This window comes from Burkholderia sp. B21-005 (assembly GCF_020843965.1).
GTDB lineage: Bacteria > Pseudomonadota > Gammaproteobacteria > Burkholderiales > Burkholderiaceae > Burkholderia > Burkholderia ambifaria.
Genome location: NZ_CP086302.1, coordinates 57089 through 172431, shown reverse-complemented (window position 1 = coordinate 172431; position 115343 = coordinate 57089). Strand labels below are relative to the sequence as shown.

The 115343-nt window shown below is 66.6% G+C and carries 100 protein-coding genes (2 of these 100 running past the window's edge); 61 read left to right on the top strand and 39 right to left on the bottom strand.

Going from position 1 to position 115343, the window contains the following annotated elements; genetic code table 11:
* The 3 genes from LMA02_RS17175 to LMA02_RS17165 all read right to left on the bottom strand — a co-directional run.
* Nucleotides 1-158: the beginning of a GNAT family N-acetyltransferase gene (locus tag LMA02_RS17175; protein ID WP_228908862.1), read on the bottom strand. The gene continues 277 nt to the left of window position 1, outside the view; the window shows 158 of its 435 coding nt (coding positions 1-158); the start codon lies at nt 156-158; its stop codon lies off the left edge, out of view.
* A gap of 156 nt (nt 159-314) precedes the next feature.
* Complete coding sequence (locus tag LMA02_RS17170) at nt 315-515, bottom strand: hypothetical protein (protein WP_228908861.1); 201 nt, start codon at nt 513-515, stop codon at nt 315-317.
* 30 nt (nt 516-545) lie between these two features.
* Nucleotides 546-1874 carry a DUF3422 family protein gene (locus tag LMA02_RS17165; protein ID WP_228908860.1) on the bottom strand — a complete coding sequence of 443 codons (1329 nt, stop codon included), beginning with the start codon at nt 1872-1874 and terminating at the stop codon, nt 546-548.
* 160 nt (nt 1875-2034) lie between these two features.
* Here LMA02_RS17165 and LMA02_RS17160 point away from each other — a divergent pair, with 160 nt between their 5' ends.
* On the top strand, nt 2035-2910 hold the full coding sequence (locus LMA02_RS17160) for a LysR family transcriptional regulator (RefSeq protein WP_175758459.1): 876 nt from the start codon (nt 2035-2037) through the stop codon (nt 2908-2910).
* 30 nt (nt 2911-2940) lie between these two features.
* Here LMA02_RS17160 and LMA02_RS17155 read toward each other — a convergent pair whose 3' ends face one another.
* Complete coding sequence (locus tag LMA02_RS17155; RefSeq protein WP_228908859.1) at nt 2941-3507, bottom strand: hypothetical protein; 567 nt, start codon at nt 3505-3507, stop codon at nt 2941-2943.
* 490 nt (nt 3508-3997) lie between these two features.
* Here LMA02_RS17155 and LMA02_RS17150 point away from each other — a divergent pair, with 490 nt between their 5' ends.
* Nucleotides 3998-5134 (top strand): acyltransferase family protein, encoded by a 1137-nt coding sequence (locus LMA02_RS17150; protein WP_228908858.1) that lies wholly within the window; start codon nt 3998-4000, stop codon nt 5132-5134.
* A gap of 57 nt (nt 5135-5191) precedes the next feature.
* Here LMA02_RS17150 and LMA02_RS17145 read toward each other — a convergent pair whose 3' ends face one another.
* A complete protein-coding gene (locus LMA02_RS17145) occupies nt 5192-5782 on the bottom strand; it encodes a class I SAM-dependent methyltransferase (RefSeq protein ID WP_012365221.1) in 591 nt (196 codons plus the stop codon).
* Between the two features lie 201 nt (nt 5783-5983).
* On the opposite strand from LMA02_RS17145, the gene LMA02_RS17140 reads away from it, so the two are divergent.
* Nucleotides 5984-6226 carry a hypothetical protein gene (locus LMA02_RS17140; protein WP_228908857.1) on the top strand — a complete coding sequence of 81 codons (243 nt, stop codon included), beginning with the start codon at nt 5984-5986 and terminating at the stop codon, nt 6224-6226.
* Nucleotides 6227-6248: 22 nt separating this feature from the next.
* On the opposite strand, the gene poxB is transcribed toward LMA02_RS17140, so the two are convergent.
* Nucleotides 6249-7970 (bottom strand): ubiquinone-dependent pyruvate dehydrogenase, encoded by a 1722-nt coding sequence (poxB, locus tag LMA02_RS17135; RefSeq protein WP_228910042.1) that lies wholly within the window; start codon nt 7968-7970, stop codon nt 6249-6251.
* 266 nt (nt 7971-8236) lie between these two features.
* Entirely contained in the window at nt 8237-8737 is a 501-nt protein-coding gene (locus LMA02_RS17130) for an Lrp/AsnC family transcriptional regulator (protein ID WP_126226445.1), read from the bottom strand.
* A gap of 191 nt (nt 8738-8928) precedes the next feature.
* Between LMA02_RS17130 and LMA02_RS17125 the strand changes: the two genes are divergently transcribed.
* From LMA02_RS17125 to LMA02_RS17100, 6 genes are all read left to right on the top strand, one after another.
* Nucleotides 8929-9945, top strand: a complete 1017-nt coding sequence (locus LMA02_RS17125; RefSeq protein ID WP_228908856.1) for a 1-aminocyclopropane-1-carboxylate deaminase — start codon at nt 8929-8931, stop codon at nt 9943-9945.
* Between the two features lie 589 nt (nt 9946-10534).
* Nucleotides 10535-11947: an undecaprenyl-phosphate glucose phosphotransferase gene (locus LMA02_RS17120; RefSeq protein WP_228908855.1), complete on the top strand. Its 1413-nt coding sequence runs from the start codon at nt 10535-10537 to the stop codon at nt 11945-11947.
* A 52-nt stretch (nt 11948-11999) separates the two neighbouring features.
* Nucleotides 12000-13223, top strand: a complete 1224-nt coding sequence (locus LMA02_RS17115) for a polysaccharide biosynthesis/export family protein (protein WP_228908854.1) — start codon at nt 12000-12002, stop codon at nt 13221-13223.
* 336 nt (nt 13224-13559) lie between these two features.
* Nucleotides 13560-15194 carry a ShlB/FhaC/HecB family hemolysin secretion/activation protein gene (locus LMA02_RS17110; RefSeq protein ID WP_324251305.1) on the top strand — a complete coding sequence of 545 codons (1635 nt, stop codon included), beginning with the start codon at nt 13560-13562 and terminating at the stop codon, nt 15192-15194.
* A 175-nt stretch (nt 15195-15369) separates the two neighbouring features.
* A complete protein-coding gene (locus LMA02_RS17105) occupies nt 15370-18783 on the top strand; it encodes a GLUG motif-containing protein (protein WP_228908852.1) in 3414 nt (1137 codons plus the stop codon).
* 179 nt (nt 18784-18962) lie between these two features.
* The gene (locus tag LMA02_RS17100; protein ID WP_228908851.1) at nt 18963-22022 is read left to right on the top strand and encodes a GLUG motif-containing protein; all 3060 of its coding nucleotides are present in this window, start codon (nt 18963-18965) and stop codon (nt 22020-22022) included.
* A gap of 187 nt (nt 22023-22209) precedes the next feature.
* On the opposite strand, the gene LMA02_RS17095 is transcribed toward LMA02_RS17100, so the two are convergent.
* The 11 genes from LMA02_RS17095 to LMA02_RS17045 all read right to left on the bottom strand — a co-directional run bounded on the left by LMA02_RS17095 (nt 22210) and on the right by LMA02_RS17045 (nt 39118).
* Nucleotides 22210-23097, bottom strand: coding sequence for a fimbrial protein (locus tag LMA02_RS17095; protein ID WP_228908850.1), 888 nt, complete (start codon nt 23095-23097; stop codon nt 22210-22212).
* A gap of 355 nt (nt 23098-23452) precedes the next feature.
* The gene (locus LMA02_RS17090; RefSeq protein WP_228908849.1) at nt 23453-25939 is read right to left on the bottom strand and encodes a fimbria/pilus outer membrane usher protein; all 2487 of its coding nucleotides are present in this window, start codon (nt 25937-25939) and stop codon (nt 23453-23455) included.
* 87 nt (nt 25940-26026) lie between these two features.
* Entirely contained in the window at nt 26027-26746 is a 720-nt protein-coding gene (locus tag LMA02_RS17085) for a molecular chaperone (protein WP_228908848.1), read from the bottom strand.
* A gap of 69 nt (nt 26747-26815) precedes the next feature.
* A complete protein-coding gene (locus LMA02_RS17080) occupies nt 26816-27412 on the bottom strand; it encodes a fimbrial protein (RefSeq protein WP_228908847.1) in 597 nt (198 codons plus the stop codon).
* Nucleotides 27413-28583: 1171 nt separating this feature from the next.
* Nucleotides 28584-31586 (bottom strand): hybrid sensor histidine kinase/response regulator, encoded by a 3003-nt coding sequence (locus tag LMA02_RS17075; protein ID WP_228908846.1) that lies wholly within the window; start codon nt 31584-31586, stop codon nt 28584-28586.
* Between the two features lie 81 nt (nt 31587-31667).
* Nucleotides 31668-32327 carry a response regulator gene (locus LMA02_RS17070; protein WP_228908845.1) on the bottom strand — a complete coding sequence of 220 codons (660 nt, stop codon included), beginning with the start codon at nt 32325-32327 and terminating at the stop codon, nt 31668-31670.
* Between the two features lie 355 nt (nt 32328-32682).
* Nucleotides 32683-32871 (bottom strand): hypothetical protein, encoded by a 189-nt coding sequence (locus LMA02_RS17065; protein ID WP_168736183.1) that lies wholly within the window; start codon nt 32869-32871, stop codon nt 32683-32685.
* A gap of 120 nt (nt 32872-32991) precedes the next feature.
* Nucleotides 32992-36060: an ATP-binding protein gene (locus LMA02_RS17060; protein WP_228908844.1), complete on the bottom strand. Its 3069-nt coding sequence runs from the start codon at nt 36058-36060 to the stop codon at nt 32992-32994.
* Between the two features lie 398 nt (nt 36061-36458).
* Nucleotides 36459-37466 carry a hypothetical protein gene (locus LMA02_RS17055; protein ID WP_228908843.1) on the bottom strand — a complete coding sequence of 336 codons (1008 nt, stop codon included), beginning with the start codon at nt 37464-37466 and terminating at the stop codon, nt 36459-36461.
* 114 nt (nt 37467-37580) lie between these two features.
* Nucleotides 37581-38408 carry a penicillin-binding protein activator LpoB gene (locus LMA02_RS17050; RefSeq protein ID WP_228908842.1) on the bottom strand — a complete coding sequence of 276 codons (828 nt, stop codon included), beginning with the start codon at nt 38406-38408 and terminating at the stop codon, nt 37581-37583.
* A 122-nt stretch (nt 38409-38530) separates the two neighbouring features.
* Nucleotides 38531-39118 (bottom strand): tetratricopeptide repeat protein, encoded by a 588-nt coding sequence (locus LMA02_RS17045; RefSeq protein ID WP_228908841.1) that lies wholly within the window; start codon nt 39116-39118, stop codon nt 38531-38533.
* A 356-nt stretch (nt 39119-39474) separates the two neighbouring features.
* On the opposite strand from LMA02_RS17045, the gene LMA02_RS17040 reads away from it, so the two are divergent.
* From LMA02_RS17040 to atsR, 3 genes are read left to right on the top strand one after another with little or no spacing between them, the layout of a single operon-like run.
* Nucleotides 39475-40353, top strand: coding sequence for a response regulator (locus LMA02_RS17040; protein ID WP_228908840.1), 879 nt, complete (start codon nt 39475-39477; stop codon nt 40351-40353).
* A gap of 55 nt (nt 40354-40408) precedes the next feature.
* On the top strand, nt 40409-40909 hold the full coding sequence (locus LMA02_RS17035) for a molybdopterin-dependent oxidoreductase (RefSeq protein WP_006760898.1): 501 nt from the start codon (nt 40409-40411) through the stop codon (nt 40907-40909).
* Nucleotides 40910-40918: 9 nt separating this feature from the next.
* Nucleotides 40919-42730, top strand: coding sequence for a hybrid sensor histidine kinase/response regulator AtsR (gene atsR, locus LMA02_RS17030; RefSeq protein WP_228908839.1), 1812 nt, complete (start codon nt 40919-40921; stop codon nt 42728-42730).
* Nucleotides 42731-42784: 54 nt separating this feature from the next.
* Here atsR and LMA02_RS17025 read toward each other — a convergent pair whose 3' ends face one another.
* Nucleotides 42785-43204 (bottom strand): secondary thiamine-phosphate synthase enzyme YjbQ, encoded by a 420-nt coding sequence (locus tag LMA02_RS17025; protein WP_228908838.1) that lies wholly within the window; start codon nt 43202-43204, stop codon nt 42785-42787.
* Nucleotides 43205-43214: 10 nt separating this feature from the next.
* A complete protein-coding gene (locus LMA02_RS17020; protein ID WP_166723169.1) occupies nt 43215-43541 on the bottom strand; it encodes a thioredoxin family protein in 327 nt (108 codons plus the stop codon).
* 214 nt (nt 43542-43755) lie between these two features.
* Here LMA02_RS17020 and LMA02_RS17015 point away from each other — a divergent pair, with 214 nt between their 5' ends.
* The 4 genes from LMA02_RS17015 to LMA02_RS17000 all read left to right on the top strand — a co-directional run bounded on the left by LMA02_RS17015 (nt 43756) and on the right by LMA02_RS17000 (nt 46370).
* Complete coding sequence (locus tag LMA02_RS17015; protein ID WP_228908837.1) at nt 43756-44088, top strand: DUF2322 family protein; 333 nt, start codon at nt 43756-43758, stop codon at nt 44086-44088.
* A 72-nt stretch (nt 44089-44160) separates the two neighbouring features.
* The gene (locus LMA02_RS17010; protein ID WP_228910041.1) at nt 44161-44961 is read left to right on the top strand and encodes a hypothetical protein; all 801 of its coding nucleotides are present in this window, start codon (nt 44161-44163) and stop codon (nt 44959-44961) included.
* Nucleotides 44962-45159: 198 nt separating this feature from the next.
* Entirely contained in the window at nt 45160-45792 is a 633-nt protein-coding gene (locus tag LMA02_RS17005; RefSeq protein ID WP_228908836.1) for a LysE family translocator, read from the top strand.
* Between the two features lie 290 nt (nt 45793-46082).
* Nucleotides 46083-46370, top strand: a complete 288-nt coding sequence (locus LMA02_RS17000; RefSeq protein ID WP_006761397.1) for a helix-turn-helix domain-containing protein — start codon at nt 46083-46085, stop codon at nt 46368-46370.
* Nucleotides 46371-46452: 82 nt separating this feature from the next.
* Here LMA02_RS17000 and LMA02_RS16995 read toward each other — a convergent pair whose 3' ends face one another.
* The 3 genes from LMA02_RS16995 to LMA02_RS16985 all read right to left on the bottom strand — a co-directional run bounded on the left by LMA02_RS16995 (nt 46453) and on the right by LMA02_RS16985 (nt 48562).
* On the bottom strand, nt 46453-47178 hold the full coding sequence (locus tag LMA02_RS16995; RefSeq protein WP_228908835.1) for a YebB family permuted papain-like enzyme: 726 nt from the start codon (nt 47176-47178) through the stop codon (nt 46453-46455).
* A gap of 139 nt (nt 47179-47317) precedes the next feature.
* Nucleotides 47318-47887: a hypothetical protein gene (locus LMA02_RS16990; RefSeq protein WP_228908834.1), complete on the bottom strand. Its 570-nt coding sequence runs from the start codon at nt 47885-47887 to the stop codon at nt 47318-47320.
* A 216-nt stretch (nt 47888-48103) separates the two neighbouring features.
* Nucleotides 48104-48562 (bottom strand): Lrp/AsnC family transcriptional regulator, encoded by a 459-nt coding sequence (locus tag LMA02_RS16985; protein WP_006486309.1) that lies wholly within the window; start codon nt 48560-48562, stop codon nt 48104-48106.
* Nucleotides 48563-48686: 124 nt separating this feature from the next.
* Between LMA02_RS16985 and LMA02_RS16980 the strand changes: the two genes are divergently transcribed.
* From LMA02_RS16980 to surE, 3 genes are all read left to right on the top strand, one after another.
* Nucleotides 48687-49424, top strand: coding sequence for an AzlC family ABC transporter permease (locus tag LMA02_RS16980; RefSeq protein ID WP_006761394.1), 738 nt, complete (start codon nt 48687-48689; stop codon nt 49422-49424).
* Nucleotides 49414-49716 (top strand): AzlD family protein, encoded by a 303-nt coding sequence (locus LMA02_RS16975; RefSeq protein WP_006749368.1) that lies wholly within the window; start codon nt 49414-49416, stop codon nt 49714-49716. Before LMA02_RS16980 ends, LMA02_RS16975 begins: the two co-directional genes overlap by 11 nt.
* Before the next feature lie 198 nt (nt 49717-49914).
* Nucleotides 49915-50694: a 5'/3'-nucleotidase SurE gene (surE, locus tag LMA02_RS16970; RefSeq protein WP_228908833.1), complete on the top strand. Its 780-nt coding sequence runs from the start codon at nt 49915-49917 to the stop codon at nt 50692-50694.
* 105 nt (nt 50695-50799) lie between these two features.
* Here the strand turns inward: surE and LMA02_RS16965 are convergent, their stop codons facing one another.
* The 5 genes from LMA02_RS16965 to LMA02_RS16945 all read right to left on the bottom strand — a co-directional run bounded on the left by LMA02_RS16965 (nt 50800) and on the right by LMA02_RS16945 (nt 55145).
* On the bottom strand, nt 50800-51621 hold the full coding sequence (locus LMA02_RS16965; protein ID WP_175722857.1) for an SDR family NAD(P)-dependent oxidoreductase: 822 nt from the start codon (nt 51619-51621) through the stop codon (nt 50800-50802).
* Nucleotides 51622-51689: 68 nt separating this feature from the next.
* On the bottom strand, nt 51690-52157 hold the full coding sequence (locus LMA02_RS16960) for a cupin domain-containing protein (protein ID WP_228908832.1): 468 nt from the start codon (nt 52155-52157) through the stop codon (nt 51690-51692).
* Between the two features lie 240 nt (nt 52158-52397).
* Entirely contained in the window at nt 52398-53750 is a 1353-nt protein-coding gene (locus tag LMA02_RS16955) for a pyridoxal phosphate-dependent decarboxylase family protein (RefSeq protein ID WP_228908831.1), read from the bottom strand.
* A 20-nt stretch (nt 53751-53770) separates the two neighbouring features.
* Entirely contained in the window at nt 53771-54070 is a 300-nt protein-coding gene (locus LMA02_RS16950) for an ArsR/SmtB family transcription factor (RefSeq protein ID WP_012365181.1), read from the bottom strand.
* Nucleotides 54071-54257: 187 nt separating this feature from the next.
* Nucleotides 54258-55145 (bottom strand): LysR family transcriptional regulator, encoded by an 888-nt coding sequence (locus LMA02_RS16945; protein WP_228908830.1) that lies wholly within the window; start codon nt 55143-55145, stop codon nt 54258-54260.
* 129 nt (nt 55146-55274) lie between these two features.
* Here LMA02_RS16945 and LMA02_RS16940 point away from each other — a divergent pair, with 129 nt between their 5' ends.
* Nucleotides 55275-56312 (top strand): aldo/keto reductase, encoded by a 1038-nt coding sequence (locus tag LMA02_RS16940; RefSeq protein WP_228908829.1) that lies wholly within the window; start codon nt 55275-55277, stop codon nt 56310-56312.
* A 54-nt stretch (nt 56313-56366) separates the two neighbouring features.
* Here LMA02_RS16940 and LMA02_RS16935 read toward each other — a convergent pair whose 3' ends face one another.
* On the bottom strand, nt 56367-57845 hold the full coding sequence (locus tag LMA02_RS16935) for a PLP-dependent aminotransferase family protein (RefSeq protein WP_228908828.1): 1479 nt from the start codon (nt 57843-57845) through the stop codon (nt 56367-56369).
* 131 nt (nt 57846-57976) lie between these two features.
* On the opposite strand from LMA02_RS16935, the gene LMA02_RS16930 reads away from it, so the two are divergent.
* Nucleotides 57977-58453, top strand: coding sequence for a GNAT family N-acetyltransferase (locus LMA02_RS16930; RefSeq protein ID WP_175664438.1), 477 nt, complete (start codon nt 57977-57979; stop codon nt 58451-58453).
* 31 nt (nt 58454-58484) lie between these two features.
* Here LMA02_RS16930 and LMA02_RS16925 read toward each other — a convergent pair whose 3' ends face one another.
* A complete protein-coding gene (locus tag LMA02_RS16925; protein ID WP_228908827.1) occupies nt 58485-59210 on the bottom strand; it encodes a class I SAM-dependent methyltransferase in 726 nt (241 codons plus the stop codon).
* Nucleotides 59211-59480: 270 nt separating this feature from the next.
* On the opposite strand from LMA02_RS16925, the gene LMA02_RS16920 reads away from it, so the two are divergent.
* From LMA02_RS16920 to LMA02_RS16855, 14 genes are all read left to right on the top strand, one after another.
* On the top strand, nt 59481-60485 hold the full coding sequence (locus LMA02_RS16920; RefSeq protein WP_228910040.1) for a hypothetical protein: 1005 nt from the start codon (nt 59481-59483) through the stop codon (nt 60483-60485).
* Nucleotides 60486-60712: 227 nt separating this feature from the next.
* Nucleotides 60713-61303, top strand: coding sequence for a DUF4410 domain-containing protein (locus tag LMA02_RS16915; RefSeq protein ID WP_006749355.1), 591 nt, complete (start codon nt 60713-60715; stop codon nt 61301-61303).
* A gap of 288 nt (nt 61304-61591) precedes the next feature.
* Nucleotides 61592-62401, top strand: coding sequence for a TlpA family protein disulfide reductase (locus tag LMA02_RS16910; RefSeq protein ID WP_228908826.1), 810 nt, complete (start codon nt 61592-61594; stop codon nt 62399-62401).
* A 490-nt stretch (nt 62402-62891) separates the two neighbouring features.
* Nucleotides 62892-63212, top strand: coding sequence for an XRE family transcriptional regulator (locus tag LMA02_RS16905; protein WP_228908825.1), 321 nt, complete (start codon nt 62892-62894; stop codon nt 63210-63212).
* Between the two features lie 388 nt (nt 63213-63600).
* A complete protein-coding gene (locus LMA02_RS16900; RefSeq protein ID WP_228908824.1) occupies nt 63601-64995 on the top strand; it encodes an undecaprenyl-phosphate glucose phosphotransferase in 1395 nt (464 codons plus the stop codon).
* Nucleotides 64996-65190: 195 nt separating this feature from the next.
* A complete protein-coding gene (locus LMA02_RS16895) occupies nt 65191-66243 on the top strand; it encodes a polysaccharide biosynthesis/export family protein (RefSeq protein WP_228908823.1) in 1053 nt (350 codons plus the stop codon).
* 47 nt (nt 66244-66290) lie between these two features.
* Nucleotides 66291-66728: a low molecular weight protein-tyrosine-phosphatase gene (locus LMA02_RS16890; protein WP_228910039.1), complete on the top strand. Its 438-nt coding sequence runs from the start codon at nt 66291-66293 to the stop codon at nt 66726-66728.
* 25 nt (nt 66729-66753) lie between these two features.
* On the top strand, nt 66754-69006 hold the full coding sequence (locus LMA02_RS16885; protein WP_228908822.1) for a polysaccharide biosynthesis tyrosine autokinase: 2253 nt from the start codon (nt 66754-66756) through the stop codon (nt 69004-69006).
* Complete coding sequence (locus LMA02_RS16880; RefSeq protein ID WP_228908821.1) at nt 69003-70061, top strand: glycosyltransferase family 4 protein; 1059 nt, start codon at nt 69003-69005, stop codon at nt 70059-70061. Before LMA02_RS16885 ends, LMA02_RS16880 begins: the two co-directional genes overlap by 4 nt.
* Nucleotides 70048-71142: a polysaccharide pyruvyl transferase family protein gene (locus LMA02_RS16875; RefSeq protein ID WP_228908820.1), complete on the top strand. Its 1095-nt coding sequence runs from the start codon at nt 70048-70050 to the stop codon at nt 71140-71142. Before LMA02_RS16880 ends, LMA02_RS16875 begins: the two co-directional genes overlap by 14 nt.
* Entirely contained in the window at nt 71102-72277 is a 1176-nt protein-coding gene (locus LMA02_RS16870) for a glycosyltransferase family 4 protein (RefSeq protein ID WP_228908819.1), read from the top strand. Before LMA02_RS16875 ends, LMA02_RS16870 begins: the two co-directional genes overlap by 41 nt.
* Nucleotides 72265-73554, top strand: coding sequence for a hypothetical protein (locus tag LMA02_RS16865; protein WP_228908818.1), 1290 nt, complete (start codon nt 72265-72267; stop codon nt 73552-73554). The genes LMA02_RS16870 and LMA02_RS16865 overlap by 13 nt, the downstream gene beginning before the upstream one ends.
* On the top strand, nt 73551-74918 hold the full coding sequence (locus tag LMA02_RS16860; protein ID WP_228908817.1) for a glycoside hydrolase family 71 protein: 1368 nt from the start codon (nt 73551-73553) through the stop codon (nt 74916-74918). The genes LMA02_RS16865 and LMA02_RS16860 overlap by 4 nt, the downstream gene beginning before the upstream one ends.
* A complete protein-coding gene (locus LMA02_RS16855) occupies nt 74915-76393 on the top strand; it encodes a hypothetical protein (RefSeq protein WP_228908816.1) in 1479 nt (492 codons plus the stop codon). The genes LMA02_RS16860 and LMA02_RS16855 overlap by 4 nt, the downstream gene beginning before the upstream one ends.
* 177 nt (nt 76394-76570) lie before the next feature.
* On the opposite strand, the gene LMA02_RS16850 is transcribed toward LMA02_RS16855, so the two are convergent.
* The gene (locus LMA02_RS16850) at nt 76571-76975 is read right to left on the bottom strand and encodes a peptide ABC transporter ATPase (protein WP_228908815.1); all 405 of its coding nucleotides are present in this window, start codon (nt 76973-76975) and stop codon (nt 76571-76573) included.
* An 819-nt stretch (nt 76976-77794) separates the two neighbouring features.
* Between LMA02_RS16850 and LMA02_RS16845 the strand changes: the two genes are divergently transcribed.
* The gene (locus LMA02_RS16845; protein ID WP_228908814.1) at nt 77795-78532 is read left to right on the top strand and encodes a fucose-binding lectin II; all 738 of its coding nucleotides are present in this window, start codon (nt 77795-77797) and stop codon (nt 78530-78532) included.
* A gap of 113 nt (nt 78533-78645) precedes the next feature.
* Here LMA02_RS16845 and LMA02_RS16840 read toward each other — a convergent pair whose 3' ends face one another.
* A complete protein-coding gene (locus LMA02_RS16840) occupies nt 78646-80001 on the bottom strand; it encodes a M23 family metallopeptidase (RefSeq protein ID WP_228908813.1) in 1356 nt (451 codons plus the stop codon).
* A 330-nt stretch (nt 80002-80331) separates the two neighbouring features.
* On the opposite strand from LMA02_RS16840, the gene LMA02_RS16835 reads away from it, so the two are divergent.
* Nucleotides 80332-81210 carry a mechanosensitive ion channel family protein gene (locus LMA02_RS16835; RefSeq protein WP_228908812.1) on the top strand — a complete coding sequence of 293 codons (879 nt, stop codon included), beginning with the start codon at nt 80332-80334 and terminating at the stop codon, nt 81208-81210.
* 54 nt (nt 81211-81264) lie between these two features.
* On the opposite strand, the gene LMA02_RS16830 is transcribed toward LMA02_RS16835, so the two are convergent.
* Nucleotides 81265-82410, bottom strand: a complete 1146-nt coding sequence (locus tag LMA02_RS16830) for a branched-chain amino acid ABC transporter substrate-binding protein (RefSeq protein ID WP_228908811.1) — start codon at nt 82408-82410, stop codon at nt 81265-81267.
* Nucleotides 82411-82479: 69 nt separating this feature from the next.
* Complete coding sequence (locus tag LMA02_RS16825) at nt 82480-83517, bottom strand: histone deacetylase family protein (RefSeq protein WP_228908810.1); 1038 nt, start codon at nt 83515-83517, stop codon at nt 82480-82482.
* Nucleotides 83518-83642: 125 nt separating this feature from the next.
* Here LMA02_RS16825 and LMA02_RS16820 point away from each other — a divergent pair, with 125 nt between their 5' ends.
* From LMA02_RS16820 to dbpA, 5 genes are all read left to right on the top strand, one after another.
* Nucleotides 83643-84131, top strand: coding sequence for an Lrp/AsnC family transcriptional regulator (locus LMA02_RS16820; protein WP_105833634.1), 489 nt, complete (start codon nt 83643-83645; stop codon nt 84129-84131).
* A gap of 71 nt (nt 84132-84202) precedes the next feature.
* Entirely contained in the window at nt 84203-84508 is a 306-nt protein-coding gene (locus LMA02_RS16815) for a hypothetical protein (protein ID WP_228908809.1), read from the top strand.
* Between the two features lie 487 nt (nt 84509-84995).
* On the top strand, nt 84996-86678 hold the full coding sequence (gene mqo, locus LMA02_RS16810) for a malate dehydrogenase (quinone) (RefSeq protein WP_228908808.1): 1683 nt from the start codon (nt 84996-84998) through the stop codon (nt 86676-86678).
* A gap of 355 nt (nt 86679-87033) precedes the next feature.
* Entirely contained in the window at nt 87034-87231 is a 198-nt protein-coding gene (locus LMA02_RS16805; RefSeq protein WP_006756243.1) for a hypothetical protein, read from the top strand.
* Nucleotides 87228-88625: an ATP-dependent RNA helicase DbpA gene (gene dbpA, locus LMA02_RS16800; protein WP_228908807.1), complete on the top strand. Its 1398-nt coding sequence runs from the start codon at nt 87228-87230 to the stop codon at nt 88623-88625. The genes LMA02_RS16805 and dbpA overlap by 4 nt, the downstream gene beginning before the upstream one ends.
* Nucleotides 88626-88665: 40 nt before the next feature.
* On the opposite strand, the gene LMA02_RS16795 is transcribed toward dbpA, so the two are convergent.
* On the bottom strand, nt 88666-89490 hold the full coding sequence (locus tag LMA02_RS16795; RefSeq protein WP_228908806.1) for a phosphate/phosphite/phosphonate ABC transporter substrate-binding protein: 825 nt from the start codon (nt 89488-89490) through the stop codon (nt 88666-88668).
* Between the two features lie 305 nt (nt 89491-89795).
* On the opposite strand from LMA02_RS16795, the gene LMA02_RS16790 reads away from it, so the two are divergent.
* Both LMA02_RS16790 and LMA02_RS16785 read left to right on the top strand, forming a co-directional pair.
* Complete coding sequence (locus tag LMA02_RS16790) at nt 89796-90821, top strand: fatty acid desaturase (RefSeq protein ID WP_228908805.1); 1026 nt, start codon at nt 89796-89798, stop codon at nt 90819-90821.
* 224 nt (nt 90822-91045) lie between these two features.
* Nucleotides 91046-92248, top strand: a complete 1203-nt coding sequence (locus tag LMA02_RS16785; protein ID WP_228908804.1) for a benzoate/H(+) symporter BenE family transporter — start codon at nt 91046-91048, stop codon at nt 92246-92248.
* A 34-nt stretch (nt 92249-92282) separates the two neighbouring features.
* Here LMA02_RS16785 and LMA02_RS16780 read toward each other — a convergent pair whose 3' ends face one another.
* Nucleotides 92283-93170: an NAD(P)H-binding protein gene (locus LMA02_RS16780; protein WP_228908803.1), complete on the bottom strand. Its 888-nt coding sequence runs from the start codon at nt 93168-93170 to the stop codon at nt 92283-92285.
* 148 nt (nt 93171-93318) lie between these two features.
* On the bottom strand, nt 93319-94242 hold the full coding sequence (locus LMA02_RS16775; protein WP_228908802.1) for an AraC family transcriptional regulator: 924 nt from the start codon (nt 94240-94242) through the stop codon (nt 93319-93321).
* A gap of 193 nt (nt 94243-94435) precedes the next feature.
* On the opposite strand from LMA02_RS16775, the gene LMA02_RS16770 reads away from it, so the two are divergent.
* On the top strand, nt 94436-94633 hold the full coding sequence (locus LMA02_RS16770; RefSeq protein ID WP_228908801.1) for a hypothetical protein: 198 nt from the start codon (nt 94436-94438) through the stop codon (nt 94631-94633).
* A 48-nt stretch (nt 94634-94681) separates the two neighbouring features.
* Here LMA02_RS16770 and LMA02_RS16765 read toward each other — a convergent pair whose 3' ends face one another.
* On the bottom strand, nt 94682-95635 hold the full coding sequence (locus tag LMA02_RS16765) for a LysR family transcriptional regulator (protein WP_228908800.1): 954 nt from the start codon (nt 95633-95635) through the stop codon (nt 94682-94684).
* Between the two features lie 100 nt (nt 95636-95735).
* Here LMA02_RS16765 and LMA02_RS16760 point away from each other — a divergent pair, with 100 nt between their 5' ends.
* The 3 genes from LMA02_RS16760 to LMA02_RS16750 all read left to right on the top strand — a co-directional run bounded on the left by LMA02_RS16760 (nt 95736) and on the right by LMA02_RS16750 (nt 99679).
* Complete coding sequence (locus tag LMA02_RS16760; protein ID WP_228908799.1) at nt 95736-97094, top strand: NAD(P)/FAD-dependent oxidoreductase; 1359 nt, start codon at nt 95736-95738, stop codon at nt 97092-97094.
* Nucleotides 97095-97421: 327 nt separating this feature from the next.
* Entirely contained in the window at nt 97422-97856 is a 435-nt protein-coding gene (locus tag LMA02_RS16755) for a hypothetical protein (protein WP_011660023.1), read from the top strand.
* Nucleotides 97857-98041: 185 nt separating this feature from the next.
* Complete coding sequence (locus LMA02_RS16750; RefSeq protein ID WP_228908798.1) at nt 98042-99679, top strand: histidine-type phosphatase; 1638 nt, start codon at nt 98042-98044, stop codon at nt 99677-99679.
* A gap of 4 nt (nt 99680-99683) precedes the next feature.
* Here LMA02_RS16750 and LMA02_RS16745 read toward each other — a convergent pair whose 3' ends face one another.
* Nucleotides 99684-100028 (bottom strand): transcriptional regulator, encoded by a 345-nt coding sequence (locus tag LMA02_RS16745; protein WP_228908797.1) that lies wholly within the window; start codon nt 100026-100028, stop codon nt 99684-99686.
* 240 nt (nt 100029-100268) lie between these two features.
* Between LMA02_RS16745 and LMA02_RS16740 the strand changes: the two genes are divergently transcribed.
* From LMA02_RS16740 to LMA02_RS16680, 13 genes are all read left to right on the top strand, one after another.
* Entirely contained in the window at nt 100269-100574 is a 306-nt protein-coding gene (locus tag LMA02_RS16740; protein ID WP_324251320.1) for a hypothetical protein, read from the top strand.
* A 454-nt stretch (nt 100575-101028) separates the two neighbouring features.
* Entirely contained in the window at nt 101029-102669 is a 1641-nt protein-coding gene (locus tag LMA02_RS16735; RefSeq protein ID WP_228908795.1) for an EAL domain-containing protein, read from the top strand.
* A 355-nt stretch (nt 102670-103024) separates the two neighbouring features.
* On the top strand, nt 103025-104617 hold the full coding sequence (locus tag LMA02_RS16730) for an ATP-binding protein (protein WP_228908794.1): 1593 nt from the start codon (nt 103025-103027) through the stop codon (nt 104615-104617).
* Between the two features lie 87 nt (nt 104618-104704).
* Nucleotides 104705-107071, top strand: a complete 2367-nt coding sequence (locus LMA02_RS16725) for a DNA polymerase II (RefSeq protein WP_228908793.1) — start codon at nt 104705-104707, stop codon at nt 107069-107071.
* Nucleotides 107072-107396: 325 nt separating this feature from the next.
* Nucleotides 107397-108230, top strand: a complete 834-nt coding sequence (locus tag LMA02_RS16720; protein ID WP_228908792.1) for a substrate-binding periplasmic protein — start codon at nt 107397-107399, stop codon at nt 108228-108230.
* Between the two features lie 99 nt (nt 108231-108329).
* A complete protein-coding gene (locus tag LMA02_RS16715) occupies nt 108330-109169 on the top strand; it encodes an amino acid ABC transporter ATP-binding protein (protein ID WP_284888586.1) in 840 nt (279 codons plus the stop codon).
* 10 nt (nt 109170-109179) lie between these two features.
* Complete coding sequence (locus LMA02_RS16710) at nt 109180-109851, top strand: amino acid ABC transporter permease (protein ID WP_228908791.1); 672 nt, start codon at nt 109180-109182, stop codon at nt 109849-109851.
* 10 nt (nt 109852-109861) lie between these two features.
* Entirely contained in the window at nt 109862-110527 is a 666-nt protein-coding gene (locus LMA02_RS16705; protein WP_228908790.1) for an amino acid ABC transporter permease, read from the top strand.
* A gap of 37 nt (nt 110528-110564) precedes the next feature.
* The gene (locus tag LMA02_RS16700; RefSeq protein WP_175791454.1) at nt 110565-111443 is read left to right on the top strand and encodes a dihydrodipicolinate synthase family protein; all 879 of its coding nucleotides are present in this window, start codon (nt 110565-110567) and stop codon (nt 111441-111443) included.
* A gap of 63 nt (nt 111444-111506) precedes the next feature.
* Nucleotides 111507-112523 carry a 4-hydroxyproline epimerase gene (locus LMA02_RS16695; protein WP_228908789.1) on the top strand — a complete coding sequence of 339 codons (1017 nt, stop codon included), beginning with the start codon at nt 111507-111509 and terminating at the stop codon, nt 112521-112523.
* A complete protein-coding gene (locus LMA02_RS16690) occupies nt 112520-113812 on the top strand; it encodes an NAD(P)/FAD-dependent oxidoreductase (protein WP_228908788.1) in 1293 nt (430 codons plus the stop codon). Before LMA02_RS16695 ends, LMA02_RS16690 begins: the two co-directional genes overlap by 4 nt.
* Before the next feature lie 15 nt (nt 113813-113827).
* Complete coding sequence (locus LMA02_RS16685) at nt 113828-115309, top strand: aldehyde dehydrogenase family protein (protein ID WP_228908787.1); 1482 nt, start codon at nt 113828-113830, stop codon at nt 115307-115309.
* A gap of 15 nt (nt 115310-115324) precedes the next feature.
* Nucleotides 115325-115343, top strand: partial view of a proline racemase family protein gene (locus tag LMA02_RS16680; RefSeq protein WP_228908786.1) — the 5' end (the start) only. The gene runs 1028 nt beyond the window's last position; the window shows 19 of its 1047 coding nt (coding positions 1-19); the start codon lies at nt 115325-115327; the stop codon falls past the right edge of the window.

The following is a 115343-nucleotide window of genomic DNA, read 5'->3' as shown; positions in this document are numbered from 1 at the left end:
CCGGTCGCGGGATCGGTCACGTAGACGTCGAGCGCCGCCGTGTCGGCGCGGCCCGTCATCGCGTGGTTGAATTCGCCGAGCTTGCGGCTGATGAAGTCGCGGGCGGCCGGCTGCTCGGTGTCGGTCAGCTGAAGGGAAACGGCGGAATGCGCGGTCATGGAATCAAGATCGAGCTCGAAACATGCAGCATGCAGCAGGCGCCGGCCGGGTTCAAGCCCCGGCCGCAGGCGACACGGCACGCCCGCGCTGACGTCCGATACGCAAATCGACCGGAGCGCCTGCGTTACGTTGATTCGACGCGAAACGAACGCGCGTCAGTTGTACCCAAGAATCGCCACCGCCGCGACATCCGGCCGATCGATCGTGCTGCCGACGAGCGACGTCATCGGCTCCTGCAGCACGGCCTGATACGACGTCATGCGCGCCTCTTCCGGCGAACCGGATTCGTCCCACACCGGCTCGTCGAATGCATCGAGGCCAGTGAAAAACTGAGCTTGCGTTTGCGTAAAAGTCATCTCCACTCCTTTTGATATGTCATTGATGTTCTAATTCGCCTGCTTCAACGCCGCCGCATGCACCGTCGGCACGGGCGCACCGTCATGCGCGGCCTCCGACCGCGCGAGCTGCGCGCGCGTGCGTCGCGTAATGTGAATCACCGCGAACACGACCGGCGCGATCAGCAGGCCTTCCGCCAGTTCGGGATCGACCGGCAGGTTCATCACGTGCAGCGCCTTGAACGCCGCGGTCGCAAGCGACAGCACGTAGTACGAAATGGCTGCCACCGACAGCCCTTCGACGGCGTGCTGCAGATGAAGCTGATTGCGCGCGGTGCGCTCCATGCCGGCCAGCAGGCGCGTCACGTCCTTTTCCTGCGCGAGATTCACGCGCGTGCGCAGCAGGTCGACCGCTCGTGCGATCCGCGCGGCGATCTGCTCATGACGCGCCCACACGCTGCGGCAGGTTTCCATCGCCGGCGCGAAGCGCCGCTCCATGAATTCCGCGATCGTCGGCATCCCTTCGATGCGCTCCTCGCGCAATTCGTGGATGCGCGCCAGCACGAGCTTTTCGTATGCGCGCGACGCGCTGAAGCGGCCGCCGGACCCCGACAGTGCCTCGACCCGCACCGCGAGATGCGTGAGCTTCACGAGCAGGGCCGCGTCGTCACCGTCGGCGCCGCTCGCGTCCATCCGCTGCATCAGCGCATGCAGCGCCGCGTGAATCTCGTCGAGTTCGCGGCTCATCCGCCGCGCAACCGGCAACGCGAGCAGCGCCATCATCCGGTACGTCTCGATTTCATACAGACGCTGCAGCAGCCGCCCGCCCTGTTCCTCGCGAAAGTCCTCGTCGATGACGAGAAAGCGCATGAAGCCGTCGTCACGCACGTGCCAGTCGCAGAACACCTTGCCACCGCCGAGCACGTTGCTGCCGACGAGCGCGGGCCCGTCGATCCAGCGGCGCAGGTCGCCGCACACGAGCCGCGCGGCCTCGCCCGACAGCAACTCCATGCGCACCGCGACGAAGCGGATGCCCGCGAGCCGCGCGAACCAGGCGGCCGGGATCCCCTCGATCGCGAGATCGTCGAAATAGCCGGTGTCGCGACGCGGCGCGACGAACGTGAAGGTCGAGAATTCGGTGTGGCGCTCCCACTTCAGATGCCAGCCGCACGGCGACTGCACCGCGTAGTGGGTCGCGCCGTCTTGCGGCACAGCGATGCCGGTGTCGTGGCACAGCGCGTGCAGCAGCGTTTCGTGGATGTCGGGCTGGCCATCCGTGTAGATCGCGTAATGCGTGAGCGATACGGCCTCGGCGAGCCGCAGGAATGGCCGGGCATGCAATTCGGCGGCCAGTGCGGCGCGCAACGGATGATCCATCATCGGTACACCACTCTTCCCTGTTCAACGCCGCATGCCGGCACGCCGGCTTGATTGCCACACCCCATCGAACGATACGGCGGGCTCGATTCCACTATGGCAGACACACAGCGACAATAAAAACGCATAATGCTGATCGTTACGTTCAGTTTTCCTGATACCGATGAAGATGCTCGATCACGACGTGCTGGCCACCGTCGTCGCCGTCGCGGAAACCGGCAACATGACCCGCGCCGCCGAAGCGGTGAACCGCTCGCAGTCGGCCGTGAGCATGCAGATCAAGAGCCTCGAGGACGCGATCGGCCGGCCGCTGTTCATGCGCAAGCCGCGCAGCATCGTGCTGACGCGCGAAGGCGAGGTCTTGCTGGGATTCGCCAGACGAATGCTGGCGCTGCGCGACGAGGCGTGGGCGGCCGTCGTGCGGCCGGAAGTGACCGGTAAGGTGGTCATCGGCGTGCCGGACGACTATGCGTCGTCACTGTTGCCGTCGGTGCTGAAGAAGTTCTCGGCGACCTATCCGAAGGTCGAGATCCAGGTGATCGGGCTGCCGAGCAGCGCGCTCGCGCCGCTGCTGAAGGACGGCACCGTCGATCTCGTATGCGGCACGCGCATCAAGGGACTGTCCGGCGACTTCATCCGCCACGAGCCGATGGCGTGGGCCGCGATGACGAACGGGCCGCGCGTATGGGAAGAACGGCCGCTGCCGATCGCGGTGTTCATGCCGGGCAGCGTCGCGCGGGAGAACGCGATCCGCAGCCTCGAACGCGCGAAGCTGCCGTTCCGGACTTCCTATGAAAGCCCGAGCCTGCTCGGGCTGCTCAGCATGGTGGAGGCAGGCCTCGCGGTCGCGCCGCTCGCGCGCTGCGCGATTCCCGCGCAGCTGTCGATGCTCGGCCGCTCGCACGGGTTGCCCGATCTGCCGCCGCTCGAGCTGATCCTCGCGCGCAGCACGAAATCGAAGCGCCCGCCATGCGACTTTCTCGCGGACCAGCTGATGGAAGACCTGCAGCGGCAAACCGGCCAGGCCGGCGATGCCTGAAGCGCGGGTGGGCGGGCGCCGTGCGCACCGTCACGAACCGCCGGGCCGCGGATGGCCGGCCGCGAGCAATGCGGCGTTGACGATGCCTGCCACCGTGTCGACGAGCGCCTCGAGCGTGTCGCCGTGCACGTGCCGCCCGGCGGGCGGAACGCATTCGTTGCGTCGGCCGCCCCACTGCGACCCGGCCGTCACCGACAGCGTCGCGCCGAACCGGTTGCCGTGGCGTCGACCGAAGATGCCGACGCGCTGCTCGCCCATATACGCCTGCTCGGGCAGAAACAGCCGGATCTCGACTGCAACCTGATCGGGATCGCCGGCACGCGTGTTCGCGTCGACGCCCGGCTCGCAACCCTTCGCGATGCGAAACGTCACATGCGAATCCCACGCGGCCAGCGGGCCGCCGGCCGCGTCGACGCGTTCGATGTCGACCGACCATTGATGGCGCTCCGGCAACCGGATCGCCTGGCGCAGCAGCACGTCCGCCGCGCGAACCGTCACCAGCAGCTGCCGTGCGAGCTGTCTGCTCGACGGCAGCGTCACCACGCGCACGCGACGGCTAGCGGGGCGCGCGGTGTGTACTTCTTCCGTGAGGTACATGGATTCCCTCCTTGGCGAATGCAGCGCCGCATTCGACGCGGCGCACAAACGTCCGCTGCAACCGGCCGACGGAGCACCGCGGCCGATAAAACGGCGACGAAGCTATCTACAAGCAATCGGCGTTCCCAGCCTGACGAACCCAGTTTAGAAGGCACCGCATCAATACCGTGCAAAAAAACGGGGTTGCGGTGCAAAAAACGGCATGCGGGCAGATCGGCACGTAGCGGCCGGGTTGCGCTGCCGGTGCCCCCGTCAACGCTGACAGGACAACCGCCCGCGCTGCGCCGATACACTGTGTGCAACCTCGACGTCCGGCGTCCGCGATGCCGGACGTCGCTTGCATCCGGCGAATTCAGCCCCGCCCCGATCCGATGGAGTCTCGCTTGAAACACCGGCACCTCACGCTGCTCGACGCACGACCCGACGCCGGCCCCCGTTCACGCGACGCGTTCCCCGCGGCGCAGGCGCTCGCGCACCCGCTGCAGCCGCAATGAGCGCCGGCCCGCGCAATGCGCGGATCGACATGCTGCGCGGCGTGTCGATCCTGCTCGTCCTGCTGCATCACTTCAACATCCCGTATTCGCTGCGCGACACGTCTCTCGCGCGCATGTTCGGCTGGGATGCCGTGCATGCGGTGGTCCGCAACGGCAACTACGGCGTGACGATGTTCTTCGTGATCTCCGGCTACCTGATCACGTCGAATGCATGCCACCGCTGGGGCAGTCTCGGCGCGATAGACGTGCGCGCGTTCTACGTCTCGCGGATCGCGCGCATCGTCCCGTGCCTGATCCTGCTGCTCGCGTTCGTCAACGCGCTGGCGACAGCCGGCGTGCCGATCTTCGCGAACCACGCGCCGCAGGGTGTCGCCGTATCGTTCTGGCTCGTGAATCTCGCGTCGCTGACGTTCTGGATGAACGTGCTGATCGGCGCGTACGGATGGGTCAACTATGCGCTCGGCGTGCTGTGGTCGCTGTCGGTGGAGGAGGTGTTCTACCTGTCGTTTCCGCTGCTGTGCATCGTGCTGCGCCGCGACGCGCGCCTGTTCGCGTTCTGGCTGGCGATCGCCGCGATCGGTCCCGTGTACCGCTTCACGCACGCGGACGACGAAGCCGGATTTCTGTATGCGTACTTCGCGTGCTTCGACGGCATCGCGATCGGCTGCTGCACGGCGTTGCTGGCCGGGCGCGCGGGCTGGCAGCGGCTCGCGGCCGCGCCGGCGCAATGGCTGACGGCGATCGCCATGACCGTGCTCTATCTCGCATGGCCGATTGCGCAAAGCCATGTGATCGGCGTATCCGCGATGGCGCTCGGCACCGCCGTGCTGCTGATCGGCGCGCATGCCCACGGCGAGCGCGTGCAGGCTCGCGTGCTCGCGCCGCTGCGCTGGAGCGGCCGGCTCAGCTACGAGCTGTACCTGTTCCACCTGATCGCGCTCGGCGCGCTGCGCACGGTGTGGCCGCCGTCCGCCATGCACGGCGACGCCAAGCTCATGTTGCTCGTCGCCTACCTGGTGTTGTCGGCCGGCTTGAGCGCGATCATCGCGCGCGGCTATGCGACGCCGCTCGACCGCTTCATCCGGCAGGCCGCGTCGCGACCTGCGGCACGCGTGCCGGACGCTGCGACATGAGCCGCATCCGACAGCGCCTGCAGGGTCGATGAAAGGAAGCGCGGTATCACACCGGCATCACGCCACCTCTCCGATGGCGGCGCGGCGCATCGTCACGATGCGCGCGGGCGGAATATTTGCCCACACGATCCGGCTGGCGTCGGCAACAAATGCCGGATCGCCCAGCGGATGACGGTCGGGCGATCGCAGGTCGTAGGTGAACTGGATCATCACCCCGTCGACCGCCAGCACGCGCTGGCACTGACTGACGATCGCCGTCACGTCCTGGCGCGGCAGCGTGCGCAGCGGCAGGCACGACACGATCGCATCGACCCGCGCGTCGCTCGGCAGCAGCCGCTCGAGCTGCCGAGCGTCGCCCGACACGATCGAGATACCGGGAAAGCGCCGTCGCAGGTGCTGCACGAACGCCGGCGACCGCTCGACCACGACGAGGCGCCGCGGCGCGACGCCACGCTCGAGCAGCGCGGCGGTGATCGCGCCGGTGCCGCCGCCGAGCTCGACGACGAGCCCGTCGCCATCCGGCACCACATCGGCCATTTCGCGCGCCAGATGCCGCGAACTCGGGCACAACGCGCCCACCGCGGCCGGGCGGCCGACCCACTCGCGTACGAACAATGCCGAGACGCGCAACGCGTTCGGCCAGATCATCGGCCCACCTTGCGCGGTTGCGCGTTCAGCTTCGAGGTGCCGATGAGGGTTGGGAACAGGGGTACGACGACACCGGGCATTTTCACGTGCATCCTCCTCGACAAATCGATCCGCCGCGGCGAAGCGGCGATCAAACGATTCTAGGAAACGCAAACTTAAGGCGACATGAAGATTGTGCCTGATTGCGCCAGCGAGGCGGGTATGCCGCCGCCGAACACCCGCTCAGCGGTCGACGCGCTGCTGAAGCTGCGCGGGGTAACGCTCGCCGACGTGCTGCTGCGCGTGCGGGCCGCCGTCGCCGATCTCGACAACGCGACGAACGACGCCGCGATCGCCCGCAACCGGTCATCGGGTCGGATCCGCCATCCACCGGCCGCACTGCGACTGTTCGTGCAGGCCGTGCGCGAATGGACGGCTGCCGGGGGCGACACGTTGACCGACTGACGGTTCGCGCCGCCCCGCCACCTCACCGCAGGTTGGTCCGCGCCAGCTCGACGATCTCGTCGCCGCGCCCGCTCAGGATCGCGCGCAGCATGAACAGGCTGAACCCCTTCGCATGCGCGATCTCGATCTTCGGCGGCATCGCGAGTTCGTACTTCGACGTGACGACGTCGACGACCGCCGGCCCGTCGTGCGCGAACGCGGTGCGCAGCGCGTGCTCGACGTTCTCCGAATGCTCGACGCGCACGCTGAAGATCCCCGCGCCCTTCGCGATCGCCGCGAAGTCGGTCGGGCTCAGGTCGACGTTCGTGTCGAGATAGCCGGCCGCCTTCAGTTCCATCGACACGAAGCCGAGCAGGCTGTTGTTGTAGACGACGATCTTGATCGGCAGGTTGAGCTGCCGCGCGCTCAGCAGATCGCCGAGCAGCATCGACAGCCCGCCGTCGCCCGACAGCGACACGACCTGCCGCCCCGGATGCGCGCCCTGCGCGCCGAGCGCCTGCGGCATCGCGTTGGCCATCGAGCCGTGATTGAACGAGCCGTGCAGCTGGCGCTTGCCGTTCATCGTCAGGTAGCGCGCGGCCCACAGCGTCGGCGTGCCGACGTCGGCCGTGAAGATCGCGTCTTCGGCCGCGACTTCGTCGACGATCTTCGTCAGGTATTGCGGATGGATCGCGCGGCCTGGCGGCTCCGCCACCGCGAGATCGTCGAGCCCCTTGCGCGCGGCCGCGTAGTGCTTCAGCGCGTTCTCGAGGAAGCGCCGCTGCGTCTTGCGCGTGAGGCGCGGCAGCAGCGCCGCGATCGTTTCCTTCACGGTGCCGACGAGCCCGAGCGCGAGCGGTGCGCGATGGCCGAGCTGCGAGCCCTTCCAGTCGATCTGCACGATCTTCGCGTTCGCCGGATAGAACGGGCGGTACGGGAAATCCGTGCCGAGCATCACAAGCGTGTCGCACGATTCCATCGCGTGATAACCCGAGCTGAAGCCAATCAGCCCCGTCATCCCGACGTCGAACGGGTTGTCCCATTCGACGAACTGCTTGCCGCGCAGCGCATGCACGACCGGCGCGCCGAGCGTATCGGCCAGCGCGACCACTTCGTCGTGCGCGCCCTGCGTGCCGCTGCCGCACAGCAGCGTGACCGCGTCCGATGCATTGAGCAGCGCCGCGAGCCGGTCGAGATCGGCGTCGGCCGGCAGGATCGACGGCGGCGCCGATTCGCTCCACGCCGGCGCTTCTTCCGGGCCGTCGCCGAGCGCGATATCGCCCGGCAGCACGATCACCGCGACGCCGCGTTCCTCGATCGCCGTGCGCATCGCGCGGGCGAGCACGCGCGGGAACTGCGACGCGTTGGTCACGAGTTCCGCGAAATGGCTGCATTCGCGGAACAGTTCCTGCGGATGAGTTTCCTGGAAGTAGCCGAGACCGATCTCGGTCGACGGAATGTGCGCGGCGATCGCGAGCACCGGCTGGTGATTGCGGTGGCAGTCGTACAAGCCGTTGATCAGGTGCAGGTTGCCGGGGCCGCAGCTGCCCGCGCACACCGCAAGCCGGCCGGTCGATGCCGCATCCGCGCCGGCCGCGAACGCGGCGCTTTCCTCGTGGCGCGTATGCATCCAGCGGATCGAGCCCATCTGGCTCAGGCTGAACGACAGCCCGTTCAGGCTGTCGCCCGTCACGCCCCAGATGCGCTCGATGCCCGCTGCCGCCAGCGTCTTCGCCAGGTATTCCGCCATCGTCTGTCTTGCCATCATGCCCTCGCTCGTTGTTCGGTCGTTACACGATTGATCCGGCAACGGCAGCCGCCATCGCCGCTGACGGAACGAGCATACGCGATCGTGCCGAGCAACGTCGTGATGACGCAATCGTGCCCGGAAGCGCTGCCGTTCGGCCGTTTTTGGCGCTGTCGGGCAGGCGTCATCGTTGCGTCGCCAGCCGCGCCGGCAGGTCGATTCGCGCCCATCCCCGGCCGGTCGGCGGCTCGTCGGGACGGCGAGCGCGAGTGCCGCCGTCGGGGCTACAACGGCAGCGCATGCGTCGACAGGATCTCCTTGAGCACCATGAACGAGCGCACCTGCCGCACACCGGGCAGGTACAGCAGCTGTTCGGCATGCAACCGGTTGAAGCTCTCGTTATCGCGCGTGCGCACCAGCATGAAATAGTCGAATTCGCCGGTCACCACATGGCATTCGACGCACCCCGACACTTTCTGCGCGGCCTTCTCGAATGCGGCGAACGCCTCCGGCGTCGAACGATCGAGCACGAAGCCGATCACGACCAGCATCCCGGCACCGAGCGGCTTCGGATCGAGCAGCGCGACGATGCCGCGGATCAGCCCCATTTCCTTCAGCCGCTCGACACGCCTCAGGCACGCCGGGGCGCTCAGCTTCACCTTCGCGGCAAGGCTCACGTTCGAGATCGACGCGTCCTGCTGCAACTGCCTGAGGATCGCGCGGTCGATGCGATCGAGCGCCGGCGCGGCATCGGCCGGCGATGCGCTGCTTCGATCTAATTTCATTGCGTCTCCTTTCTATTTCACGAATCAAAATTACCCGTTTCATCTTCTTCCGATCGATAACGTAGGCCTGAGCGATTTATTTCGCAAGCTCATTTCTCGCGGTCCTGCCTATCATTTTTCCATCGGGACCTGGCGCGCCGGCCGCGCCCGAACGGTCCGATCTTCCGCCCACCGCTATCCGGAGCTTGTCGATGAACCTGCAACGCTTTCCCCGTTATCCGCTCACGTTCGGCCCGACGCCGATCCAGCCGCTCAAGCGCCTGAGCGCGCATCTCGGCGGCAAGGTCGAGTTGTATGCGAAGCGCGAGGACTGCAACAGCGGCCTCGCGTTCGGCGGCAACAAGACGCGCAAGCTCGAATACCTCGTCCCCGACGCGCTCGCGCAAGGCGCCGACACGCTCGTGTCGATCGGCGGCGTGCAGTCGAACCAGACCCGCCAGGTCGCGGCCGTCGCCGCGCATCTCGGGATGAAGTGCGTGCTCGTGCAGGAACACTGGGTGAACTACGAAGACCCCGTGTACGACCGCGTCGGCAACATTCAGCTGTCGCGCATGATGGGCGCCGACGTGCGGCTCGTTGCCGACGGCTTCGACATCGGCATTCGCCGCAGCTGGGAAGAAGCGATGGAGAGCGTGCGGCAGGCGGGCGGCAAGCCGTATCCGATTCCGGCCGGGTGTTCCGAGCATCCGCTCGGCGGCCTCGGGTTCGTCGGCTTCGCGGAAGAAGTGCGTGCGCAGGAGGCGCAACTCGGCTTCAAGTTCGACTACATCGTCGTATGCTCGGTCACGGGCAGCACGCAGGCGGGGATGGTCGTCGGCTTCGCGGCCGACGGGCGCGCCGACCGCGTGATCGGGATCGACGCGTCGGCCACGCCCGAGCGCACGCACGAGCAGATCACGCGCATCGCGCGGCACACCGCCGAGCTCGTGGATCTCGGCCGGCCGATCACCGCCGCGGACGTCGTGCTCGACACGCGCTACGCCGGCCCCGAATACGGGCTGCCGAACGACGGCACGCTCGAAGCGATCCGCCTGTGCGCGCGGCTCGAAGGCATGCTGACGGATCCGGTGTACGAAGGGAAGTCGATGCACGGGATGATCGACAAGGTACGGCTCGGGGAATTCGAGCCGGGGTCGAAGGTGCTGTATGCGCATCTCGGCGGCGTGCCGGCGTTGAGCGCATATAGCGAGATTTTCCGGAACGGTTGACGAATTCGAGATGAACCGCCGGCGCGCCAAGGGTCGCGCGCCGGCGCCTGGATCACGGCGATCGCCCGGATCGCCGTTGCCGTTGCAGCTGCCGTTGTCCCCTACACGTCTTCCGTTCCGCACGCCGTCTCTTCGGCTGCCCCCAACCCTCGCTTTCCAGCCCACCACGCGCCGCTCGTTGCGAATCGTTCGCCTCGACGCCCCGACATCGCGTGCCTTTCTAAAGACGCGTCCGACTCCGTCAATCGCCCATTCGGACCGCAATCCGGCTGATTCGTACTTGCACGAATCCATTTGAACGGCATTTATTAGGCATTCTATTTAAATCAGGCCCCTGCTTCCCGAAAATTGACCCTGTCGAGTCGGCCGCAACGTTTCGCAAGTATTCGTCCCTCATCGCGCGAGGCGCGGATAGCACCGTCGCAGCGCATCAGCGCCGACCGGCACCCCAGGCAGCGTCTCCTTCCCCGATGGCATTTCCCATGCAGTGGAAACAGCGGCCGCGCTCCGCTTCGGCCGAGCGTGCGGTTTCGCGTCGCAATCGGGCCGACGGGCGTCCTTTTAAATCAGAACGGCAGCAGAAGGGTATATGGATATTTCATTCGAACCACGGTACGCGCATGCAGCGCGTGCCGCAGGCGGCCTGATCGCGCGTATCGCTGACGTCGCACTGATCTCGTTCGGCGCGCTGGCCGCCGCGCTCGTGTTGCCTGGCCCGGACGGCGACCCGTTGTCCGAACTGGCCGCCGTCGCCTGCGCAGCGACCTTTGCGCTGATGCTGTTTCCCGCATTCCGCCTCTACCATGCGCCCGCCCATACCCCCACGCACCGCACTGCGTTGCTGACCGCGTTCGCGTGGCTGGCCGCGCAGGCCGGCGCGGCGCTCGTGATGCGGGTGCTGGCGCCAACCCTGGCCATTCCGCTGCCCTGGTACCTGCTCTGGACGGCGACGAGCGGCATCGCGCTCGTCGCGTCGCGCGTCGTCGCCGGCACGACGCTCGAACGGATCAGCAGCCCGCAGGAAAGCGATCTCCTCGTCGCGATCGTCGGCACCGGCGCCCATCGCGACGCCGTCCTCGACCGCATCGCCGGTGCGCCGTCGGCCGGATTCCGCGCGGCAGCGATGTGCGATATCGCCAGCGCCGACACCACGCGCCCCGACGGCATGCCGTGCTTTGCCGATCTCGATACGTTCGCCCGGCATGTCCGCGCCCACGCGATTCCCGAAGTCTGGCTCGCGCTGCCGATCGGCGAGGCGCGCGTCGTGATGGCCGTGCTCGACGTGTTCCGCGACGATCTCGTCAATATCCGCTTCATGCCCGATGTCAGCAAGCTCGCGATGTTCGACGGCGAGATGATCGACCTCGTCGGCGCACCGGCGATCAACTTGGTCGCGTCATCGCTGTCGTCTCGCGCGCTGCTGCACAAGGCGATCTTCGATCGCGTGTTCGCCGCCACCGTCCTCGTCGTCCTGGCGCCGCTGCTCCTCGCGATTGCGGCGGCGGTCCGGCTGTCGTCGAATGGCCCCGTGCTGTTCCGCCAGCAGCGCAAGGGGGCCGACGGCCAGGCGTTCACGATCTTCAAGTTCCGCACGATGCGGCTGCACGACGCGGGCAGCGAAGTGTGCCAGGCGGCGCGCGACGATCCGCGCATCACACGGGTCGGCGCGTTCCTGCGCCGCACGAGCCTCGACGAGCTGCCGCAATTCCTCAACGTGCTGCGCGGCGAGATGTCGGTCGTCGGCCCGCGCCCGCACGCGCTCGAACACGACGACCTCTACCGGAAGATCGTCGACGGCTACATCCACCGCTACCGCGTCAAGCCCGGCATCACCGGATGGGCGCAGATCAACGGCCTGCGCGGCGAGACCGACCGCGTCGAAAAAATGCAGCGCCGCGTCGAAGCCGATCTCCACTACCTGCGCAACTGGTCGTTCGCCCTCGACATGCGCATCGTCCTGGCCACCGCCCTGCGCGGCTGGTCGCACCGCAACGCGTACTGATACGCACGCGGCACCGCCAACGCCCGTCGCCGCATCACGATAAGGATGACTGATGACTTCAGCCATGATCGAGCGGGCTGGATCCGCACGTCCCTGCCGCGTGCGCACGCTGCTCGCCGCCGCGGTCAGCGTCGCACTGTCGGCCTGTGCATTCGCACCCGGCATGCAGATGAGCGCCCCGCCTGCCACCACCGACGGCCAGGCCGCCGGACACGCAAACGCCAACGGGCGTGCCCTTCCGTTCCGGATCACGGCGATCGATGCCAGCCTGATTCGCCAGCTCGACGCACAGGCCGCGCAGCAGCAGAACCTGCCGTCCGGCCCGCCGGCAGCCGCGCCCGGCGCTTACCGCCTCGGCCCCGGCGACGTGCTGCAGATCACCGTCTGGGATCACCCCGAGCTCGCTGCCGCACAAGGCGCCGCGCAGCAGAACGCACCGCGCGCGGCCGACCCGGTCGCCGGCTTCGTCGTCGATCCGCACGGCAACGTGGCATTCCCGTTCGCCGGCAGCGTGCCGGTCGCCGGTCTCACGGCCGACGCCGCGCAGGCCCGTATCGCCGCCGCGCTGTCGCGTGTCTATCGCGATCCGCAAGTAACGCTGCGCGTCGCGTCGTTCCGCTCGCAGCAGGTCTATATCGACGGCGAAGTCCGCACGCCGGGTGCGCAGCCCGTCAACGACGTGCCGATGACGCTCTACGAAGCGCTCGGCCGCGCGGGCGGGCTCGGCACGGCCGCCGACCAGAGCCGCATGACGCTCGTGCGCGACGGCGTGTCTTATCCGCTCGACCTGACGCGCATGCTGCGCGACGGCCGCAATCCGGCCGACGTCGTGCTGTCAGCCGGCGACCTGCTGCACGTGCCGGCGCGCAGCGACTACGGCGTGTACGTGATGGGCGAGGTGAACAAGCCGTCGCTCGCGGTGCCGCTGCGCGACGGCCGGCTGACGCTGTCCGACGCGCTGTCGCAGGCCGGCAGCGTGAACGCGAATACCGCCGACGCCGCGCAGATGTTCGTGATCCGCGGCTCGCAGACGGGCGACCCGCAGGTGTTCCACCTCGATTCGATCTATTTGCTGCATCCGTATGTGATCGGCGCTGCGAGCAAGATCGTCGGCGTGCGCCTCGATGCCGGCACGGGGCCGGGCCTAGCGGCCGTGCTCGCGACGCTGGCCGTTGTCTGCGCATGCGGCTGCGCCTGTCATGTGTGGATCGAACGGCCGATGCTTGCTGCGTTGAAGCGATGGCTGCCACCGACGCGTCGCGCATCGGCGTCTTGAGCACGGATCCGATTGAGTCGAAGAATCTGACAAGAATGAATAAAGGGAACGAGCCACTCGTACTTGTTCCATATTCATCTCAGGAACCATTTCGTACCATCGTCGGCATCTCAAAGGGCCTAAGCGAGGAACCACGCATCGGCCGAACAGCACAACCGATCGAGGTCGAAAATCCCCCTCATCCGCTCTCTCGACGCCGAGCCCGGGACGCCCCCGATGCAGGCGCCAGTACCCGCTTTTCCTCCCGCCAAGCTAGCGGCCATGCGCCGTGCTCGCCCGTTCCTCCGCTCCGAATCCATCGCCGACAGGCGATCAGGCCGGTTCCGCATCGCGTGCGTGGCCGGCCTCGCGCTATCGCTTCACGGTATCGCCCATGCGCAAGCCCAGGTGCCGAATGCGGGACAGTCGCTGCGCGATGTCGAGACACTCCGCCCGACACTGCCCGTTCCCGCCGCGCCCGATCTCGCGATGCCGCCACCCGACGAAGCGCCTTCGTCTGCCACGGCCGAGGGGCCGCGCATTCCGGTCAGCGCATTTGCCATCGAAGGCAATGCGGCCATTCCCGCCGCACGGCTCGACGCGCTACTCGTCGATCTCGTCGGCCGCGAGCTGAGCTTCGGCGATCTGCAACAGGCCGCGGCGAGAATCACGACGTATTACCGCGAACACGGCTACGTGCTCGCCCGCGCCTATTTGCCCCACCAGGACATCGAGCACGGTGTCGTGCGCATCGTCGTCGTCGAAGGCCGCTACGGGCAGCTCGAGCTGCGCAACCGCACACGCGTACTGGATCGCGCGCTGCGTCAACCGCTTGCGTCGCTGCAGCCCGGAGAGATCATCAGCGGCAACCGTCTCGAGCGCAGCCTCATGCTGCTGAACGAGATGCCCGGCGTCGATGCGAAGGGCACGCTGCGGCCCGGCGCCGAGCCCGGCACGACCGATCTCGTGATCGATACCGAACGCAGTCGCTTCGCCACCGGCTCAGTTGAATTCGACAACTTCGGCGATCCGCTGACCGGCCGCTACCGCGCGACGGGCAGCATCGACGTCAACGCGCCGCTGCGCGTGGGCGACCGCTTCTCGCTGCGCGGCCTGACGAGCAATACGAACCAGCGCTACTACCGCGCGTCGTACCAGGTGCCGGTCGGCCCCGCGTCCACGCGCGTCGGCATCGCGTATTCCGACATGAACTACCGGATCGGCGGCAGCCTGAAGGAGCTTCGCTACCACGGCGGAGCGGACGTCCGCTCCGCGTTCGTCACGCAGCCGCTGGTGCGCAGCCGGCGCACGAGCGTCGATGCTCTGGTTACCTACGAAAACAAGCATCTGCGCGACGTGTACGGCATATTCGACGTGGTCGGCGACAAGACCGTCGATCTGTGGTCGTTCGGCGTGAACGGCAACCGCCAGGACGGTTTCGGCGGCGGCGGCCGCACCGGCTTCTCCGCGACCGTCGGCATCGGGCATTTGAGCAGCAACGATCCGCTCGACATGAATTACTACGCCCATACCCTCGGTCAGTTCGCGAAACTGAACATCAACGCGCTGCGGCTGCAGGCGCTCGGTTCGCGATTCCAGCTCTACACGCAATTCAGTGCGCAACTGTCGTCGCGCAACCTCGACTCTTCGGAAAAATTCAACCTCGGCGGGCCGTATGGCGTGCGCGCTTTCGCGCTCGGCGCCGGCAGCGGCGACCAGGGCTGGCAGGCCACGGCCGAGCTGCGCTATCTCGCCGCGCCCAGCTTGCAACTGAGCGTGTTCGCCGACACGGGCCGCATCCAGCTCAGCAAGCAGCGGTGGTCCCGCGAACGCAATACCGTGCAATTGTCGTCGCTCGGCATCGGCGCGAGCTGGTTCGGCGCGCGCCATCAAATCAATCTCACCGCCGCGCTACCGGTCGGTTACGCCGATCCGGTCGCGTCGCCCACGCGGTCACCGAGTGTCTGGTTGCAAGCCGCCCAGTATTTCTGAGCGGTACGCGGCGAGCGGCCCGCCAGGCAGGGCGAGCCGCAAGCAGCACGGGCGGCGTCGCCGCCCACCTCGTCGAAGGCATGCATCCTGCGTGTTTTCGGCCCTTTCCGCTTCGTTAGGTATACGTATCGATACGAAGCAATCACCCTGTACTTTTCCAGAGGAAATAACGCTCATGAACAAGACCTACGCACTGGTCTGGAACCAGGCCCAGGGATGCTGGAGCGCCGTCGGGGAAACGGCGCGCCGGCGCGCCAAACCCGGCAGCGCCAAGCGCATCGCCGCCGCCCTCTCGCTGCTCGGCCTCACCTCGCTGCCCGCGTTCGCGCTGCCCACCGGTGAGAACATCACCGCCGGCAAGGCCGACATCATTCGCGAAAACGACGGCAAGTCGATGCTCGTCAACCAGCACACCGACAAGCTCATCACCAACTGGAACGACTTCAGCATCGCCGGCAACGAGCGTGTGTCGTTCCATCAACCCGGCACCACGTCGATCGCGCTCAACCGCGTGGTCGGCAACAACGGCAGCCAGATCCACGGCCAGCTCGACGCCAACGGCAAGGTCTTCCTCGTCAACCCGAACGGCGTGCTGTTCGGTTCCGGCGCACAGATCAACGTCGGCGGCCTCGTCGCGTCCACCCAGAACATCGCCGACGCCGATTTCCTCGCCGGCAACTACCGCTTCTCGGGCAACTCCACCGCGTCGATCGTCAACGACGGCCACGTCACCGCCGCCGACGGCGGCAGCGTCGCGCTGCTCGGCGCGCGCGTGTCCAACAACGGCGTGATCCAGGCGAAGATGGGGCGCATTGCGCTCGGCGCCGGCAACACGTTCAAGGTCAACTTCGACGGCAACGACCTGCTCAGCCTGCAGGTCGAAGGCGGCGCCGTCGATGCACAGGCCACCAACGGCGGCCTGCTCAAGGCCGACGGCGGCGAAGTGCTGATGACCGCGCGGGCAGCGGGCAACCTGCTGAACGCCGTCGTCAACAACACCGGCACGATCGAAGCGAAGGGCCTCGCCAGCCGCGCCGGCAAGATCACGCTCGACGGCGGCACCGTCAAGGTCGCCGGCACGCTCGACACGAGCGCGGCCGAAGCCGGCGCGCCGGCCGGCTCGATCCTCACGCGCGGCGAGCGCGTCGACGTTGCGGCCGACACTCACGTCGACACGCGCGCAGGCGACACCGCCGGCACCTGGACCATCGAAGCCGCCAACGCCGGCGTCAACGGCGATCGCTCGATCGGCGCCGACACCCTGTCGCGCAACCTCGGCACGACCAACGTCGCGCTGACCAACACGCAGGGCGACCTGACGGTCGGCGGCCCGGTCGCGTGGAACAGCGATCGCGCGCTCACGCTCACGTCGCAGAAAGGCAACGTCGACCTGCAGCAAACGCTGTCGGCCACCGGCACCAACGCCAGCCTGACCGTCAACGCCGCCGACAAGATCCGCATCAACGATGCAGTCAAGCTCACCGGCCGCAACGCGCACCTCGAACTCAATTCGAAGAACGGCCATACGCTGAACAACAACGCTGCCGTGACGCTGTCCGGCGACAACGCGTCGTTCCGTTCGAACGGCGAGGACTACAAGGTGCTGCATACCGTTGCCGACCTGCGTAACGTCGATGCAAACCGCGGCGGCCGCTACGTGATCGGCAATACGATCGACGGCGCGAATACGAGCTTCCGCAGCATCGGCGGCGACCAATCGTTCTACGGCGTATTCGACGGCCTCGGCAACACGATCGAGCGCCTGCGCATCTCCAATCCGGTCCAGTCGTCCGTCGGCCTGTTCTCGCACAACGCCGGCCGCATCGCCAACCTCAACCTGAGCGACATCGTCACGACCGCATCGGGTGTGCCGTATTGGCTGACTTCGGTCGGCACGCTCGCCGGCAGCAACTCGGGCACGATCTCGAACGTGACGGCCAACAACGTCACGGTCTCGGCGACGGGATCGGCAATCATCGGCGGTCTCGTCGGCTCCAACTATGGCGGCACGATCGAGCATGCGAAGGTCACCGGCCGCATCGACGGCGATCGCTACGCGCAAGCGATCGGCGGCCTCGTGGGTGAAAACCTGACGCTGCTGAACAAGCCGCCGGTGTCGGCCACCATCCGCGACAGCCAGGCCGACGTCGAGATCAACGCCGCGCACAACGGCCCCACGGGCGGCCTCGTCGGGCACAACACCGGTCTGATCGAGCGCTCGTCGAGCGCGGGGCGCATCAACGCGACAGGCTCCAACCCGATGGTCGGCGGGCTCGTCGGCTTCAACGACGGCAACGGCATCATCAAGCAATCGTCGTCGTCCACGAGCGTGACTGCGCGCAATAACGCCATCGCAGGCGGGCTCGTCGGCCTCAACCTGGCCACCATCGCGAATTCGCGCGCGAGCGGCAAGGTGAGCGTCGGTGAACGCAGCGTCGCGGGCGGCCTCGCGGGCGTGAACCTGGGCGAAATCGACGCGTCCACGGCCGACGGCGACGTGTTCGCGGCCGCATCGAGCACGATCGGCGGGCTCGTCGGCACCAACAGCGGCCGGATCCTGAAATCGCAGGCCAACGGCAACGTGACGGCGGGCCGCAACGCGGTAGCCGGCGGCTTCGCCGGCTACAACGACGGCGACATCGACGAATCGACCGCGACGGGCAACGTCGTCGCGGGCGCCGATAGCGTCGTCGGCGGCTTCGCCGGGCGCAACGGCACCGCGGGTCGCATCCATGCGTCCCACGCGCAAGGCAACGTCCGGGCCACGGGCAAATCGACGCTCGGCGGCTTCGCAGGCTCGAACGACGGCTTCATCGAGACATCACTGGCCAGCGGCAACGTAGCCGGCGACAACAACAGCACGGCCGGCGGCTTCGCCGGCACGAATGCCGGCACCATCGAGGCATCCGACGCATCCGGCAACGTGACCGCGGGCAATAACAGCACGGCGGGCGGCTTTGCCGGGATCAACACCGGTACGCTGGATTCCTCCAACGCGTCGGGCAGCGTCACCGTTCTGAACGCCAGCACGGCAGGCGGCCTCGTGGGGCTCAACCAGGGTCTCATCCGCACGTCGAGCGCCAACGGCAAGGTCCTGGCCGGGCAATCAAGCTACGCCGGCGGCCTCGCCGGCCGTAACAGCGGGACGATCGCCGATTCCCGCGCCACGGGCGCGGTGAAGGCCGGCGATTTCTCGTCGGCCGGTGGCCTGGTCGGCAGCAACGAGTACGGGACCATCGCGCGGTCGACGGCGTCGGGCGACGTTGAAGCCGGCACGCAGGGCAAGGTCGGCGGCCTCGTCGGCATCATGACCGGGACAGTCGACCAGTCGCATGCGACGGGCTCCGCCAAGGGCGGCGACGCCAGCTACGTCGGCGGCCTCGTCGGCAGCAACGGCGGCACGATCACCGCGTCGTCGTCGAGCGGCACCGTATCCGGCGGCCGCTACGCCCGACTGGGCGGCCTCGTCGGCGGCAACTTCGGTCGCGTCTCCGGCTCGTCGAGCACCAGCCGCGTCGACGTGAAGGCTGGCTACGACCAGTCCTACGGCGCGCTGGTCGGCGTGAATTACGGTCAGGTGAAGCCCTGAGCGTGAACCCGGACGGTTCCGGCTCCGCCGTGTGAACGGCATGCCGGATTCCGTCACCTGATGCGAGCGGCCTGCCCGCTCGTAGCCGGCGGCCGCGAGGCCGCCGGCAGCCACCCTCCGGCCGATCGGCCTTCACGGTCGGCCGGATTTCCTAAAAAAACCATCAGGAAGACCAAACGATGAACAAGACCTACGCACTGATCTGGAACCAGGCTCAGGGATGCTGGAGCGCGGTCGGGGAAACCGCGCGCCGCCGTGCCAAACCCGGTAGCGCCAAGCGCGTCGCCGCCGCACTCTCCCTGCTCGGTATCGTCAGCCTGCCAGCCTTCGCGCTGCCCTCCGGCGAGAACATCACCGCCGGCAAGGCCGATATCCTGCGCGACGCAGACGGCAAGACGATGTCGATCAACCAGCACACCGACAAGCTGATCACCAACTGGAACGACTTCAACATCGCCGGCGGCGAGCGCGTCTCGTTCTATCAACCCGGCAAACAGTCGATCGCACTGAACCGCGTCGTCGGCAACAACGGCAGCCAGATCCAGGGCCAGCTCGACGCCAACGGCAAGGTCTTCCTCGTCAACCCGAACGGCGTGCTGTTCGGCTCGGGCGCACAGATCAACGTCGGCGGCCTCGTCGCGTCCACCCAGAACATCGCCGACGCCGATTTCCTCGCCGGCAACTATCGCTTCTCGGGCAACTCCACCGCGTCGATCGTCAACGACGGCCGCATCACCGCCGCCGATGGCGGCAGTGTCGCGCTGCTCGGTGCGCGCGTGTCCAACAATGGCGTGATCCAGGCCAAGATGGGCCGCGTCGCGCTCGGCGCAGGCAACACGTTCAAGGTCAACTTCGACGGCAGCGACCTGCTCAGCCTGCAGGTCGAAGGCGGCGCGGTCGATGCGCAGGCCAACAACGGCGGCCTGCTGAAGGCCGACGGCGGTGAAGTACTGATGACCGCGCGGGCAGCCGACAACCTGCTCAATGCCGTGGTGAACAACACCGGCACGATCGAAGCGAAGGGCCTCGCCAGCCGCGCCGGCAAGATCACGCTCGACGGCGGCACCGTCAAGGTCGCCGGCAAGCTCGACACGAGCGCAGCCGAAGCCGACGCGCCGGCCGGCTCGATTCTCACCCGCGGCGAACAGGTTCGCGTTGCACGCGGCACCACAGTCGACACGCGCGCGGGCAATACGGCCGGCACCTGGACCATCGAAGCAGCCAACGCCGGCGTTGCGAACAACAACGCAGACAGCCTCTATCCGGCCGGCGCATCGATCGATGCCGACACGCTGTCGAACAACCTCGGCACCACCAACGTCGCGCTGACCAACACGCAGGGCGACCTGACGGTCGGCGGCCCGGTCGCATGGAACAACGATCGCTCGCTCACGCTCACGTCTCAGAAAGGCAATGTAGCGCTGACGCAAACGTTATCGTCCACCGGCACGAATGCGAGCCTGAACGTCAACGCCGCCGACAAGATCCGCATCAACGATGCGGTCAAGCTCACCGGCCGTAATGCGCACCTCGAGCTCAATTCGAAGAACGGCCACACGCTGAACAACGGTGCTGCCGTCACGCTGTCCGGCGACAACGCGTCGTTCCGCTCGAGCGGCGAGGACTACAAGGTGCTCCATACCATCGCCGACCTGCGCAATGTCGACGCGAACCTTGGCGGCCGCTACGTAATCGGGAACGCGATCGACGGCGCGAACGCGAACTTTGTCAGTATCGGCGGCGCCACCGGCAATGCGTTCACCGGCATCTTCGACGGCCTTGGCAACACGATCAGCCGGCTGTCGATCACCGGCACCGGGCCGAACATCGGCCTGTTCGGGCAAAGCACCGGCTATCTTGCCAACCTGACGCTCGACTCGCTCACCGTCGACGGCACGTCGGCCGCCCGCGCCACGTTCGTCGGCGGGCTCGTCGGCGACAACCTGGGCGGACGCATCGAGAACGTCAACGCGAAAAACATGAGCGTCTCGTACAACGGCCGGGACGTGGTCATGATGGGCGGCCTCGTCGGCCGGAACGCCGGCACGATCGACCGCGCGAACTTTGCCGGGCGTGTCTCGGGCAGCGCCAACACGCTCTCCGTCGGCGGCCTGGTCGGCGTCAACGGCGGCACGATCGCCGACAGCACGGCGTCCGCCGACGTCACCTTGTCCGGCCGCTCCGGCTCGCCGTTCCAGGGATCGTACAGCCGCGAAGTCCAGAGCATCGGCGGGTTCGTCGGCATGAACGACGGCCAGATCGTTCGCTCATCGAGCCGCGGGCGTGTGTCCGGCCGCGACGACACGAGCACCGGCGGCTTTGTCGGCATCAACTACGGCACGATTCGCGACGCGTCGGCCAACGCCACGGTCACGGCCGGCAAAGGCAGCTATATCGGCGGCTTCGCCGGCAAGAACCGCGACGGCGGCACGATCGCGAACGCGTCCGCCTCCGGCCTGGTCCGGGCCAACGGTGCGATCGCGATCGGCGGCTTTATCGGCGAAAACGCGGGCGGCACGCTGGACAACGTGCGATCGGACAGTGACGTAACGGATGTGATGAGTGGCCATGTCGGCGGTCTGGCCGGCAAGAACAGCGGCACGATCCGCAACGCACACGTAAAGACCACGGTAACGGCGGGCCGCGACAGCCACGCGGGCGGGCTCGTCGGCACGAATGACGGCACCGTATCGAACGCAAGCGTCGATGGCAGGGTCAGCGCAGGCGATGCGAGCGATGTCGGCGGACTCGTTGGCCTGAACACCGGGGTGCTGGACACCGTACAAGCCAACGTCAACGTGACGGCCGGCTACGGTAGCCGCGTCGGCGGATTGGTCGGCACGAACCGCGGCAACAACGCGATCGTCCGCCATGCGTCCGCGTCCGGCAATGCAGCGGCGGACGGATCGAACGTGGGCGGCCTGGTGGGGCTGAACGACAAGGGCGCCATCATCGAGGATGCGTCGTCCACTGGCACGATTACGGGCGACCGTTCAAACCTGGGCGGCCTCGTCGGCAAGAACGCCGGCACGATCCGGGCGTCGACGTCGAGCAGTCGTCTCCACCTGGTATCGCCGACATACGGTCCGTTTTTCTGGGGCAGTCTGGTCGGGGAGAATACGGACAGCGGCACCATCGAAGCCAGTTCGGTCAGCGGTCCGGCTCAGCCCTATTTCATGGTCGGCCTAAACTTCGGCAAGATCGACGGACGGCTGCACTACGGCCCCGTCAGTTGGTGATAGCCCGTTGAACCCGTTGGGTTCGGCATATCGGCACCCGCTCGTTTGAAGAGTGGGTGCCGGAAAAACGATGGCCGGCGGCTTCGTCGAAGCCGCCGGCCATTTCACCCGACCTTACATGTATTCGGAACGCGAGCGGTCAGTGTGATCCGCCCGGATTCGAAACTCTCCGAAACCCGCACCCCGTTTACTGGTAGCTCATCGTAAAGCTCGCTGCCGCATTTGCGACGCCCGGCTGCATCTGCATTGCAGTCCGGACATATCGGGCAGACAGCGGAATATTGAATGTTCCATCACCCGTCTGCCGCACAAACCATTGATTTGTATTGCCTGGCGCATTCGAGTCGGCGCCGAATTTGACCGCCTTCCCATTGTTCAGAATTTGGACGGCTACACCAGTTGCCCCTCCCTTGGGATCGAGGGTCAGTTGATCCCCCCGATTCGCCGGCTTTTGAACGTCGGTCATGGTCATGTAGACGTTAGAAACACCGCCGTGTGCCGATCCGGTACATTTGATCGTGATATCAAAAGGCTTGGCCAATGTGACACTACCCACGTTGGATGGCAACTGAATCTGCCCGAACGGAACAGTAATCGATTTTGTCGTTACCGTACACACTGGAGGCTTTGGACGAATTTGAATTGCCCCCAAAACTCTGATACTGACAATCTGTTGTTTATTTTTTCGAATCCACATCCCGGCGATTTCACCTTGAACAACACCCCCATTAAGGCTAATATTCCCCGTCTTGACAAATTCGATGACCATTGTCTTCGGCCCATAGGAAATCATCGTGCTGTTCGGAAGATCGTCGTATATCGGCCACCAACGGGAATCTACGACCTCCCGCAACCGGATGCCGACTCCAGGTACACCACTGGGCCAAGTGTTGTACGCACCTACCGGATCGAGTCTTCCTTTCAGCGAGCTCTGTATTCCACCTGGTATGTACGTGCACTCAAAGCTCAACCAATTTCCATTCAGCTGTGACGTTTGAGAATGCAACGTCGTTCCGACAGGAACATCAGGATCAATGGGTGCATTATATGCATATAGATCGTAAATACTCAGCATCGGCGTGGATTCCATCGGCAAGCAATAATCACGCTCAGCTCGCGCAATTGACGGAAAACATGAAGTAAGCATCAAAGCCGACAGAACGCAAAATCTCGTATAGCGATGCGACGCGTGCCGCAAACAATAAGATAAATAACGAGAAAAACCCATAAACAGCCCCCTAGTTATTTGCACCCATTTCACACAAAGGCACTCCTTCCGTTCAATGATGAAGTTCGTCACGGAATCGGTCTACCTCACTTTTTGCTGTTAATAGCAGGTTCATTGGATGAAAAATCGGATGCGATGTGAGATATCAGGCATCGCCCTCCTGACGCTTCGCCAATCGAAGCTCGCATTCCCGGCGAAGTCACTACCTCGCGATCCTGCAGCTCATCGCCACGCGCTCGTACGCGACCGCCTTCTTCCGTTCCGGCAACGCATAACCGCCTTCGCACGAACCTTCGCTCCAGCGAATCGACAGACGCCCCTGCTCCTTGATGCCGAACACGAGCACGCGCGACGCATCGTCGACCATGCCGAGCACCTTGCCGCTCTCGTCGTAGGCCGTTGCACCGAACGGCACCTTGCCGCCGTTCGACGTCTTTACGTCGAACTGGACCCGGCGCCCCGTCTCGGCGGCGAACTTCGCCTTCACGATCGCGCCGCGCGTCGGCACCACCGATTTCGAGTTGTCGGCCAGATCGGTGTCGAAGCCGAGGCTCTCGGTATCGATGCTGAGCCAGTTGTAGCGATACGGTTGTGCATACGGCAGGACCGCGTAGCCGCGCCGATCCGTGCTGATGCTCGACGACGACGAGAACCGCGCGCCGCGCACGCCCGGCACCTCGGCGATCGCGAACGTCTCGCCGACCGTCTGGCCCAGCGTAATGCCGCCGCCGTGCGCCACGACGGAGCCGGCGATACCGACGTCCACGTGCTTGCCGTGGCCGGACTGGTTGTAGTTCGTCGACAGCTTGGCCAGCGGCGTGTCCCAGCCGAGGCCCACGCCGCCCGATCCGCCGGCCCGCTTGCGGTAATCGCCCTGCACCGAATAATTGACGGTGTTCGAATCGTTCAGGAACCCGTTCACGCCGGCCTGCGTACTCACGTCGCCGCTCGTCGACGCGACCGTACTCGCGAACATGCGATGCGAACGCTGGCCGCCGCCAAACGGGATGCTGATCGTTGCCGAGAACTGCGTGTCGGAACGGCCGAACGGCCCTGAATCGCGCGTGTGTGAAACCGCTACGCTATAGCTGAGATTCTTCAGCGCACCGCTATAGCCGAGCTGAATGTTGCGGCTCGACCCGCCCTGGTTCCAGTAGCTCGTGTCGCCGATGCTTGCGTACAGTGAGCCGCTCGTACCCAGCGACTGGTTGATGTTCAGGTCGACGCGGCTCTTCTGGCGGCGATAGCCGCTCCCCCACTGGCGATCGAGATCGTCGACGTGCTGGCTGAGCGTGCGATAGCCGTCTGTCGAATAGCGATAGCCGACCATCGTGAAAGTTGTTTCGGTGGCCGTCAGCGTCTTCGAATACAGGAACCGGAAGCTCTGCCCGCTCGCCTTGCGCCCGGTTGCATTCGACTGGCTGTGCGTGACGTCGAACGACACGCCGCCGAGCCGCGAGTTGTATCCGACCCCGAGCGCGATAGCCGCATAACGCTCGGCGCCGATGAAGCCGCCATAGCCGGTCAAGTTGTCGGATACGCCATAGACCAGCGTGCCCTGCGCGAACTTGGGCCGCGACTGGCCATAGCCGCGATACTGGCCGGCCGAGAACGCGTAGCGCATCGTACCGCGGCGAATCATCACCGGCAGATACGAATACGATTGCCGGTACGTGCGAACGCTCCCGTCGGATTCGATGATCCGGATTTCGAGGTCGCCGTTCGATCCGCTCGGGTAAATGTCCCGGAATTCGAACGCACCGGGTGTCACGGACGTCGAATAGATCACGTAGCCGTTCTGGCGCACCTCGACCACCGCGTTGCTCTGCGCGATACCGCGTACAACCGGTGCATAGCCGATCTCGTTGTCCGGCAGCATCCCCGTATCTGAACTGACCTGCGCGCCGATAAAGCGCACGCTGTCGAAAATCTCGCCGGACGAATACACTTCGCCTGCGGACAGCCGCCCCCTGATCCGCTGCAGGTCGCGCTCCACGTAGCTACGGTTCGCCGCGAGATCCGACGGACTGCCGCGCCGCCATGACAGCGCCGATTCGTTGCGCAACCGCCAGGCACCGATGTTCAATCCGTTGCGCAGCCCCAGATACGCGTAATCGCTGCGATAGCCGGAATCCGTGTCGTGGCTGAAGTTTGCCTGGTAGTTCGAATAGACCGCGGTGATGCCTTCATCCCACATCGACGGATCGACATAGCCCCGCGTTTGCGCCGGCGCATAGGCCTGCGGCACACTGACATCGAGCGTCAGCGTGCCGACGTCGAAATTCGCCGCCGCGCCGTCGGCCAGCGAACCGATATCAACCGGCGCGTCGTCAGCCAGCCCAGGCTCCAGCTTGTGCTCGCGCTCGAGACGCTTCACGTCGACGCCGAGCCCCTTCAGCAGGCCGTACGTGATCACGGGCCGCACCTCGCCCGACGCATCCGTCCTGAACAGGATCGACTCGCGTTTCGCGCGCCGCTGGTTCAGCGACACATCGACATCGTAGATGCCGGGCGCCACCGAGCTGCCCTTTTCGAAATACGACAGCTCGACGGGGCCATCCCCCTTCTTGAGGAACAGCTCGTTGAACTCCGCCGCCTGCCCGGTAGTGGGTGCGAGTGCGGCGCCGAGCGCCATCAGACAGGACGCGCGCTGGCAAGCCTCTACAATTTTCTTGACAGTTATGTTCATGTCCCGACCGCTCGCTCTCTATTGATTTTTCGTTAGTACATCGAATTTATTGAGCAACATCTGACGACGAGCTCCGGCACGACCGCGCTATTGCGTTACGCTGGCTTGCGTATCGACTGCCGCGCCGAAATCGTTGATCGAGCTGAACTCGACCTTGGCGTTCGCAGGAATCGCGCGACTGGAATAGTCCTTGACAGCAAGACGCGTCGAAGACTTGGGCGCAATCATTTCCGTCGTGACCGGATAGGTGCTGGCACCCGACTTGAGACTGGCGTGGCCAAGCGACACGAAGTACGGCGTGTCGTTGACGACTTCCAGCGCCGGCTTGCCGTCACCTTCGCTCCAGCGCCACTTCAACTGAGCCGGGGCGTCTTCCGGCTTGCCGGGCAGTTGAGCAGGCCGATAGAACAGCTTGATCCGCTGCCGCACTGCTATCTGCAGCGAGTTGTCGTCCTTCGCCTTTTGCGGAATTTCCTGCACGCTCAGCCAGAACACCGACTCTCGATCGACCGCCAACCCTTCGCCGGCGTAAAAGATCCGCAGGATCTGCTGTTTGTCGCCGCCGAGACGGCTCAGCGACGGCGTGATCGCAAAGGGCAGATCGCCCGTCGTGCCGTCGGGCAATTCGACCCAGGACTGGATCATCACGTCGTCCTTCGACTGATTCTTGACGACGACCGACGCTTCCTTGCTTTGCGCCGGATAAATGACGCGCGTGCCGGACAACGAAACGCCGGCCTGCGGCGCACTGGAAAGGAACAACATCGAGCCGGCCGCGACCAGCCCGGCAATGAGCGATTTCTTCATGGCGGATTTGAACCTGGAAGCGGCGCCGGAACGGCACAACGGGCCGTTCCGGCGCTCGATGAGGCGGGATTACTCGTACGACAGCGTGAACGGCAGCGTGCCGTTGGCCGTACCTGCGTCGATCTTGTCGCCGTTTGCAACGTAACCCGCACGCATGTTCAGCGCGGCGGTGTACACCGGCGCTTCAGCCGTGCCGCCCTTGACCAGCGGGGCGTTGACCGTCTCGTTCGCCGCCAGGTTCATCAGGTTGTTGTTCGCGTCGTACAGACCGATACCGACACCCTTCGCCGTGCCCGAAACCTTCAGCAGCTTGTTGTTCTTGCCGTCGATACCCGAGCCGGCCAACGGGTCGAACTTCATCTTGACGAGCGTCAGATCGGTTGCCGTATTGCCGCAGTCGAGGCTCAGGTTGATCGATGTGCCGCCTGCGATGCCGTGACCTGCCGACCCGCCGACCGAATCAGCGCTGACCGTGCCGAGGTTGACCGCGATGTCCTGCTTGCCCTTCTCGCCGGTCACGTTCGTGCCCGCGCCGCCCGTGATCGAGCACGATGCCGCGGTGATGTTGCCCGTGAAATTGATCGTGCCGTCGGCAGCCATCGCCGAACCTGCTGCGAACATGCCTGCGACTGCCGCGAATGCCAAAATCGTCTTGTTGATAGCCACGATTTTCTCCAAATGAAACGTGATTGATCGACTCCTTACGGAGCGTGACTCCTTACGGAGCGGGATCAATGATGCCAATTCAGCTCGATTCAGCATTTAGTACGGAACCCGAAACTGACACCCAAAACACTACGATTAGTTCGAAATTTTGGTTTCGCCCAGCCAATTACCCCTAATTTTCAAATATATTTTTAAATCCTCTCCATCAAAATCACCAGCATCGCCAAGTGTGCGAAATCTCACCGGAGCAAGGTCACTGTGGCGGCATCCACCCAGGAAGCGGCGTGGTTACCAGGTCCGGGTACGCAACCACCCATCGCCTGGAATCACGCAACGAATTGCCGCCCCGGACGTATCGGTTCACGCCGGCATGGATTCGGGGCGCTATCGGGGGAACAGCGTGCGGTATCGACACCGGGGCATCGATGTAAATACAGTGAATTGCGGGTGTGGACGCGATCGCCATCGCGGTGGGCCCCGACGCGCACGCAGCGCAATCGGAGTTCCAGACGATCTAACAGCGCACTCGATAAAATTACAAAGTGGGAGACATATCGAGCGGCGTGAGGGGCTGCAAGCCCCCTGAGACCGTCGGCGTGCTCGACTACACCGGCATTGGCCCCTTAACGGCCGCTTCAACACCGATCCGAGCGGTATCGCTGGCGTAGGGATCCGGGTTGGCAACACGTGCAACGACGCTGTCCAGTAGTGGGCCAACTCGCGCGTGGGATTCCTGACCCGAAAGGGCGTCGGACCTGCTCGGAACTTCGCGATCAATCTGCAGTGCGCGGACGGCACCCAGGGCGCAACGACCCGGATGTTCATCACGCTGACCGACGCGACCCATGCCGGTACTCGGGCCGAAGCGCTAGCCGACCTCCCGGTTCCGTGGGGAAAGGCGTCGGCGTACGGATCATGAATTAGTCGACGCCAGTCTTCTGCGGCCCGGACTCGAGCGCAGCCCGCAGCCCGCAGCCCGAATCAACGACTCGTTACGGAAACCGACAACCAAGGCGTCAACATGCCTCTCACCGCACACTACGTCCGGACCGGCAACACGACAGCGGAAAGCAGCGATGCCGTCGCAATCTTCACGATGAGTTACCAGTAGCCCGACCACGCGTGGTCTCCGGCCAGACTTGGCCCAAGCACCGAGCGGCCGCGCCCGGGGTCAGCATTCGAGTTGCCGCACCATTTCACTCCGGAAAGCGGCCCATCGATCCCTGAGCGCCTCGGCTCCGCCCTCGTTCACGATCCGCTCCATGGCGGCACAGGCGTCCATTGCGTCAGTATTGCCGGCCAGCGCGAAGCCGCCTCGCATCGAGTGCAGTTCAATCCGGAGCGGGCCGGCATGGCCGCGCGACAGCGCATCGTCGATCACCGCAAGCGACTGCAGCGTCGCGGCCCGTAATTTCTCGCGGATCTCGTCGGTCATCGGCAGCGGCGCCGAACCGCCGGAATCAGCCGATTGGACCGCCCCCCCCGCGCCACGCATCCCGTGCCGCCGCAACACGGTCTCGAGTGCATCGATCGCCAACGGTTTGAGCACGACCTCGGCCACACCCACCTGCAGGCAACGGCGACGGTCTTCGTCGGTCGCATGCGCGGTCATCGCGATCACCGGCACCTTCGCCCCCTGCTCGCGCAGAAAGTTCGCGAGCGCGAAGCCGTCGAGTTCCGGCATGCCGAGATCGGTCAGCACGACGTCGAACGGATGCGCGAAGAACGCGCGCATCGCCTCGACACCGTTCGCGACGAGCATGGCGTCGCAATGCAGCGCATCGAGCTGATCGCGCAGCAGCGCGCGGCTCGCCGGATGATCCTCCGCGACGAGCACGCGCAGCGGGGTCTCGTCGTCCGCGTATGCCGGCAACGACGATGCGCCGGATGCCGTTTCGTCGAATGCGACACGCCATCCGGACGGCGCATCGGGCAGCGGCAACGACACGATGAACGTCGCGCCGTGGCCCGGCCGGGTTTCGACCGCCAGGTCGCCATGCATCAGCCGCGCGAGGCGCCGGCACAACGGCAGCCCGAGCCCCGTGCCGCCGAAGCGCCGGTAAATCGATGCATCGGTCTGGACATACACGTCGAACAACGTCGGCAGACTCTCCGGCGCGATGCCGATACCGGTGTCGCTTACCACCACCTCGACGGCATGCGCTTGACCGACGGCGCCTGTCGGTCGTGCCTCGATCGTCACGCTGCCGCGCTCGGTAAACTTGATGGCGTTGCTGACGAGATTCGACACGATCTGACGCAGGCGAGTCGGGTCGCCGACATAGCCGTCGGCCAGCCGCGGATCGATCCTGCATTCGAGCGCGAGGTGCCGGGCCGCGGCAAGCGGATGGAAAATCGCCGCGACGTCGCGCAGAACCGCACGCAAATCGAACGGCACGGCCTCCAGCACCATCTGGTTCGATTCGACCTTCGACAGATCGAGCACGTCGTTGATCACGCGCAGCAACGCATCGGACGACGACATCACCGTCTGCAGGCGTCGCTGCTCCTCGGCCGGCAACGGCGCGCGCTCCATCAATTCCAGATTGCCGACGATCGCGTTCAGCGGCGTGCGGATCTCGTGGCTCATCGTCGCGAGGAACGTCGACTTCGCCTTGTTCGCATCGTCCGCCGCCTCCCGGGCCTCGCGCAGTTTGTCTTCCATTTGCTTGCGCGCTGTGATGTCGGTCAGCGTACAGAGCAACACATCGACGCCGCGATAGCGCGTACGGACGATATGCGCGGCGAGATAGGTCGTGCCGCCGCCGGCGAGGCCGACCGACAATTCGTGCGTGACGACGCGCGGCGCCCGGCCACCCGCAATATTGCGGTGATAGGCCTGCCAGATGCGCTTGCCGAGCGACGCCACCGCATCGTCGCCGTAGGCCTGCGCCGCCTCGTTGCGCACCATGGTGTCGCCGTTGGCGAGCGACAGCAGCATCAGACCGGCCGGCGCCGTGCGAATCAGCGTGCGGTTCAGCGCCTCGCTTTCGAGCAGCCGGATTGCACGACGGTTCGCCGGGCGCAACGCGCGTCGGTCGAACATGACGATCGCGACCCACACCGTTCCGATCGCCAGCAGCGCGAGACCGATTGCGATACCCACGCGGGCGGCCACGTCATCGAACAGGCTGCGCCACGAGAAGGTCGCGGTCAACACCTCGCGGAACTCCGGCATTCGGTCGCCGATAACGATATTCATGCCGACGCGATGGGGGACCGCCCGTTCCCTGCCCGCCTTGCGCGCATAGTCGAGCGCACGGGCCGTCAGCGCGGGGGCGACCTCGCGGCCGGTCAGAACCTGCCCCGCCTGGCTGACGAGCGCGTAATCCTTGCTGGCGGACGAAGAACGCAGAAAATTGTCGATCTCCGGCCGGCTGATCACGACGAACCATGCAACCGGCTTGCCCTGCGGGTCGCGCACCGCCTGCGCGAACCGCAGAGTCGAGCGTCCGGTCAGCGGATCGTCGCGTCGATCGAGCAAAATCTTCCGGCTATCCGATGCCGTCGCCATCGACACGAAGTCGGGCGGCGGTTGCAATTGCCGAATCAATGCCTTGATGTCGAAGCCGGCCGGCAGCGCCAGCGCCTGCTTGACCAGCGGATACCCCGTCACCATGACAAAATTGCCGTCCGGATCGATGATATACGCGCCCATTCCCGGATCGCCGGCCTGTTGCGGCGGCATGTTGCCCGTGACCTCGCCCTGCGCGAGCAACTTGAGAAGCAACGGCGCGTAAGCGTTCGCAGGTTGCGATGACGAAGCGACAGCGAAAGCTGCAAACGCCACACGCCCCACGTGGCCGACGGCAACCATCCTGCCGTGAGTGTCGACAAACCGCCCGAACGTATCGGGCGATACGCTCGCGCCATGCTTGGCTAGCAGCTCGAGGTTTTCGACGTAGCGATTCTGGAGGGCCCTGACCACCTCCATTTCCGCCAGCAGTTCGGCCTTGCGTACCAGGAACCCCGACCGGTACTGCGCAAGCGATTCCTGGAAGTCGAGTCGCGCGACAAGTGCCGTGCAGACCAGCACGAACACCGTGATCGCCGCGCCGCTTCCGTACAGCAGCCATTGCTGCTGGCGGCGCACGCGCCCCGGCTCGAACGACTTGCGGCCCGCGGCGGCGGCGGCGGTGGCGTGCGCAATCAGCGCTTTCAGTTTGGTGGGCATACGGACCATCGAAGTCGACTCGACGCCGGCACGGCGTCATGCGCCGTCCGGGTCACTCGGTGCTGCCCGCCGGTTGCCGGTCTACGCATTGGTCCCGGGCATTTCGGGCAGTTGGCCCTCGCTTGCATAGCGGATCAGGTCCGCGTCGCGGACGATGCCGAGCTTCTTCATCGCGCTCGACTTCTGCGAACTGATCGTCTGCTTGCTCCGGTGAAGCTGGACGGCGATCTCGCCGACCGTCAGGCCGGCGCCGTAAAGTCGCACGACCTCGATTTCACGGGCCGTCAGCGTGCGCGTGCCCGTCGACGTCTCGGTGCCCGCCAGCAATTGCTTGACGAACGGCGACAGATAATTCGCCCCGACATAAGCCGCGTGAACCGCGCCGACCAGATGCGAAATCGCATCGGACTTGCTGAGGATGCACCCGACGCCCTGCCGCTGAATCGCATGCAGCACGCTCGGATTGTCGATCATCGTGATCGTCACGAGATGAAGCGCGGGATAGCGACGCTGCAGAAACGACAACAACGCGAGACCGTCGCCATACTTGCCGCCCGGCATCACGTAATCGACGACGAGCACGTCGCTCTGCTGTACGTCGAGCATCGCCACCAGGTCGGTCGAATTCGAGACAGTGCCGAGCAGCTTGATCGTGCTGCTGCCCGCGAGTGCCTGCGACATCCCGAGTGCGGACGAAGGATGATCGTCCGCCACCATCACTCGCACAAAAAATTCATCCATCTATATTCTTCTCCCGATACACGCGGCCCGACGTGCGATGTTGTGCGACGCGCCGGGATTCGAATCCATCTCGCGACACGGTCGCGTTGCGATGTTCTGCGAATCGGGCGGTGCGCAGCGTAATTTTAAGATAATAGACGGGTTCCGCGTCGCCGCGAGAAATAGACGTGCGGCCGCTTGCGCCGGACCGCGCCCGCCGGGCTTCGACGCAACCGCCGGCGCGCCGTCCACGAGGCCCGGACACGGCATCGCAACGGCAGGCACGTTCGCCGATCCGCCGCCCACGCACATCCGATCGACGGCCTTCCCCATACCGTCGATCCATCCCGTCCCGCGAAACGGCCTTGGCCGCTGCCTAACGTTTTGCCACGGACTTGTCCGGTTCGCCCGACCCGTCGTCCGCGACATGCTGCCACTCGGTGATGGCCCGCCGCTTCTGCGACGGCGACATCATCATGAATTCATTCAGCTTCGTGAGGAAATCCCGTCTGGATTTCTCCGGCAGCGTCGCAAATCCAAGCAGCAGCCCGAACACCTTTCCCATATAGCGCACGGCCTTACCCTTCCTTCTTCAGTCGAAATCACGCGGCATCTATGCGATGCGGCGTGTCTGCCTTCCCCGTTTTGAACGCTGGGCGATCTATGCCGCCATGGCGTCGCTTTTTTATCTTCCCGGCCAGTGGGCCACCGCGGCGGCCATAGCTCTCGACGCCGGCCGTTCGTCCGCCGCGACGGCGGAAAACGCGATCCCGCGCTGTCGAGCGACGCGCGCGACAGCGCGACGCAGGTCGGCCAGCGTCACCGGCTTCGTCAGCACGCACTCGACGTTCGATGCGGCGTAACGCTGCGCGTCGTCGGGTGCCAGATGCGATGCCACGACGATCATGTCGCATGGCAGCGCGCGCGCATGGACGGCTTCCGCCAGTTCCCCGGCCGACATGTCGGGCAGGTCGGCGCCGAGCAGCAGCACGTCCCATGCACCGTTCGCGAGCGTATCGAGCGCGGCCCCCCCGGACGACACGCACCGGACCGCGCAGCCGAGCACGTCGAGTTGCTCGCGAAAAATCGACCCGTTGACCGACGCATCGTCGGCGACCAGCACGCGCGGCACACGTGGGCCGGAAGCCGCCACAGGTTGGCCGTCACCGGCTTCACCGGCCGGCGGGGGCCGCTGCCCGGCAGTCGCGACGCGCGCCTGCTCGATCGCCGTGCGCAGCCCGTTCAGCGAATAGCTCGACACGCGGATCGTGCGACCCGCAACGTCTGGCTGCAGCGGACCGTCCGGCGTGGCGAGCACGACCGGCGTGCCGCCGCCGAGACTGTCGAGCTCCTCGCGCCGCCACTGGTCCGAATCGCCGAAGAGCACGATCGCATGAGCACGCACGAGGCACCCGGCGGCTATCCCGATCGGACTCGGATGCATCGCGACATCGAAACCCCATGCACGCAGATGCGGAAATGCGAACGCGCGCCACGCGTCCTCCGGCGACACGACGATCAGCGTCCGGCTGTCGCCGGCACCGACCGGCGATTTCGGCGCAATGCCCATGCGCAGCGGCAAGCGCACGGTGAACAGGCTGCCGATGCCCGGTGCGCTGTCGACCGAAATCGACCCGCCCATCGCCGCGACCAGCCGATCGCACAGCGCGAGCCCGAGCCCCGTGCCGCCGTAGCGCCGCGTGATCGACGCGTCGACCTGCGAGAACGGCTTGAACAGCCTGGCATGTTGCGCGGGATCGATCCCGATGCCCGTGTCCTCGATGCCGATCGCGAGCTCGGGCTCCCCGCGCGCGTCGTGGCCCGCCGCCACGCGCGCGACGATGCGCCCTTCGCCGGTGAACTTGATCGCGTTGCCCAGCAGGTTGCTGACCACCTGCGCGAGCCGCGTCGGATCACCCCGCATACGCTGCCCCGCGCTCGCATCGATATCGGCGAACAGCGGCAACCCTTTCGCCCTCGCGACGGGCGCGAACGCCGCCAGTTCGCGCTCGATCACCGCGATCACGTCGAACTCGATCGCTTCGACCGTCATCGCGCCTGCTTCGATCTTCGAGAAATCGAGGATGTCGCTGACGATCGCGAGCAGGCCCTCGGCCGATGCACGCAGCGTCTGCACGCGACTGTGCTGTGCCGCATCGAGCGCCGTGCGCTCGAGCAGCTCGAGGTTGCCGAGGATCACGTTGAGCGGCGTGCGGATCTCATGGCTCGTCGCGGCGAGGAACGACGACTTGGCCGCATTCGCCGAATCGGCCGCACGCACGGCTTCCTCGAGCTGATGCACGAGCCGGCGCTGCGCGGTCGTGTCGGCGAAAACCGCGATCAGCACGTCCTCACCCTGATAACGCGCGCTGTGCGCGATGACCTCCAGATGCAGCGACGCGTCGCCGTGTGCATCGAGCACGAGCTCGGTCATCATCGTGCGGCCTGCCCCGCCGTTCGCGACGAACGCGTCGTATTGCGCCAGCGCCTGCGCGGCCAACGCATGGTGATCGCCGCCGTGCGGGACGAGCATCTGCGCCAGCACGTCGCTCGCGAGCATCACGCGGCGATCGGACAGCGATACGAGGCCGATGCCGACCGGCGCCATCGCGATCACGCTGCGGCACAGCGCCTCGCTCTCGAACACACGCGCCGAACGTGCGTAGACCGGCACGAGCACGCGCCGGTGGAATCGCACGAGCAGCAGCCACATCACGACGATCGTGACGAGCGTCGACGCCGCGAGCGCGCCGGCCTGCACGCCGATGCCGGCCGCCACGTCGGCCCACGACAGCACATAGGCGATCGTCCAGCCGGTCGCCGCGAGCCGCGAGCGGAACACGATCGCGCCGTCGCGAAAGAGCGGCTCGTCGGCCGCCTGGTCGCGATGCGCGACATCGAGGTTCAGCAGGCGCTCGGTCAGCGCGTTGGTCCGCTCGACGCCGGGATCGATCGTGATCAGCCGGTTGTCCGCCGACGCGATGAAGAACACGCCGGCCGTCCCGCGCCCGGGCAGCCATGACAGCAGGTATTCCGGTGAGTATTCGGTGACGAGCACCGCGAACGGCTGGCCGTCGGCGCGCGCTTCGGCGGCGATCCGGATACGCGCCTGCCCCGTCACGGGATTGATGTAGGGCGGCAGCCAGCGAACGTGCGGCCGACCGTCGGTCGGCGCCGGGCCGTCGAAATCGACATGCAGGGCCGCGAGGACGCGCGCGCGCGCCTCGGTCGTCGCGAGCGCGGGATTGTCGCGCGACAGATGCGGCACGAAGCCGAACACGCCCGTGCGCGTACTGTAGTGGTAGCCCTCGAGCGTGCGCCCGCGATTGAGTGAGCTCGCCGCGCCGATGCGCGACAGCAGGAACGACAGCGCGAGATAGCGCGCCACCTCGTCGCGCTGCCCGGTTTGCCCCGGCACGCCGACCACGAGCGACGGATACGGCTTGATCGCGAACTGCTGGCCGTTGGCGAAGAACGCGTTCACGACGTCGGGAGGCGCCGCGCCGAGCTCGTGCCAGATCAGCTGGGTATTCGCGACGCCGTTGCGGAACGACGTCTCGGCCACCTGCACCTCGTCGACCGCCTCTTCGACGCCGTTCAGGAAATTGCGCCGCTCGCCGTCCAGATAGCCGTAAACGATCGACGTGATCCCGAGCCCGCAGGCGATCAGGATCAGGATCGTGACGACGATGCCGCCACCGAACATCGAAATGCTCTGATAGCGGCGAATGGACTGAAGCGTGCTGTATGGCATGACTCGGCGTGACGGCGCCCGGGGATGCAGACATGCGGCAGATTCCCTGCCGGGCTGGGCGTCACGATGGATACATTGGGGATAGAGACATCCCGATCATGCCAAACGACACAGCGAAAATCAGTTGTGTATTATCCTTTTAGTACATGTCCGATTTGTTTCGATGCTTGTTTTGAACTCGAACGAATCCTGGCGGCGCAATCTCCCATGACGTCTTGTCCCCTCGGACAAGTCGTGACATCGCTCCCTGTCCGCGCCCCAATACAATTCCGCCGGCAAGCCGACGGCACGAGATGCCTTTACGGACGATGCGGCGCATCCGACGTACCCGTTTCGGCCCGGCGGAACGCCCGGCAAGGAGCGGCCCGCGCGATGCGCGCCGGGTCGGCGGCGCCCGCTCAGTTCTGCGTGAGCGGATTCAGCGTCGTGCACAGGAAACCCGTGCAGTTCGCCGGCTTGAAATAGAAAGGCGCCTGCTGCATCGCTGCCGTCGGCGGGAGGGTGAACGCCAGTTCGCCGAGATACGCATTGCCCTGCGCGCCGAAATCGTTCGCCTGCTGCACGAAAGTCGCGCCGCTCGACTGAGTCGTGGCCGACTGGTAGGTGAAGGTCGGCGACTGCGTCTGGTCCTTCACGTAGATCCACGACATCGTGGTGCCGAACACTTGCCCGCCCTTCGCGCGATAGCCTTTCGCGCCTTCGCTGTTGGCCTGCGCGATGAAGTCGTTGATGTTCCCGGCCGCGGTCAGTGCATCGTACGTATAGGTCGCGTTCGATGCGTTGTTCTTCATGTACACGTTCGCCTGCACCGATCCGACGACCATCGCGCTGAGGAACCAGTAGCCCGACTGGCCCTGGGCATTCGCCTGCGTGAGGAACGCGTTCGGATCGGCCGGCAGGCCCGTCGTCGTGTACGTGTAGGTCGCCGACGAACCGCCGTCCTTGCGGTAGACATACCCGTAACCGTACGGTCCTTCGTAGCGGTAGCCGTTCGCACCCTGGCCGTTGGCCTGGCTGAGGAAGCCTGCCCAGTCGGCCGGCGGCGATTGCAGCTGATACGTGTAGGTCTGCGCCGTGCCGTCGTTCACGAAGATCGAGCGCGTCCCGCCGGTGATCGCGTCGTAGTAATAGTCGCCGAGATAGCGATAGCCCTTCGCGCCTTCGCTGTTGAGGAGCGTCAGGAAGCTCGGGCCGTCGGCCGCGGGCGGCTGCGCATCGTAGTGCCACGTCAGCGTGCTGCCGCCCGATCCGCCCGAGCCACCGGTCCCGCCGCTGCCCGTGCCGCCGCTGCCGCCGTTGTTGCTCGCCCCCGATCCGCCGCCGGACGCGGCGGGCGAGGAATTGTCGTCGCCGCCGCAAGCGGTCAGCGCCAGACAGGTCAGTGCAATCAATGCGGCGGCTTTCATCGGGATCACCTCGACGCAAACAGGACGACGGAGCCGGTACGCGCGGACGGCGCCGCGCACCGGCAGGTCAGGTATCGTCAACCGGCCGGCGGCAGGCAGCGCCGGCCCGGAACATCAGTTGACCTGCAACTGGCCGCCGCGGCCGAGGCCGCCCTTGACGTCCTGCGCCTTGTAGCTGCGCAGAGCGACGACCATCTTGTTGTAGGCGTCGATGAAAGCGACGACGGTCGCCTTGCCTTCCGGCGTCGACGAGAAGCCCGCGAGCGCGCCGCCCACGCCACCGCCGAATCCGCCCAGCGCCGCGCCGTAGTTGGTCGCCGTCGAACTGCCTTCCGACGCCGCGATCTGCACGGCCGAACGCACGTCGAACAGCGTCAGCGTGACGACCGATGCCTTCGTCTGCAGATGGCCGGCCACCGCCGCGACCGCGCTGTTGCCGATCAGCCCGCCGATCATGCTGCCGATGCCGCCGACCGGCGAATCGTTGATCACGATCTGCGGTTCCATGTAGTAGTCGGCCGCGACGCGCTGGCCCTTCTGCTGCTTCGAGCCCGTACGGTATTCGCCCGAGTTGCGCTGCAGCTGCGTGATGCGCGACAGGCGCGCGTCGCTCTTCTGGTTGCCGATCGACGTGATCACGAAGCAGTTCGACTGCTGCACGGCCAGGCGCAGCAGCGGGTCGATGGTCGTCATCTTGGTCGCGCTGCCGAACGGGCCCCACCAGTCGGCGTTGCGGCCGTCGTCGACGGCGATCGTGCCCAGCGGCGACGTGCAGCGCTGCAGGGTCGTATCGGCGCCGGCGCTGGCGCCGCCCGCCGCGGCACCGGTCACGCCCGCGTTCTGGCCGCCGGGCGTCACCACGCCGCCGCAGCCGGCGACCGACGCGCAAAGCGCTGCAACCAGCGCACCTTGAGTGAGACGTTGGGAAAGGTTGGTCTTCATGTCGTTATCGATCGATAGAGTCGTTGTTCGGCTTATATGTTCGTGCGAACTTCGATAAGCCCCCCGGCGTGGCTGCGCGATGGTGGTCTCCCCGCTGCAGCTCCCCGTTGCTTTCGGTCCGGTCAGTAGTACCAGTACGTCTGATTCCAGACGCCGTAGTACGGATAGCCCGAGTACCAGTAGCCGTAATAGACGTCACGCCATTGCGTGCGCCATTTCCAGTCTTCCTCGTCTTCCTTCTTGGCCTTGCGGGCGAGCTCGAGCAGCTTTTTCGATTCCTTGTCGCCGCGGCTCGCCGCGATCGACAGCCACTTGTCCGCTTCGCGCGGATCGGAGCCCATCTCCTCGAGGCCGAACAGGTAGAAACTGCCGAGCGCCTTCTGCGCGTTCAGGTCGCCGCGCTCGGCGGCGTCGCGCATCCACTTGAGTGCCTGATAGCTGTCCTGGCGCACGCCGTCGCCGCGGAAATAGCGCAAGCCGAGGTCGTAGGCGGCCTTCGGCTGGGCCTTCGCGGCCTGCTTCAGCGCAACGATGCGCGGATCTTCGCGGTCGTCCGCATCAGCCCTTTTTTGATAGGACACCTGATCTTTAGGGCGATCGGAACAACCTGTGTCATCGCAGATCCGCACCGTGTTGCCGGTAATGGACGGATCCTGCGCGCACGCGGCCAACAGCAACAGCAGCCCCGGTGCCAGCAAACGGCGATACATGTGTGCGTTCCCCACGTTTTATCTGCGCCGCACTGCTTCGCGCTATCCCACCCCCGCGAGCGCGCACCCGGTTTGCGTGCGGCGAGGCGAATACAATTCGCCAACGCCGACACGCAGTCCAAGGCTCTCTCAGGCTCTCTCTTCGAATCGTTCAGTCACGCGCTGGCTGCCGCTTTCGCTGGGCCGACTGTTATGGACAGCGGTCTCCAAACCTGACGCGACAAACAATAGTGACGTGGTGAGCAATAATAATGGAGAAATATGGCATGTCAAGGTGATTCGCGATTTCAAAGTTTGCGTATCGCGTCACTTTTGAATATGCTCTTCGTCGCTAAAACCCAGGAGACCCTTTCGAGATGTCCACCAGCGAGCAGGCCAACGTCGATCTCATCACCGCCACCAAGGTGCGCGATCTGCTGACGCGCAACGGCATTCCGCCACGCAGTCACAACACGACGATCGCGAACGTGCTGGGCCTCAGTTTCTCGGTCGTCACGCGCAAGATGAAAGGCCTGATCCCGTGGAACCTGTCGCAGTTGCAGGACATCGCGACGCACTTCGGCGTGCCGCCCGCGATCCTGCTCGACGACAAGGGCACGCAGCCGGCCGCCGCCGAGATGATCGACGCGACGCTCGTGATCGAGTCGCGCCACTTTCGCTGCCGCGCGGCGATCTCGGCGAAGGCCAGCAGCCAGATCGAAACGGATTTCGTCGCGCTGCAGTGGCAGGGCGAATGGATCGTCACCGAACGCCAGCACGCGCGCGAAGGCCGCACCTATCCGGTCGACGTCATCGAGCTGCGCTCGAGCCAGCCGACCGTCTATGCCGCGCGGATCGCGGTGGTCGACGATTCGCAGGACGTCGCCGAAACCGTATGCGAATACTTCATCGAGAAAGGCGTGAACGCGGTCCCTTACTTTGACGGCGCGTCGTTCCGCAAGGCGCTGGAAGTCGAGGACTTCGACGGCTACATCCTCGACTGGATGCTCGGCGACCAGACGGCCGCCGAGCTCGTGCGCGGCATCCGCTCGAGCGAGAACGGCGGCGCGCCGATCTTCCTGCTGACCGGCAAGATCTCCACCGGCGAGGCAAGCGAGGACGAGATCGCGCACATCGTGTCGCACTACAACGCGCGCTGCGAGGAAAAGCCGGTGCGCCTGCCGATCCTGTTCGCCGAAGTCGCACGCGAACTGAAGATCGCGCTGCCGGCCGCCGCGGCCGCCGCCGCGAGCTGAGGCCACAACGAACACCCACCATCACACGAACACGAACACGACCGAGGGGAAACACATGCGAATCTCGACGATCCGGATCAAGAGCCTGGTCGCGGCCGGCCTGCTCGGCATGGCCGCCGCGTGCTGGGCCGCGTCGTTCACGTTCACCGTCGACGGCAAGATCGGCCGCAGCAACCAGCCCGGCAAGACGACGTTCGTCTTTTCCGAGCAGGCACTGATGGCGCTGCCGCAGTACACGATCGTCACGTCGACGAGCTGGACGCCGAAGGCGACCTTCACCGGCCCGCGCCTGTCCGACGTGCTGAAGACCGTCGACGCGCACGGCACGCAGATCGAGTTCCGCTGCATCGACGAGTACACGTTCACGATCCCCGTGTCGGATGCCGACAAGTACGGCGTGATCCTTGCGCGCACGATGAACGGCAAGGTGCTCGGCAACGACAACTACGGGCCACTGTGGATCATGTATCCGCGCGACCAGTATCCGGACGAGCTGAAGACGCCGCTCGGCGAAGCCAAGTTCGCGTGGCAGATCATCGGCCTGACCGTGAAGTAAGCGGGCGACATGAAGCGCGGGCGGTGGAAGAACAGAAAAATCATCCTGGTCCTGGGATCGCTGTGGATCCTGGGATTCGCCGCGTGGGCATTCCTGCTGTGGGACCTGCTCGCGACGTCGGTCAACGAGGGCGTGCTCGAAGGGCCGCGTGAAGGCGTGTTCTGGACCGCCGCGCAATACCGCAACGTCTACACGCGCTTCGACCGCCAGCTGATTCTCTACGCCACGCACGTGGACGACAACTACGACCACGTGCAGATGCAGCTCGACAGCCTGTCGGTGTCGTTCGGGTTCCTGCAGCGGCCGTCCGAGGTGTCCCAATACTGGCTGCGCATCCCGCGCGCGCGCGGCGAGATCGCGGCGCTCGGCGAATTCATGGCGCGCCTGAAGCAGGACGTGCCGCTGTTGCGCGACGCACCGAACGACGCACAGCGCGTGATCGACGAGGTCAATGCGCACTGGCCGAAGGTCAACGGCCTCGCGAACTACTTCCGCGCGATCGAGATGGCGCAGCGCGACTTCACGTTTCATCAGCTGAAGGAAAAGCAGCGCGCGATCCTGTCGCTCGGCATCATCCTCGGCGTGATCCTGTGCGCGCTGTTCCTGCTGCTGTTCTATACGATGCGGACGCGCGACGACCTGCTCGAACGCCAGGACGCGGCGCTCGATGCGGAACGCAAGGCATCCGATCGCGCGTTCGAGATGATCGAGGCGAAGAACGCGTTCCTCGGGATGGTCAGTCATGAACTGCGCACGCCGCTGCAGGCGATCTGCGGATCGATCGAGATCCTGCTCGCGCGGCCGCAATCCGACGCGAACCTGAAGACGATCCGGCGGCTGCAGAATTCCGCATCGTCGCTCGAGGCGCTGGTCAAGGACCTGACCGACTACATCAAGCTGCGCTCGACCAAGCGTCTCGCCGAAGCCGAAACGGTCGGCATGGCGTCGCTGCTCGCCGAGGTGCTCGATCCGCTGCGCGCGAAGATCGCGGCCAAACGGATCGCGATCTCGCAGCAGGTCGAGCCGCGCGACCTCGCGATCCGCTCCGATCGCAAGCTGTTGCGGCAGGTGCTGTCCAACCTGATCGAGAATTCGGTGAAGTACACCGTCGACGGATCGATCGACGTATCGATCCGGCTCGTCGACACGCCGGCCGGCCGGCAGTTGAAACTTGCCGTGCGGGACACGGGCGCCGGTATCGCGAAGCAGCATCTGCCGAAGATCTTCGAGCCGTTCTACCGCGCGAACGACGCGGTCGGCCTGCATGTGGACGGCATCGGCATGGGGCTCGCCGTCGTGCGCGAGATCGTGACGACGCTGCGCGGCCATGTGGACGTGCGCAGCACCGTCGGCGAAGGCAGCGAGTTCGTCGTCACGCTGCCGGCCGAGGCGCCGGATGCCGCCGAAACAGCCGGCGACGCGCCCGCATGGCCGGCCGTCGACGTGCATCGCAACCGCCGCGCGCTCGTGGTCGACGACAACGACAACGCGCGCGAAACGCTCGGCGCGATGCTGTCGGCGCTCGGCCTCGACACCGATCTGTGCGGCACCGGGAACGAAGGCGTCGCACGTTTCGGCGACGCGCGGTACGACCTCGTCGTGCTCGACCTCGAACTGCCGGACCTGAGCGGCTTCGAAGTCGCGCGCCGCATCCGGATGGTCGCGCAGCCGGACGACGACGGCAGGTTTGCGTCGATCCTCGGCGTCAGCGCGTACGAATCGGCCGCATTGCGCGAGAACCAGCGGGAGTTCGACGCGTTCCTGCCGAAGCCCGTTCACCTGCGCGAACTCGGCGCGCTCGTCGAGAAGCTGCTCGGCTGAACGCGGCCGCGACGCGTCACGGGCCCGCCTGCCCGTCCGTTCGCGCTTCCGCGCTCATTCGCCGATCAAATGCAGCACGATGTCGCGCCGATGCGCCGCGCGACGATGCTCGAACAGGTAGATGCCCTGCCAGGTGCCGAGCACCAAGCGTCCATGCTCGACCGGGATCGACAGTTGCACCTGCGTGAGCGCCGTGCGCAGATGCGCGGGCATGTCGTCGGACCCTTCGGTGTCGTGCTCGTAGCGCGTGGCGTCCTCGGGCGCGAGTGTCGCGAAGTAGCGTTCGAGATCGCGCTGCACCGACGGATCCGCGTTCTCCTGGATCAGCAGCGACGCGGACGTATGGCGGCAAAACACGGTCAGCAGCCCGATGCGGATCGCCTGCTGGTCGACGAACGCACGCACCTGCGAGGTGATCTCGACGAGGCCGCTCCCGTGCGTTTCAACGCCGATGTGCGTGATGGCCTGTTGCATGATGACCACCTCAGGCGAGTGCGGCGAAGCCGTCGGCTTCGATCTGGTTCGCGTCGGCGGGGCGCACGACGCGCGCGACTTCGACCCCGTCGCGCAGGAATACCAGCGTCGGCCACAGCTTCACGCGGAACGACCGGCCGAGCGGCCGGCCCGGGCCGTCCTCGATCTTGAGGTGCCGCACGGCCGGATGCGCGGAAAGCGACGCGACGATCGCGGGTTGCGCGCTCGCGCAGATCCCGCACCAGTTCGCGCCGAATTCGATGACGGTGATACCGGCCAGTGCGTCGACTTCCGCGCGCGTCGGCGCATTGGCGGTGTAGCGTTGCTCAATGTCCATCGGGGCCCTCGTGTGCAATGGCGGAACGTGGCCGCCGCGTGCCGGCGTGGGCGGCAGATGCGGCCGGTGATCTCCTACTCTAGCGGAAAAGCACGCGCGATGCCGATGGTGGCGGGCAGCGCGGTGCAGCTCGCCGGTGCGGCGCGGCTGGCCGGATGACGATCGGATAAGATACGGCCCGATTGGCCCATGACCGAACCGACGGAGTGTTTCAGTGATTCAACCGACCCAAGTATTCAAGGACAACCTCGCGCAACTGCCGCCGATCGACGGCATCGCACGCATCGATCTCGTCGGCACGAACAGCGACGTGGTCGCGAGCATCGAGAACCAGCCGGGCAAGCAGGGCTCGCTCGCGGTGTACCACTACCTGAAGCAGGCATTCGGCACGCTCGATGCGAAGGCCGCCGAACACGGTCTCGCCGTGTTCGCGGAGCACACCGCCGACGCACGCAACCGCCCGGGTGCGCACCCGAACGTCGATCGTCTGCTGGCGATCGTCGACGGTGGCGAAGCACTGCGGATCGACGTGATCGCGCAGGGCTGAGCCGACGTGCGCCGCATCGCTGCCCGGCCGTTGGCCCGCCGCGTCGCATCGCTCGCGGCACTCGCGTGCGTCATGCTCGGCGGCGCGGCGTCGGCCAAGGCCGAGGCGCTGCATACGGCTTCCGATATCGCCGGCGCGTCGCTGGTTGCGCTCGGCGCGCTGCCGCGCTCGCCCGAGAACGGCACGCTCGACGCGTTTTGTGCGCAATATCGCGCGAAGACCACAACCGCGGCCGGCCGCGACGTCGCGAAGCTCGCCTGGATCGTGACGTCCGAGGCGCCGCTCGGCCGCTATACGGTCGTCACGTTCGCGAGCGGGTTCAAGCCGGGGACGAGCGCGATCTGCTTTGCGCGCAACGCAAACATCGGCGTCTTCGACGGCACGACGCTCGTCGCGCTCGGCTATACGGCGCGCGCGGCCGGCTGGCAACTCGGCTCGGTCGAGCCGCTGGAAAGCGCCGCGCTGCTGGTCTGGGGCGGCGATGGTCCGTCGGCGCCCGTCGGCGAGCTGCGCGAAGAGCATGGCGGCTTGCGGCTGACCGCGGTCGCCGCGGAACGCACGTACTGTCACGGCCGTGCAGTCGTGCCCAACGTGTACGGCAAACCGCTCGACAAGGCACGCAAGATCCTGATCTCGCACGGCTGGCAGCCGCTGCGTCCGCACGAGAAACCGGACGAGATGGATGGCGCGGCGACGCTCGCGAAGCACGGGATCATCGAAGCCGAAGCATGCTCGGGCACCGGCATGGGATATTGCGCACTGCGATATCGGAGCGCGGCCGGCGTGCTCGGCGTGACGACGGCCGGCGGTGAGCCCGACACGCCGTCGGCGAATACCGTGATCGATTATCAGGTGGCTTGCAGGAAGCAGTAACCGGCGCGACGGCACGGGCGCTCGATTCGCACGTGGCGGCTTGGCACGAGTTCGTCGGCGCGCCGAAAACGGAGCGAATCCGTTGGCGATCGGCTGTGCCGGCACATCGAATCATCGGCCGTTCGGTCAATTGACCCGCGCCGGACGCGCTCCTACACTGGTCTCCCTTTCACGCCGCTCCGGCACGACGGGCCTTCCATGATCGATCTCTCCACGCTCGCGCTGTTCTCCGGCGCGTGCCTCGCGCTGACCGCCACACCCGGCCCCGACATGCTGCTGATCGCATCGCGCAGCGTGAGCCAGGGCCGCCGCGCGGGGTTCGCCACGCTCGCGGGCATTCAGGCCGGCACCTACTGCCATGCACTCGCGGCCGCGCTCGGACTGTCGCAGCTCTTCGTCGCGGTGCCGCTCGCCTATGACGCCGTGCGCTTCGCGGGTGCCGCATATCTGCTTTATCTCGCGTGGAAAACCTTCCGTTCGGATGCGACCGCGCTGTCACCGGTCGCGTCGCCGCGCCGCCATTCGACCGCCGCGATCTTCCGCCAGGGCCTGACGACGAACCTGTTGAATCCGAAGATGGCGCTGTTCGTCCTCGCGCTGTTCCCGCAGTTCGTGCGCCCCGAGCACGGCTCGATCGCCGTGCAGATTCTCGTGCTCGCGACGGTGCTCAACCTGATCGGGCTCGTCGTCAACGGCGCGGTGATTGTGTCCGCGAGCCGGTTGAGTCAGCGGCTCGGCGCGCGCCGCCGGCCGTCGAAGCTGCCGCAGTATCTGCTCGGCACGGTATTCGTCGGGCTGGCCGCGCGGCTCGCGGTGGCGGGACGGAATTGACCCTGCCGGCGCTTCCAATCGGCGCCACCCGCGGCGACACCGAATCGCACACCTAGCCCGATTCAGGTCACCCGAACCTGGTCGGGTACCGCCTTCCTGATCGACCTCCTCGATAGATGTAACGACGCTTCGAACGTCCGCCCGGCCGCCTGCATCCGCAGTCGCGGCCGGACACTCCACTTGCGTCTACATAACATATTTGTTACTGTGCGACCTAACTCGTACGAAATTCAGTTCTTCAATACGCGTGTAGAGACGGGGGTCGTCACGTCGACTCAAGGAGGTTCAAGATGGCAACGTATAAGGAGCTGCGCGAGCGCGCGTTGTCCAACCCCGACGTGCGCGCCGAATACGAACGACTGAACCGCGAAGAACTCGCACTGCTCGACGTGATGCTGGCTGCCCGGCGAGACGCCGGCCTGTCGCAAGCCGACGTAGCCGAGCGCATGGGGACGAAAGCACCGGCGGTGACACGACTCGAGCGCGCGCTCGCAACCGGCCAGCATTCACCGTCCATCGATACGCTGCGCAAATACGCGGCCGCTTGCGGCAAGAAACTCGTGATCTCGTTCGCTTGATGCGTCGTACCCGGCCGCCCGTCGTTTGAGCGGCCGAAACCCGCCGTCCGCCACGGTCATTCAACACCCGGAACGTGCCGCGTCAACGGTCATATGCGCCGTCGATTTCCGCATCGTCCGAACCTCGCGGCTCCCGTGCGCCGGTATCGCGCCCACGCGTATCCGCCACCACGCGCAACTCACCGCTATCGAGCAAGCTCGCCGGCGTCACCGTACGGCGCTGCCACGGAATCCGGCCGAAATACCAGATCTTCCAGAACCCCAGCGGATGATCGGGATTGCGGCGCAGCAGCGTATCGAACGTCTCGACGTCGCCGAGCACGATCCGCGTCGCATCGCGCACCACTTCGCGCACGAAACGCGAGCAGAACTGCCGGCGCGACGCGAGATTGAAGCCGGTGTCGTAGACCACGCCAAGCCGGCGCATGGCCGCGTCGACGAGCCGGCGCCGTTGCGCGGCGTCGAGCGGCTGCTTCAAGCGCGCGATCACGCATGCGCCGCGATCCGAGCGCGCGAGAAACCGTGACATGGTCGTCACGCGCGACAGCGGAAACGTGCTCTCCGCGACGAGCGGCTCGCCGCCGCGCTCGCCGACGACGATCCCCACGTGATTCGTCCACGAGCGCGTCGCGCTCGCCACTTCGAGAAACGGCCGCACCGTCACGCGGATAAAGACGATGTCGCCGATCTCGGGTTCGGCCGGCAACGGCATCGTGTCCGGACCGGCCGTACCCACAGCGAAAAGGCGCCGCCGGCGCACGCCTGGCCGGCATATCGCCGGCGACCGAGAACCCGTGTCGATGAACATGCGAACCTCACGCGAGTGGACATGGTCGCGAGCATGTCAGCCGCGGCCGCATCGCGCATCCGCGATGCGCGTGAGGGGATCAATCCGCGCCGCCGGGTAGCGAATTCCGGTACCGGCGCGCAGCGCGCATGCGCGATCGTCAGCGATTCGCGCCGAGCGCGACGCGCAGGCGCTCCATCAGCCGCGTGTAGTGCAGCACCACGTCGGCCTTGTCCGTCACGTTCGCAGTCGAGAACCGCTCGGCCCACGCCGCGTTCCATTCGTACGTGCCGTGCACGCTGCGGTCGCCGTCCGGCGCCTGGATCAGCGAACGGATCCGCGCGTCGCGCCCCGGCCCCGTATGCATCTCGAACAGCGCGTGGATGAACGTGTGATACGCGTCGTACACGTCTTCGTCGAACAGGTAGCGGTAGATGTGAAACGTGCGGTCGAGGTCGCGCTTCGCGCGGATCACGTCGTCCGGCGAGATGTCCTTCCAGTAGCCGATCCACGTGTAGAAGCACAGCAGCGCATTGAGCTGCGGCGCGACCATGTCGTACAGCGTGAGCCGCTTCTCGATCAGCCGCTGGTTGGTCCACTGCACGAGCTCGAGCCGCTTCAGCCGGCGCGCGACGAGCCAGCCGAGGCACGCGACCGACAACGGCGTCAGCACCCCGAGCACGAGCTTGACGATTTCCAGCGAATTCCATGGCGTGTTGAATGGCTGCATGAATGGCTCGACCAGAAAAAAGGCACCGCCCGGCGGATCGCATCGCGCGCAGCGCGCCTGTCCGATCGCCTCGCGGTTGACCGTTAGTTGCTTGAGCATCGAAGGCGCACCGTGATGCAGCCGGTGCGCGGCGAAGCGGCTTGTTCCGCCAGTGTATCGGCCGATTGTCACTGGCTGGTGACGATCCGCCGAATCGTCGTCGCGCGTTCGCGCCGCTTACGTCGGCAGCGCCGACGTGAGCTTGACCTTCTGCATCGGGATGTCGGTCTTCACGCTCAGCACGCCCGGAATGCGCGTCAGGTATTCCATCTGGAAGCGCCGGTAGTCGTCGATGTCGGCCGCCACCACGCGCAGCAGGAAATCGCAGTCGCCGGCCATCAGGTGACACTCGACCACTTCCGGCATCTGCTGGACAGCCTCGGCGAAGCGGTTCACGGATTCCGCGTCCTGCCCCTTCAGCCATACGCGCGTGAAGATCGTCAGCCCCTTGCCGACCTTCGCCGGGTTCAGCACGGCCACGTACTTCTCGATCACGCCCGCTTCCTCGAGCAGCCGCACACGCCGCAGGCACGGCGACGGCGACAGCCCGACCTCGTGCGCGAGTTCCACGTTCTGCATGCGGCCGTCGCGCTGCAGCGCGCTCAGGATCCGCCGGTCGATAGCGTCAAGCTTCATTGGCATCCAATTCCAAAAAAATGGCAAAACACGTGTTCAATGCCAAATTCTCCGGAAGATCTGGCCACAACGCAACCCGATTCGAGTCAAAAAAGCAGACAATCCTCCTCCCCAAGGAGGAGTAATGAGCAGTAGCGTTTCAACGTCGTCCGGGCTTCGCGACAAGCCCGCCCATGTCGCCGAGATGGGTCGCGGATTGCGCGCGGCGCTGCCCGTCATGCTGGGTTTCGTGCCGTTCGCGCTGGTGCTCGGCGCGCAGGCCGCGCAAAAAGGGCTGAGCCTGTTCGAGGTCCCGATGATGACGGGCCTGAATTTCGGCGGCGGCTCCGAATTCGCCGCGATCCATCTGTGGACGTCGCCACCGCACATCGCGCTGATCGTCGCGATGTCGTTTCTCGTAAATTCGCGCCATATCCTGATGGGCGCGGCGTTCGCGCCGTATATCCGGCGCCTGCCGCGCCGCCGCGCGTTTGCCGCGCTGTTCTTCATGTGCGACGAAAGCTGGGCGATGTCGCTCGCCGACGCGCGCTCGCGCTCGGCCACGCACATCAGCGTCCCCTATTACGCGGGCGTGTGCTCGGGGCTCTACCTGACGTGGATCTCGATGACGACGTTCGGAGCGGCGGTCGGCCCGACGATCGGCAACGTCGAGCAGTACGGCTTCGACATGGCGTTTACGGCCGTGTTTCTGGTGCTGCTGCGCGGGATGTGGAAGGGCATGCGCGCGAGCCGTCCGTGGTTCGTGAGCCTCGTCGTCGCAGCCGCCACGCACCTGGCCGTGCCCGGCGCGTGGTACGTCGCGGCCGGCGCGTGCGCGGGGCTGATCGCGGCGCTGCTGTGGGAGCCGCGCGATGCTGCCTGATTTCGCGACGGTGGCGACCATCGTGCTGATGGCGTCGACGACCTACCTGTCGCGCGTGCTCGGCTATGTGCTGCTGCGCAACCGCACGCTGAGCCCGCGGATGGCATCGGTGATGGAGAACGTGCCCGGTTGCGTGCTGATCTCGGTGATCGCGCCGGCCTTCGTGTCGACGCGCCCGGCCGACCTGCTGGCGCTCGCCGTCACGCTGGTCGCGGCGACGCGCCTGTCGATCCTGCCGACCGTCATCGTCGGCGTCGTGTCGGCCGGCCTGCTGCGGCATCTGCTCGGGTAACGCGGTCCGACCCGCCGCGCGGGCGGCATATCGAACCAACCAACGGGCGCGTCATGCGCCCGTTTTTCGCATGCGCGAGCACGGCGCGGCACTGCATGGCACTGCATGGCACTGCATGCGTCACGACGCAATGCTAGCCTTGCGGGTGTACCCGCGATGCCTTTCCCCTCTCATTGCCTACCTGCGAGGATCATCCCGATGCAAGAAACCCGCCCGCTGTTCGACCGCGTCCTGCTCACCAACGACGACGGATTCGACGCCCCCGGCCTTGAAGTGCTCGAACAGGTCGCTACGCAACTGGCGCGCGAAGTCTGGATCGTCGCACCGGCGGAAGACCAGAGCGGCACGTCGCATTCGCTGAGCCTGCACGAACCGCTGCGCGTGCATCGCAAGGGCGAGCGCCGCTTCGCCGTGCGCGGCACGCCGGGCGATTGCGTCGCGATCGCGGTCAGCCACCTGATGAAGGATGCGCGGCCCGACTTCGTGCTGTCCGGCGTGAATCGCGGCGCGAACCTCGGCACCGAAACGGTGTTCTCCGGCACCGTCGGCGCGGCGATGACGAGCATGCTGGTCGGCGTGCCGGCGATCGCGCTGAGCCAGGCATTCAGCGATCGCAACGAAGTGCCGTGGAATACGGCGCGCACGCACGCGCCGGACGTGATTCGCCGGCTCGTCGCGGCCGGCTGGGACCGCGATGCGTGCCTCAACGTGAATTTCCCGCCGCGGCCGGCCGACGACGTGCGCGGCGTGAAGGTGACGAACCAGGGCGCCGGCACGCTGCAAGGCGTCGACATCGTGTCGGGGCGCGATCCGCGCGACATCGAATACCACTGGCTGAAGCTGACGCGCGCACCGCGCGACGACGATGCGGATTCGGAAACGGTCGCGCTCGGCGAAGGCTACATCGCGGTCACGCCGCTGAAGTTCGAACGCACGCACGATCAGGCGCTCGCGCGGCTGCGGGCGAACCTGGGCTGAACGGTGCGATCGCGCCGGCAGGCATCGGCCGCCGGCGAATGACGCCGGATCGAGGCCGCTCGGCGGCCTCGCCGCGTCACCGAATCACGACCTCACCGCGCCGCATCACGTCAGGTTCATTCCCCCGTCGAGCATCACGATCTCGCCCGTCACGTAATCGGACGCGACGAGCATCGCGACCGTCTGCGCGACGTCGTCCGGCGTCGCCGCGCGGCGCATCGGCGCACGCTCGTGCCAGAGCTGCTGCGCTTCGGTCCAGTCGGCCGTCAGCGGCGTATCGACGAGCCCCGGCGCCACCGCGTTGACGCGAATCGCCGGCGCGAGCGTGCGCGCGAGCAGGCGCGTCGTGTGATTGAGCGCGGCCTTCGCCGCCGCGTACGGAATCGACGCGCCCTTCGGCCGCACGCCCGCATGCGAGCTGACGTTGATCACGCAACCGGCGCGCCCGCTCGACGCCGCTTCGAGCAGCGCGGGCTGCGCCTCGGCGACGAGCCGGAACGGCGCGATCACGTTGATCTCGTGCATCTCGCGCCATACGTCGGGCGTCGCGGCGGCGAGATCGTCGTGCGGAATCACGCGGCTCGCGCCTGCATTGTTGACCAGCACGTCGAGCCGCCCGTGCACCGCGAGCGCATCGCGGATCAACCGCACGCGTTGCGCATCGTCGGCGAGATCGGCCTGCACGTAGCTCGCGCCGAGCTCGGCCGCCATCGCGCGACCGGTCTCGGCGGAGCTGCGCGAATGCAGGATCACCGCATAACCATCCGCCGACAGGCGCCGTGCGATGGCCGCGCCGATCCCCGACGTCGATCCGGTGACGAGCGCGACAGGCCGATGCACGCGCGACGCGCGCGGCTCGGCGATGGTTTCGGTTTCAGGTTCCGTTTCGGAAATCGGGGCATTCATCGGCGGATGCGGCGCGTCCATGGCGTGGAATCCCGTGAGTGGCGTTCCCGCATCATAAGCGCGGCGACGCCGATGCGGAGGCGTGCCGTCTACGGCCGTTTCGGCAGATCGACGAAATCTTCGAGTTCGCCGGCGACGTAAAGCCGCTTGCCGATTCTCGGGTATTCGCACACGTCGTGTTCGAGGCGCTGGCCGGCGATGAACAGTTGCAGCGGCACGTCGCCGGTATTCTGCAACGTGTGTGCATCCCCGCCGCGCGGAAAGCCGAGAAAATCGCCCGGCCCGATGTCGAAAGCGCGTTCACCGATCGTGGCCGTGCCGGTGCCGGACAGCACGTACACGCATTCTTCCTCGTACAGGTGACGATGATATTCGGCCGATTCGTGACCGGGCATCAGCGTGAGCAGGTGAGCGCCGATTTGCGTGAGGCCGGTCAGGTCGCCGAGCTGCCTTTTGAGGCGAACGGCATTGGGATTCAGCGAATGCACCGCGCGCGTCGGTTCCATCTTCGCGATGTCGGCAGCTTTCAGCAGTTCCCGGGGAGGTGTCGTGGACATGGGGATCTCGTCAGCGTGATGCAGCGGTTGAACGGGCCGCCCGGGCCGGCGCGGCGCGCATGCCGCGCTATTGTCCGGCATTTTCCCGCGGACGAGAACCGCGTATGCGCGCGTCGGCGCACACCCGCACACCCCGCGCACCGCTACCCGGCCTGAGCCGCCACGAGACAGCTTCTTCCGTGGATTGGCGACGCATGCGCAATGCAAGCGCCGCGCCAGGGTCGCGCGCGCCGCCGCCGCTCAGCCCACGTGCACGCCGCGCAGCTTCGTCAGCAACGCGACGAGACGATCGATGTGTTCGTCCTCCGTGCGCCACGACGACACGCTGATCCGGAACGCCGGCCGCCCCTGCCACACGGTCGGCCCGAACCACACATCGCCCGAATCCTGCGCGGCCTGAAGGATCGCGGTCGTCTCGTCGTCGGTGCCGGCGCGCACGAGCACCTGGTTCAGCACGACGCGGTTCAGCACGTCGTAGCCGGCCGCGCGCAGGCCATCCGCGACGCGCGCGGCCTGCGCGCAATGCCGCTCGATCATCGTCGCCACGCCGGCGCGGCCGAGCGCGCGCAGCGCGGCCCACACCGGAATGCCGCGCGCGCGCCGCGAGAATTCGAGGTTCAGGTTCTTCTGCGCGTCCTGCGCGCCGCTCAGGTAGACGGCGTCGCTGTTCATCGCTGTCGCGAGCGCGGCCGCGTCGCGGCAGATCACCATCGCGCCGTCGTACGGCGTGTTGAGCCACTTGTGGCCGTCGGTCGTCCAGCTGTCCGCGCCGTCGATGCCGTTGGTCAGCGCGCGCTTGGACGACGCGCGCGCCCACAGCCCGAACGCGCCGTCCACGTGCACCCACGTGCCGGTGGCCTTCGCGGGCGGAATCAGCGCCGCGAACGGATCGAACTCGCCGGTGTTCACTTCGCCGGCCTGCACGCAGAGGATCGTCATGTCGTCGAGCGGCGGCAATTGCGCGGGATCGATGCGGCCGTGCGTGTCGACCGGCGCGACGATGACGCGCTTCATCCCGAAGCCGAGCACGCGCAGCGCCTTCTTCACCGTGACGTGCACGAGTTCGGAGACCACCACCTTGACCTCGGGCGCGCCGATCAGGCCGTCCTCGTCGACGTCCCAGCCCTTGCGCGCGAGCAGCGCACGCCGCGCGACGACCAGCGCGACGAGCGTGCAGGCCGTCGCGCTCGTGCCGAAGCCGACCGCGCTGCCCTCGGGCAGCCCGAGCACGTCGACGATCCAGCGCGCGGCCTGCCGCTCGATCGTCGCGGCCACCGGCGAATTGGCGAACGACGACGCGCACTGGTCCCACGCGAGCATCAGCCGCTCGGCCGCCGCCGCGGCCGGCAGCGTCGCGCCGATCACGAAGCCGAAGTAGTTCGGGCCGTTCGACGCGACGGTCGCGGGCGTGCCACGCTCGTCGAGCAGGCGCAGCACGTCGTCGGCCGGACGGCCCGTGTCGGGCAGCGGCTCGTCGAAAGCCGCAAGACCGGCGAGCGCGGCCGCGTCGGGATACGCGCGCCGTTCGTCCGTCGCGGCGAGATACGCATGCGCGCGCCGGTCGGCGTCGGCCAGCAGGGCGAGTTCATCCATGTCGATTGTCTCGGTGAAGGTCAAAGTTGCAGGAGATCGCGGCCCAACTGATGCAGCGCATCGTCGATCCGCCTGTAGTACGTGAACTTGCCGACGCGCGTCGCCTGCACGAGCCCGGCATCCGCGAGGATGCGCATGTGTCGTGTGGTCGTCGCCGGTGCGATGCCGAGCTTCTCGGTGATGTAGGTGCAGCACACGCCGAGTTCGTCGAAGTCGCCGTGCGGCTGCGGCGGAAAATGCTCGCGCGGCTGCTTGAGCCAGCGCATCACGGCCAGACGGCTTTCGTTGGCCAGTGCGCTGATGCGGGTGACGTCGTCCATGGGTTGTGGTTTCGTTTGACGTTTTGAATATTAGCTAAATGACGAAACGTGGACAACCGGTCCGGCGGGCGGTTTTTGCGTTCGCTGTCGTGCTGGCAGCGGCTTCGTCCGCTACCGCATCGGATCCGACGTCATCACGTCGAGGCCGGCACGGGAAGGCATCCGGCGCGGCGCGATCCGGTTGCGATCATCCCGCTGCCAGCGCCTGCGCCAGCTGCTCGATCAGCGCCCGCACGCGCCGCGGCTGCGCGGCGCCGCCCGGATAAACGATCTGCAGGTCGACTTCGCCCGGCGAGAAGTCGCGCAGGATCTCGACGAGCGCGCCGGACGCCAGATCCTGCTCGACGTCGAGCAGCGACTTCAGCGCGATCCCGTGCCCCGCGACGCACCACGCGCGCACGAGCGCCCCGTCGTTGGCCACGCGCCGGCCGCGCACCATTACGCGCTTCAGTGCGTCGTCGATGCGGAACGGCCACTCGGCATACAGCTCCTGCCCGAAACGCATCACGATGCAGTCGTGCGCGGCGAGTTCGTCCGGATGCCGCGGCGTGCCGTGCGCGGCGAGATAGGCGGGCGCGGCGCACACCACGCGGCGCGACCGGCCGAGCGAGCGGCTGCGCAGCGTGCTATCCGCGAGCGTGCCGCGCCGGATCGCGAAATCGAGCCCCTGCCCGACGAGGTCGACGTAGCCGTCGCCGAGATGCAGGTCGACCGTGACGCCCGGATGCTCGGCCAGGAACGCGTCGACGACGGGCACGACGCGCGCCTGCCCGAGGTCGGCCGGCGCGCTGAGCCGCACAGGGCCCGACAGCGTCTGCGCGCCGAGCCGCACGCGGCTTTCGAGCTCGTCCGCTTCGGCAAGCAGGCGCCGCGCGCCGGCGACCAGCGTGCGGCCCTCGTCGGTCAAGCTGATCGCGCGGGTCGTGCGCGTGAGCAGCGCCGCGCCGTAATGGCTCTCGAGCGCCGCCAGCCGCTCGGAGACCGTGGCCGGCGACAAGCCGACCTCGCGGCCGGCCGCGGCCAGCCCGCCCTTTTCCACGATGCGCAGGAACAGCGCGAGGTTATCGAGCAGCATTCTTCGCTTTCTCCGAATGATATTTTCGAAGTCTGCCCAATTATCCGGTTGAACCGCAAGCGCTAGAGTGAGGATCCACCTTGCCGGCGCCCATTCGCGCCGGCTTCCGATCAAGAGAGGGCACACGACATGGAATACCGCACGCTCGGCCGCTCCGGCCTCAAGGTTCCCGTGCTGAGCTTCGGCGCAGGCACGTTCGGCGGCACCGGCCCGTTGTTCGGCGCATGGGGCAACACGGGCGTCGACGAAGCGCGCCGCCTGATCGATATCTGCCTCGAAGCCGGCGTCAACCTGTTCGACACGGCCGACGTGTATTCCGACGGCGCCTCCGAGCGCGTGCTCGGCGCCGCGATCCACGGACGGCGCGACCAGGTGCTGATCTCGACCAAGACGGGCCTGCCGACCGGCGACGGGCCGAACGACGCCGGCACGTCGCGCGCGCGACTGATCCGCGCGGTCGACGACGCACTGCGCCGGCTCGACACCGACTACATCGACCTGCTGCAGCTTCACGCGTTCGACGCGGCCACGCCGGTCGAGGAAGTGATGTCGACGCTGGACGACCTGGTGCGCGTGGGCAAACTGCGCTACATCGGCGTATCGAATTTCGCCGGCTGGCAGATCATGAAGTCGCTTGCGGCGGCCGACCGGCACGGCTGGTCGCGCTACGTCGCGAACCAGGTCTATTACTCGCTCGTCGGCCGCGACTACGAGTGGGACCTGATGCCGCTCGGCGCGGACCAGGGCCTCGGCGCGCTGGTGTGGAGCCCGCTCGGCTGGGGCCGGCTCACCGGCAAGATCCGCCGCAACGCGCCGCTGCCCGAAGGCAGCCGCCTCCACGACACGGCCGGCTTCGGGCCGCCGGTCGACGACGAGCGGCTGTACGACGTGGTCGATGCGCTCGACGCGATCGCGGAGGAAACCGGCAAGACCGTCCCGCAGATCGCGCTGAACTGGCTGTTGCAACGGCCGACCGTGTCGTCGGTGATCGTCGGCGCGCGCAACGAGGAACAGCTGCGCCAGAACCTCGGCGCGGTCGGCTGGTCGCTGACCGACGCGCAGATCGCGAAGCTCGATGCGGCGAGTGCGGTCGAAGCGCCGTATCCGTACTTCCCGTATCGCCGGCAGGACGCGTTCGCGCGCGTCAATCCGCCGATGCGCGGGTAAGCGCAGCCGCGCGCCGTCGCGCCGCGACGCCATCGGAACGCGGCGCGACGGCCGTCACCGCGCGGCCAGCACGCGGTCGATCATCTCGCCGATCCGGCGCGCGAGCGCGTCCATCCGCTCGGCCGGCACGCCGCCGTAGCCGAGCACGAGCCCGTTGTAGCCGTGCGCGGTGCCCGGCATGCAGAACGACGACAGCGGCCTCAGGATCAGCCCGCGCGCCTGCGCGACGCGGCTCAGTTCCGTGTCGGCCACCGGCACGTCGAGCCGCGCGGACAGATGCATGCCGCCGGCGCCGCCCGACACCGTCAGCCGCGTGCTCAGCCGCCGCGCCAGCGCATCGTGCAACGCGTCGCGCCGCTCCGCATAGACGCGCCGCATGCGCCGCAGATGCCGCGTGAAATGCCCCGCGTCGATGAAATCCGCGAGCGCGCGCTGCTCGACCGCGCGGCCCTGCAGCATCAGCGCGCCCGCCGCGTCGCGCAGCGGCTGCGCCAGCGCGGGCGGCACGACCATGAAGCCGAGCCGCAACGCGGGAAACATCACCTTGCTGAAGGTGCCGAGATAGATCACGGGCGCATCGTCGGCGAGTCCCTGCACGGCCGCGTGCGGCGTGCCGTGGTGGCGGAACTCGCTGTCGTAGTCATCCTCGACGATCCAGGCGCCGGCCGCGCGCGCATGGGCGACGAGCGCGAGCCGCCGTTCGAGGCTCATCACCGCGCCGAGCGGATACTGATGCGACGGCGTGATGTAGACGAGCTTCGGCGCACGATCGCGCCAGTCGTCCGGATGCGGCGCGAGCCCCTGCGCATCGACGCCGATCGGTTCGACACGCAGGTCGGCCGCGAGAAACGCGTTGCGCGCACCTTGATAGCCGGGGTTCTCGATCCACGCGACATCGCCCGCGTCCGCCAACGCGCGGGCGCACAGGTCGAGCGCGCCCTGCGTGCCGTCGGTGACGATCACCTGCGCGGCGTCGCAGCGCACGCCGCGCGACGCACGCAGATAGCCGGCGATCGCGTCGCGCAGCACCGCATCGCCTTCGGCCGACTGGTAGCCGAGTTGCGCCGGCCCCGCCGTTCGCCATGCCCGTTCGATGCAGCGCCGCCACTGCGCGAGCGGGAATTCGTCGACGGCCGGCGCGCCCGGCATGAACGGCAGCGACTCGTCGAGGCCGCTCGTCGCGCGCTCGGCCCGCGCGACGCGCCGCGACAGCACCGTCGTATCGCCGGCGGGCGCCGCGGCGGCGACCCGCGACCCGCGCAGTCCCATCCGCGCGACCACGGTGCCCTGTCGCGAGCCGGTCACGAACCCTTCCGACGCGAGCCGCTCGTAGGCGTACAGCACCGAGTTGCGCGCGATGCCGAGTTCGTCGGCGAGTGTGCGCGACGCAGCGAGCCGCGCGCCTTCGGCGATCCGGCCGCCCAGGATCGCATCGCGCAGGCATGCGTACAGCCGCTGCTGCTGCGACATCCGCGTGGCCGCATGCGGCCCCGCCTCGCGCTCGAAGGTCGACAGCAACACGGCGTAATCCATCGTGGCTCCAGAATGTGTAGATGTCATGGGTCTACACATGGTGCCACGAACTTTCTATCGTAGCGGTCTGCTCCCGTTGCCGGCCGCGTCGGCAACGCTTCATTCCAACATCATCGATGAGGTTCGCGACCATGAACGCTACCGACGCCGGCCTGACCGTACGCCCCGTGCGGGAAGACGATTTCGACAACTGGCTGCCGCTGTGGGACGGCTACAACCGCTTCTACGGCCGCTTCGGCGACACCGCGCTGCCGCGCGAGATCACGCAGCTCACGTGGTCGCGCTTCTTCGACGGCTACGAGCCCGTGCATGCGCGTGTCGCGGAACGCGACGGCCGGCTCGTCGGGCTCGTGCATTTCCTGTATCACCGCAGCACGACGCTAGCCGGGCCGACCTGCTATCTGCAGGATCTCTTCACGCTCGATAGCGAACGCGGCAAGGGCGTGGGCCGCGCATTGATCGAAGCCGTGTACGACGCCGCGCAGGCACATCGCGCCGAACGCGTGTACTGGCAGACGCACGAAACGAATCACACGGCGATGCGGCTCTACGACACGGTCGCGGAAAAGAGCGGATTCGTGATCTATCGGAAGGTCTTGCCGCGCTGATCGTGTCGCACACAGCGCGGCCGCGACGGCTTCAATCCAGCGGCCGCGCCTTGATCCACAGGAACAGCGGCACGCGCGACCACTGCTTCAGCGTGTCCGTGTCGGCGCGGTCGGGCGGCGGCTCGCGCAGCGACACGATCGCGAAGCCGGCCGACTCCAGCGCATCCATGTAGGCCTGAAGCGGCAGCGACCAGCCCGCGAAGTGCATCGACAGCCCGTCGCGCGTTTCCACGCCTTCGAAATGCTCGCTGCCGAAATACGTGCCTTCCAGCACGAACGGCGCGTCGGGTTGCGGCCCCGCGAAACGGCCGCGATCGCGGAACGGATGCACGAGCGACACGAACAGCAGCCCGCCCGGCTTCAGCACGCGGCGCGCCTCGCGCAGCGCGGCGGCCATGTCGTCGAGGTCCATCAGCACGTTGTATGCCATCACGACATCGAAGCTGGCCGGATCGAACGGCAGCGATGCGGCGTCGGCGAGCGCGTAGCGGTGCGCGGAATCCGCGCGACGCGCGGCGTCGAGCATCGCGGGCACCGCGTCGCTCGCGGTCACGTCGTAGCCGAGCGCCTTCAGCTCGCGGCTCACGCGACCCTCGCCGCAGCCGATCTCCAGTGCGCGGCCGGCCCCGCGGCCGAGGTAGGCGGCCAGCCCCTCGCGATACTTCCAGAAGGCATCGTGGCCCGGCCTGCCGGCCCAGTCGATCCATTGGTCGGCGACGTGCGTCCAGTGCGCTGTAATGGCTTTCGTGTCGGTCATGTTCGCTCCCGGTCGGGGTGGGTCGTGCTGGCCCAGGTGCGCATGGTAAGCCGAAGCGGCGCAGCGCGTGAGCGCGGCTTTGCGCTGCCCGGGCCGCTGGCATCGCTGGCATCGCTGGAGCCGCTGGCGTCGCTGCCGTCGCCGGCGTCGCCGGAGCCCACCTCGGCTGGTTTCCGTTTCCGGCCACGGCGTCCTACAGTTATGAGCAACACCATGCGCCGCCGCGTATCGCACCATCCGCCGATACGCACCCGATTCCGAAGGATGTCCATGCCGAGTATCGTCGCCGGTCCCGCCCATCTCCCGCCGAGCCCCGTCGCCGCCGAAACGCGCATGGTGCACGACGTCGCCACGCTGCAGCCCGCCGACTATCGGTCGGCCGACGGTGCATCGTGGGTCATCGCCACCATCACGCCGGCCCCGGACAGCGGCGAAACCGTGACCGGCACCACCTACTTCGATACCGCGAAACAGCAGACCGTCGCGGTGCCCGATGCACGCCGGCGCTACGCGAACCGCGGCACCTGGCAGGTCGTCGCGAGTTCCAGCCCGTCGGTGCCCGCCACCGGCCGCTACGACTGGCTGACGCTCGCGTGGCTGCCGATCAACCGGCAGCCGCTGCCGCAAACGGCCGAGCACCTGTATTCGCCATTCATTCACGGCGGCACGATCGTCTACCGGTGGAATCCGGCCGCGTCAGGCGGCGAGCAGTTCGGCAACGTGCGGATGATTTTTCCGGAGTGGCGGCAGCAAGTGGCGGACGTGCTGCGGGCCGCGCCCGGCGACGACGCGCAAGCGGCGGCCGCGTCGTCTGCGTCGGCGCTCGATCGCGTGAAGCAGGACGGCAATCCGATGGCCGCCGTGCTCGACTTCGGCGCCGCGCTGCATGACGAACCGGCCGACCGGATCGCCGCGCGCCTGCCCGCATTACTGCGTATGAACGACCTGCGTGAAGTGTCGGCGATCGTGTTTCAGTGCATCGCCGCATCGCGTGAAGCGGACCGGCCGCGCTTCGTCGAAGCAATCAACCGCTCGATCTTCTCGATCGACGACAGCGCGCGCCTGCTCGCGATCGCCTACGGCGCGTTCGCGGCCGGCCGGGCAAAGCCGCATCCGTTCGGCGATGCCGCGCAGGCCGCGCGCATCAACGACGTGTTCACCGCGTTGAAGCAGCGCACGTCGGCGCTCGGCGTGCCGGTCGCGCAAGGTACGCCGTGGTACGAGTTCTTTACCGCGTATCGGCTGGGCGGTGCGGTATCCGGCCACGGACGGTAATCGCGCATCAATCGCCGGCGCCGCGATAGCAACGGCCAATCTCCGGCACTCGTCATCGCTCACCGCGCCGCGGATCATTCATCGGCACGTCGGTGCCCCGGTGAACAAATGCCGAACCGATTCTCGATCGTTCCCGTCAATTCGATGAATTGAATCGAATCGCCCCATGTTAGATTCAGTTCCGGCTACCAAGCCTGTTCAAATAACCCCAATCAAAAGACCAAATCATGAAATCTCTTTTCCGTCATGCCGCTCTGGCACTGGTGACCATCGGCTTCCTGTCGGGCTGCGCAAGCAGTGTGACACGCGATACGAGCAATTCGGCGGGGGCACCCGTGACCGCATCGACGACCCACTTCGGCACGAAACCCGTGATCGTGAAGGTCACGCTCGACGATACCGCGCGGGAAGAGTTGAAAGACAACCTGAAGTTCGACGCGAAGAAACTGCAGGAGAAAATCGAAAGCGCACTGGACGCACGCAAACTGCTCGCCAACGCAGATTCCACCGATGCGATGCACCTGAATGTCGAAGTCACCGGCATTCGCGTGCGATCGAGCTTTTCCGCGGTCATGTTCGGATTCATGGCGGGCAACGATCATGTCAACGGCACCGTGACGCTCGTCGATGCCGACAATCATCCGGTCGACCGCTTCAAGGTGTCGGCGTCGTACGCGCTCGGCGGCATCGCCGGCATCGACAGCATGCGCATGGACTGGCTGTACGAGAAATTCACCGAGCAGACGCTCGCAACGCTCGATCCGGCAACGGCTGCGAAGCAGGCTGACACGGCACCGGACACGTCGAAGAAGCTGTAAGGTCCGACGCCCGGCGGATCGCGCAATCACGGCCCGCCGGGCGGCAGTCGCCGTGCGCATCGTCGGGCGACGCTGCCGGTTCGTCGCCCGACGCACTTCATCGGGCATCACGAAAGAAATCGCCGCCCGGTGAGGAGTGCCCGTCCGAGGAATCCGGATCGTCGGAGGTGACACGCGCCGTCACGGCCGCCGCGGGAACCCCGCGCACGGTGTCGGGTCGAAACTCGACATGCCATTCGACCGTGCCGTTTTCACCGGTCGCCCCTCCATCCTCATCGTCTCGCTTCCATGCTGAGCATCGGTCCCTTCTCGATCCGCGTCGTCGCGGTAGCCGCCGCCGCGCTGATCGCATGGCTCGTCGCCCGTTTCATGCAGCGCCGCCCGCCGGACGGCCAGCACAAGAGCGCGGCGAGCCTGATCCTCGACACGCTGTTGCTTGGCCTGATCGCCGCGCGCGTCGGTTACGTCGGTCAATGGTGGTCCGAGTATTCAGCCGCCCCGCGCTCGATCGTCGCGCTCGGCGACGGCGGCTTCGACTGGCGCATCGGCGTCGCCGCTGCGCTCGTGTTCGCCGGCTGGCGACTGCGCCGCCTGCCCGCGCTGCGTCGCCCGGTGCTGGCCGGCATGCTGGCGGGGCTCGCCGCGTGGGGCATCGCGCAAGGCACGCTCGCGACGTTGCAGCACAATGCGCCGCAGCTTGCCGCGATGCGGCTCGAAGCGCTCGACGCGACGCCCGTCGCACCGCAGCGCTTTGCCGGCAAACCCGTCGTCGTCAATCTGTGGGCCACCTGGTGCCCGCCGTGCCAACGTGAAATGCCGATCCTCGCGCAGGCGCAGCAGGATCATCCGGACATCACGGTGCTGATGGTCAACCAGGGCGAAGACGCGCAGACCGTGCGCGCGTTCCTCGAACGGAAGGGGTTGCGGTTCGATCATGTGCTGCTCGATCGCACGCTGCATACGATGAAGGCCTACGGTTCGCGGGGGCTGCCGACGACGCTGTTCTTCGACGCGAACGGCAATCTCGTCGAATCGCACATGGGCGAGATCACCGCCGCGCGGCTGAAGGACACCGTGCGCGCGGGCTTGCACCCCTGACGGACGCGCTTGGCGCACAGGTTCGAACGCTATCGGCACGACGCGAATGACCTCCTCGTGCGACGTGCGGCCGACGTGCCGAAGCGTTCGACCGACACGGTTTCTGACACATCTTCAACGAAGTGACGATTCGGCCAGCCAGCGCTGGCTGACCCGAAATCATTGGGCGGCGGGCAAGCAAGGCATCGGCTGACGACCCGCGCCAATGAAAGCGCACCTAATCAGCATCTGACAGCGGCCAACCTCGGCTAGAGTGGTTGCACGTTTTCGCGTGGAATATCAGATCATTTCGTCATGCAAATCATATGACGGGATGATCGATATCCGCTGCGTAAACGGGCGCGGCCCGCAAGTGCACCAACACCTGCGGGCCACTGACCACAACCAACTCAAAGCAGGAGTTAGCCATGGCTGACGCGAATCATATCGCACGGGTTCGTTTCCGGATCGAGGTGACGCACAACCGGCAGGTGATCACGGGGGACGCGCAATGAATTACAGCGACTCACGCCGACACCCCGACACCGCGCCGTTCGATCTCGACTTCGACGATGCCGACACACTGTCGGCCAAGTCCGCGCTCGTGCTCAAGCTCAACGCGTTGATTGTGTCGCGCGGCCTGAGCGAGGCCGAGGCTGCGGCACTGGCCGAGATGGCGCGGCCAGTAGTCACTCGGGAGCAGCGCGAGAGAATCCGGAACGTTTCGCTGGATCTGCTGATGCACACGCTGGTGTCGTTTGGCCAGCATGTGGAGATCGTCGTGCGGCCTGCGGGGCAGTCGCGTTCGGCAGGTATCACGGTGTCGGTCTGACGACCTCCGCGTCCGCCTCACGGCAATCCGCACCACGCCTTTTCAGTACTCCGTGTCGAATGAAACGCTCGTATTAGAAGCGTAGACGACACCGATCTTCATCGGACGGGTCTTACATCGACCCCGCCCGCCCCTCGCCCCTACCCCGACGTTTCGTTGTTTCACCGCCTAGGCACGCGCAACGAAATAGTACTTGTCCTATCTGTTTTCTTCGGCGGACGACACGTTGTCTGATGGTTCCGAGATGGCCCCCCCCATAAACTCGGTTTCTTCCTTGCCAACTGTCATTTTTAAATATCGATGTCAGATCTGGTTCGCCCCGATACGCCAGCGATCAGTCCATGCCGCAACACCGGATTGACCGTGCATCAAGCCGAATGAACATAGTATGAAACGCAAGCAGGAAAAAGGTAGCGCAACAAGGGCTATATGCGCCGTCGATGTCCTCCTTATCATCGTCGTCGCGGGAATCACGCACCGAGGTTCGATGTGGAATCTCGCCGCACTCCGAACCGAATGGATCCTGATCTGCGTCAGCGCGCTGCTCGCGGCGTTCACGTTGCGGCTGGCCGACATCGGCCTCGACGGCCGGACGCGTCCGGCCACGCGTTACGCGCTGCGCACACTCGCGCTTTGGTTTGTCGTTCAAGGCTTCGTTCTACTGACGATGATCTCGCTGACGCCCGTCACGTTGACGTTGCTGGCGTGGCTTTTCTGCTGGACGCTCGGCGTCGCGATCGCACTTGCCGTGTTCCGCGTCGGGCTGAGCGTCGCACGCCACCGCAGCCTGCATGTGCCGTGCACGCCGTCCCGCGTCGCGATCGTCGGCGGCGGCGAATGGCTCGAGCGCCTCGCCGACTCGATCGACACGGCCGGCGCGTCGCGCTACCGGTTCGTCGGCGCGTATCGCACGACCGAGCACGCGGCCACGTTCGGCGAAGGCGCTTTCGTCGCCACCGATCTTGCATCGTTCGCCGCCCTTGCCCGCACCCAACGCGTGGACGAGATCTGGATCGCGCTGCCGCTTGACGACGACGCCACGATCACGCGCGTGATCGACGAATTCCGTCACGATTTCGTCGAACTGCGCCTGATGCCGGACGTCAGCAAGCATGCGCTGTTCGGCAGCCGTGTCGAGGACATACTCGGCGAACCGGCGATCTCGCTGGCCGCACCGCCGCTGTCGCGCGGTGCACGGTTCGCGAAGGCGATCTTCGACCGTGCGTTCGCGGCCGTCGTGCTGGTCGGGCTGATGCCGCTGCTGCTCGTCGTCGCCGCGGCCATCAAGCTGACGTCGCCGGGCCCCGTGCTGTTCACGCAGAAGCGGCGCGGCGCGGATGGCCAGACCTTCGACATCTACAAGTTCCGCACGATGCACGTGCATGTCGAACCAGCCGGCACGGTCGCGCAAGCCACGCGCAACGACCCGCGCGTGACGAAGGTCGGCGCGTTCCTGCGGCGCACGAGCCTCGACGAGCTGCCGCAGTTCGTCAACGTGCTGTTCGGCGATATGTCGGTGGTCGGCCCGCGCCCGCATGCGGTAGAGCACGACGCGCAGTACCGCACGCTCGTCGACGGCTACATCCACCGATACCGGATCAAGCCCGGCATCACCGGCTGGGCGCAAGTCAACGGGCTGCGCGGCGCGACCGAACAACTCGAAAGCATGCAGTCCCGCGTCGAGTACGACCTCTACTACCTGCGCAACTGGTCGTTCGCGCTCGATCTGCGAATCATCGGTGCGACGGTGTTGCACGGATTCGGTCATCAGAACGCGTACTGAGCGCCGCATGCAGATCGTCCACCCGCTTCACACGTCCGAATAGGCTCCACCTTGAAGTTATCTCTCTTCCGATCCTTCGGCGGTCGCCGCCATCGCACGTCCGCGAACGCTCCGTCGCCTGCGCGTGGCGCCGTGCGCGCGTGCGTCGGCGTGCTTTGCTGCGCGGTGTTGTCGGGCTGTGCGCTCGCGCCCGGGATGAAGATGCCTGCCACGACCAGCCTGCCTGGTTCGAACAGCAACGCGCCGGCACCTGCCGCGACGCCGCCGGTACCGATCGCCGAAATCGACGCGACGCTGATCCGCCAGTTGAAGGCCGACGCGCACGCGGCCGACGCGAACCAGTCCGATGCGCTGCTCGGCCGCCCCGCCGCCTATACGCTCGGCGCGGGCGACGTGCTGCAGGTGACCGTCTGGGACCACCCGGAGCTGACCATCGCGCAAGGGCCGTTGCAGCAGACCAATGTGCGGCCGTCCGATCCACCGCAAGGGTTCGTGATCGACGATGCGGGCAACGTGCAGGTGCCCTATGCCGGCAACGTGCCGGTCGCCGGCCTGACCGTCGACGGCGCACGCCGCGCGATCTCGGCCGCGCTCGCACGCTACTTCGTCGCGCCGAAGGTCACGGTGCGCGTCGCGTCGTTCCGCGCGAAGCACGTTCATGTCGACGGCGAGGTGCGCACGCCCGGCACGGTGCCGGTCAACGACGTGCCGATGACGCTGTACGAAGCGGTCGGCCGCGCGGGCGGCTTCCTGCCGGCGGCCGATCAGAGCCGCCTCGTGCTGGTGCGCGGCGGCGTCTCGTATCCGCTCGACCTGCCCGGCATGCTGGCGCGCGGCACGAATCCCGCCGGCCTGCTGCTGCGCGACGGCGATCTGTTGCGCGTGCTGCCGCGCGAGGAGAACGGCGTCTACGTGATGGGCGAAGTGACCCGCCCGGTTACCGCGCTGCCGTTGCGCACGGGCCGGCTGACGCTGAGCGACGCGCTGTCGCAGGCAGGCAGCTTCAACAGCGCGAGCGCCGATACCGCGCAACTCTATGTGATCCGCGGTGCGTCGGGCGATGCGCCGCGCGTGTTCCACCTCGACGCAAGCTCGCCCGTCGCGATGGTGCTCGCCAATCAGTTCGACCTTCAGCCGAAGGATGTCGTCTACGTGGACAGCAACAGCCTCGTCCGGTTCAGCCGCGTGCTGAATCTGTTGTTGCCGGCGATCAATGCCGGGTTGACGGGCGCGATCGTCACGAAATGACCGAAAGCCATCGATACGGCATTCACAAGAGAAAAGCCGGAGGAAAAATGATTCGAACCATTCTCGTCGTCTGCACCGGAAACATCTGCCGCAGCCCGATCGGCGAGGGGCTGCTGCGGTCGCGACTGCCGGGTATCGAAGTGGTCTCCGCCGGCACGTCGGCACTCGTCGGGGCCCCGGCGCACGCGCTCGCGTCATCCGTCTCGGCCGAAGCCGGGATCGACATTTCCGCGCATCGCGCGCAGCAGCTCACCGCGGCACTGGTTCGCCGTGCGGACATCGTCCTGACCATGGAAGCCGGCCAGCAGCGCGAGATCGTGGTGCGCCATCCCTTTTCGCTGGGGCGCGTGTTCCAGCTCGACGGACGAAACGGCATCGATGTGCCGGATCCGTACCTGAAGCCGATCGATGCGTTCAGGCATGCCTATTCCCTGATCGACCGAGGCGTGAACGCGTGGGTGCCGAAGATCCAGGCACTGAGATGAGCATCGAATGATGAACGGAATTTCCATGAACAAAGCACCCAACCCGTTACCCGAAGCAGACCTGGGCGACGAGCCGGAACTCGTGCGGTATGTCGATCTGCTGCTGACGAACCGTTGGCTGGTGGCCGGCATCGCGGCGGTCGTGTTTGCCGCGGGCGCGGCGTATGCGTTGCTGGCGCGCCCGATCTACGCGTCGAATCTGCTGATTCAGGTCGAAGACAGCACGGGGGCGGCCGACTCCCTGCTCGGGAGCGTGTCGTCGCTCTTCGACGGCAAGATCCAGGCGGCGGCCGAGATCGAGATCCTCCAGTCGAGAATGGTCGTCGGCCATGCCGTCAAGAACCTGCGCCTGTATATCGACGCGACGCCGAAGCGCTTCCCGCTGATCGGCACGGCGATCGCCGCGCGCGCACACGGCCTGTCCCGGCCCGGGTTGTTCGGGTTCGGCGGATACGGCTGGGGTACCGAGTCGATCGATATCGGCACGTTCGACGTTCCGAAAACCTTCGAGGGCGACCGGTTCGACCTGACGGCGCTGCCCGATGGCCGCTTCCGGCTGGAAAACAGCGATCTCGGCCAGCCGATCGAAGGCGCGCTCGGGCAGCTCGTCGAATCGACGCAGGCCGGCGGCACGTTCCGGATCCGTGTCGATGCACTCCATGCACGACCGGGCGCGGTGTTCCGGGTGGAACGTCATTCCGAACTGAAGACGCTGCAGCAGTTGCAGAAACACCTGACCGTGTCGGAGATTCGCAAGCAGAGCAACGTCATCAACGTGTCGCTGAAAGGCGAAGACCCCGACACGGTGGCGAACATCCTGAATACGATCGGCACGGCGTACGTCGCCCAGAACGTCAAGCGAAAATCGGCCGAGGCGGAGAAGTCCCTCGCGTTCCTCGAGAACGTCGCGCCGCAACTGAAACAGAACCTGGAACAGGCCGAAGCGAAATACAACGCGATGCGGCGCAAGCGCGGCACGTTCGACCTCGGCATCGAGGCGCAGGCCTACCTGCAGGACAGCATCGCAACCCAGGCGACGCTGCTGGCGTTGCAGCAAAAGCGCGCGGAGGCGTCGACCCGATTCGCGGCCGGCCATCCCGAGATGCAGGCGCTCGATCGTCAGATCGATGGCGCGAAGCAGAAGATCGACGGGCTGTCGGCGCGCCTGCGCGCGTTTCCCGATATCGAACAGGACGAACTCCGGCTTCGACGCGACGTCGAAGTCGGCAACGAAATGTACGTCGGCGTGCTGAACAATATCCAGCAGCTCAGGCTGGTGTCGGCCGGCAAGGTCGGCAACGTTCGCGAAGTGGACAACGCGCCCGTCCCGGAAGAGCCGGTCGAACCGCGCAAGGCGTTGATTCTCGCGCTCTCCGCCATTCTCGGCGTGATGCTGGGCGTCACGGCGGCCGTCGCGCGCGAAGCGCTGTTCGGCGGTGTGAAGGACGCGGGCGACATCGAGCGCCGCACCGGATTGAACGTCTACGGCACGATCCCCGATTCGCCGATGCAGCGGGCCGCCGCCGCAACGGCCGCGCGGCGCGGGTACATCCCGTCGCTGCTGGCCAACGAGGCCCCCTCCGACGCCGCCATCGAGAGCCTGAAAAGCCTGCGCACGGCCCTCGGCCTGACCCTGCTCGACGCGAACAACAACCGGGTACTGCTGACAGGGCCGAGCCCCGGTGTCGGCAAGTCCTTCGTGTCGGCCAACCTGGCGGCCGTGATGGCCGCCGCCGGCCATCGCGTGCTGCTGATCGACGCGGACATGCGGCGCGGTCATCTGCACGATTCGTTCGGCGTGCCGAGCGCACCCGGGCTATCGGACCTGCTGACGGGCCGCGTCTCGTGGCAGGACGCCACGCGGCGCGACGTCTCGAAGGGGTTGGACTTCATCCCGACGGGCGCCGCTTCGCAATCCACATCGGAGCTGCTGCTGGGTGAATCGACGACCCGGTTGCTCGACGAGATGAGCGCCGTCTACGACGTCGTGATCATCGACACGCCGCCGGTGCTCGCGGTGTCGGACGCCAGCATTCTGGCGCCGCACTGCGCAACGATCTTCCTCGTGACCCGAGCGAGACAAACGACGATCGACGAGATCGCCGAATCGGCGAAGCAGCTGAACAGGATTTCGTCGGGCTTGCTCGGCGTCCTCTTCAACGGCATCGATACCCGTGCCTTCGGCTATCGCACCCGATACGGCGCGTATCGATATGCGCCGTATGGTGCGACCGAAGCGAAGGACGCGCCGGCAACGCGCGAGCGGGAGACGACATGAAGATCGTGCACGTCGTGGAAACCTGGGTAGGCGGTATTGCCACCTACGTCGGCGCGTTGGCGCGCGAGCAGATCGCGATGGGCAATGAAGTCCTGCTGATTTGCGATCCCGACAAGATGACCGGCACGACCGGCGTCGAAGGGCTGACGCTGATCGGATACCGGTCGAGCCGGCATCCGGCGCGCATCGCCAGGGTCGCGCGCGAGATCCGCGCGTTGCTGAAGGCCATCGGCCCGGACGTGATCCATTGCCACAGCACGTTCCCCGGTGTGTACGTGCGCCTGCTCCGCCATCGACACGCGAAGGTCCTGTACACCCCGCACGCGTGGGCGTTTCTGAAGAAGGACGTCGGCCCCGTGACGCGGCTGGGCTATGCGCTGACCGAGCGCCTGCTGGCGACTCGTTGCGACCGGATCGTCTGCATGTCGCTGGACGAGTTGCGAGCGGCACGCAAGTACCGGCTGCCGATGTCGAAGGTCGACCTCGTCTACACGGGCATTGCCGGCGACGAGGCCAGGACCGCCCTTGATCGTCCGTCCGGCAGCTCGACGATACGCGTCGGCTATTTCGGCCGCCTCGATTACCAGAAGGGTTTCGACGTCGTACTCGACGCGGTGCCGGCGCTGAAGCCGGACATCGAGATCAACGTGTACGGCATGGCGGTACGCGGCGGCGTCACGGAGCGGGCCGGCGACGACCGGATCGTCTACCACGGCTGGCTCGATGCAGCCGCGACGAAGAACGCCATGCAGGCGATGGACGTCGTGATCGTGCCGTCCCGCTGGGAAGGGCTCGCACTCGTGCCGATCGAGGCGATGCGCGCCGGCAAGGTGCTCGTCGTCTCCGGCGAAAGCTCGCTGCCCGAGCAGGTGATCCATGGCTACAACGGGATCATCCTCACCGAGCTCACCGGGCAATGCCTCGCCGACAACCTGAACCGCCTGACGGTCGACAAATGCCGGCGCATGGGTGAGAACGCCCGGCACGTGTTCGACCAGACCTTCAGGCAGGAACATTTCCTGAAATCGCTGATGCGGATCTATGAACAAGCCTGACGTTTATCTGTTGCACGCATACAGCTCGCGAAACAGCGGCGATGGCCTGCTGGTCAAGTTGAGCCTGAAGGCGATCCGCGCCGCCGGCATCGACGGCGTCGTCACGATCGTCTGCCTCGATCCCGCATCGTTCCGCGGCTATCTCGACGACACGAACATCCGCCTCTGGTCGCTGGCCCGTTTCTGCATCGAATCGGTGCGCCGCTTCGGCCGCGCGAGGCCGGCGCTGTTCTTCGGCGTGGGCGGCGGTTACCTGCGCGCGTCCAGCGGCATGGAAGGCTGGAAATCGCTCGTCGCGCACGGCAGCCAGCTGGCCTGCGCGGCGTTGCGGCGCTCGAAGCGATCGATCTATCTGCCGCAGAGCATCGGTCCGCTGAAGTCGCTGCCGGGCACCCTGCTGGCGGCGTTGGTCCGGCGTTGCGTGGACGTCGTGTTCCTGCGCGACGGCCAGAGCGTCGATGAGCTTGCACACCCGCACGGCATTCGCACGGGGGACCTCGTCGTGCTCGAGATCGGCCGGACACCGCGCAGCCAGCCGGACGCGGAACGCACTGCCGAACATCCCCGCCCGATCCGGTTCGTGTTCCGAGACCTGAAGGGCAAGCCGTATCGCGACGACTACGTCACCCGTTTGCGTTGCGTCGCGAAGCTGCTGCCGGACGCGGGATTCGCGCTGCAAAGCAGCGGCCGCGGAAACGGCGACGACACGTTCTATCGCGACACGTTCGGCGTCGGGCAGGTCGACGATCTGGCGACGCTCGTCGCGCGCGAGCGCCCGGTGGTCGTCTCCGTCCGGCTGCACGGCAGCCTCGAAAGCGTGCTGGCCGGCGTGCCGAGCATTCATATCGCGTACGAGCGCAAAGGCCAGGCTGCATGCGACGACCTCGGCCTGTCGCGCTACGCGGTGCACGCCAGCGACTTCGACGCAGGCCGCGTCGCCGCGCTGGCTCGCGAGCTTGCGCACGACGACAGCACGTACTGGCAGGCGCTGCGCACGGCAGACGCGACGCGCTACAACGAGATGATCGAAAGGATTCGTCATGAAATCGAGCAGTTCAATCACCTTTGTGATGGACGGTAATTTTTCGCGCATCGGCGACGAAATCTACAGTCCTCATATGGGCCACGAGAAGTTCGCGAACCGGTTCGCGCCGCATTTCGACGCGGTGCGGATCGTCGCACGCGCGTTTCCGAAAGCCCGGCCGATCGGCTCCGTCGTCACCGGGCCGCGCACGTCGTTCGTCGACCTGGGCGCAATTCGCGGCCGCCGCTGGCTGACTGGCTTGCCGCGTACGGCGGTACGGCTGTTCCGCGTCATCCGGAGCGCGCAAACACTGATGATCCGCTTTCCGGGCAATGTGGCAACACTTGCACTCCTGCTGTGCTGGATCACGAGAAAGCCGTTCTCGGCCGAGATCGTTGCCGATCCGGAGGATTACTTCAGCAAGGGTGCGTCGACCCATCCGTTGCGCGGCGTCGCGAAATGGATCCACTGCAGCTCGACCGCGCTCGCCGCGCGGCGCGCGCAAAGCGTGCGATACGTGACGGAAACCTATTTGCAGGCGAAGTATCCGGCGCGCTCGCGCGCCGATTCGTTCGGCTTCAGCGACGCCTTCCTGCCGAACGGGCTCTTCGCGGCGCGTGACCCCGACGCGCTCGCGCGGTCCGGGTCATTGAGGCTGATCAACGTCTCGATGATGCACAACCGGAGCAAGGGACACGTGGCGCTGCTCGAAGCCGTGTCGCGCCTGAAGCGCAAGAACGTGGCCGTCGTCCTGACGCTCGTCGGCGACGGTGCGTTGCGCGGGGAACTGGAGGCGCTGACGCATACGCTGGGCATCGCCAACGTCGTCGCATTCCGCGGACAGGTATCGTCGGAGACGGCCTGCGCGACCGTCGCCGAACACGATCTGTTCGTGTTGCCTTCGCTTCAGGAAGGGATGCCGCGCGCGATGCTGGAAGCGATGGCAGTCGGCACGCCCGTGCTCGGAACCGGCGTGGGCGGCATACCGGAAGTGCTGCCTGCGAGCGACGTGATCCGGGCCGGCTCGGTCGACGCGATCGTGGGCGCGGTCGAGGCGGTCGCCCGCGACCGCGCCCAGCTCGTCGACATGCGCATCAGGCAGCAGGCGAAAGCCGCCGCGTTTTCCCATTCGGCGCTGCAGGCAAAGTACGACGCGTACTGCCGTTACCTGGTCGAGCGATGCGCCGCCTGAACGCCGACTTGATCCATGTCGTCGCCAGCACCGGATTGCCGGCCCTGGTGAATTTCGTCGTGGCGGCACTGGCGCTGCATCTCCTCGACCCCGTGCTCGTCGGTCGCTCGTATGCGTTGCTGGCCCTGTTTTATGTTGCCATCGACGCCTTCAACTTCGGGTCCGCGCGCATCTATACGATCGATCGCATCCGGGCGCGGTTTCCGAACCTGCTTCGGCTCGACTGCCTCAGCGCATTCGGCTCGACCGTGCTGTTCTGTCTGGCCTGCGCGCTGCTGGGCCGAACCGGCTCGATCGCGCTGCCGAACTGGAGCGCAATGCTCGTCCTCGCGCCCGTTTGTTACGGGCTGTCGCACTTTGCGCTCGGATTCTTCCGGGTGACCAGGCGCAATGGCGTCGTGCTGGTCATCTCGACGATCTCGGCGCTTTCGCGCCTGGCTGTCATCGCGGTGCTCGCCGAATACCACGGCTTGCGCGGCCATCTTCCCGATCTGCTGCTGCTGGTCGAGGCCGTGTATGGCGCGCTGCTGCTGGCTGCCTACCTGTGGGTGACGCGCCGCGGCACGACCGGCCCGGAACCGAGCCGATATCCGCGGACCGTGCGCGGCGGGCTGCGTTGGTATCGCGACTTTATCGCGCAGGCGCGCGGCGAAATGCTGAGCAGCTGGTATGCGAACGCGGTGCTGTCCGGTGCCAAGCACCTCGATGTGCTGATCGTGTCTGCCGTGGCTGGGCCGGCCGGCGCCGCGCTGTATCGCGTCGCCAAAGGCTTCAACAATCTGGCCTTCAATTTCGGACAATCGGTTTCGCTGGCGATCAGCGGAAACGGCGGGCAGGCGCTTCGATTGATCGGCGGGGCCGGGTTCGCGCGCAAGCTCGCGGCGAGCCTGTTGGCGGGGTTGGTCGTTCTGGCCGCCGCATCGTACGCGTTGCTGGAAATGCGGCTGTTTCCGGTGCATTCGCTCGGCAGCCGGGCCAGTCAGTTTGCGTTCGTGTTCGCCGTGCTGCTGGGCGCCTGCCTGGTGTTTCTCTGCAGGATCCTGTCGCTGTGGCTGTATGCGCGGAGCCGGCGCGCATTCGTGAAAATGGCGTCGTTCGAGGCTGTCCTCACGCTCGCGCTGGTCGCGGCACTCGGCTGGAAGTTCGGCGCCTATGGCGCGATTTGCGGCGTCGGCACGGCGGCGTTCGTCATCCTGTCGTCGTCGTGTGTCCTGTTGACGCGTCACGCCACGCCCGCCGCGCCGCGTCCGGCGACCGCCGGCCGGGAGCAGCCATGAAACGACGATCCTTCATCACGACGACGGTCGCGACCGCGCTGGCCCCGGGCGGGCTGCTTCGCGCGCGTACCCGCGAGACGAGCGACGCGCCGGGCACTCGCCAGGTTTTCGCACACTACATGGTGGCCTGGCCGAGAGGCGGAAAGACGGCCGGCCCCGACCAGTATGCGCAGGAAATGCGTGACGCGATGGCGGCCGGCATCGACGGTTTCGCACTGAATTGCGGCGGGTGGCACGCTTCCGAGCCGTACTACAAGCGGCGGGTCGAGACGATCTACGACGCGGCCGACCGGTTCGACGGGGCGTTCAAGTTGTTCGTGTCCGCCGACGGCAACGCACAGGACGAACTCGCAGACATCATCCGGACGGTTCGCGGACGCCGTGCGCAGTTGACGGTGGACGGACGATCGGTGCTGTCCGCGTACGCGCTGGGCGGGCGGCACGGCACCGGCGCACGATCGCTGATCGAGACCGCCAGACGCCTCGGTGCGTATTTTGTCCCGCATCTGTCTCCGAGCACCGGGGAGCGGGAAATCGACGCAAACGTGGCGGCCGAGATCGTCGGGAAAATCCGTTCCGCGGACGGCTATTTCTATTTCGGTGCGGCGGGCGCACCGTCGCTGCTGGCCCGCTCCACGCGCGCACTGGCTCCCGCGTTGCGCAACGCCGGCAAGGTCTTCATGGCGCCGGTGACGCCGTACTACCGCGGTTTGCCGCAAGGCACGAACTATCGCGCGTTCGAGACGCGCGGGTTCGCCGGCATGGCGGAGGAATGGCGCGCGGCGATCGAGTCCCGCGCGACCTGGGTGCAGATCGTGACCTGGAACGACTGGGCCGAATCGACGTATGTCGCGCCGACCGGGGGAGCCCTGCAGGCCAGCGTGTATGACGCACGCTTCGGCCCGATCCTGAGCCACGAAGGCTATCTGCGCGCGTCGCGTCATTACATCCGCTGGTTCAAGACGGGCAGCGAACCGCCGATCGTGCGCGATGAGCTGTTCTTTTTCTATCGTCCGCGTCCGGCCGGGCAACGCGAAGTTGCCGCCGACGGCCCTCCGGCGTCGACATACGGGTCGCCGCGCATGCCGCACGGGCCACTCGTCGATCGCATTTTCGTGTGTGTATTCCTGACCGGCCCCGCTTGGCTGACAATCGGCCAGGACGCACGCGAGGACCGCCGGCCGCTACCGGCCGGAATTTCGTTCGTCGATGTTCCGAGCACGTCCGGGCCGCCGACCTTCTCGATCGTTCGCGACGAGCGGGTCGTGCTCGAGTGTGCGGGCGAGCTGGCGGTGACAGAACCCGGCGGCAGCGGCCAGTACGGCTACTACAGCGGTTGGGCGCTCCAGGGACAATCTCGATGAATTCCTTGCATTCGAACCTCGAGGTGCGCCGGAAAGGCGACAACCGGCACATGGTGTGGACGACGTTCGCCGTCGGCGCGCTTGCCGCGATCGTCGCGACTCTGCTGATTACCGAGCGCATGCATGGCGTGCTGCTGCTACTGAACGTCGCGCTGTTGCTGGCGATCGCCGCCATTCGTCCGAGAACCCCGACCGTACGCTGGTTCCGGATCTTTCTGTTCTTCATTCTCGGCGTGTTCCCGCTGTGGCAACTGCTGGCGGTAGACGAGATCTATCTGCGACTGTTGCCGCAAGACGATCCGGCCGTCGCACTCTGGTATTTCTTGAGCCTCGCCGGCGTGCTGGTCGTCAAGCTGACGCTCGACGTCAACGCAAGCCGCCTCGGCAACGCCGAATTGCGGTTCGAACCCGGCATGCGCGTCAGCAGCCTCGCCTATCTGTTCGCGTTGCTGTCCCTCGGTGCGCTCGCGTTCATCTACGTCAAGCTGGGCGGTTACGCACGAATCGTCGAGCTGTACGACACGCGCGTCGAGCAAACCGGCACCGACAACGATCCGTTTCGCGGTTTGGGGGTCATTCAGGCACTGGCCAACACGTCGCCGCTGTGGATATTCGTCTGCCTCATGATGCGACGCCGCCGCAGCGTCGTGCTGACGGCCATGGCGTACGTTCAGCTCGGCGTGCTGGGCTGGCTGTCGTCCGGCATCGCGGGGAGTCGCCAGGGTGTCGTCTTCGTGCTGGTGTTCGCACTGTTCATCCATCACAGCTTCATCGCGCGAATCAGTCCGCGCACGATCGGGATCGCCGGTACCGGCGTGGCGCTGACCGGCCTGCTGCTGATGCCGCTGAAATTCGGCCTCGGCTACGACGACATCGCGAATCTGTCGCAGCGGTTTGCCGAGCAGCGCGATCTCGAGTTGAGCATGGGGCCGGTCAGCGTGTTCCTGTTTCGGGATCTGTCGCGCTTCGACGTGCAGGCACTGGCGATCGATACGGTCGCGCAACCGACCTATACGTACCCGATGGGGCGAAGCTTCGTCGGTGCGATCGCGTCGATCGTTCCGAGTGCGCTGTGGAATGATCGCCCCGACACGTTCGCGCTGGAAAAAACCGAGATCATGCGCGATTTCGAGCGCACCGCGCTCGACAAGACAACCCTGTTGTTCGGCATGCCGGGGGAATTCCTGGTGAACTTCGGCATCGCGGGATTCGTTTTGGCGTTTGCGATTCCCGCCATTCTGCTTGTCGTGCAAAACAACACGGGCATCCGCTCTCGCAGATGGCTGCCGCTGCGGGCCGTGATGTGGCCGCTGCCGTTCCTGTTCTTTCTGTTCGACTCGAACGTCATGGTGTACTACACGGTGCGATGGATCCTGCTGTTCGGCTTGCCGATGGCGTTCGTGCTCAGGCAACCGCGACGATCGCGCCGCGATGCGTATGACTCATGCACGCATGGCGTGCGGGTTCGGGAATAGTCTCCCCCGACCCGACGTCCGGCCTTGCCGAACCGCATGCTCCGCCGCGCTATGCCGGCGATACCGACGGCGTCGGACATCCGGGCGAACGGCCGGCGATGACATCATGGGCTGCCATCGACACGCTCGCGCCACCGATCCGATGACGATCCGGCGTCGCGGCGCACGCCTTCGATCTCAAGGCCGCGACAACACCATCACCCGTCCCGACACCCGCTGCAGCTTCAGCCACCCGGTATCGGCCGTAAACCGAAGCTGCTGCAACGGAAAATCGAACCCCGCCTTGTGCGCAGCGCTGACCACCGCGTCGGCGATCCAGCGGATCAGTTCCTTTCCTTCGTCAGTGGTCTGGTGGCCGTTCTGGACACCATAGAAATAGCGATTCCCGGCGTTGACCTCGTTCTGCAACTGCATCCAGTGTCCCGGCAGGCCCGGCAGCGTTCTGAACAGGTCGGCCACGCGCTGCGTCGTCAGGCCGCGCGCCCACAGTGCGCCATTCACCGCGGGCCGCGCCAGGTTGTGACGGTCTGCTTCCTGGGCCTGCTCCTTGATGTCGCCTTTCAGAATATCGGGTTTCGTCATCGCACTGTCCTCGTGAGGGCCCCGCAACGGGCCGGTTGAATCAAAAAAGCCGCCGAACATCGGGCGCGCGCGTTGCGTGCACGATACCGCTAATCTCGAAATTGATCGCCTGTCAGGTATATCAGGCCAGCGTGTTGCGATATTGCGCGCAAGAATCAGCCTCGTCCGATAGGCGCCGCGACAGCGGGTCGATATGCTTATCGGGTGTGGTGCCGGTGGAGTGTCTTGTTCAAGTTCGGAGTGAGCCGGTCATCAACCTTCGCCGGCGCCGCACACCCCTCCCGTTGCGATCCGGCTTCGGCGTGGGCGTTCGGTGGTGGCCGGTGGGCGCGGCCACGACAGAGAAAGACGATGTTGAAACAACACGCTGCCATATGCGAACGCCGAGCGCCTGCTCCGAAGCCGGATCCTCCCTCCCTTCCCGCCTGCGCCACCCATCATTCAATAATTCGCGACATGCATCGATATAATTTCGCGATTATATCGATCGACAATCAATCGAATTCACGCCATTAAATCGGACTGTTTCAGCTTTCGATTTTCTGAACAATTTCCATTCCCGGCCGAATATTTTTTTATTTATTTTTCGCCATGCTGGCCGAACCGTGTTTAAAACAGCAAACGTTTGCGTGACACGGTGAAGCGCCTTACCGATCGATCGCAGGGCTGACTCCGCAATAGCGCCGGGGTCAACCACACATTGCGAATCGATTCATTCGAGCAGTCATTTGCAGTCCCACGCTGTACTCCGTGCGCGACAACGGCGGGATCCACTCGCCGGCCGCGCGACGCGAGACCTATCATCGAGACGAGGACGACATGTCACAACCGTTTACCCATGACGATCTTTACGCACTGCTGCAACTCGCCGGCAACGATGCAACCGCCGTACAGGCGAACGGCGACCAGGCGGTGCTCGACCGGATGCGCCAGTTCATGACCACGCAGCTCGTGGAAAAGCTGCCGCAATACGATGTGTTCGTCGACATCGCGACCATCCCGTACAGCTTCGACGTCGGCAGCTGGCAGAACAAGGTGAAGGCCGATGCGGCGGGGCAAGTCGTCGCCTGCACGGTGACGTGGGCCGGCGCGCCCGGCGTGCTGCCCGGGGCCGCGGCAAAGTTCGGCGTCGGCGCGGTGGTCAATTACTTCTCGAAAGCGACGCCGCAACCGCAGCCCACCCAGCCGGGCACGACGACCGGCGGCGGCGAACGCGACGGCATCTTCAATCTGCCGCCGAACATCGCGTTCGGCGTGACGGCGCTGGTCAATTCGTCCGCGCAGCAGACGATCGAAGTCTACGTCGATGACAACGCGAAGCCGGCCGCGACGTTCCAGGGCGCGGGCACGCAGGACGCGAACCTGAACACGCAGATCGTGAACTCGGGCAAAGGGAAGGTGCGCGTGGTGGTGACGGCGAACGGCAAACCGTCGAAGATCGGTTCGCGTCAGGTCGACATCTTCAAGAAGACCTACTTCGGGCTCGTCGGGTCGGAAGACGGAACGGATGGCGATTACAACGACGGCATCGCGATCCTGAACTGGCCGCTCGGCTAAGCGGCCGCATCCTGCCAACCATCGCCACGCCGCCCGGCGTGGCGGTTTGCTTTGGTACGCCGCACCGAGGTGCGCGTCGACGCCGGCCGCGGCGACCGGCTTGGGCTCGACGGTCAGCCGTCGTTCGGTGCGCCGGATTGCGACATCGCGAGCGGCGGCGCCCACGTGGCCGCGGCCAACTGTGTGCGCGCGGCGTGGGCCACGCGGTTGAACGCGACCCGCTGCTCGCCCTTCAGTTTCGCCGCGCTGGCCGCCTGCACCAGTTCGATCGGATCCACGAGACGGGCATGTCGCCGCACCTCGAAGTGCAGATGCGGGCCGGTCGCGGTGCCTGTGCTGCCGACGGCGCCGACACGCTGGCCGCGCACGACCCGCGCGCCGGTTCGCAGCGTCGGCTCGAATGCCGACAGGTGCGCGTAATACGACGCATAGCCGCCGTCGTGCCGAATCACCACGTACTTGCCGTAGCCACCCGGCTCGGTGCCGATGAAAGTCACGACCCCGCGCTCCGACGCGTGGACGGCACGGCCCGTCGGCGCGGCCAGATCCACGCCGGAATGGACGTGACGCGCGCCGGTGACCGGATGCACACGCGCGCCGAATCGTGAGCTGACCCGCGTTGCGTTGACCGGCATCGCGAACCGCGCGCCGGCGAGCGGCATGCCGTCGAGATCGTAGTAGGCGCCTGGCGAACCAGCCTGCGGCGCGAACCACACGCCCGCGACGCGCTGGCCGCGAAAGCGGATGTCGAGCGCCGTCACGCGCACGCTGCCCGGCAGGGTCGCGCTGTCGTCCGGCTCGAAGGCGACGCGGAAGGTATCGCCAATCGCGCCGCGCTGCGTTGAATCGATCCGCCCGGCCAGCATGCGCGTGATCTGCGCGTCAACGCCGGCTGGCAGATCGGCACTCGCGAGCGACGCGCGCAGGCTGCCGGTGATCGCGCCGGCTCGCGTGCCGCTCTCCTGCTCCGTGAGCAAGAACGGCTCGGCGGACGCCAGATCGACATGACGCGCGTCGAATGCCGGCCGAACACCGATTGCCGGAAGCGGCGAGGCAAAACCGTACGCGAAGCGGGCCGCGTAATCGCGCTCGATCGCATCGCGTGCCGCATCGCAGAGGATGACGTACGGCGCACATGCACCGGTACGCATCGCGAATGTGACCGAAGCGCTCGTCGCACGCGGCTCCAGCGCGACACGCGGCACGGCGGTCGATGCCAGCAAGCCGCCCCAGATGGTCCGGGCGGAACTGAAAAAAGGCACGTCGACAAGGTCGGCCGTTTGCGCCGTTACAGGCGAAAACGGCGTGGCATCGGAAGACGCCCACGCCACCGCACCCTGCATGCCGGCAAGCCACGCCGCGGCAACGACACCGCGCACCAGCGCGCGGCGAATCGGAAAGCGGATGGCGCCGCAGCGCGCGGGCCGACCTTGTTCGCGTGCGAGACGTAAACACAGGTCAAGCCGCATTGCGTCGTCACTCGCTATCAATGAAAAAGGAGGGGGAAACCGGTTATCGCGGAGGAACGATCATCGCGATCCGGTAGCCTGGAAGCGAGTGTATCGGCACGGCCAACATAGCTAAATAGGACAAATCCGATTTGTTTGAATACTCGCTTAGTACACACACCAAATCGCGATTTCACGGCGCCGACACGTGAGATCCGGCCCCCATGCATTCGCGCGAACTACCCCGTGGCGTGTACAGTCGAGGGCGGCCGACGCATGAGCGGATGCCCGCCCGACCACGGCGGACGACGCCACCCGTCGCGCCTTCTGTCCTCAAACCGGAATCCCGTCATGTTTCTCGATCATCTTCATCCGGAACGCTGGACGTTCCTGTGGAACGCGTTGTCCACGCTTTCGCTCAGGCTCTGCGCCGCCCTCGCGCTACTCGTCGCGGGCTGGTGGCTGTCGAAGCGCATCGGCAACTGGCTGAGCCGGCTGCTCACGAACAAGGAGCGCGTCGACGACACGCTGCGTCCGATCCTCTGCGACGTCGCCGTGTGGGGCATCCGCATCGTCGCGATCGTCGGTGCGCTTTCACAGCTCGGCATCGAAACCGCGAGCATCGTCGCGGTGCTCGGCGCGGCCGGCCTCGCGATCGGGCTCGCGCTGCAAGGCACGATGCAGAACATCGCGGCCGGCATCATGCTGTTGCTGCTGCGGCCGTTCAAGGTGGGCGACTACATCGACGGCGGCACGGGTGTCGCGGGGACGGTGGACGAGGTCGGGCTCTTCATGACGCGGCTGACGAAGCCGGACGGCATCTGCGAATACGTGCCGAACAGCGCGCTGTGGGGCAGCTCGATCCGTAACTACACGCGCAATCCGACCCGCCGTCTCGATCTCGAAGTGGAAGTGTCCGTGCACGACGACATCGATCGCGCGCTCGATGCGCTGCGCGCGCTGGCCGAAGCCGATCCCGACGTGCTGCAGGATCCCGCGCCGGACGTGATGGTGATGCGCTTCGACGACAGCACGGCGGTCGCGAACATGCGCGTGTGGACGCACACGGACAAGTTCTGGGCGATGCGCTGGCGCCTCGCGCGCCAGGTGCGCAAGACGCTCGCCGACGCGGACTGCGCGCTGCCGATCCGCACGCGCGAGCTGCACATCGTGCACGACGTCGAACGACAGCCGCAGCAGGTCGAGCCGCGCCGCGTACAGGCGTCGTAACACGTCGGGGCGCACCACCGCGCATGCAGCACAGCGCGGCGCGCCCCGCCTGCGTCACATCCTGACGATATCGAGCAGCGCCTTCCTGCCGCTCTGGTACGTGAACACCGAGATCGCGCCGTGCTTCAGGTCGCCTTGCGGCGTGAAGCTCGTTTCGCCGATCACGCCGCGATAGTCGGTCGCCGGCATCGCGGCCAGCACCCTGGCCGGGTCCGTCGAATTCGCGCGCTGCATCGCGTCGACGATGATGTACACCGCGTCGTACGAGAACGGCGCGTACACCTGCATCGGCTGGTGGTAGCGCGCTTCGTAACGCTTCACGAACGCCGCGCCGCCCGGCATCTTCTCGAGCGCGATGCCGGCTTCCGAGCACACGACATTGTCCGACGCCGGACCCGCGAGCTTCGGCAGGTCGGTCGAGCATACGCCGTCGCCGGCGAGGATCTTCGCGCGCAGGCCGAGCTGACGTGCCTGCTTCGCGAGCGGGCCGCCCGTCGCATCCATCCCGCCGTACATGATCGCGTCGGGGTTCTCGCCCTTGATCTTCGTGAGGATCGCGCGGAAGTCGATCGCCTTGTCGTTGGTCGCGTCGCGCGAGATGACCTTCATCCCGGCCGATTTCGCCGCCTTCTCGAACTCGGTCGCGAGGCCCTGCCCGTACGCGGTCGAATCGTCGACCACGGCCACCGTCCTGATGCCGAGCTGCTTCGCCGCATACATCGCCAGCGCGGGCCCTTGCTGCGCATCGGTCGCGACGACGCGATAGGTGGTCTTGAAGCCCTGCTGCGTGTACATCGGGTTGGTCGCGGCCTGCGAGATCTGTACGACGCCGCCGTCGCGATAGACGCGCGACGCCGGAATCGACGTGCCCGAGTTGTGATGGCCGACGACGCCGACCACCTTGTCGTCGACGAGCCGCTGCGCGACCTGCGTCGCGGTGCGCGGGTCGCCCGCGTCGTCCTGCGCGTCGAGCTGCAGCGTGACCTTCTTGCCGCCGATCACGAGCCCCTTCGCATTGATCTCCTCGACCGCGAGCCGCGCACCGTTCTCGCTGTCCTTGCCGAGGTGCGCGATCGCACCGGTCAGCGGCGCGACGTGCCCGATGCGCACGATCCCGTCCGCGTGCGCGGGCAGCGCGGACCATGCGCACGCCTGCGCGACCACGATCGCGCATGCCGTCTTGTTCCGATGTCGATTCATGTTCGTCTCCTTCCTTGTCGCTCTTCGTTCGTGATTGGATCGTCGTTCGTCAAAGGCAAAGCGATACGGTCACGCGCGCCCTTCGAAACCGAGCGGCACGTTCACCGCGTTGATACCGATTTCCTCGACCATGTAGCCGCCTTCCATCACGAACAGCGTCGGCAGATTCAGGCGCGCGAGCGCTTCGCCGACGCGCAGGTAGTCGGGCGAGCGCAGGCGGAAATGGCTGATCGGGTCGTGCTCGAACGTGTCGACGCCGAGCGACACGACGAGCAGGTCGGGCGCATGCGCGGCGATCGCGGCGGCCGCGTGGTCGAGCGCCGCCGCGTAGGTGTCCCACTGCGTGCCCTTCGGCAGCGGCAGATTCAGGTTGAAGCCCTCGCCCGCGCCGCTGCCGCGCTCGTCCGCGTAGCCGGAGAAGTACGGATACGACACCGGCGGCTCGCCGTGGATCGACGCAAACAGCACGTCCGCGCGGTCGTAGAAGATGTCCTGCGTGCCGTTGCCGTGGTGGAAGTCGACGTCGAGCACCGCGACGCGCGCCGCGCCGCTCGCGATGCCGTGCTGCGCGGCGATCGCCGCGTTGTTCAGGTAGCAGTAGCCGCCCATGTACTCGCGGCCCGCATGGTGGCCGGGCGGGCGGCACAGCGCGAACGCCGCGCGCGCGCCGCCGTTCGACAGCAGGTCGGCGCCGGTGAGCGCCGAGTTCGCGCTCGCGCTCACCGCGTCCCACGTACCCGCGTTGATCGGCGCGCCGGCGTCCATCGCGAAGAAGCCGAGCTTGCCGTCGATGAAGTCGGGCAGCGTCGCCGACGACGGCATCGCGCGCACCGGCCACACGAGCGGCAGCGCCTGGCAGGTGCGGCCGGTCGCGGTCCATTCGTCCCACGCGCCGGCGAGGAACTCGACATAGCGCGCGCTGTGCGCGCCGGCATAGCACGCGCGGTCGAACGCGCGCGGCGCGATCACGTCGCCGAGGCCGGCCGCGCGGACCTGCGCGAGCACCGTCTCGGCGCGCAGGGGGTTCTCGAACGAATCGGTGATCGCGCCGTCCTTCAGTTCGACGCCGCGATGCAGATGGTGATCGCTGCTGTAGACCGTGAGCATGGTTGACCGTTGCAGTGAAGGCTGTGAGGGGTGAAAACAGTCTATTGATGCCGGCCGGCAATAACTTTGCTTTCCACCCCTTCGTTTCGTACAATTTTGAGAAAACCGTCTACGGAGACCCGGGAATGAGCAAAAATCGCGCTTCGGTGGAACTGGACGGCGTCGACCGCGCGATGCTCCGCCTGCTGCAGGAAGACGGCGCGCTGTCGAACGCGACGCTCGGCGAGAAGCTGTCGCTGAGCGTCACGCCGTGCTGGCGCCGCCGCAAGCGGCTCGAGGACGAGCACGTGATCACCGGCTACCAGGCGAACCTCGACCGGCGCGCGCTCGGCATGAACGTGTTCGCGTTCGTGCAGGTCACGTTCAACATGCATTCGGACCAGGATCCGGATCACTTCGAGGAGGTGATGCGGCGTCACGACGAAGTGACGTCGTGCCACAAGATCACCGGCGCGGCCGACTACATCCTGCAGGTCGTCGCGGCCGATCTCGACGCGTACGCGGAATTCGTCGAACGCGTGCTGAGAAAGCAGGCCGGCGTGTCGTCGATCCAGTCGAGCCTCGCGCTGCGCGAGGTCAAGTTCTCGTCGCGCGTGCCGGTGCCGGATGCGTGATCGTTCATGTTGTCGTCATGCGCCCGCGCGCGGGCATCCGCTGTCGATCGTCATTCCATGGAGCGCTACCGATGAAACGTCTTCTACCTTCCGCCTCGCTTGCCGCAACGATCGTCTGCGCACTCGCACTGAGCGCCTGTGCGGCGCAATCGTCCGCACCGGCCGCTTCGTCGACGCCTGCCCAACCTGCCACGCCGGCCGCCCCGCAGATGGTCGGCGGCGATCGCGACGCGCACGGCTGCATCGGCTCGGCCGGCTATTCGTGGTGCGAACAGACCCAGCAATGCGAACGCCCGTGGGAACTCGCGAAGCAGAAGGGTTTCTCGAATTCGGCGCAAGCGTACGAGCAGTTTTGCCACAACAATTTCGCGAAGTGACGTGAGGTGACTGGACGTAAAGCGATCATGTCGCGGCGCGATGCCGCGACATGACGCGTCCGCATTCCATCCCGCTCCCGCTCGGTTATCCACATCTTTTCCGGTTCCGGCGACCCTCGTTCCGGAATCCCGGACACGCAAAAAACCCCACAAAAACAAGGGCATTTTTCGTTTGTGACACAGCAAACGAGTTCGGTTACATTACGCGCCCCTTGACATACCGCCCCCGCAACACGCGTCGTGCGCGGCCCCTTTCCACGCAGCCCGAAGCGCCGTCCGCGCAGGCTTGCCGCGAGGGCCCCGGCGCGTTGCGCGCCATCGCGACGCAGGCGATTTCCAGCCTGCGACAAGCCGATCCGAAGGTGTCCTTGGCGACGGCTGCGCGTGCGCAAATGCAACGGCGAACACGGTCGATCCGGAATTCCGGATTCGCGGTCCGGATCTCCGGATGCGCGAGCCGGTTGCGATTCGGCATCGGCCAGGCGGCATGGCAAACCGATACATTCAAGTTGAAGAGGGATCTGCTGTGATCAAAACGTTACGGGTAATACTGTCGGCGCTCGCGCTGTGCGTGGCCGCGTCGTCCGCGCACGCCGCCGATACGAAGAAGGTCGACGTCCTGCTGGTGGGCGGCGGCATCATGAGCTCGACGCTCGGCGTCTGGCTGCACGAGCTCCAGCCCGACTGGTCGATGACGATGGTCGAGCGCCTCGAAGGCGTCGCGCTGGAAAGCTCGAACGGCTGGAACAACGCGGGCACCGGCCACTCGGCGCTCGCCGAGCTGAACTACACGCCGGAGAAGGCGGACGGCAAGGTCGACATCTCGAAGGCGATCGAGATCAACGAGTCGTTCCAGATCTCGCGCCAGTTCTGGGCCTGGCAGGTCCGCCAGGGCGTGCTGAAGAACCCGCATTCGTTCATCAACTCGACGCCGCACATGAGCTTCGTCTGGGGCGACGACAACGCCCGCTTCCTGAAGAAGCGCTACGACGCGCTGCAGGCGAGCCCGCTGTTCCGCGGGATGCAGTATTCGGAAGACTACGACCAGATCAAGCAGTGGGTGCCGCTGATGATGGAAGGCCGCGACCGCTCGCAGAAAGTCGCCGCCACCTGGACGCCGATCGGCACCGACGTGAACTTCGGCGAGATCACGCGCCAGTTCGTCGGCTACCTGAAGACGCAGCCGAACTTCACGCTGTCGCTGTCGAGCGAAGTGCGCGAGATCTCGCGCAACGCGGACGGCACGTGGCACGTGTCGTGGGTCAAGCTGCACTCGGACGAACCGCCGCAGGCCGTCGACGCGAAGTTCGTGTTCATCGGCGCGGGCGGCGGTGCGCTGCACCTGCTGCAGGCGTCGGGCATCCCCGAGGCGAAGGACTACGGCGCGTTCCCGGTCGGCGGCTCGTTCCTCGTGACCGACAACCCCGAGGTCGTGAAGCGGCACCTCGCGAAGGCGTACGGCAAGGCGTCGGTCGGCTCGCCGCCGATGTCGGTGCCGCACCTCGACACGCGAATCATCGACGGCAAGAAGATCATCCTGTTCGGGCCGTTCGCGACGTTCTCGACCAAGTTCCTGAAGAACGGCTCGTACTTCGACCTCGCGAAGAGCACCAACCTGCACAACGTCGCGCCGATGATGCGCGTGGGCGTCGACGAATTCCCGCTCGTCCAGTACCTGGCCGGCCAGCTGATGCTGTCCGACGACGACCGTTTCAACGCGCTGAAGGAATATTTCCCCGACGCGAAGAAGGAAGACTGGCGCCTGTGGCAGGCCGGTCAGCGCGTGCAGATCATCAAGCGCGACCCGAAGAAGGGCGGCGTGCTGAAGCTCGGCACCGAGATCGTCAGCTCGCAGGACGGCAGCATCGCGGGCCTGCTCGGCGCATCGCCGGGCGCGTCGACGGCGGCGCCGATCATGCTGAACCTGATGCAGAAGGTGTTCAAGGACAAGGTCGCGACGCCCGAATGGCAGCAGAAGCTCCGCCAGATCGTGCCGAGCTACGGCACGAAGCTGAACGACAGCCCGGCGAAGGTCGTCGAGGAATGGACCTATACGAGCGACGTGCTGCAGTTGTCGCCGCCGCCGAAGATCGACCTGACGACGCCGTCGCAAGCGACGGGCTCGGCCCCGGCGCGCCCTGCGAAGGCATCGGCCGACATGGCGCTGTAACGCGTCCGGCCCCGTTTCATCGCATCGCACGGCCGCCCTCCGGGGCGGCCGTTTTACATGGCCGATGCGGGCGAGGCCGCGCGCACCGGCCGGCGGCGTTCTCACCGGTTGCCGACAGCCGGCACGGCCACTGCCGATCGACCGCTAACGGTCGTCCGCCACCGGTCTCCGCTACCGCCCCTCCGCATCCGCTAGAATTGCGGGCACGCGCGACGCTGTCGCCCCCGATCCACCCCCCGCATCGACGCGGTCCACGCGACCGCCGGTGCGGCCCGCGCCCGAGCCGCGCGAGCGCCGCACCCCGTTGCCGCGCCCGCCGGGCGCGCCACCAACCGAATTCAGCTGGAGAATGACCGTGTTTACCTGCAGAAACCAGAGCTGCGGCACGCAGTGGGAGACGTCCGACGTCGTAATCAAGGACGAAGGCCAGGGGCTGCTGTTCCGCTGCCCGCTGTGCGGCGCGCGCAACTATCTCGAGCGCTTCGACGCGGAAGACGGCACGGTCGTCTACGAGCAGATGGCCGGCCGCCCTTACCTCGGAGACGTGGAATGACCCAGCCGACCGCCACGCCCTTCAGCGCGCTGCCGCTGACGCCCGCCGCGCTCGCGAACCTCACGCAGCTCGGCTACGTCGACATGACGCCGATCCAGGCCGCGAGCCTGCCGATCGCGCTGGCCGGCCACGACCTGATCGCACAGGCGAAGACGGGCAGCGGCAAGACCGCCGCGTTCTCGCTCGCGCTGCTGGCGCGCCTCGACACGCGCCGCTTCGACGTGCAGGCGATGGTCCTGTGCCCGACGCGCGAGCTCGCCGACCAGGTCGCGCAGGAAGTGCGCCGCCTCGCGCGCGCCGAGGAAAACGTGAAGGTGCTGACGCTGTGCGGCGGCACGCCGATGCGCCCGCAGGCGCAGAGCCTCGAACACGGCGCGCATATCGTCGTCGGCACGCCCGGCCGCATCATGGATCACCTCGACCGCGGCAACCTGAAGCTCGACGCGCTGAACACGCTCGTGCTCGACGAAGCCGACCGGATGCTCGACATGGGCTTCTTCGACGACATCGCGAAGGTCGCACGGATGTGCCCGACGACGCGCCAGACGCTGCTGTTCTCGGCGACCTATCCGGACGGCATCGCGAAGCTGAGCCAGCAGTTCCTGCGCAACCCGAAGGAAGTGAAGCTCGAGGAGCGCCACGACAACAGCAAGATCCGCCAGCGCTTCTACGAAGTGGCGGAAACCGAACGTCTGCACGCGGTCGGCCAGTTGCTGAACCACTACCGGCCGGTGAGCACGATCGCGTTCTGCAATACCAAGCAGCAATGCCGGGACCTGCTCGACGTGCTGCACGCGCAGGGCTTCCACGCGCTCGCGCTGCACGGCGAGCTCGAACAGCGCGAGCGCGACCAGGTGCTGATCCAGTTCGCGAACCGCAGCTGCTCGGTGCTGGTCGCCACCGACGTCGCCGCGCGCGGGCTCGACATCGCGCAACTCGAGGCGGTGATCAACGTCGACGTGACGCCCGATCCCGAGGTGCATGTGCACCGCATCGGCCGCACCGGCCGCGCGGACCAGGAAGGCTGGGCGCTGAGCCTCGCCAGCATGGATGAGATGGGCCGCGTGGGCGCGATCGAGCAGGCGCTGAAGCGCGAAGTCGAATGGCATCCGCTCGCGGAACTGAAGCCGGCCGGCAACGACACGCTGCTGCCGCCGATGGAAACGCTGCAGATCCTCGGCGGGCGCAAGGACAAGATCCGCCCGGGCGACGTGCTCGGCGCGCTGACCGGCGATGCAGGGTTCGACGGCAAGCAGATCGGCAAGATCAATGTGACCGAGTTCTCGACTTATGTCGCGATCGAGCGCGGCGTCGCGCACGACGCGCTGCGCAAGCTCAATGCGGGGAAGATCAAGGGCAAGCGGGTCAAGGTCCGGTTGATGGACGAGGAGTGACCTCGAGCGGCGCGTCTGTCACGGCAGCCGCGCCGCCGCATCACGCCAGCTCGGGATACCCATGCGCGGCCGCGTCCCGCGCGAACCGGGCAATCGTGTCGTACGCGCCCGGCGGCAGGCGCTCGAATCCCTTCAGCCGCAGCACGTTCGCCCGTTCCGGATCGACCGCGACCGCGTGATCGAGCGCATCCCGCAACGCCTCCACCCGCCCCCGTTCCAGCGCCTTCGACGCGATCAACGGCAACCCCGGCGCCGACGCCGTCATGCCGATGATCCGGATCTCGTTCAACAGCTCGGGCAACGCATCGCGCACGTACGCGAACGTCACGCAGTCGATCGCCGCGCAATCGGCAGCGCCGGCCGCCAATGCGCGCAGCACGTTCAGGTGCGCGCCGAACGACACGACCGAACCGAAGAAACGTCCGTCATGCGCATGCGGCGCGACCGCATGCCGGAACGCGTTCATCCCGCTGTGCGAATCGTCGCCGTTGAATGCGGCCCGCAATCCGCGACAGGCCGCCAGCGTCGTCGCACCGCCCGCATGCACGCGCGCCGACACGGCGAGCACGCTGCTGTAGCACGCGCCGTCGCAGCCGGGCGCATCGAAGGCCGGTGTCGCGATCAGGTGCACGGCATCGCGCAAGCCGAGCATCCGGTATGGATAGCCGCACGTCTGCGACAACAGCAGGTCGTTGCGCCGCCACAGCGCGTGCAGATCGCCGAACGGCTCGTCGAGCAGCACGACGCCGGCAGGCCCGCCGGTGCGCGCGAGTGCGTCGAGCGCATCACGCAGCAATGCACGCCACAGTGCGGCGTGGCGCGGCGTCACGTTGTACATCGGCAGTCCGGCGATCCATTGGCTCATGCGCGCATTCTACGCATCGGAGGCGCCCGGGAGAAAGCCGGTTCGCCCATATTTCGGCAAGGTTCGGCACCCGGCGGAGGCTGCCAATGCTTATCGGTCGCGCGGCGATAAGCAAATGCGAATTGCTTGGTTGGCCTGACGATGCAGCCCGGTTAGCGTTCCACTGTCGCAACGCGGTCGCATGCCGCTGTAGCGGTCGACCGCGCGCCGCGACGCCTGTCGGCCAACCGCATCGCGCCCCGCACCGGCGCGATCGTCCGCTTCCCGCGTCGCCCGCACTACCCGTTTCATCCCGCCTCAGCACCATGGCCGAATACTTCGACGTCGACCACGCGCGCGCGATCGCCACGCTCGACGCCCGCTTCACCGCCCGCACCGAGTGGCCGACCTGGCTGCTGGTCGTCGCGATCTACAGCGGCTGGCTCGCCGTGCTGCTGCTCGTGCGCGCCGGACGCCTGCCGCTCGCGGCCGCGACGCCGCCGCTGATCCTGCTCGGCGCGTGGCACATGTCGCTGCAGCACGAGCTGCTGCACGGCCATCCGACGCGTTCCGCGTTCGTGAACCGGCTGCTCGGCTATCCGCCGCTGACGATCTGGTATCCGTACACGCTGTACCGCGACACGCACCTCGATCATCACCGCGACGAGGACCTGACCGTGCCGGGCGTCGACCCGGAAACGAACTACGTGTCGCGCGAGCAGTGGGCGCGGCTGCCGCGCTGGCGTCGCGCACTGACGGTTGCACGCACCACCTTCGTCGGACGTCTCGTGTTCGGGCCGCCCACGAGCGTCGTCGCGATGTTCGCCGACACGTTCCGCACATTCCGGCGCGGCGACTTCCGCTATCTGCGGATGTGGATCACGCACGCCGCCTGCGTGGTCGCGCTGCTCGCAGGGTTGCAGTGGGCGATCGGCGTGCCGTGGTGGTACTACCTGCTGGCGGTCACATGGCCCGCGCTGTCGCTCGCGATGATCCGTTCGCTGTTCGAGCACCGCGCCGCGCGACATCCGAAGGCGCGCATCGTGATCAACGAAGCCGGCTTCGCGATGCGGCTGCTGTACCTGAACAACAACTATCACCTCGTGCATCACGACCTGCCGAAGCTGCCGTGGTACGACCTGCCGCGCGCGTACCGGATGCGGCGCGACGCGTATGCGGAAAAATGCGGCGGCTTCGTGATTCGGGGCGGGTATCGCGAACTGCTGGCGCGCCATGCATGGACGCCGACCGACACGCCCGTGCATCCGTTCGACCAGGGCACGGCGTCGCTGTCGACCGGCAGCGGCGCGAAAGTGGCCGCGGTCGACGGCTATCTTCAGATCAGTACGTGATGCTCGAACGGGCCGCGCCGCGTCGTGACGCCGCCCGAGTCGACCGCGCACCGGCAAGGCCATCCGGCCGCGCCACGTTCCTTACGAAAAGCCGACAATATCGATCTTCCTCGGCGAATTGCCAATTCCATCGGCAATGCCCAGAATGACGGCTCGTCCGGGACTTCCAACAATCATTCGCCCCGGCTCAGCCTTCCGGCCGCGCGCCGCACTCCCCTACGACGATGCAACCGAACACCTCGCCCGGCGCGATCCGCTCGATCGGCAACGACTGGTCCGTCTCCGCGATCACCGCGGGCTTTCTCGCAGTGCTGATTTCCTATGCGGGCCCGCTCGCGATCTTCTTCCAGGCGTCGCAGGCCGCGCATGCGTCCGACGCGATGGTGACGTCGTGGGTCTGGGCGATCTCGATCGGCGCGGGCATCTCGGGGCTGTTCGCGAGCTGGAAGCTGAAGGTGCCGGTCGTGACCGCGTGGTCGGCGCCCGGCACCGCGCTGCTCGTCGGCCTCTTTCCGCAACTGACGCTGAACCAGGCCGTCGGCGCGTACATCACGGCCGCGCTGATCATCCTCGTGATCGGCATCACCGGCTATTTCGACCGGCTCGTGCGCCACATTCCGCGCGGCATCGCCTGCGGGATGATGGCCGGCATCCTGCTGCCGTTCGGCATGCACGCGTTCTCCGCCGCGACCGCGCAGCCGGTGCTCGGGTTCGGGATGATCGCAGCCTACGTGATCTTCAAGCGCCTGCTGCCGCGCTACAGCATCGTGCTGGTGCTGCTGACGGGCGCCGCACTCGCGACGCTGCTCGGCATGACGCAGCTCGGCAGCGTGTCGCCGAGCATCGCGCGGCCGATCTTCATCGCGCCCGAATGGACGCTGGGCACCACGCTCAGCCTCGCGCTGCCGCTCGTCGTCGTCAGTCTCACCGGCCAGTTCCTGCCGGGCATGACGATCCTGCGCGTGTCGGGCTATCACACGAGCGCCCGGCCGATCATCACCGCGACCAGCGTGATGTCGCTCGTCGTCGCGTGCTTCGGCGGGATCACGATCGTCGTCGCGGCGATCACCGCGGCGCTCTGCACCGGCAAGGACTCGCACGAGGATCCGGACCGGCGCTATATCGCGGGCCTCGCGAACGGAGTGATCTACCTGATCGGCGGGCTTTTCGCGGGGACGATCGTCACGCTGTTCTTCGCGCTGCCGAAGGCCTTCGTCGCGATCCTTGCGGGGCTCGCGCTGATCGGCGCGATCGGCGCGAACGTGCACGGCATCTTCGAGGACGAGGATCATCGCGAAGCATCGGTGATCACGTTCCTCGCGACCGCATCGGGGATGACGTGGCTCGGGCTCGGTTCCGCGTTCTGGGGGATCGTGATCGGGTCGGTCGCGTATGTGGTGTTGAGCCGGGTGCGGCGGCCGGTGTAACGCGCATCGCGCGCCCTTTCGGCCGCCGCGTCGCTCACCGCGCGTGTTCGCGCACCAGCGCGGCGAGCGCCTCCACCGGTGCCGTCGTGCCGTACACCCGCTCCGATACGCCGGCCTCGACATCGATCTGCCCCGCGTTGTGCACGTCGTACAGATCGACGATCAGTTGTGCGTGGCGTTCGCTGAGCCCCGCGCGCAATAGCGTCGCGGTCCATGCGTCACGAGGTAGTTCGTGCGCGACGATCTCGCGATCGGCTTTCGCGGCGAACGTTTCGGCGATGTCCCGCACACTCACGCGCCGCGGTCCTTCGATGCTGACGATACGCGGCCCGTTGCCGGCTTCGGTCCGATCGAGCAGCAGCCGCGCCGCCGCGACACCCACGTCGGGCGCCCAGACCGTCGGGAACAGCTTGTCGACCGGATGATGAAAGCTCGGCAGCACGCCGGTCCCGAGCGCGACGGGCAACACGCGTGTCCAGTTCTGCAGGTGTTCGGCCGAGCGCAGCAGCGTGAGCTGCGTCGGGACCGTGTTCAGCCGCGCCTCCAGGTAATGAAAGAGCCGCGTGATGCCCGTGTTGCCGTCGCGCTCCGCGCCGTAGTCCGACAGCGCGAGCAGCGCCGGCGGCGGATTCGCGGCGAGTGCGCCAGTCACGATGTCGATCGTCCGCTCCATCGTCGCAGCCGGGTCGCTGTCGGCGACGGGCACCGGACACAGCATCTGCACGGCTTGCGCGCCGTCGATCGCCGCGGCGACCGCGCGAGCGTCCGTCAGATCGGCGATCGCCACGTCGCAGCCGAGTTGCGCGAAGCGTTCTCGCTGGCGTGCGTCGCGCAGCACCGCGCGCACGGGATGGCCTGCCTGACGCAGGGTCGTCACGGTCGACAAGCCGACGTTGCCTGATGCTCCGAAAATCACGAACACGATCCGCTCCTGGGGGATGAAGGTGAGATGATTGTCGGCACGCGCGGCCGGGACGGCGCGCAGGAACGGATGAAGTGAGCAGGAAAGGATGACGGGATGCGAGCGCCGCACGCGGATCGTACGGCACGACCCGCCGGTTCGTCGGCGGCTATCGCCTGGTCGCCGGCGTGTCGTCCTCGCCGTCGTAGGCGAGCCGTAGCCCGCCGCGCGCGCCCGACCGCGCGATCTCCGTCGGCGTCGCACCCAGCACGCGATTCATCCAGTTCGCCATGTGGCTCTGATGCGCGAAACCCGCTTCGAGCGCGATCTGGCTGATGCCGAGCCGGCCTTCGAGCAACAACGCCTTCGCGCGCTCGACCCGACGCCGCACCACGTACTGATGCACCGGCATCCCGAGCGTCTCGCGAAACAGCACCTTGAAATGCGGCACGCTGATCGACACGAGCGCCGCGAGTTCGGCGAGCGTCATGCGGCGCTCGAGGTTGGCCTCGACATAGTCGATCACGCGCGCCGCCGCCTTCGGCGCGAGCGTACGCCGGTGCTCGCGGAACGCCGGCTGGCTGTCGGCCAGCCGCGCGACGAGCGCCGTGCACAGGCTCTCCGCATAGAGCGGGTCCGACGCGTCTTCCGCTTCGAGTTCGGCGGCCATCGCCCATGCGATGTGCTGCAGCCGCGGATCGCGCACCTGCAGCCGGCGGCGGATCTGCGCCTGCGACGGCTTCAGCTCGAGCTGGTCGAACGTGCGCCGCACGAACGTATCGCTGAGCGCGATGTGCAGGATCCGGCAGTCGGCGCTGTCGGTCCATTCGCCCGGCAGGCCGGCGGGAATCACGTCGACGTCACCATGCGCCTGGATGCGCGACACGCGTGCGCCGTCGCACACGCAATCCGCGCGCACGGGCGAGCCGATATGCACGCCGATGCGGTGATGCTCGGCGGCCGGGATCCGGTACGTGCCCGCGCGAATCTCCAGCAGCGACGCGCCGAAGCCGTGCCAGCCAAGCCCGCGGCTCGAGCGCAGGCTGACCGGCACGCCGTTGTCGGTCGGCGCGGCGAGAATCGGATCGCTCATGGTTCTTCTCCACCAGGTCGTGGGTCGAACGCGCATTGTGACGCTTTTTCCGGACGCTCGCCGGGCTTGCACGGCCATTCCCGCGCGACGCGGAAAAATGATCATCCGTTTCTGCTCCGGCCCATCCTTGCGTGCGCGCCGACCGGCGCAGCACCGCTTACGATGGCGTCATCCGACACCTCCGGAGACCGTCATGCCCCATTACTGCCCGCAACGCGCGGCGTTCACCACCGCTTCACCGTCCCGCGGCGCCCGCCGTCCTGCCCAGCCGGCGCCCCGTCACGATCGGATCGCTATCGCGTCGTGGTGCCTGCGCATGATCGGCTGGTACCGGCTCGAACGGCTGCTCGCGTCGATTCCCGACAGCAACGACGACTTCGGGCTCGTCTGACGGTTGACACGCACGGCGCCGCGGCCGCACTCCGCCGCCCTCATCCGCCTACTTGCGCCGCCGCTCGTGCGACGCGACCGTCGCGCCGTCGATCACCGGCGCGCCCTGCTTGATCAGGAAATCGCGAAACAGCCCCGTCACCTGCGAGATCCGCCGGTCGGCGAGCGTGATCACGTACCACTCGCGCACGATCGGATTGCCCGGAAACGGCAGTTGCCCGAGCAGCCCGGTGCGCAGCTCGAGTGCACACGCGTGCAACGACAGGAACGCGATACCGAGCCCCGCTTCGGCCATCTGCTTGATCGCCTCGTTGCTCGACAGTTCGGAGCCCACATGGAAGCGGTAGCCGGACGTCTTGAACAGGCTCTCGACGGTCGAGCGCGTACCCGCGCCGCGCTCGCGTACGAGCAGGTGCGCGGATTCGAGATCCTTCAGCGCGACGCGCTTGCGCTGCATCAGCGGATGGCCGGGCGCCGCGACGAACACCATCGGATGCTTCGCGAACTCGACCGCGTGCGTGCGCAGCTCCTTCGGCGCGCTGCCCATTACCGCGAGATCGATTTCATGCGTCGCGAGCATGCGGATGATGTCGTCGCGATTACCGACCTTGAAATACGTCTTCACGTGCGGGCGCGTCGCGGTGAACTTCACCAGCAGCGGCGGGATCAGGTACTCGGCCGTCGTGATCGCGCCGATCCGCAGCGTGCCGCCGAGATCGCCCGTCAGCGCGGCCACTTCGTCGCCGGCCTCGCTCCACAGATGCAGGATCTCGCGCGCATAGCGCGACACGATTTCACCGGCCGCGGTGAGCTGCACGCCGCGCCCCACCCGCTGCAGCAGCGCGGCGCACACCGCCTGCTCGAGCAGGCGAACCTGCAGCGACACGGCCGGCTGCGTCAGGTTCAGCTCCTCGGCCGCGCGCGACACGCTGCCGAGCCGCGCAATCATGTCCAGCGCCTTCAGCTGCCGGAACGTCGCGGTCTTTCCTATAAGTGAATACATATGAGTCGCTTATAAACATTAAATTGTTCTAGTAGGTTCGAAACTATATCGTCGGTTCTTGAGCAATGTCATCCGAATCGTCATCAGCGGGAGCCACAACATGGACAACATCACGCCTACCCTTGCAACGGATCGCGCACCGCGCGTGCCGCGCATCGTGATCGTCGGCGGCGGCGCCGGCGGCCTGCAGCTCGCCACGCGCCTCGGCGACACGTTGGGCCGCCGCGGGCAAGCCGACGTCGTGCTCGTCGACCGCTATCCGACGCACTTCTGGAAGCCGCTGCTGCACGAAGCCGCCTCCGGCCATCGCGATCCGGCCTCGCACACGATCGAATACGCGGCACAGGCGAAGCGCCACGGCTTTCGCTTCGTGCAGGGCGCGCTGCACCGGGTCGACCGCGCGGCACGCACGGCGACGATCGCCGTGGTGCAGGACGCGGACGGCACGGAGATCCTGCCGCAGCGCGAACTCGGCTACGACGATCTCGTGCTGGCCGTCGGCAGCGTGACGAACTTCTTCAACGTGCCGGGCGCCGCGCGCCACGCGTTGCCGCTCGAAAACCTCGACCAGGCCGAGGATTTCCGCCGCAAGTTCCTCGCCGCCTGCACGAAGGCGAACCACCTGGCCGAGCAGCAGCCGGCGCGGCCCGCGGCACCGATCTGCATCAACGTGATCGGCGCGGGCGCGACGGGCGTCGAACTGGCCGCGGCGTTGCGCCACGCGATCCAGCAGCTGACGACGTATCGCTTCAAGGCGCTGGTGTCCGCACGCGACGTGCACATCCGCCTGATCGAAGGCGGCCCGCGCATCCTGCCGGCGCTCGACGATCGGCTGTCGGCCAGGATGCACGCGCAATTGCGCACGCTGAACGTCGACGTGCTGACGGATACGCGCGTCGCGGAAGTCGGCGCGGATGCGGTCATCACCGCGACCGGCGAGCGGCTCGCGAGCGACATCACGATCTGGGCGGCCGGCGTCGCGGGCCCCGCGATCCTGCGGGAACTCGGCGACATCGCGCTCAACCGATCGAACCAGGTGATCGTGACCGATACGCTGCAGACGCCCGACGATCCGCATGTGTATGCGTTCGGTGACTGCGCCGCGTGCCCGTCGGCCGATGCGAGCGGTTTCCTGCCGCCGCGCGCGCAGGTCGCGCACCAGCAGGCCGTGTACCTGGGCGAAGCGCTCGCGCGACGCCTCGCCGGCAAGCCGGTGGCGGGCTTCACGTTCCGCGACGCGGGCACCGTCGTGTCGCTCGGCCAGGCCGGCGCCGTGTATCAGGCCGACCTCGGCGTGCGTTCGCGTTCGCTGATCGTCGACGGGCTCGCCGCGATCGGGCTGTACAAGTTCCTGTACCGCAAGCACCTGTTCAGCGTGTACGGACTGAAGCGCGCGCTGTTCCAGTCGCTGAGCCACTGGCTGCAAAGCCGCAACCAGCCGTCGATCAAGCTGCACTGATCAGCGGGTTCGCACGCGGCATCGCAAGACGGCGTATCGGGCACACCTCGCCCGATACGCCGTTTTTTTTCTTATGCACACACCCGGTGCATTCATCGTGCGCGCACCTTTGGTGCATCACATTCACGACCATCGATACGATGCAGATCATGCGGCACACATCGCATCGCGCGCCTTTCGCGCCGGCTATGGCGCGCCGCCCGATTCATTAGTTGAATCGTATGAGTTGGATATAAATATTAATTGGTCGCCTATTCCGGATCGGCGCTAAGGTGTGTGGCATTCCCGTCCGCGAACGGATCGTCACGTCTCAGGAGAGGAATCACCGTGGTCATCGAAGCCATCGTCACCCGTCTCGACGCCGCATTCGCGCAGATCGAAGCGACACCGGATTCGCACGAGTCGCGCAACCAGCGCGATGCGATCATCCAGTGGCTCGACAGCGCATCGGAGCATGGATATCGACTCGGTCTCGTCACGACGCTACCGGCCGCCCGGCTGAGCGACATGTTCGAAGGCCAGTTCGGCCGTGCGAACCTCGACCGCTTCTCGGTCGTCGTGACCGACGCTAATCAGCAGGACTCCGTATCAAATCAGCATCCGTTCGACGTCGCGCTGCAGGCGCTGGGCGTGCCGCCCGAGCGCGCGGTGGGGGTCGCGAGCAGCGAACCGGAACGCCGCGAAGCCGAGACGTTCGGCCTGTCGCGTTGCGTGCGCATCACCGACACGGTGCGATCGATCGCATCGGCAGGCGTGCACTGAACTGAGCACCTGCACACGGGCCGGCTCGCGCCGGCCGGTCGCGATCCGGCGCAATGCCGACGATTGCCCGACCGAATCCTGACATTCTGCTGTCAAAGTCGCTTGCAACACTTCCGGTCTCAACCGATCCCATCCGGAGACGGAACGACGCGCTTCCCGCCTCGTCCCGCCCGTTTCAAGCCACGATGACACGCCCGACCCGCACCGCCTCCGCCATCGCCCTCCTCTGCCTGCTGCTCGCCGCGTGCGGCGGAGAGACGTCCACCACGCCCGCCACGTCGGCAGACAACAGCGGCGCGCAGCCGGTTCCGCAAGCTCCTCAACCCATACCCACGCCGGAACCGACGCCCGCACCCGCGACGACCTACTACCAGACGAAGACGCCGTATCGTCCGCAGCAGGACGCGACAACCTACGAAGCGCCGCCGGCCGGCTATGCACCGGTCTACACCGAGCTCGTTGCACGGCACGGCTCGCGCGGGCTGTCAGGCTTCAAGTACGACGGCGCAATCTATTCGATGCTGGTCAAGGCCGAGGCCGACGGCGCGCTGACCGCGCTCGGCACGCAGCTGAAGGCCGACACGTACGCGATGATGAAGGCCAACGCACTGCTCGGCTACGGCGTGCAGGGGATTTCAACGCCCGGCTACGGCAATCTCACGCAAACCGGCATCCGCGAACACCAGCAGCTCGCCGCGCGGCTCGCGCAGCGGCTGCCGGCGCTGTTCGCGTCGGGCGGCCGGCAGATCGTCGTCGTGAACTCGGGGCAGGACCGCGCGGTCGACAGTTCGACCTACTTCTCCGCCGCGCTCGTCGCCGCGCAGCCGGCACTCGCCGCCGCGATCACGCTGCCGGCCGCGCCGTCCGGCTATCCCGCGAGCGCGCCGGTCGCGCAACCCGCCGGCACCAACCGCTTCCTGCTGTATTTCCATTCGCTGAAGCCGGCCACCGATCTCGTGACCGATACGTCCGATCCGTATTACGCGACCTGTCAGGCGAGCCAGGCATACCAGGCCTATTCGAGCGATGCGACGGTCGCGGACAAGTTGAAGACGATCAAGGCGGCGCCGCAGGTCGCGGACGTCGCGCAGACGGTGCTGGCCGCGCTGGTGTCGCAGGCCTTCATCGCGAAGCTCGGCACCGACGGCTACACATTCGCGAACACGGGCACTTACGCGTTCACGTCGTCGGACGGCAAGTTCACCAACACGCTGAAGGGCGACGGCAAGACGAAGATCGCGTCGGCCGTCGATGCGGTGAACGTGCTGTACAACCTGCTGCAGGTCGCGCCCGCGATGACGGCCGAAACGGGCGGCGTCACGATGGAGAAGTACCTCGGCGCGCAACAGGCGCAGACGCTCGCGTACCTGCAGGACGCGGAGGACTATTACCAGAAGGGGCCCGGCATCCAGGAAGCGAACCCGGTCACGTACCGAATGGCGAAGGTGCTGCAGGACGACTTCTTCAACGAGGTGGACGCGATCGCGCGCGGCGACCTGACGCGCGCCGCGAAACTGCGCTTCACGCATGCGGAAATCGTGATTCCGTTCGCGTCGATCATGAACCTGAAGAACGTGTTCGTGCCGACGCCGCGGGCGCAGACTTACACGTATGCGAACAACCCGTGGCGCGGCGACCAGGTGTCGCCGATGGCCGCGAACATGCAATGGGACGTGTATCGCAACGGCTCGCAGCTCATCGTGAAGATGCTGTACAACGAGCGCGAGACGGATTTCCAGGCCGCCTGCGACGGCGCGAAGATCGCGCCGGCGAGTCATTTCTATGACTATGCAGGGTTGAAGCGCTGTTACGGATATCTGTGACGCGTCAACGCTGGATCGTTACGCTCGTGTGTGCCGCCGCCGCGGCCTTCGGTTTCGCGGCGGCGTGCACCTTCGGATCGGTGCTGGCCGCATGTTGAACCTTGCGGGTCTTCGCGGGCGCCGCGTGTGTCTTCGACGCGGGCTTCGCGTCGGCATGCGCCGCGGCCGGCACCTTCGACGGCGAACGAACGGCTTGCTGCGCCGGCTTCACGGCCGTCGCACTGCGCGTGGCCACGGGCGGATGCTTGACCTGCTTCGCGTATGCGTTGACGTCGCGGTCGTTCATCCACGATTCCGTATAGGCCGCCGCCGCGGGCTGCGACAGATTGAGACAGGTGATCGATGCCACGAGAAAGGCACGAAGATGCGTGCGACGATTGAATGCGGTAATGACGAATGCTCCTTGCGATCTGGCTTGACGCGCCGTGTCGAACTTGCCGGCGCCGTCGTGGCGGCACGATAAATGAGCGCATTCCACATCGCAAGCATCCGACCGGTGATCCAAACGATTCTTGACGTTTGGTCGGCCGCTGGCGATCTCGAACTCCGGTTCGCCGACGGTGTCGAACGTGCATCGCCGGAGAATCACATGACACGCGCCGCCCCTTTCGCCATCCTGATCGTGCTTGCCGCCGCCAGCTTGCCGGCGCTCGCCGGCAGTACGGCGTCGCCGGTTCCGCAGCAAGCGAAAAACTGCGTACCGTCCTCCACCTCAACCTCCGCGGGCACGGCGCCCGGCTCCCGCGCCACGTCGAAGGCCCCGCCGATCCGCGTGTGCGTCGGCGATTCCGACACGCAACTGAACCTGCCGTGGTTCGTGACCGACATCCTCACCGCCGTGGACACGCACCAATCGCCCCGCGACCTGCTCCACAAGATGCGCAACGATTTCTGAAGCGCGGCCGGTCCGACGGCGCGCCCGTCATGCTCGGGTATTCCCCGACTCCGAAAGAAGAACCCTACATCGCGCGGGTTGAATGGCGTTGACGGAAAATTGCCGAGAGATCGCGGTGGCGCCGTGTTGCGCGAATATTTCCCGTTGAGAGTCAATCACAAAATCGCACCATTTGTTGACTAACAATATTTCGCAATCGTGCGTCGCGTCATATACTTGCCGCGCACCATCCTCGTGCCAAGAGACGGTGTTCTTCGACCCGGCCGCACACCGATGCGGCCGGGTTTTTTTTCGGTGCGCGACGTCGATATCTATACATAATGAATGGTTGTATAGCGATGCGCGTCGAATCCAGTGACTCCGTCGCGATGCCTTGGCTTGCGTACCGCAAGCGTAGAATCGATTTGCGTCCAGATATCGGCGCGAGCCCCGTTGCCCCGGCCAGGCACGGCAAATGCTCCGCGCCAATCCATCGACCGGTTCGACCTGCATTGCCATGCATACAACAACAAGCGCGATCGGAGAAACACCCCCGCCGGGCTCAAAACCCGCATTCCAGCGCAGCGGTGCGTGGCCGCATATCGTCTTCTCGGTTGCATTGATCATCTGCATCCTCGTGCTCTTGATGGCGCTCGTCGTGGCCGAACGCCTCGCCCGCGACTCGGTTGCCGAGCACGAGCGCGTCGTCGCGAACGACATCGTGATCTCGGTCGATCGCATCCTCGACGGCGTACGCTCGCGGCACCCGGCCGAATTGACTGCGCTGGTCGGACGGCCATGCGCGACGGTCTTCAGGACCCTCGCCGAAGTAGGCACTCACCTGCGCTATCTGCGCGCCGTCGCGCTGGCCAACGACGGTCGCGTCACATGCTCGTCGGCGCTGGGCTCGATCGATGTCTCGCTGGACGCGTATGTGCATGCCCCGCCGCCGGGGATGACGGCCATCACGCTGCTTCGGCAGACACCGTTCCAGCATCGCGTCCCCGTGCTGGCGGTGTTTCGTGCGACCGCGCCCGAATCGGGCGTGCTTTATCTGGTCGAAGGCGACTATGTGGCCGACATGCTCTCGCACGGTGCGCGCTTCGGCGCGGAAACCGCGATGCTGTCGGTCAATGGCGCGGGCGGTCTCGATCAGCATGGCGCGTTCGTGCCGGCGTTCCACGCGACCCCGTCGGCCGGCAGCACGATCGCTTCGAGCGCGTGGCCGTTCACGGTTTCCGTCACCTCGTCCGAACCCTACGTTCGGCAGGTGCAACAGCACTATCGGCTGATCTGCGTGACGATCGCGCTGCTGGTGAACGGCCTCGTCGCGGCCGCGTACCTGCTCGCGATGGCGCCGCGCCGGCTATTGCTGAAGGCCGTTCGCAATGCGCTGAAGCGCAACGAGTTTCACGTGGTGTACCAACCGATCGTCGACGTCGACACGCGCAGGACGGTCGGCGTCGAGGCGCTGCTGCGCTGGCACCATCCGAAATGGGGGCCGATCAGCCCGGCCGTGTTCGTCCCGCAGGTCGAATCGAGCTCGATCCTGCCGAAGGTGACCGAGTTCGTGCTGCGCACGGCCGTGTCGGAACTGACCACGCTCGCGCCGTCGATGCCGCTGCACATCGCGATCAACGTCGCGCCGAAGGATCTCGAACGCCCGCGTTTCGTGTCCGTCGTCGAAGAGACGATCCGCGGGCTTCCGCCGGGGTTCACGCTGGTGCTCGAGGTGACCGAGCGCATCCTGCTCGAAAAGAATGCGCGCACCACCGCGATGTTTGCCGCGCTGCGCGCGACGGGCGCGAGATTCGCGATCGACGACTTCGGCACGCATCACAGCAACCTCGACATGCTGTCGCGCTTTCCGTTCGACTACGTGAAGATCGATCGTCAGTTCATCTCGCAGCTGACGACCGGCAATGCCAGGCTGATCGAAGGCATCGCGGCCGTCGCGCACCACTACGAGCTGAAGATCATCGCCGAGGGCGTGGAGACGGAAGAGCAGCATCGCGCGCTGCATGCGGTCGGGATTCAGTATGCACAGGGCTACCTGTATCAGCGGCCGCAGCGGCCGAAAGACCTGAAGCAGGATTTCGCGCCGATGCCGGCTTAGGTGTCGGCTTAGGTGTCGGCTTAGGTGTCGGCTTAGGTGTCGGCTTAGGTGTCGGCTTGGGTGTCGGCTTGGGTGTCGGCCGGCGCGGCGCGTGCGGGGCCGAACGTTCGGCGCACCTCCATCGCCGCACCGCCCCCTTGCGTGCGTATCCGTCGCGCCTGCCCAGGGGCCACGCGAATGCCGCCACCCCATGCCCGCCGGCTGCCGCGCGCTCATGCGAGTCCGGGCACTTTGATCCGGTGCCCTTTCACAGCTATGCTCTCTGCGATGCTGACCGCCGCGCGACCGGGTATGAATCCATGGCGCTGTCATGGAATTCGCAGCGCGATCGACAGGTTAAACGAGCTTTCCGATCATGACGCCAGACCAGCCGCAGCCCATCCCTTCGGACCACCAGCCGGCCCAGCACGAACAGCCGCTGCTCGACCGCTACGCGGAGTTCCGCTTCCAGACGGTCGTCGCGTCGATCACCGATTACGCGGTGTTCATGCTCGACCCGCACGGCAACGTCGCGACGTGGAACGCGGGCGCGGAGCGCATCAAGGGTTTCCGGACGGACGAAATCGTCGGCAGCCATTTCTCGCGCTTCTATCCGGCCGATGCGATCGCGGCCGGCCGCCCGGCGCACGCGCTCGAAGCCGCCGCCGCGTACGGTCACTTCCAGGACGAAAGCTGGCGCGTCCGCAAGGACGGTTCGCGATTCTGGGCCAGCGTGACGATCACGGCGGTCCGCGACGAGTCGCACCAGTTGCGCGGCTTCATCAAGATCACGCGCGACATGACCGAGCGCAAGCGTGTGGAGGAACTCGAGGCGGCCACGCGGCGGCTGGACGTCTTCATCGCGACGCTCGCGCACGAGCTGCGCAACCAGCTCGCGCCGCTGCGGCATACGATCGGAATCCTGCAAGGCCTGCCGTCGTCCGAACTGGGCCCGGCGCTCACGCAATGCAAGGACATCGCGGATCGCCAGATCGAACAGCTCGTCCGGCTCGTCGACGATCTGCTCGACATCGGACGTATCAAGTCCGACAAGGTGGAACTCAAGAAAGCGCCGCTGAACGTGCGCGATATCGTGTACCGGAGCGTGCAGGGCATTCAGCCGAAGGTCGACGCGCGCGGGCAGCAGATTCTCGTGCGGCTGCCGCCCGCGCCCGTGATCGTTCACGGCGACGATGTCCGGCTCGTCCAGGTGCTGTACAACCTGCTCGACAATGCGTCGAAGTATTCGCCGAACGGCGAGCGCATCGAAATCCACGTGCGCACCGAGCAGAGCGTGGTTGCGATCGAGATCGTCGATTACGGGATCGGCATCGTGCCCGGCGCGCAGGAATCGATCTTCGACCCGTTCGAGCAGGAGCATGCCGCGGAGCGCCACGCACCCGGCGGGCTCGGGCTTGGGCTCGCGATCAGCAAGAAATTCGTCGACCTGCACGGTGGCAGCATCACGGCTGACAGCGCCGGGATCGGCGCGGGGTCGTCGTTTACCGTCCGACTGCCGGTCGCGGAATCGAATCGTGTGGTCGAGCACGCGCAAAAAACGCCGGCGCCTTCGCCCACGCATTCGCTGCGCATCCTGATCGTCGACGACAACCGCGAATCGGCCGACACGCTCGCCATCCTGATGCAGATCAAGGGCCACACGTCCCGCGTCGCATACCACGCGCGCGACGCACTGCCGCTCGCCCGCGAATTCGCGCCGCATCTGATGCTGATCGACCTCAGCATGCCGGACGTCAGCGGGTTCGAGCTGCTCCAGGCGTTACGGTCGACCGGCGCCGCACCCGATTCGTACTATGTCGCACTGTCCGGACATGTACGGTCGTCGGACCGACAGGACACCACGGACGCAGGCTTCCACGATCATTTCGCGAAGCCGATTCCGATCGAGGCGCTGGACAGCCTGCTCGTGCGTGTGGAGGACGATGCGCGGCGCCGCGGCCGGCTGTGACAATGGGCGCGGCCACCGCGGAGCGACGCGCGGGAGCCGCGAGAGGCGCTAAAATTCGCCGCCTGGGCATCCACACGAGCAAGCGTTTTGACGGAGTTCGAGCAGGGCTTCATCCTCACCCGCCACTGGCGGGACACCGCGTCCGGCATCGAGATCGAGTTCTGGCTGGCAACCGAACACGGCCCGCGCCGCGTGCGGTTGCGCCCGCAGGAAGCCGTCGCGTTCGTGCCGGCCGAGCAGCAGGCGCTCGCCGAACGCGCGCTGGCCGGCGAACGCGATGCCGAACTGCGCCCGCTCGCGCTGCGTGACTTCCGCCAGCGCGCCGTCGCCGGCCTCTATTGCCGCCGCTACCGCAATCTGTCCGGGCTCCAGAAACGCCTCGCCGCGGCCGGCGTCGACGTCTACGAAGCCGACATCCAGCCGCCCGACCGCTACACGATGGAGCGCTTCATCACGGCGCCCGTGCTGTTTCGCGGCACGGCCGGCCGCGACGGCACGCTGACCGACGGCGAACTGAAACCCGCGACCGGCTATCGCCCGACGCTGCGCTGCGTGTCGCTCGACATCGAGACGAGCGTCCACGGCGAGTTGTATTCGATCGCGCTCGAGGGCTGCGGGCAGCGGCAGGTCTACATGCTCGGGCCGCCCAACGGTAACGCGCCGGCCGTCGACTTCCAGCTCGACTACTGCGACAGCCGGGCCGAGATGCTCACGCGGCTCAACGACTGGTTCGGCGCGCACGATCCCGATGCGGTGATCGGCTGGAACGTCGTGCAGTTCGACCTGCGCATCCTGCATGCGCACGCGGAGCAATACGGCGTGCCGCTGAAGCTCGGACGCGGCGGCAGCGTGCTCGAGTGGCGCGCGCATGGTCAACAGCCCGACCACTTCTTCGCGGGGGCGGCCGGCCGCCTGATCCTCGACGGCATCGACATGCTGAAATCGGCGACCTGGTCGTTCCCGTCGTTCAGCCTCGAATACGTGTCGCAGTCGCTGCTCGGCGAAGGCAAGGCCGTCGACAATCCGTATCAGCGGATGGACGAGATCCAGCGCCGCTTCGATCACGACAAGCCCGCGCTCGCGCACTACAACCTGAAGGACTGCGAACTCGTCACGCGCATCTTCGAGAAGGCCGACCTGCTGTCCTTCGCACTCGAACGCGCGAGCGTCACGGGCCTCGCGGCCGATCGCACCGGCGGCTCGGTCGCCGCGTTCACGCACCTGTACCTGCCGCGCATGCACCGGCTCGGCTACGTCGCGCCGAACCTCGGCGACGTGACCGGGCAGAACAGCCCCGGCGGCTTCGTGATGGATTCGCGGCCCGGGCTGTACGACTCGGTGCTCGTGTTCGACTACAAGAGCCTCTATCCGTCGATCATCCGCACGTTCCTGATCGATCCGGCCGGGCTGATCGAAGGGCTCGCGCACCCGGACGACGACGCGTCGGTGCCGGGCTTTCTCGGCGCGCGCTTCTCGCGTACCGCGCATTGCCTGCCCGACATCGTGCGGCGCGTGTCAGAAGGCCGCGACGAAGCGAAACGCCAGCGCAACGCACCGCTGTCGCAGGCGCTGAAGATCATCATGAATTCGTTCTACGGCGTGCTCGGCTCGACGGGCTGCCGGTTCTTCGATCCGCGCCTCGCGTCGTCGATCACGATGCGCGGCCACGAGATCATGCATCGCACGCGCGAGCTGATCGAGGCGCAGGGCTACGAAGTCATCTACGGCGACACCGATTCGACTTTCGTGTGGCTCGGGCGCGAGCACGACGACGATGCCGCCGCCACCAAGGGCCGCGCGCTCGTCGAGCAGGTGAACCGCTGGTGGCAAGCGCACCTGCGCGATCGCTTCGGGCTGGAAAGCGCGCTCGAACTGCAATACGAGCGGCATTACCGCCGCTTCCTGATGCCGACGGTGCGCGGCGCGGAGGAAGGCAGCAAGAAGCGCTATGCGGGCCTCGCGGTCACGGCGAACGGCGACGATGACCTCGTGTTCAAGGGGCTCGAAACGGTGCGCACCGACTGGACGCCGCTCGCGCAGATATTCCAGCGCGAGCTCTACCGGCGCGTGTTCAAGCGCGAGCCGTACCAGGATTTCATTCGCGACTATGTGCGCCGCACGCTCGCCGGCGAATACGACGCACAACTGATCTATCGCAAGCGCGTGCGCCGGCCTTTGAGCGAATATCAGCGCAACGTGCCGCCGCATGTGCGCGCCGCGCGGATCGCCGACGAATTCAACCAGGCGCGCGGCCGGCCGCTGCAGTACCAGCGCGGCGGCTGGATCAGCTACGTGATGACGACGGCCGGCCCGGAGCCGCTCGAGACGATGCGCTCGCCGATCGACTACGCGTTCTACGTGAGCCGCCAGTTGCAACCGGTCGCCGACGCGATCCTGCCGTTCCTGCGCGACGATTTCGAACGCGTGATTTCGGGGCAAGGGCAGTTGTTCTGAGATCGACGGCGCGGCGACATCACGCGCCGTCCTTGCGCCGCACGCGCGCCGCCGTCCGCCTGCCGGACCGCCGCAATCCCCCGATCTTCCCTCTCTCCGTCCTCATGTAACCGGCCCCGCGCCGTCCCGCCTTTTCCGCTCGCCCCGGCGCCCCGCCCCGCCCACGCCCCTGGGAAAACCCGACCACCTCACAGCACAACTTCTCGTTGACACGCCGATTTTTGCCCTTCTAATATGCACACAACGTTGCACACAACAAAACACACACCGATGTGTGGAGAAAACAGCAGGCATACGGGTTTACCCATCTCAAAGTGAGGTCACCATGAATCGACTGTCTCGTTTCACCCGTCAAATCGCCGCGTGCACCGTGGCGGCCGCGGCGCTGGTCTCGGCCGCTCCGTCGTATGCCGCCGGGCCCGACGCCTGGGCCGCCGTGAAGAAGGCCGGCGTACTGCGCTGCGGCGCCGCGGTCGCGCCGCCGTACGTGATGCGCGACCCGAAGACGGGCACCTACAGCGGTTTCTTCTCGGAGCTGTGCCGCGATTTCGGGCAGAACGTGCTGAAGGTGAAGGTCGAATTCGTCGACACGAGCTGGGACAACATCGTGGCCGGCCTGCAATCGGACAAATGGGACCTGTCGCTCGCGCTGAACGACACGCCCGAGCGTGAGAAGGCCGTCGCGTTCTCCGTGCCGGCGACCGACTACAACGTCTCGTTCGTCTACAACAGGAACAACCCGAAGATCGCGAAGAACGTGCGCTCGCTCGCCGACATCGACAAGCCGAACGTCACGGTCGCGGTGATGTCCGGCACGTCGCAGGACAAGGCGATTTCGGCCGAATTGAAACAGGCGCGGATCATGCGGCTGCCGGGCAACGACGAGACGCGCCTGTCGCTGATCTCGAAGCGCGCCGACCTGCTCGCCGACGCGAACATCACCAACATGCTGCTGACGGAAGCGCACCCGGACTGGGCGGCCAGCTTCAACCCCGCGCCGCCGCTCGCGCAGCAGGAAGTGGCGTTCGGCCTGCGCAAGGACACGCCGAAGGCCGATCTCGACGTGCTCAACAGCTACCTCGCCCAGCAGGTCAAGTCGGGCGCGGTGAACCGTCTGATCAAGACGTCCGTGCAAGCAATGCTCATCCCCGGCAAGTAAGCGCCGAGCGCGCAGACGGGCCCGACGGATCGCCGGCGGGCGCCGATTTTCCGATTCGCATTTTGCGCGCCGACGTCGGGCGCCGCTGGAGAGACAGTCATGTTGTCGCCTCACACGACGGCCGTCAGGTCGGCCATGCATCCCCTTTCGACCACGCGCTTGGCCGCGTCCGCGCCCGACGGCGATTTCGTGCGGCTGCGCGACGTGCACAAGGCGTACGGCCCGAACCTCGTCGTCATGGACGGCATGAGCCTCGACATGCGCGCCGACGACCGACTCGTGATCATCGGCCCGAGCGGCAGCGGCAAGAGTTCGCTGCTGCGCGTGATGATGGGCCTGGAAGGCATCCAGCGCGGCGAGATCGCATTCCAGGGCGCGTCGTACATCCGCGGCGGCGACGCGCGTGGCGGCTGGCGCATCGACGCGAAGCTGCAGAAGCAGGTCGGCATGGTGTTCCAGCACTACACGCTGTTTCCGCACCTGTCGGTGCTTGGCAACCTGATCCTCGCGCCGGTACGCGTCGGCGGGCTGTCGAAGGCGGAAGCGACCGAGCGTGCGCGCACGTATCTCGCGCGCCTCGGGCTGGAAAGCAAGCTGCATGCGTATCCGAGCCAGCTCTCCGGCGGGCAGAAGCAGCGCGTGGCGATCGCCCGCGCGCTGATGCTCGAACCGAAGCTGATGCTGTTCGATGAAGTGACGTCCGCGCTCGATCCGGAGATGGTCGTGGAAGTCCAGAACGTGATGCTGCAGCTCGCCGAGCAGAAGATGGCGATGATCATCGTCACCCACGACATGCACTTCGCGCGGGACATCGCCACGCGCGTCGTGTTCTGCGCGAACGGCAAGATCGTCGAGGAAGGCGCGCCGGACCAGATCTTCAAGTGTCCGAAGGAAGCGCGCACGCGGGAGTTCCTCGAGAAAGTCCTGCATCTCGACTGAGGCCGAAGCCATGAACTACCACTTCGATTTCAGCTTCCTCGCCGGCAGCCTCGGCGCGCTCGTCGACGGGCTGAAGGTCACCGTCGTGCTGGCCGTCGCCGCGAACGCGATGGGCCTCGTGTTCGGCTTCGTGCTGTGTCTGCTCGCGATGAGCCGCTGGGCGATCGTGCGTTGGCCAGCCCGGCTCTTCATCGAATTCTTCCGCTGCACGCCGGCGCTGCTGCAGATCATCTGGTTCTTCTACTGCATCCCGATGATGGTCGACGTGTTCATCGATCCGATCGCGATGGGCGTGCTCGCGCTCGGCCTGAACCTGACCGCGTTCAATGCGGAGGCGTATCGCGCCGGCGTGCAGGCGGTGCCGAAGGAGCATCTCGATGCCGCGGTGGCGCTGGGCCTGCGGCCGTGGCAACGCACGATCTTCGTCGTGCTGCCGCAGGCGCTGCGCGGCGCGATGCCGGTGCTGCTGACCAACGGCATCGGCAGCCTGCAGCAAAGCGCGCTGGTGGCGATCGTCGCGGTGGCCGACCTGATGTACGTCGCGAAAAGCATCGCGACCGAAGCGTACCGGCCGCTCGAAACCTACTCGGTCGTCGCGCTGGTGTATTTCGCGCTGTCGCTGCCGATCGCGAAACTCGTCCACGTCATCGAGCGCCGCCAGGACGTCGCCGTCCAGCGCTGAGGAGCCCGTCGTGAATCTCGATTTTTCCGTCGTCTGGCCGTACTGGTTCGTGCTCGCGAAAGGCCTCGGGCTGACGCTCGTATTCACCGTGACGTGCGCGCTCGTCGGCAGCCTGCTCGGCTTCGTGCTGAGCCTGCTGCGGATGTCGCCGTCGCGCTGGCTGCGCGGGCCGGTCACCGCGTTCGTCGAATTCTTCCGCGGCACGCCGCTGCTGATCCAGCTGTTCTGGGTGTTCTTCTGCTTCCCGGTCGTGCTGCGGCTGCCGATTCCGCCGTACCTGTCGGTGCTGATCTCGCTGACGCTGTACATGGCCGCGATCACGAGCGAGACGTTTCGCGGTTCGCTGAAGTCGATCGCCGGCGAGCAGCACGACGCGTGCATCGCGCTCAGCCTGTCGCCGCACGTGAAGATCGTCTACGTGATCTTTCCGCAGGCGCTGCTGCGCGCGATCCCGCCGCTGCTGTCGAACGTCGTGAGCCTGTTCAAGGAAAGCGCGCTCATCTCGTCGGTGGGGATCGCTGACCTGATGTTCGTCGGCCAGAACGTGTCGAACAGCACCGCGCGGCCCGTCGAGTTCCTGACCACCGTCGCCGTCATCTATTTCCTCGTCGCCTTTCCGCTGACCCGCCTGGTCGGCGTAGTGGAGTCCAGGATGCTCAGGCGCTATGCCTATTAACTCGCAACGCTCTCTCTCATCAAGCCGGAGAACTCTCATGCAACTGAAAGGCATTCTGCCCGCACTCGTCACGCCGTTCGATGCAGCGGGCGCGGTCGATCACGACACGCTCGCGTCGATCCTCGAATATCAGCTCGCCGCGGGCGTCAGCGGCTTCGTGCCGCTGGGGTCGACCGGCGAGTACTACGCGCTCACGAACGACGAGCGCCGCGCGGTGATGAAGACCGTGCGCGAAGTGGTCGGCAACCGCGGCACGCTGATCGCCGGCGCGAACGGCTCGTCGACGCGCGAAGTGATCGAGCAGGTCCGCCAGGCGCGCGATGCCGGCTACACGAACATCCTGATCGCGCCGCCGTACTACGCGCTGCCGTCGCAGGACGAACTGATCGGCCACTACGACGCGATTCTCGCCGCGGTGACCGACGTGAACGTGATCCTGTACAACTATCCGGTGCGCACGAACGTCGAGGTCGGCTTCGGCGTGCTCGACGCGTTCAAGGATCATCCGCGCGTGATCGGCATCAAGGAAAGCAGCGGCAACCTGCTGCGCGCGATCGAGATCGGCGGCAAGTACCGCGACCACTATCAGCTGTCGTGCGGCTCCGACGACCAGGCGCTCGACTTCTTCCTGTGGGGCGCGACGAGCTGGATCTGCGGGCCGGCGAACTGCTTCGCGAAACAGGTCGTGAGCTTCTACGACAAATTCTCGGCAGGCGACATCGCGGGCGCGCAGAATGTGATGCGCTCACTGTTCCCGGTGATGGCGAGCATGGAGTCGGGCAAGTTCATCCAGAAGGTGAAGTACGGCTGCGAGCTGGCCGGCTTCAAGGTCGGCAACGCCCGCATGCCGCTGCAGCCGCTGACGGACGACGAGAAGGCGGCGTTCCGCGCGATCTTCGAGGCGTCGCAGGCGTAAGGCCGTCATGCGTATCCGTACCGGCGCCAATCGGCGCCGGTACGCCGACCGAGGAACCTCAACATGACGATTCACAGCTTTACCTGTATCGAAGGCCATACCGAAGGCATGCCGGTGCGCATGGTGATCGACGGCGCGCCGACGCTGCAGGGCGCGACGATGAACGCGCGCCGCGAGGATTTCGTCGCGCATCACGACTGGATTCGCCGCACGCTGATGCTGGAGCCGCGCGGCCATGCGCACATGTCGGGCACGATCTTCTATCCGCCGGTCAGCGACAACGCCGATTTCAGCCTGCTGTTCATCGAGACGTCCGGCTGCCTGCCGATGTGCGGCCACGCGACCATCGGCTCGATCGCGTTCGCGATCGAGGAGCGCGTCGTCGTGCCGAAGCAACCGGGCACCGTCACCGTCGACGTGCCGGCCGGGCAGATCGTCGCGCGCTACGAGATGGACGGCGCGCGCGTGAGCTCGGTGCGCTTCACCAACGTGCCGAGCTTCCTGCTCGCGCGCGACGTCGCGATCGAGATTCCCGCGCTCGGCACGCTGGCCGTCGATATCGCATACGGCGGCAACTTCTATCCGATCGTCGAGGTCCAGCCGAACTTCCCCGGTTGCGAACACTTCACGCCGGACGAGTTGCTCGCGTGGGGCCGCAACGTGCAGCGCGCGGTCAACGATGCGCTCGACGTCGTGCATCCCGATCATCCGGCGATTCGCGGCGTGCGGCACTGCATGTGGACCGGCAAGCCGATCGCGGACGATGCGCACGGGCGCGCGGTGGTGATCGCCGGCGACAGCCTCGTCGACCGTTCGCCGTGCGGCACCGGCAGCTCGGCACGCGTCGCGCAGCGCTTCGCGCGCGGCTGGCTGAAAGCGGGTGAAGCGTATTGTCATGAGAGCCTGATCGGCAGCCGCTTCATCGGCCGCGTGGAATCGGTCGAGCGTCTGAACAGCGGGCTGGACGCGGTGCGGCCGAGCATCGAAGGACGCGCGTGGGTCACCGGGCGCGCGCAGTATCGCGTCGATTCGTCCCAGCCGTACGCGCACGGCTTCAGCCTGCAGGAGTTCGTCAATTGAACGCGATTGCGCGAGAACACGCGCCCGCATCGCCCGGCACAGCACGCAATGAAACGGCCGTCGTGATCGGCGGCGGAATCGTCGGCGTGTGCTGCGCGCTCTATCTGCAACGCGACGGCCACGCCGTCACGCTGATCGATCCCGCCGCGCCCGGCGACAGCACCGCGAAATGGAGCTGCGGGCAGATGGCCGTCAGCGAGGTCATTCCGCTGCCGAAGCCCGGCATCCTGCTGAAGGTGCCGCGCTGGCTGATGGACCAGAAGGGGCCGCTCGCGCTGCGGCCCGGCGCGCTGCCGGGCATCCTGCCGTGGTTCTTCCGGTTCGTCGCATCGGCCCGTCACGCGAGGATCGTGTCGATCGCGCAGGCGATGGCCACGCTGACGCACGACGTCTATCCCGACTATGCGCCGCTGCTCGATGCATGCGGCGACCGCGCGCTGCTGGGCCAGCGGCCGGTGCTCGAAGTGTTCGACGATCCGGACGGCATCGCGCACGAACAGCCGCATCTCGAGCTGCGGCAGTCGCTCGGCTTCGCGTCGCAGCTCCTGACGGCCGCCGATATCGGCGATCTCGAACCGGCCCTCGCCGGCCGGTTCCGGCACGGGCTGCTGTTTCCCGACTGGCGCGCGGTCAACGATACCGAAGGCTTCATCGCGGCGCTGACGGCCAGCTTCGAGGCGCAAGGCGGACGCCGCCTCCGCGCGAACGCCGCGCGCATCGACGAAGCCGACGGGCGCGCAACCGGCGTGACGCTCGCGAGCGGCGAGCGCGTCGCGGCCGATCATGTCGTCGTCGCGGCCGGCACCGGTTCGCGGCAGTTCTTCGGGCAGCTCGGCGTGCGCGTGCCGCTCGAAGGCATCGCCGGCTACCAGGCGCTGCTCGCCGACCCGGGCGTCGAGTTCCGCCACTCCGTGATCTATGCGGACGGCGGCTTCTGCTTCAGCCCGATGACGCGCGGGCTGCAGATCGGCGGCACCATCGAGTTCGCGGGCCGCGATGCGGCGCCGAACTTCCGGCGCGCGGACATCATCCTGGAGAAAGCCAAACGCATCCTGCCCGAGCTGCGGACCGCGCGCGTCGAGTACGGCGTCGGCTATCGGCCGTTCCTGCCCGACACGAAACCGGTGATCGACCGCTCGAAGCGGCTGCCGAACGTGATCATGGCATTCGGCCACGGCCAGCTCGGCCTCACGCTCGGCGCGACGACCGGCCGCCTGGTCGGCGACCTCGCGGCCGGCCGTCCGACGCGGCAGGACCTGTCGCCCTTCAGCGCTTATCGCTTCGCCTGACATTCGAGACCCTTCATGCACTCCTACGAACGACTTTTCATCGACGGCCGCTGGGTAGCGCCCGTTCGCGGCCAGACCTTCGACACGCTCGACCCGAGCGACGAAACCGTAATCGCGAAAGTGGCGGCCGCCACCGCCGAAGACATCGACCTCGCGGTCGACGCCGCGCGCCGCGCGTTCGACGAAGGCCCGTGGCCGCGCATGACCGGCGCACAGCGCGCCGCCGTGCTGCGCGCGATCGCGCAAGGCATCCGCGACCGCCTGCCCGAGCTGGCCGAGCTCGAAGTGCGCGACAACGGCAAGCCGCTGCCCGAAGCGCTGTGGGATCTCGGCGATGCCGCCGGCTGCTTCGACTTCTACGCGGGGCTTGCCGAACAACTGGACGGCAACGCCGAAACGCCCGTGCCGCTCGCCGACGAGCGCTTCAGCACGGTCGTCCGCAAGGAGCCGATCGGCGTGGCCGGCGCGATCATCCCGTGGAATTTTCCGCTGCTGATGGCCGCGTGGAAGGTCGCGCCCGCGCTCGCGGCCGGCTGCACGATGGTGCTCAAGCCGTCCGAGCTGACGCCGCTCACCGCACTGGAGCTGGCTGGCATCGCCGACGCGGCCGGGCTGCCGGCCGGCGTGCTGAACGTCGTGACGGGCCTCGGCGCGGATGCCGGCGCGCCGCTCGCCGAGCATCCGGGCGTCGACAAGCTCGCGTTCACCGGCAGCGTGCCGACCGGCAGCCGGATCATGCAGGCCGCCGCGCGCGACATCAAGAACATCAGCCTCGAACTCGGCGGCAAGTCGCCGTTCATCGTGTTCGGCGACAGCGATCTCGAAGCGGCCGTCGAGTGGATCCTGTTCGGCATCTTCTGGAACCAGGGCGAAGTGTGTTCGGCCACGTCGCGCGTGCTCGTCGAGCGCTCGCTGTACGCGCCGCTCGTCGAGCGGCTCGCGCAGGAAGCGCGCAAAATCACCATCGGTAACGGCCGCGACGAAGGCGTACTGCTCGGCCCGCTGGTGAGCCGCGGGCAGTACGACAAGGTGCGGGAAGCGATCGCGCGCGGCCGCGACGAAGGCGCGCGGCTCGTGGCGGGCGGCGGGCGGCCCGCGCATCTCGAACGCGGCTACTTCATCGAGCCGGCCGTGTTCGCCGACGTGCCGGAAGACAGCTGGATCTGGCGCGAGGAAATTTTCGGGCCGGTGGTGTGCGTGCGGCCGTTCGATACGGAAGACGAGGCGGTTCGCTCGGCCAACGATTCGCGCTTCGGTCTCGCGGCGGCCGTGATGTCGGCCGACCTGCCGCGCTGCGAGCGCGTGGCACGCGCGATGCGCGCGGGCATCGTGTGGATCAACTGCTCGCAGCCGACGTTCACGGAGGCGCCGTGGGGCGGCTACAAGCAGAGCGGGATCGGACGCGAGCTCGGCGAGTGGGGGCTGAACAACTACCTCGAAATCAAGCAGATCACGCGCTACGACAGCGACAAGCCGTGGGGCTGGTACATCAAGTAGGAAGGTGAATCGATCATGCGCTGGAACAAAACGC

Bases quoted from the DNA above. Each gene is read 5' to 3' on its own strand.
- LMA02_RS17000 (WP_006761397.1), top strand. From the start codon at position 46,083: ATGGCAACGTATAAGGAGCTGCGCGAGCGCGCGTTGTCCAACCCCGAC.
- dbpA (WP_228908807.1), top strand. From the start codon at position 87,228: ATGACCCAGCCGACCGCCACGCCCTTCAGCGCGCTGCCGCTGACGCCC.
- LMA02_RS16950 (WP_012365181.1), bottom strand. From the start codon at position 54,070: ATGGACGACGTCACCCGCATCAGCGCACTGGCCAACGAAAGCCGTCTG.
- LMA02_RS16980 (WP_006761394.1), top strand. From the start codon at position 48,687: ATGAGCAGTAGCGTTTCAACGTCGTCCGGGCTTCGCGACAAGCCCGCC.
- LMA02_RS17070 (WP_228908845.1), bottom strand. From the start codon at position 32,327: ATGGATGAATTTTTTGTGCGAGTGATGGTGGCGGACGATCATCCTTCG.
- LMA02_RS17095 (WP_228908850.1), bottom strand. From the start codon at position 23,097: ATGCTGAGTATTTACGATCTATATGCATATAATGCACCCATTGATCCT.
- surE (WP_228908833.1), top strand. From the start codon at position 49,915: ATGCAAGAAACCCGCCCGCTGTTCGACCGCGTCCTGCTCACCAACGAC.
- LMA02_RS16730 (WP_228908794.1), top strand. From the start codon at position 103,025: ATGACGCCAGACCAGCCGCAGCCCATCCCTTCGGACCACCAGCCGGCC.
- LMA02_RS16790 (WP_228908805.1), top strand. From the start codon at position 89,796: ATGGCCGAATACTTCGACGTCGACCACGCGCGCGCGATCGCCACGCTC.
- LMA02_RS16715 (WP_284888586.1), top strand. From the start codon at position 108,330: ATGTTGTCGCCTCACACGACGGCCGTCAGGTCGGCCATGCATCCCCTT.
- LMA02_RS16775 (WP_228908802.1), bottom strand. From the start codon at position 94,242: ATGAGCGATCCGATTCTCGCCGCGCCGACCGACAACGGCGTGCCGGTC.
- LMA02_RS17065 (WP_168736183.1), bottom strand. From the start codon at position 32,871: ATGGGAAAGGTGTTCGGGCTGCTGCTTGGATTTGCGACGCTGCCGGAG.
- LMA02_RS16855 (WP_228908816.1), top strand. From the start codon at position 74,915: ATGAATTCCTTGCATTCGAACCTCGAGGTGCGCCGGAAAGGCGACAAC.
- atsR (WP_228908839.1), top strand. From the start codon at position 40,919: ATGAAGCGCGGGCGGTGGAAGAACAGAAAAATCATCCTGGTCCTGGGA.
- LMA02_RS16910 (WP_228908826.1), top strand. From the start codon at position 61,592: ATGCTGAGCATCGGTCCCTTCTCGATCCGCGTCGTCGCGGTAGCCGCC.
- LMA02_RS16835 (WP_228908812.1), top strand. From the start codon at position 80,332: ATGTTTCTCGATCATCTTCATCCGGAACGCTGGACGTTCCTGTGGAAC.
- LMA02_RS17170 (WP_228908861.1), bottom strand. From the start codon at position 515: ATGACTTTTACGCAAACGCAAGCTCAGTTTTTCACTGGCCTCGATGCA.
- LMA02_RS16955 (WP_228908831.1), bottom strand. From the start codon at position 53,750: ATGGATGAACTCGCCCTGCTGGCCGACGCCGACCGGCGCGCGCATGCG.
- LMA02_RS16820 (WP_105833634.1), top strand. From the start codon at position 83,643: ATGAGCAAAAATCGCGCTTCGGTGGAACTGGACGGCGTCGACCGCGCG.
- LMA02_RS17020 (WP_166723169.1), bottom strand. From the start codon at position 43,541: ATGGACATTGAGCAACGCTACACCGCCAATGCGCCGACGCGCGCGGAA.
- LMA02_RS16945 (WP_228908830.1), bottom strand. From the start codon at position 55,145: ATGCTGCTCGATAACCTCGCGCTGTTCCTGCGCATCGTGGAAAAGGGC.
- LMA02_RS17060 (WP_228908844.1), bottom strand. From the start codon at position 36,060: ATGCCATACAGCACGCTTCAGTCCATTCGCCGCTATCAGAGCATTTCG.
- LMA02_RS17040 (WP_228908840.1), top strand. From the start codon at position 39,475: ATGTCCACCAGCGAGCAGGCCAACGTCGATCTCATCACCGCCACCAAG.
- LMA02_RS17165 (WP_228908860.1), bottom strand. From the start codon at position 1,874: ATGATGGATCATCCGTTGCGCGCCGCACTGGCCGCCGAATTGCATGCC.
- mqo (WP_228908808.1), top strand. From the start codon at position 84,996: ATGGCAAACCGATACATTCAAGTTGAAGAGGGATCTGCTGTGATCAAA.
- LMA02_RS16920 (WP_228910040.1), top strand. From the start codon at position 59,481: ATGCCGAGTATCGTCGCCGGTCCCGCCCATCTCCCGCCGAGCCCCGTC.
- LMA02_RS17035 (WP_006760898.1), top strand. From the start codon at position 40,409: ATGCGAATCTCGACGATCCGGATCAAGAGCCTGGTCGCGGCCGGCCTG.
- LMA02_RS17140 (WP_228908857.1), top strand. From the start codon at position 5,984: ATGCCGCCGCCGAACACCCGCTCAGCGGTCGACGCGCTGCTGAAGCTG.
- LMA02_RS17120 (WP_228908855.1), top strand. From the start codon at position 10,535: ATGGATATTTCATTCGAACCACGGTACGCGCATGCAGCGCGTGCCGCA.
- LMA02_RS17145 (WP_012365221.1), bottom strand. From the start codon at position 5,782: ATGATCTGGCCGAACGCGTTGCGCGTCTCGGCATTGTTCGTACGCGAG.
- LMA02_RS16885 (WP_228908822.1), top strand. From the start codon at position 66,754: ATGAACAAAGCACCCAACCCGTTACCCGAAGCAGACCTGGGCGACGAG.
- LMA02_RS17155 (WP_228908859.1), bottom strand. From the start codon at position 3,507: ATGTACCTCACGGAAGAAGTACACACCGCGCGCCCCGCTAGCCGTCGC.
- LMA02_RS16995 (WP_228908835.1), bottom strand. From the start codon at position 47,178: ATGTTCATCGACACGGGTTCTCGGTCGCCGGCGATATGCCGGCCAGGC.
- LMA02_RS17130 (WP_126226445.1), bottom strand. From the start codon at position 8,737: ATGAAATTAGATCGAAGCAGCGCATCGCCGGCCGATGCCGCGCCGGCG.
- LMA02_RS16990 (WP_228908834.1), bottom strand. From the start codon at position 47,887: ATGCAGCCATTCAACACGCCATGGAATTCGCTGGAAATCGTCAAGCTC.
- LMA02_RS16700 (WP_175791454.1), top strand. From the start codon at position 110,565: ATGCAACTGAAAGGCATTCTGCCCGCACTCGTCACGCCGTTCGATGCA.
- LMA02_RS16770 (WP_228908801.1), top strand. From the start codon at position 94,436: ATGCCCCATTACTGCCCGCAACGCGCGGCGTTCACCACCGCTTCACCG.
- LMA02_RS16795 (WP_228908806.1), bottom strand. From the start codon at position 89,490: ATGAGCCAATGGATCGCCGGACTGCCGATGTACAACGTGACGCCGCGC.
- LMA02_RS16880 (WP_228908821.1), top strand. From the start codon at position 69,003: ATGAAGATCGTGCACGTCGTGGAAACCTGGGTAGGCGGTATTGCCACC.
- LMA02_RS16735 (WP_228908795.1), top strand. From the start codon at position 101,029: ATGCTCCGCGCCAATCCATCGACCGGTTCGACCTGCATTGCCATGCAT.
- LMA02_RS16870 (WP_228908819.1), top strand. From the start codon at position 71,102: ATGAAATCGAGCAGTTCAATCACCTTTGTGATGGACGGTAATTTTTCG.
- poxB (WP_228910042.1), bottom strand. From the start codon at position 7,970: ATGGCAAGACAGACGATGGCGGAATACCTGGCGAAGACGCTGGCGGCA.
- LMA02_RS16710 (WP_228908791.1), top strand. From the start codon at position 109,180: ATGAACTACCACTTCGATTTCAGCTTCCTCGCCGGCAGCCTCGGCGCG.
- LMA02_RS16850 (WP_228908815.1), bottom strand. From the start codon at position 76,975: ATGACGAAACCCGATATTCTGAAAGGCGACATCAAGGAGCAGGCCCAG.
- LMA02_RS17010 (WP_228910041.1), top strand. From the start codon at position 44,161: ATGCTCGGCGGCGCGGCGTCGGCCAAGGCCGAGGCGCTGCATACGGCT.
- LMA02_RS17105 (WP_228908852.1), top strand. From the start codon at position 15,370: ATGAACAAGACCTACGCACTGGTCTGGAACCAGGCCCAGGGATGCTGG.
- LMA02_RS16925 (WP_228908827.1), bottom strand. From the start codon at position 59,210: ATGACCGACACGAAAGCCATTACAGCGCACTGGACGCACGTCGCCGAC.
- LMA02_RS16975 (WP_006749368.1), top strand. From the start codon at position 49,414: ATGCTGCCTGATTTCGCGACGGTGGCGACCATCGTGCTGATGGCGTCG.
- LMA02_RS16865 (WP_228908818.1), top strand. From the start codon at position 72,265: ATGCGCCGCCTGAACGCCGACTTGATCCATGTCGTCGCCAGCACCGGA.
- LMA02_RS17160 (WP_175758459.1), top strand. From the start codon at position 2,035: ATGAAGATGCTCGATCACGACGTGCTGGCCACCGTCGTCGCCGTCGCG.
- LMA02_RS16720 (WP_228908792.1), top strand. From the start codon at position 107,397: ATGAATCGACTGTCTCGTTTCACCCGTCAAATCGCCGCGTGCACCGTG.
- LMA02_RS16915 (WP_006749355.1), top strand. From the start codon at position 60,713: ATGAAATCTCTTTTCCGTCATGCCGCTCTGGCACTGGTGACCATCGGC.
- LMA02_RS16960 (WP_228908832.1), bottom strand. From the start codon at position 52,157: ATGTCCACGACACCTCCCCGGGAACTGCTGAAAGCTGCCGACATCGCG.
- LMA02_RS16765 (WP_228908800.1), bottom strand. From the start codon at position 95,635: ATGTATTCACTTATAGGAAAGACCGCGACGTTCCGGCAGCTGAAGGCG.
- LMA02_RS16965 (WP_175722857.1), bottom strand. From the start codon at position 51,621: ATGGACGCGCCGCATCCGCCGATGAATGCCCCGATTTCCGAAACGGAA.
- LMA02_RS16860 (WP_228908817.1), top strand. From the start codon at position 73,551: ATGAAACGACGATCCTTCATCACGACGACGGTCGCGACCGCGCTGGCC.
- LMA02_RS17045 (WP_228908841.1), bottom strand. From the start codon at position 39,118: ATGTATCGCCGTTTGCTGGCACCGGGGCTGCTGTTGCTGTTGGCCGCG.
- LMA02_RS16750 (WP_228908798.1), top strand. From the start codon at position 98,042: ATGACACGCCCGACCCGCACCGCCTCCGCCATCGCCCTCCTCTGCCTG.
- LMA02_RS16760 (WP_228908799.1), top strand. From the start codon at position 95,736: ATGGACAACATCACGCCTACCCTTGCAACGGATCGCGCACCGCGCGTG.
- LMA02_RS16740 (WP_324251320.1), top strand. From the start codon at position 100,269: ATGACACGCGCCGCCCCTTTCGCCATCCTGATCGTGCTTGCCGCCGCC.
- LMA02_RS17100 (WP_228908851.1), top strand. From the start codon at position 18,963: ATGAACAAGACCTACGCACTGATCTGGAACCAGGCTCAGGGATGCTGG.
- LMA02_RS16685 (WP_228908787.1), top strand. From the start codon at position 113,828: ATGCACTCCTACGAACGACTTTTCATCGACGGCCGCTGGGTAGCGCCC.
- LMA02_RS16985 (WP_006486309.1), bottom strand. From the start codon at position 48,562: ATGAAGCTTGACGCTATCGACCGGCGGATCCTGAGCGCGCTGCAGCGC.
- LMA02_RS17025 (WP_228908838.1), bottom strand. From the start codon at position 43,204: ATGCAACAGGCCATCACGCACATCGGCGTTGAAACGCACGGGAGCGGC.
- LMA02_RS17115 (WP_228908854.1), top strand. From the start codon at position 12,000: ATGACTTCAGCCATGATCGAGCGGGCTGGATCCGCACGTCCCTGCCGC.
- LMA02_RS16895 (WP_228908823.1), top strand. From the start codon at position 65,191: ATGAAGATGCCTGCCACGACCAGCCTGCCTGGTTCGAACAGCAACGCG.
- LMA02_RS16815 (WP_228908809.1), top strand. From the start codon at position 84,203: ATGAAACGTCTTCTACCTTCCGCCTCGCTTGCCGCAACGATCGTCTGC.
- LMA02_RS17075 (WP_228908846.1), bottom strand. From the start codon at position 31,586: ATGCCCACCAAACTGAAAGCGCTGATTGCGCACGCCACCGCCGCCGCC.
- LMA02_RS17055 (WP_228908843.1), bottom strand. From the start codon at position 37,466: ATGAAAGCCGCCGCATTGATTGCACTGACCTGTCTGGCGCTGACCGCT.
- LMA02_RS17150 (WP_228908858.1), top strand. From the start codon at position 3,998: ATGAGCGCCGGCCCGCGCAATGCGCGGATCGACATGCTGCGCGGCGTG.
- LMA02_RS16940 (WP_228908829.1), top strand. From the start codon at position 55,275: ATGGAATACCGCACGCTCGGCCGCTCCGGCCTCAAGGTTCCCGTGCTG.
- LMA02_RS16900 (WP_228908824.1), top strand. From the start codon at position 63,601: ATGAAACGCAAGCAGGAAAAAGGTAGCGCAACAAGGGCTATATGCGCC.
- LMA02_RS16840 (WP_228908813.1), bottom strand. From the start codon at position 80,001: ATGCGGCTTGACCTGTGTTTACGTCTCGCACGCGAACAAGGTCGGCCC.
- LMA02_RS16845 (WP_228908814.1), top strand. From the start codon at position 77,795: ATGTCACAACCGTTTACCCATGACGATCTTTACGCACTGCTGCAACTC.
- LMA02_RS17085 (WP_228908848.1), bottom strand. From the start codon at position 26,746: ATGAAGAAATCGCTCATTGCCGGGCTGGTCGCGGCCGGCTCGATGTTG.
- LMA02_RS16935 (WP_228908828.1), bottom strand. From the start codon at position 57,845: ATGGATTACGCCGTGTTGCTGTCGACCTTCGAGCGCGAGGCGGGGCCG.
- LMA02_RS16875 (WP_228908820.1), top strand. From the start codon at position 70,048: ATGAACAAGCCTGACGTTTATCTGTTGCACGCATACAGCTCGCGAAAC.
- LMA02_RS16785 (WP_228908804.1), top strand. From the start codon at position 91,046: ATGCAACCGAACACCTCGCCCGGCGCGATCCGCTCGATCGGCAACGAC.
- LMA02_RS16905 (WP_228908825.1), top strand. From the start codon at position 62,892: ATGAATTACAGCGACTCACGCCGACACCCCGACACCGCGCCGTTCGAT.
- LMA02_RS16695 (WP_228908789.1), top strand. From the start codon at position 111,507: ATGACGATTCACAGCTTTACCTGTATCGAAGGCCATACCGAAGGCATG.
- LMA02_RS17005 (WP_228908836.1), top strand. From the start codon at position 45,160: ATGATCGATCTCTCCACGCTCGCGCTGTTCTCCGGCGCGTGCCTCGCG.
- LMA02_RS16830 (WP_228908811.1), bottom strand. From the start codon at position 82,410: ATGAATCGACATCGGAACAAGACGGCATGCGCGATCGTGGTCGCGCAG.
- LMA02_RS16890 (WP_228910039.1), top strand. From the start codon at position 66,291: ATGATTCGAACCATTCTCGTCGTCTGCACCGGAAACATCTGCCGCAGC.
- LMA02_RS17125 (WP_228908856.1), top strand. From the start codon at position 8,929: ATGAACCTGCAACGCTTTCCCCGTTATCCGCTCACGTTCGGCCCGACG.
- LMA02_RS17050 (WP_228908842.1), bottom strand. From the start codon at position 38,408: ATGAAGACCAACCTTTCCCAACGTCTCACTCAAGGTGCGCTGGTTGCA.
- LMA02_RS17090 (WP_228908849.1), bottom strand. From the start codon at position 25,939: ATGAACATAACTGTCAAGAAAATTGTAGAGGCTTGCCAGCGCGCGTCC.
- LMA02_RS16825 (WP_228908810.1), bottom strand. From the start codon at position 83,517: ATGCTCACGGTCTACAGCAGCGATCACCATCTGCATCGCGGCGTCGAA.
- LMA02_RS16930 (WP_175664438.1), top strand. From the start codon at position 57,977: ATGAACGCTACCGACGCCGGCCTGACCGTACGCCCCGTGCGGGAAGAC.